105 protein-coding genes and 1 tRNA gene (2 of these 106 running past the window's edge) are annotated in these 115,343 nt (G+C 41.8%); 55 read left to right on the top strand and 51 right to left on the bottom strand.

Annotated elements, in window-relative coordinates; translation table 11 throughout:
- Nucleotides 1-100, top strand: partial view of a GH3 auxin-responsive promoter family protein gene (locus BUE31_RS16685; RefSeq protein WP_073404920.1) — the final stretch only. Its footprint begins 1,421 nt before the window's first position; the window shows 100 of its 1,521 coding nt (coding positions 1,422-1,521); its start codon lies off the left edge, out of view; it ends in the stop codon at nucleotides 98-100.
- A gap of 194 nt (nucleotides 101-294) precedes the next feature.
- Here BUE31_RS16685 and BUE31_RS16680 read toward each other — a convergent pair whose 3' ends face one another.
- Nucleotides 295-774, bottom strand: coding sequence for a hypothetical protein (locus BUE31_RS16680; RefSeq protein ID WP_143167148.1), 480 nt, complete (start codon nucleotides 772-774; stop codon nucleotides 295-297).
- Between the two features lie 154 nt (nucleotides 775-928).
- Between BUE31_RS16680 and BUE31_RS16675 the strand changes: the two genes are divergently transcribed.
- Both BUE31_RS16675 and BUE31_RS16670 read left to right on the top strand, forming a co-directional pair.
- Nucleotides 929-1,333, top strand: coding sequence for a hypothetical protein (locus BUE31_RS16675; RefSeq protein WP_073404918.1), 405 nt, complete (start codon nucleotides 929-931; stop codon nucleotides 1,331-1,333).
- Nucleotides 1,334-1,428: 95 nt separating this feature from the next.
- The gene (locus BUE31_RS16670) at nucleotides 1,429-2,370 is read left to right on the top strand and encodes a tetratricopeptide repeat protein (RefSeq protein WP_083620020.1); all 942 of its coding nucleotides are present in this window, start codon (nucleotides 1,429-1,431) and stop codon (nucleotides 2,368-2,370) included.
- A 6-nt stretch (nucleotides 2,371-2,376) separates the two neighbouring features.
- Here BUE31_RS16670 and BUE31_RS16665 read toward each other — a convergent pair whose 3' ends face one another.
- Together BUE31_RS16665 and folP are read right to left on the bottom strand one after the other, a co-directional pair.
- On the bottom strand, nucleotides 2,377-2,868 hold the full coding sequence (locus BUE31_RS16665) for a GNAT family N-acetyltransferase (RefSeq protein WP_073404916.1): 492 nt from the start codon (nucleotides 2,866-2,868) through the stop codon (nucleotides 2,377-2,379).
- A 9-nt stretch (nucleotides 2,869-2,877) separates the two neighbouring features.
- On the bottom strand, nucleotides 2,878-3,729 hold the full coding sequence (gene folP, locus BUE31_RS16660) for a dihydropteroate synthase (RefSeq protein WP_073404915.1): 852 nt from the start codon (nucleotides 3,727-3,729) through the stop codon (nucleotides 2,878-2,880).
- An 89-nt stretch (nucleotides 3,730-3,818) separates the two neighbouring features.
- Between folP and BUE31_RS16655 the strand changes: the two genes are divergently transcribed.
- From BUE31_RS16655 to BUE31_RS16640, 4 genes are all read left to right on the top strand, one after another.
- Nucleotides 3,819-4,982 carry a BT_3928 family protein gene (locus tag BUE31_RS16655; protein WP_073404914.1) on the top strand — a complete coding sequence of 388 codons (1,164 nt, stop codon included), beginning with the start codon at nucleotides 3,819-3,821 and terminating at the stop codon, nucleotides 4,980-4,982.
- A gap of 5 nt (nucleotides 4,983-4,987) precedes the next feature.
- The gene (locus BUE31_RS16650) at nucleotides 4,988-6,046 is read left to right on the top strand and encodes an ABC transporter permease (protein WP_073404913.1); all 1,059 of its coding nucleotides are present in this window, start codon (nucleotides 4,988-4,990) and stop codon (nucleotides 6,044-6,046) included.
- A gap of 52 nt (nucleotides 6,047-6,098) precedes the next feature.
- Nucleotides 6,099-6,659, top strand: coding sequence for a shikimate kinase (locus BUE31_RS16645; RefSeq protein WP_234997845.1), 561 nt, complete (start codon nucleotides 6,099-6,101; stop codon nucleotides 6,657-6,659).
- A 108-nt stretch (nucleotides 6,660-6,767) separates the two neighbouring features.
- Nucleotides 6,768-7,502, top strand: a complete 735-nt coding sequence (locus BUE31_RS16640; RefSeq protein WP_073404912.1) for a hypothetical protein — start codon at nucleotides 6,768-6,770, stop codon at nucleotides 7,500-7,502.
- 53 nt (nucleotides 7,503-7,555) lie between these two features.
- Here the strand turns inward: BUE31_RS16640 and BUE31_RS16635 are convergent, their stop codons facing one another.
- The 12 genes from BUE31_RS16635 to kbl all read right to left on the bottom strand — a co-directional run bounded on the left by BUE31_RS16635 (nucleotide 7,556) and on the right by kbl (nucleotide 18,014).
- Nucleotides 7,556-8,065, bottom strand: coding sequence for a phosphoribosyltransferase family protein (locus tag BUE31_RS16635; protein ID WP_073404911.1), 510 nt, complete (start codon nucleotides 8,063-8,065; stop codon nucleotides 7,556-7,558).
- 107 nt (nucleotides 8,066-8,172) lie between these two features.
- A complete protein-coding gene (locus BUE31_RS16630) occupies nucleotides 8,173-8,574 on the bottom strand; it encodes a hypothetical protein (RefSeq protein ID WP_073404994.1) in 402 nt (133 codons plus the stop codon).
- 124 nt (nucleotides 8,575-8,698) lie between these two features.
- Nucleotides 8,699-10,102, bottom strand: a complete 1,404-nt coding sequence (rlmD, locus tag BUE31_RS16625; protein ID WP_073404910.1) for a 23S rRNA (uracil(1939)-C(5))-methyltransferase RlmD — start codon at nucleotides 10,100-10,102, stop codon at nucleotides 8,699-8,701.
- Nucleotides 10,103-11,003: 901 nt separating this feature from the next.
- Entirely contained in the window at nucleotides 11,004-12,353 is a 1,350-nt protein-coding gene (creD, locus tag BUE31_RS16620) for a cell envelope integrity protein CreD (protein WP_073404909.1), read from the bottom strand.
- A 57-nt stretch (nucleotides 12,354-12,410) separates the two neighbouring features.
- Nucleotides 12,411-12,623 (bottom strand): hypothetical protein, encoded by a 213-nt coding sequence (locus tag BUE31_RS16615; protein ID WP_073404908.1) that lies wholly within the window; start codon nucleotides 12,621-12,623, stop codon nucleotides 12,411-12,413.
- A 25-nt stretch (nucleotides 12,624-12,648) separates the two neighbouring features.
- On the bottom strand, nucleotides 12,649-12,954 hold the full coding sequence (locus tag BUE31_RS16610; RefSeq protein ID WP_073404907.1) for a winged helix-turn-helix domain-containing protein: 306 nt from the start codon (nucleotides 12,952-12,954) through the stop codon (nucleotides 12,649-12,651).
- Nucleotides 12,951-13,571 (bottom strand): hypothetical protein, encoded by a 621-nt coding sequence (locus BUE31_RS16605; protein WP_073404906.1) that lies wholly within the window; start codon nucleotides 13,569-13,571, stop codon nucleotides 12,951-12,953. Before BUE31_RS16605 ends, BUE31_RS16610 begins: the two co-directional genes overlap by 4 nt.
- A gap of 214 nt (nucleotides 13,572-13,785) precedes the next feature.
- On the bottom strand, nucleotides 13,786-14,313 hold the full coding sequence (locus BUE31_RS16600) for a transposase (protein ID WP_073404905.1): 528 nt from the start codon (nucleotides 14,311-14,313) through the stop codon (nucleotides 13,786-13,788).
- Nucleotides 14,314-14,613: 300 nt separating this feature from the next.
- Nucleotides 14,614-15,195, bottom strand: coding sequence for a TetR/AcrR family transcriptional regulator (locus BUE31_RS16595; protein WP_073404904.1), 582 nt, complete (start codon nucleotides 15,193-15,195; stop codon nucleotides 14,614-14,616).
- 3 nt (nucleotides 15,196-15,198) lie between these two features.
- Nucleotides 15,199-15,612: a Rieske (2Fe-2S) protein gene (locus BUE31_RS16590; protein ID WP_073404903.1), complete on the bottom strand. Its 414-nt coding sequence runs from the start codon at nucleotides 15,610-15,612 to the stop codon at nucleotides 15,199-15,201.
- 1 nt (nucleotide 15,613) lies between these two features.
- Nucleotides 15,614-16,648, bottom strand: coding sequence for a phenylalanine--tRNA ligase subunit alpha (pheS, locus tag BUE31_RS16585; protein WP_200801935.1), 1,035 nt, complete (start codon nucleotides 16,646-16,648; stop codon nucleotides 15,614-15,616).
- 175 nt (nucleotides 16,649-16,823) lie between these two features.
- A complete protein-coding gene (kbl, locus tag BUE31_RS16580; protein ID WP_073404902.1) occupies nucleotides 16,824-18,014 on the bottom strand; it encodes a glycine C-acetyltransferase in 1,191 nt (396 codons plus the stop codon).
- 269 nt (nucleotides 18,015-18,283) lie between these two features.
- On the opposite strand from kbl, the gene BUE31_RS16575 reads away from it, so the two are divergent.
- The 10 genes from BUE31_RS16575 to BUE31_RS16525 all read left to right on the top strand — a co-directional run bounded on the left by BUE31_RS16575 (nucleotide 18,284) and on the right by BUE31_RS16525 (nucleotide 34,808).
- Nucleotides 18,284-19,243: an oxygen-dependent tRNA uridine(34) hydroxylase TrhO gene (locus tag BUE31_RS16575; protein ID WP_073404992.1), complete on the top strand. Its 960-nt coding sequence runs from the start codon at nucleotides 18,284-18,286 to the stop codon at nucleotides 19,241-19,243.
- A gap of 209 nt (nucleotides 19,244-19,452) precedes the next feature.
- Nucleotides 19,453-22,341 (top strand): triple tyrosine motif-containing protein, encoded by a 2,889-nt coding sequence (locus BUE31_RS16570; RefSeq protein WP_073404901.1) that lies wholly within the window; start codon nucleotides 19,453-19,455, stop codon nucleotides 22,339-22,341.
- Between the two features lie 25 nt (nucleotides 22,342-22,366).
- Nucleotides 22,367-22,546, top strand: coding sequence for a DUF2683 family protein (locus tag BUE31_RS16565; RefSeq protein WP_073404900.1), 180 nt, complete (start codon nucleotides 22,367-22,369; stop codon nucleotides 22,544-22,546).
- Nucleotides 22,547-23,001: 455 nt separating this feature from the next.
- On the top strand, nucleotides 23,002-26,046 hold the full coding sequence (locus BUE31_RS16555; RefSeq protein WP_073404898.1) for a SusC/RagA family TonB-linked outer membrane protein: 3,045 nt from the start codon (nucleotides 23,002-23,004) through the stop codon (nucleotides 26,044-26,046).
- Between the two features lie 11 nt (nucleotides 26,047-26,057).
- Nucleotides 26,058-27,539 (top strand): RagB/SusD family nutrient uptake outer membrane protein, encoded by a 1,482-nt coding sequence (locus tag BUE31_RS16550; protein ID WP_073404897.1) that lies wholly within the window; start codon nucleotides 26,058-26,060, stop codon nucleotides 27,537-27,539.
- A gap of 23 nt (nucleotides 27,540-27,562) precedes the next feature.
- Nucleotides 27,563-28,417, top strand: a complete 855-nt coding sequence (locus BUE31_RS16545; protein ID WP_073404896.1) for a LamG-like jellyroll fold domain-containing protein — start codon at nucleotides 27,563-27,565, stop codon at nucleotides 28,415-28,417.
- Between the two features lie 89 nt (nucleotides 28,418-28,506).
- Nucleotides 28,507-30,180 (top strand): glucoamylase family protein, encoded by a 1,674-nt coding sequence (locus BUE31_RS16540; RefSeq protein ID WP_073404895.1) that lies wholly within the window; start codon nucleotides 28,507-28,509, stop codon nucleotides 30,178-30,180.
- 142 nt (nucleotides 30,181-30,322) lie between these two features.
- Complete coding sequence (locus BUE31_RS16535; RefSeq protein WP_073404894.1) at nucleotides 30,323-31,663, top strand: glucoamylase family protein; 1,341 nt, start codon at nucleotides 30,323-30,325, stop codon at nucleotides 31,661-31,663.
- A gap of 294 nt (nucleotides 31,664-31,957) precedes the next feature.
- Nucleotides 31,958-33,706: a family 43 glycosylhydrolase gene (locus BUE31_RS16530; RefSeq protein ID WP_073404893.1), complete on the top strand. Its 1,749-nt coding sequence runs from the start codon at nucleotides 31,958-31,960 to the stop codon at nucleotides 33,704-33,706.
- A gap of 304 nt (nucleotides 33,707-34,010) precedes the next feature.
- Nucleotides 34,011-34,808 carry a carboxylesterase family protein gene (locus tag BUE31_RS16525; RefSeq protein WP_073404892.1) on the top strand — a complete coding sequence of 266 codons (798 nt, stop codon included), beginning with the start codon at nucleotides 34,011-34,013 and terminating at the stop codon, nucleotides 34,806-34,808.
- A 122-nt stretch (nucleotides 34,809-34,930) separates the two neighbouring features.
- On the opposite strand, the gene BUE31_RS16520 is transcribed toward BUE31_RS16525, so the two are convergent.
- The 4 genes from BUE31_RS16520 to BUE31_RS16505 all read right to left on the bottom strand — a co-directional run bounded on the left by BUE31_RS16520 (nucleotide 34,931) and on the right by BUE31_RS16505 (nucleotide 37,951).
- Nucleotides 34,931-35,587, bottom strand: coding sequence for a hypothetical protein (locus BUE31_RS16520; RefSeq protein ID WP_073404891.1), 657 nt, complete (start codon nucleotides 35,585-35,587; stop codon nucleotides 34,931-34,933).
- Nucleotides 35,588-35,716: 129 nt separating this feature from the next.
- Complete coding sequence (locus tag BUE31_RS16515; RefSeq protein WP_073404890.1) at nucleotides 35,717-35,932, bottom strand: DUF2442 domain-containing protein; 216 nt, start codon at nucleotides 35,930-35,932, stop codon at nucleotides 35,717-35,719.
- Nucleotides 35,933-36,128: 196 nt separating this feature from the next.
- The gene (locus BUE31_RS16510; protein WP_073404889.1) at nucleotides 36,129-36,854 is read right to left on the bottom strand and encodes a YebC/PmpR family DNA-binding transcriptional regulator; all 726 of its coding nucleotides are present in this window, start codon (nucleotides 36,852-36,854) and stop codon (nucleotides 36,129-36,131) included.
- Nucleotides 36,855-37,000: 146 nt separating this feature from the next.
- The gene (locus BUE31_RS16505; RefSeq protein WP_073404888.1) at nucleotides 37,001-37,951 is read right to left on the bottom strand and encodes an NAD-dependent epimerase/dehydratase family protein; all 951 of its coding nucleotides are present in this window, start codon (nucleotides 37,949-37,951) and stop codon (nucleotides 37,001-37,003) included.
- Between the two features lie 249 nt (nucleotides 37,952-38,200).
- Here BUE31_RS16505 and BUE31_RS16500 point away from each other — a divergent pair, with 249 nt between their 5' ends.
- Together BUE31_RS16500 and BUE31_RS16495 are read left to right on the top strand one after the other, a co-directional pair.
- Nucleotides 38,201-39,208 (top strand): aspartate-semialdehyde dehydrogenase, encoded by a 1,008-nt coding sequence (locus tag BUE31_RS16500; protein ID WP_073404887.1) that lies wholly within the window; start codon nucleotides 38,201-38,203, stop codon nucleotides 39,206-39,208.
- Between the two features lie 340 nt (nucleotides 39,209-39,548).
- The gene (locus tag BUE31_RS16495) at nucleotides 39,549-40,448 is read left to right on the top strand and encodes a LysR family transcriptional regulator (RefSeq protein ID WP_073404886.1); all 900 of its coding nucleotides are present in this window, start codon (nucleotides 39,549-39,551) and stop codon (nucleotides 40,446-40,448) included.
- Nucleotides 40,449-40,548: 100 nt separating this feature from the next.
- Here BUE31_RS16495 and BUE31_RS16490 read toward each other — a convergent pair whose 3' ends face one another.
- From BUE31_RS16490 to pyrR, 3 genes are all read right to left on the bottom strand, one after another.
- Nucleotides 40,549-41,967 (bottom strand): serine hydrolase domain-containing protein, encoded by a 1,419-nt coding sequence (locus BUE31_RS16490; protein ID WP_083620017.1) that lies wholly within the window; start codon nucleotides 41,965-41,967, stop codon nucleotides 40,549-40,551.
- Nucleotides 41,968-42,013: 46 nt separating this feature from the next.
- Nucleotides 42,014-42,940, bottom strand: a complete 927-nt coding sequence (locus BUE31_RS16485) for an aspartate carbamoyltransferase catalytic subunit (protein WP_073404884.1) — start codon at nucleotides 42,938-42,940, stop codon at nucleotides 42,014-42,016.
- A gap of 130 nt (nucleotides 42,941-43,070) precedes the next feature.
- Nucleotides 43,071-43,613, bottom strand: a complete 543-nt coding sequence (gene pyrR, locus BUE31_RS16480; RefSeq protein WP_073404883.1) for a bifunctional pyr operon transcriptional regulator/uracil phosphoribosyltransferase PyrR — start codon at nucleotides 43,611-43,613, stop codon at nucleotides 43,071-43,073.
- A gap of 213 nt (nucleotides 43,614-43,826) precedes the next feature.
- Here pyrR and BUE31_RS31325 point away from each other — a divergent pair, with 213 nt between their 5' ends.
- A complete protein-coding gene (locus BUE31_RS31325) occupies nucleotides 43,827-45,455 on the top strand; it encodes an aminopeptidase P family protein (protein ID WP_073404882.1) in 1,629 nt (542 codons plus the stop codon).
- A 109-nt stretch (nucleotides 45,456-45,564) separates the two neighbouring features.
- Here the strand turns inward: BUE31_RS31325 and BUE31_RS16470 are convergent, their stop codons facing one another.
- The 4 genes from BUE31_RS16470 to BUE31_RS16455 form a co-directional block, all read right to left on the bottom strand.
- Entirely contained in the window at nucleotides 45,565-45,966 is a 402-nt protein-coding gene (locus BUE31_RS16470) for an ACT domain-containing protein (RefSeq protein ID WP_073404881.1), read from the bottom strand.
- Nucleotides 45,967-46,295: 329 nt separating this feature from the next.
- A complete protein-coding gene (rpsA, locus tag BUE31_RS16465; RefSeq protein WP_073404880.1) occupies nucleotides 46,296-48,269 on the bottom strand; it encodes a 30S ribosomal protein S1 in 1,974 nt (657 codons plus the stop codon).
- A gap of 233 nt (nucleotides 48,270-48,502) precedes the next feature.
- Nucleotides 48,503-48,928, bottom strand: coding sequence for a lipocalin family protein (locus BUE31_RS16460; protein ID WP_073404879.1), 426 nt, complete (start codon nucleotides 48,926-48,928; stop codon nucleotides 48,503-48,505).
- 70 nt (nucleotides 48,929-48,998) lie between these two features.
- Nucleotides 48,999-49,670 (bottom strand): hypothetical protein, encoded by a 672-nt coding sequence (locus BUE31_RS16455; protein WP_073404878.1) that lies wholly within the window; start codon nucleotides 49,668-49,670, stop codon nucleotides 48,999-49,001.
- Between the two features lie 271 nt (nucleotides 49,671-49,941).
- On the opposite strand from BUE31_RS16455, the gene tyrS reads away from it, so the two are divergent.
- Nucleotides 49,942-51,225, top strand: coding sequence for a tyrosine--tRNA ligase (gene tyrS / locus BUE31_RS16445; protein ID WP_073404876.1), 1,284 nt, complete (start codon nucleotides 49,942-49,944; stop codon nucleotides 51,223-51,225).
- An 8-nt stretch (nucleotides 51,226-51,233) separates the two neighbouring features.
- Nucleotides 51,234-51,389, top strand: coding sequence for a hypothetical protein (locus BUE31_RS31105; RefSeq protein WP_159440705.1), 156 nt, complete (start codon nucleotides 51,234-51,236; stop codon nucleotides 51,387-51,389).
- Between the two features lie 348 nt (nucleotides 51,390-51,737).
- Here the strand turns inward: BUE31_RS31105 and BUE31_RS16440 are convergent, their stop codons facing one another.
- The gene (locus BUE31_RS16440; protein WP_073404875.1) at nucleotides 51,738-52,418 is read right to left on the bottom strand and encodes a PH domain-containing protein; all 681 of its coding nucleotides are present in this window, start codon (nucleotides 52,416-52,418) and stop codon (nucleotides 51,738-51,740) included.
- Between the two features lie 166 nt (nucleotides 52,419-52,584).
- On the bottom strand, nucleotides 52,585-53,562 hold the full coding sequence (locus BUE31_RS16435) for a LuxE/PaaK family acyltransferase (protein ID WP_073404874.1): 978 nt from the start codon (nucleotides 53,560-53,562) through the stop codon (nucleotides 52,585-52,587).
- Between the two features lie 125 nt (nucleotides 53,563-53,687).
- Here BUE31_RS16435 and BUE31_RS16430 point away from each other — a divergent pair, with 125 nt between their 5' ends.
- Both BUE31_RS16430 and BUE31_RS16425 read left to right on the top strand, forming a co-directional pair.
- The gene (locus BUE31_RS16430) at nucleotides 53,688-54,170 is read left to right on the top strand and encodes a DUF1203 domain-containing protein (RefSeq protein ID WP_073404873.1); all 483 of its coding nucleotides are present in this window, start codon (nucleotides 53,688-53,690) and stop codon (nucleotides 54,168-54,170) included.
- Nucleotides 54,171-54,265: 95 nt separating this feature from the next.
- Nucleotides 54,266-54,940, top strand: a complete 675-nt coding sequence (locus tag BUE31_RS16425; protein ID WP_073404872.1) for a lipid-binding SYLF domain-containing protein — start codon at nucleotides 54,266-54,268, stop codon at nucleotides 54,938-54,940.
- Nucleotides 54,941-55,039: 99 nt separating this feature from the next.
- On the opposite strand, the gene BUE31_RS16420 is transcribed toward BUE31_RS16425, so the two are convergent.
- From BUE31_RS16420 to BUE31_RS16405, 3 genes are all read right to left on the bottom strand, one after another.
- Nucleotides 55,040-55,381 (bottom strand): hypothetical protein, encoded by a 342-nt coding sequence (locus BUE31_RS16420; protein ID WP_073404871.1) that lies wholly within the window; start codon nucleotides 55,379-55,381, stop codon nucleotides 55,040-55,042.
- A gap of 44 nt (nucleotides 55,382-55,425) precedes the next feature.
- Nucleotides 55,426-57,864, bottom strand: a complete 2,439-nt coding sequence (locus tag BUE31_RS16415) for a penicillin acylase family protein (protein ID WP_073404870.1) — start codon at nucleotides 57,862-57,864, stop codon at nucleotides 55,426-55,428.
- Nucleotides 57,865-58,238: 374 nt separating this feature from the next.
- Nucleotides 58,239-58,874, bottom strand: coding sequence for a hypothetical protein (locus BUE31_RS16405; RefSeq protein WP_073404868.1), 636 nt, complete (start codon nucleotides 58,872-58,874; stop codon nucleotides 58,239-58,241).
- 91 nt (nucleotides 58,875-58,965) lie between these two features.
- Here BUE31_RS16405 and BUE31_RS16400 point away from each other — a divergent pair, with 91 nt between their 5' ends.
- A complete protein-coding gene (locus BUE31_RS16400; protein ID WP_073404867.1) occupies nucleotides 58,966-59,478 on the top strand; it encodes a DUF1003 domain-containing protein in 513 nt (170 codons plus the stop codon).
- Between the two features lie 195 nt (nucleotides 59,479-59,673).
- Here the strand turns inward: BUE31_RS16400 and BUE31_RS16395 are convergent, their stop codons facing one another.
- The 5 genes from BUE31_RS16395 to BUE31_RS16375 all read right to left on the bottom strand — a co-directional run bounded on the left by BUE31_RS16395 (nucleotide 59,674) and on the right by BUE31_RS16375 (nucleotide 63,490).
- Nucleotides 59,674-60,174 carry a cupin domain-containing protein gene (locus BUE31_RS16395; protein WP_073404866.1) on the bottom strand — a complete coding sequence of 167 codons (501 nt, stop codon included), beginning with the start codon at nucleotides 60,172-60,174 and terminating at the stop codon, nucleotides 59,674-59,676.
- A 244-nt stretch (nucleotides 60,175-60,418) separates the two neighbouring features.
- A complete protein-coding gene (locus tag BUE31_RS16390) occupies nucleotides 60,419-61,126 on the bottom strand; it encodes a hypothetical protein (protein ID WP_073404865.1) in 708 nt (235 codons plus the stop codon).
- Nucleotides 61,127-61,261: 135 nt separating this feature from the next.
- Complete coding sequence (locus BUE31_RS16385; protein ID WP_143167146.1) at nucleotides 61,262-61,663, bottom strand: hypothetical protein; 402 nt, start codon at nucleotides 61,661-61,663, stop codon at nucleotides 61,262-61,264.
- A gap of 400 nt (nucleotides 61,664-62,063) precedes the next feature.
- Entirely contained in the window at nucleotides 62,064-62,633 is a 570-nt protein-coding gene (locus BUE31_RS16380) for an REP-associated tyrosine transposase (protein WP_073404863.1), read from the bottom strand.
- A gap of 272 nt (nucleotides 62,634-62,905) precedes the next feature.
- Nucleotides 62,906-63,490 carry a hypothetical protein gene (locus BUE31_RS16375; protein ID WP_073404862.1) on the bottom strand — a complete coding sequence of 195 codons (585 nt, stop codon included), beginning with the start codon at nucleotides 63,488-63,490 and terminating at the stop codon, nucleotides 62,906-62,908.
- Nucleotides 63,491-63,779: 289 nt separating this feature from the next.
- Between BUE31_RS16375 and BUE31_RS16370 the strand changes: the two genes are divergently transcribed.
- The 4 genes from BUE31_RS16370 to BUE31_RS16355 all read left to right on the top strand — a co-directional run bounded on the left by BUE31_RS16370 (nucleotide 63,780) and on the right by BUE31_RS16355 (nucleotide 67,107).
- Complete coding sequence (locus tag BUE31_RS16370) at nucleotides 63,780-64,097, top strand: hypothetical protein (protein WP_073404861.1); 318 nt, start codon at nucleotides 63,780-63,782, stop codon at nucleotides 64,095-64,097.
- Between the two features lie 30 nt (nucleotides 64,098-64,127).
- Entirely contained in the window at nucleotides 64,128-66,335 is a 2,208-nt protein-coding gene (locus BUE31_RS16365; RefSeq protein ID WP_073404860.1) for a hypothetical protein, read from the top strand.
- 59 nt (nucleotides 66,336-66,394) lie between these two features.
- Entirely contained in the window at nucleotides 66,395-66,634 is a 240-nt protein-coding gene (locus BUE31_RS16360) for a hypothetical protein (RefSeq protein WP_073404859.1), read from the top strand.
- Nucleotides 66,635-66,738: 104 nt separating this feature from the next.
- Nucleotides 66,739-67,107, top strand: coding sequence for a hypothetical protein (locus BUE31_RS16355; RefSeq protein WP_073404858.1), 369 nt, complete (start codon nucleotides 66,739-66,741; stop codon nucleotides 67,105-67,107).
- 86 nt (nucleotides 67,108-67,193) lie between these two features.
- On the opposite strand, the gene BUE31_RS16350 is transcribed toward BUE31_RS16355, so the two are convergent.
- Nucleotides 67,194-68,369 (bottom strand): hypothetical protein, encoded by a 1,176-nt coding sequence (locus BUE31_RS16350; protein WP_073404857.1) that lies wholly within the window; start codon nucleotides 68,367-68,369, stop codon nucleotides 67,194-67,196.
- A 704-nt stretch (nucleotides 68,370-69,073) separates the two neighbouring features.
- On the opposite strand from BUE31_RS16350, the gene BUE31_RS16340 reads away from it, so the two are divergent.
- Nucleotides 69,074-72,742: an ABC transporter permease gene (locus BUE31_RS16340; RefSeq protein WP_083620014.1), complete on the top strand. Its 3,669-nt coding sequence runs from the start codon at nucleotides 69,074-69,076 to the stop codon at nucleotides 72,740-72,742.
- Nucleotides 72,743-73,002: 260 nt separating this feature from the next.
- Here BUE31_RS16340 and BUE31_RS16335 read toward each other — a convergent pair whose 3' ends face one another.
- From BUE31_RS16335 to BUE31_RS16315, 5 genes are all read right to left on the bottom strand, one after another.
- On the bottom strand, nucleotides 73,003-73,428 hold the full coding sequence (locus BUE31_RS16335; protein ID WP_073404856.1) for a hypothetical protein: 426 nt from the start codon (nucleotides 73,426-73,428) through the stop codon (nucleotides 73,003-73,005).
- Between the two features lie 44 nt (nucleotides 73,429-73,472).
- Entirely contained in the window at nucleotides 73,473-75,863 is a 2,391-nt protein-coding gene (locus tag BUE31_RS16330) for an ABC transporter permease (RefSeq protein WP_073404855.1), read from the bottom strand.
- 343 nt (nucleotides 75,864-76,206) lie between these two features.
- Nucleotides 76,207-77,361, bottom strand: coding sequence for a M56 family metallopeptidase (locus tag BUE31_RS16325; protein WP_073404854.1), 1,155 nt, complete (start codon nucleotides 77,359-77,361; stop codon nucleotides 76,207-76,209).
- 9 nt (nucleotides 77,362-77,370) lie between these two features.
- The gene (locus BUE31_RS16320; RefSeq protein ID WP_073404853.1) at nucleotides 77,371-77,775 is read right to left on the bottom strand and encodes a BlaI/MecI/CopY family transcriptional regulator; all 405 of its coding nucleotides are present in this window, start codon (nucleotides 77,773-77,775) and stop codon (nucleotides 77,371-77,373) included.
- A gap of 379 nt (nucleotides 77,776-78,154) precedes the next feature.
- A complete protein-coding gene (locus tag BUE31_RS16315) occupies nucleotides 78,155-78,976 on the bottom strand; it encodes an alpha/beta fold hydrolase (protein WP_073404852.1) in 822 nt (273 codons plus the stop codon).
- A 413-nt stretch (nucleotides 78,977-79,389) separates the two neighbouring features.
- Here BUE31_RS16315 and BUE31_RS16310 point away from each other — a divergent pair, with 413 nt between their 5' ends.
- Entirely contained in the window at nucleotides 79,390-79,635 is a 246-nt protein-coding gene (locus BUE31_RS16310) for a hypothetical protein (RefSeq protein ID WP_073404851.1), read from the top strand.
- A gap of 5 nt (nucleotides 79,636-79,640) precedes the next feature.
- Here the strand turns inward: BUE31_RS16310 and BUE31_RS16305 are convergent, their stop codons facing one another.
- Complete coding sequence (locus BUE31_RS16305; protein ID WP_159440704.1) at nucleotides 79,641-80,258, bottom strand: outer membrane beta-barrel protein; 618 nt, start codon at nucleotides 80,256-80,258, stop codon at nucleotides 79,641-79,643.
- A 30-nt stretch (nucleotides 80,259-80,288) separates the two neighbouring features.
- A complete protein-coding gene (locus BUE31_RS16300) occupies nucleotides 80,289-80,894 on the bottom strand; it encodes a sterol desaturase family protein (protein ID WP_159440703.1) in 606 nt (201 codons plus the stop codon).
- 16 nt (nucleotides 80,895-80,910) lie between these two features.
- Between BUE31_RS16300 and BUE31_RS31100 the strand changes: the two genes are divergently transcribed.
- Nucleotides 80,911-81,048: a hypothetical protein gene (locus BUE31_RS31100; protein WP_159440702.1), complete on the top strand. Its 138-nt coding sequence runs from the start codon at nucleotides 80,911-80,913 to the stop codon at nucleotides 81,046-81,048.
- Nucleotides 81,049-81,555: 507 nt separating this feature from the next.
- Here the strand turns inward: BUE31_RS31100 and BUE31_RS16295 are convergent.
- Nucleotides 81,556-82,806, bottom strand: coding sequence for a DUF2130 domain-containing protein (locus BUE31_RS16295; RefSeq protein ID WP_073404848.1), 1,251 nt, complete (start codon nucleotides 82,804-82,806; stop codon nucleotides 81,556-81,558).
- A gap of 242 nt (nucleotides 82,807-83,048) precedes the next feature.
- On the opposite strand from BUE31_RS16295, the gene BUE31_RS16290 reads away from it, so the two are divergent.
- The 14 genes from BUE31_RS16290 (at nucleotide 83,049) to BUE31_RS16225 (ending at nucleotide 100,520) form a co-directional block, all read left to right on the top strand.
- Nucleotides 83,049-83,639, top strand: coding sequence for a DUF6624 domain-containing protein (locus BUE31_RS16290; RefSeq protein ID WP_143167144.1), 591 nt, complete (start codon nucleotides 83,049-83,051; stop codon nucleotides 83,637-83,639).
- A gap of 37 nt (nucleotides 83,640-83,676) precedes the next feature.
- Nucleotides 83,677-84,174, top strand: coding sequence for a DUF6932 family protein (locus BUE31_RS16285; protein ID WP_143167143.1), 498 nt, complete (start codon nucleotides 83,677-83,679; stop codon nucleotides 84,172-84,174).
- An 11-nt stretch (nucleotides 84,175-84,185) separates the two neighbouring features.
- A complete protein-coding gene (locus BUE31_RS16280; RefSeq protein ID WP_073404845.1) occupies nucleotides 84,186-84,470 on the top strand; it encodes a hypothetical protein in 285 nt (94 codons plus the stop codon).
- Between the two features lie 210 nt (nucleotides 84,471-84,680).
- A complete protein-coding gene (locus tag BUE31_RS16275) occupies nucleotides 84,681-86,537 on the top strand; it encodes a glycoside hydrolase family 13 protein (protein ID WP_073404990.1) in 1,857 nt (618 codons plus the stop codon).
- A gap of 123 nt (nucleotides 86,538-86,660) precedes the next feature.
- A complete protein-coding gene (gene pgmB / locus BUE31_RS16270; RefSeq protein ID WP_073404844.1) occupies nucleotides 86,661-87,311 on the top strand; it encodes a beta-phosphoglucomutase in 651 nt (216 codons plus the stop codon).
- A 227-nt stretch (nucleotides 87,312-87,538) separates the two neighbouring features.
- The gene (locus tag BUE31_RS16265) at nucleotides 87,539-89,848 is read left to right on the top strand and encodes a glycoside hydrolase family 65 protein (RefSeq protein WP_073404843.1); all 2,310 of its coding nucleotides are present in this window, start codon (nucleotides 87,539-87,541) and stop codon (nucleotides 89,846-89,848) included.
- Between the two features lie 114 nt (nucleotides 89,849-89,962).
- Nucleotides 89,963-91,684, top strand: coding sequence for an alpha-amylase family glycosyl hydrolase (locus tag BUE31_RS16260; RefSeq protein ID WP_073404989.1), 1,722 nt, complete (start codon nucleotides 89,963-89,965; stop codon nucleotides 91,682-91,684).
- Between the two features lie 127 nt (nucleotides 91,685-91,811).
- Nucleotides 91,812-93,182, top strand: a complete 1,371-nt coding sequence (locus BUE31_RS16255) for an MFS transporter (RefSeq protein WP_073404842.1) — start codon at nucleotides 91,812-91,814, stop codon at nucleotides 93,180-93,182.
- Nucleotides 93,183-93,761: 579 nt separating this feature from the next.
- The gene (locus BUE31_RS16250) at nucleotides 93,762-96,218 is read left to right on the top strand and encodes a glycoside hydrolase family 31 protein (RefSeq protein WP_073404841.1); all 2,457 of its coding nucleotides are present in this window, start codon (nucleotides 93,762-93,764) and stop codon (nucleotides 96,216-96,218) included.
- A 451-nt stretch (nucleotides 96,219-96,669) separates the two neighbouring features.
- Entirely contained in the window at nucleotides 96,670-98,820 is a 2,151-nt protein-coding gene (glgB, locus tag BUE31_RS16245; protein WP_083620008.1) for a 1,4-alpha-glucan branching protein GlgB, read from the top strand.
- A 100-nt stretch (nucleotides 98,821-98,920) separates the two neighbouring features.
- Complete coding sequence (locus BUE31_RS16240; RefSeq protein WP_073404840.1) at nucleotides 98,921-99,136, top strand: hypothetical protein; 216 nt, start codon at nucleotides 98,921-98,923, stop codon at nucleotides 99,134-99,136.
- A gap of 161 nt (nucleotides 99,137-99,297) precedes the next feature.
- Nucleotides 99,298-99,489, top strand: a complete 192-nt coding sequence (locus BUE31_RS16235; RefSeq protein WP_073404839.1) for a hypothetical protein — start codon at nucleotides 99,298-99,300, stop codon at nucleotides 99,487-99,489.
- Nucleotides 99,490-99,751: 262 nt separating this feature from the next.
- Nucleotides 99,752-100,210: a hypothetical protein gene (locus BUE31_RS16230; RefSeq protein ID WP_073404838.1), complete on the top strand. Its 459-nt coding sequence runs from the start codon at nucleotides 99,752-99,754 to the stop codon at nucleotides 100,208-100,210.
- A 64-nt stretch (nucleotides 100,211-100,274) separates the two neighbouring features.
- Nucleotides 100,275-100,520, top strand: coding sequence for a hypothetical protein (locus BUE31_RS16225; protein WP_073404837.1), 246 nt, complete (start codon nucleotides 100,275-100,277; stop codon nucleotides 100,518-100,520).
- 41 nt (nucleotides 100,521-100,561) lie between these two features.
- On the opposite strand, the gene BUE31_RS16220 is transcribed toward BUE31_RS16225, so the two are convergent.
- The 3 genes from BUE31_RS16220 to BUE31_RS16210 all read right to left on the bottom strand — a co-directional run bounded on the left by BUE31_RS16220 (nucleotide 100,562) and on the right by BUE31_RS16210 (nucleotide 102,239).
- A complete protein-coding gene (locus tag BUE31_RS16220; protein ID WP_143167142.1) occupies nucleotides 100,562-100,831 on the bottom strand; it encodes a hypothetical protein in 270 nt (89 codons plus the stop codon).
- A 139-nt stretch (nucleotides 100,832-100,970) separates the two neighbouring features.
- Nucleotides 100,971-101,954: a hypothetical protein gene (locus tag BUE31_RS16215; RefSeq protein WP_073404835.1), complete on the bottom strand. Its 984-nt coding sequence runs from the start codon at nucleotides 101,952-101,954 to the stop codon at nucleotides 100,971-100,973.
- 211 nt (nucleotides 101,955-102,165) lie between these two features.
- A tRNA-Arg gene (locus tag BUE31_RS16210) sits at nucleotides 102,166-102,239 on the bottom strand.
- A gap of 508 nt (nucleotides 102,240-102,747) precedes the next feature.
- Here BUE31_RS16210 and BUE31_RS16205 point away from each other — a divergent pair.
- Nucleotides 102,748-103,605, top strand: a complete 858-nt coding sequence (locus BUE31_RS16205) for an N-acetylglucosamine kinase (RefSeq protein ID WP_073404834.1) — start codon at nucleotides 102,748-102,750, stop codon at nucleotides 103,603-103,605.
- 190 nt (nucleotides 103,606-103,795) lie between these two features.
- On the opposite strand, the gene BUE31_RS16200 is transcribed toward BUE31_RS16205, so the two are convergent.
- Nucleotides 103,796-104,491: an NUDIX hydrolase gene (locus BUE31_RS16200; RefSeq protein WP_073404833.1), complete on the bottom strand. Its 696-nt coding sequence runs from the start codon at nucleotides 104,489-104,491 to the stop codon at nucleotides 103,796-103,798.
- 124 nt (nucleotides 104,492-104,615) lie between these two features.
- On the opposite strand from BUE31_RS16200, the gene pfkA reads away from it, so the two are divergent.
- The 4 genes from pfkA to BUE31_RS16180 all read left to right on the top strand — a co-directional run bounded on the left by pfkA (nucleotide 104,616) and on the right by BUE31_RS16180 (nucleotide 109,300).
- A complete protein-coding gene (gene pfkA, locus BUE31_RS16195; protein WP_073404832.1) occupies nucleotides 104,616-105,602 on the top strand; it encodes a 6-phosphofructokinase in 987 nt (328 codons plus the stop codon).
- A 5-nt stretch (nucleotides 105,603-105,607) separates the two neighbouring features.
- Nucleotides 105,608-106,456: a hypothetical protein gene (locus tag BUE31_RS16190; RefSeq protein WP_073404831.1), complete on the top strand. Its 849-nt coding sequence runs from the start codon at nucleotides 105,608-105,610 to the stop codon at nucleotides 106,454-106,456.
- 7 nt (nucleotides 106,457-106,463) lie between these two features.
- Nucleotides 106,464-107,459, top strand: coding sequence for a type I glyceraldehyde-3-phosphate dehydrogenase (gene gap, locus BUE31_RS16185; RefSeq protein ID WP_073404830.1), 996 nt, complete (start codon nucleotides 106,464-106,466; stop codon nucleotides 107,457-107,459).
- 296 nt (nucleotides 107,460-107,755) lie between these two features.
- Nucleotides 107,756-109,300, top strand: a complete 1,545-nt coding sequence (locus BUE31_RS16180; protein WP_073404829.1) for an eCIS core domain-containing protein — start codon at nucleotides 107,756-107,758, stop codon at nucleotides 109,298-109,300.
- A 523-nt stretch (nucleotides 109,301-109,823) separates the two neighbouring features.
- On the opposite strand, the gene BUE31_RS31095 is transcribed toward BUE31_RS16180, so the two are convergent.
- Entirely contained in the window at nucleotides 109,824-109,964 is a 141-nt protein-coding gene (locus BUE31_RS31095) for a hypothetical protein (protein ID WP_159440701.1), read from the bottom strand.
- Between the two features lie 218 nt (nucleotides 109,965-110,182).
- Here BUE31_RS31095 and BUE31_RS16170 point away from each other — a divergent pair, with 218 nt between their 5' ends.
- From BUE31_RS16170 to BUE31_RS16155, 4 genes are all read left to right on the top strand, one after another.
- A complete protein-coding gene (locus tag BUE31_RS16170) occupies nucleotides 110,183-110,683 on the top strand; it encodes a gamma-glutamylcyclotransferase family protein (protein ID WP_073404827.1) in 501 nt (166 codons plus the stop codon).
- Nucleotides 110,684-111,021: 338 nt separating this feature from the next.
- Complete coding sequence (locus BUE31_RS16165; protein ID WP_073404826.1) at nucleotides 111,022-111,702, top strand: helix-turn-helix transcriptional regulator; 681 nt, start codon at nucleotides 111,022-111,024, stop codon at nucleotides 111,700-111,702.
- 99 nt (nucleotides 111,703-111,801) lie between these two features.
- On the top strand, nucleotides 111,802-113,130 hold the full coding sequence (locus tag BUE31_RS16160) for an NIPSNAP family protein (protein WP_143167141.1): 1,329 nt from the start codon (nucleotides 111,802-111,804) through the stop codon (nucleotides 113,128-113,130).
- A 352-nt stretch (nucleotides 113,131-113,482) separates the two neighbouring features.
- On the top strand, nucleotides 113,483-114,556 hold the full coding sequence (locus BUE31_RS16155) for a hypothetical protein (protein WP_073404824.1): 1,074 nt from the start codon (nucleotides 113,483-113,485) through the stop codon (nucleotides 114,554-114,556).
- A gap of 414 nt (nucleotides 114,557-114,970) precedes the next feature.
- Here BUE31_RS16155 and BUE31_RS16150 read toward each other — a convergent pair whose 3' ends face one another.
- Nucleotides 114,971-115,343, bottom strand: the 3' portion of a protein-coding gene (locus tag BUE31_RS16150) for a cysteine hydrolase family protein (protein WP_073404823.1). The gene runs 182 nt beyond the window's last position; the window shows 373 of its 555 coding nt (coding positions 183-555); its start codon lies off the right edge, out of view; the stop codon is at nucleotides 114,971-114,973.

Raw genomic sequence — 115,343 nt, 5'->3', positions numbered from 1 at the left:
GGAAAAAGGCAAATTAGGCGGTCAGCATAAAGTACCGCGCCTGGCCAACAACCGGGAATATATCGATGAGATCTTGAAGGTGATGGAGTTGGTGGGATAGGGATTGGTTGAAGAGGTTGCAATTGTTGACGTTGTTGTAAAGGTTTTATCGGTGCGTACGCATTAAAAATACATTGTTTATTTGCGATGGTTTATATTCACTCCGTTAGGAGTATCCTGTTTATAGAAAACCTAAGCTCTATCCGCGGGCTCCACAGGAGCCCCCTTATATTTATATAATTGTCGAATCTATTTCTACTCTCCCTTTATCCTCGCAATAGCCATTTTCCACTTATCCCTGTTGTTAACAACAAATTTTTCTGTGCTACCGGTTGTGGTTTGTATCTCCATGCCATTAGGGATAATACCCAATACATTATAAAGCTTTACTTCCTTAATCATGTTTAAATCAATTTTAAATTCATGATTTTGAGCATTAAATCTGTGAGACTTAAAATGAATTTTATCATTAAGCAAATACAGTTTACCGCCAACGCCTTCGTTATTTAAAAAATGATTTGCCGGGCCTGCAAGTATTATTGAATCATCCCCATCAATTTGCGTTTGTTCTTTTACAACTTTGGAGTTTACAAAAAAGTAGATGCCGGCCCAAAAAAGTAATCCTGCAGCAATCATAGCCGTTAACCCAATTAATAAACCATATTTAATTATAAAAAGCATCGCTACAAAAGCCCCAAAAAAGCAAGCGGAAATGATTGGATTTTTCTTTTTCATAATGTTTGTGTATAATATCTGTTGCTTCCCGTAAATAAAATCATTTTTTATCCCGTATCCAAATCATTTAAAATGTGATGGTTTTGATTGTAATATTTATAACTTCCTGTAGCGTTGTTTGTTATCTCCCCGTATTGGCTGTAAATAAACCGTTATGAAAGTATTTTTATTTATCATTTGTGTTTCGGCAGCTATTGCCGGCTGTAAAAAAGGTGACCTTGGGCCATCGGGCGAATCGGGTTTGGTTGGCACCTGGGAGCTAAGGCATTATTCGGGAACTATTGCAGGGGTTTCAAAGGACTTTCCCGCCGGTAACGGTAAGCTGATCCAGCTAAATGCGGACAGCACCTTTAAAAGATTTACCGATTTTAAACAAGATAACCAGGGCAGCTTTAAAGTAGTTAAAAAGGGCGTTGATTGGGGCGGAGTAAAATATGATGCCATGTATTTTAACGGAAATGGGGACCCGAATTTCATAGTACTTAAAGCAGACTCGCTGACCATTGGAAATACTTATCCGGATGGGGTAACTTCACTTTATGTAAGGCAAAAAAAATAGCCGGTTACCGGCACCCCGAAAATGCCCCTTTTAGGGTGATAAATAAAAGCATTGTGCCGGCTATATTTGATTGAACCCAATCCCCTGCCGGCACAATGAAAAAACCACATAGATTTTCTGCCCTCATCTTCCTTTGCTTCTTGCTGCTTTTTATTTGTTCAAACAGCAATGCACAAAACAAAGCGGCTGGTATGCTGCAAACGGCAGATTCATTATTCGCCTTAAAAAACTGGAAGGCTGCAAAGCCACTGTATGAAAGTTATCTGAAAGATACTTCAGCGAACTGCATTGGCTGGAACCGCCTGGGCTATTGTAACCAAAACCTTGGTTTGTATAACGAGGCATTAAAAAACTACCAAACAGTACTTGCCAATAAGCCTTCACCACCTGTAAGGGGTTCTGCTTCGATCCGAATGGCCCGCATTTATTCGCTCCAAAATAAAACTGCCGATGCCGCCGACCGGCTTGTTCAAGCTGCAGCTACCGGGTATAATTTACTGCCTGATATTGATACTGTTGCCGATTTTAAGAACGTAAGGCTCGCAGCAAACTATAACGATATTAAAAAACGGGTTTATGAAGCGGTGTACCCCTGCACTGCCGAACCACGTACACACGACTTTGATTTTTGGATTGGAGAGTGGACTGTTTACAAAACCGGCACCAACTACCAGGTTGGCTATAGCAGCGTACAAAGCATAGCCGGCAGTTGTGCCATATTAGAAAACTGGACCTCCACAGGCTCAAACTCCGGTAAAAGCTTTAATTATTATGACCCAACCGCAGGCAAATGGGAACAGGATTGGCTGGGATCAGGAGGTCCTGCAGACAGGCAACGCTTTTATAACGGCGAATATAAAAACGGCGCCATGAGTTTTACCTCTGAATCTACAAACCCCAAGGGGGATAAAGTAAAAGGTAATTTCAGGTTTTATAATATTGATAAAGATACCGTGCGGCAATACTTCGAAACATCAACCGATGACGGCAAAACCTTTACGCCATCTTATGATTTTACTTATATAAGGAAAAAGTAATGGAATTCACACTGAAATTTTATTGCGCAGGGCATTAACGTCATCCCAACAGATCCAGTGCTGATTCAAATACTGGCCGCCATGTTTTAGATAAAACTGCTGGTAGGGGTTATCAGCCGCAATGCCGACGCAAACGCTTTTGGCATTTTGAGTAATAAGCCAGTTTGAAAAACTTTCGAGCAATTTGCTTCCGGTTCCTTTACGCTGTTGCTGTTTAAGTACATAAAACGACTCGATCTCGGCATCTTTTTCATACCTGCTGGTAAGATGACCGGCTATGTAGCCAATTATATCATCATCAATTACAGCTTTAAACACTATTCTTTCAGGTTTTGCACTTGCAGGAGATTGCCTGTTAAAATAAGTGTTCCACCGGTAAAGGCGGGTATCGTAATCAATAGCAACTGTTTCATTATTATCAAATGATTCCAGCTTGCTTTCAATCTCTACTTTGGTAAGTTCTTCAATATCGATTATAGTAGCTATGAGGATCTCCATCTTTATAGTTTATTGGCACATCTCCAAAATCTTCACCGCCTCAACTGCTTCCTTAACATCATGAACCCGTAATATATTTGCGCCTTTTGTTAAAGAAATGGTGTTTAATGCAGTTGTGCCATTTAAAGCATCGGATGCATCAATCCCCAGTTCACTATAGATCATTTTTTTGCGGGAGATGCCAACCAATACGGGTAAACCAAGCATGTTAAAATCCTGTAACCGTTTCATCAACGCATAGCCGTGCTCCGGCTTTTTTGCAAAGCCAAACCCCGGGTCAATAATTACATCGTGCACCCCAAGTTGTTTTAACTGATAGTATTTCTCAGCAAAATAATCATACACCTCGGCAAATACATCGTCATAAACAGCCAGTTGGTTCATGGTTTTAGGGTTGCCTTTCATGTGCATCAAAATATAGGGTACCTGTAAACGAGCCACCGTTGCAAACATATCCGCATCCAGTTGCCCACCGCTGATATCGTTTATAATGTGCGCTCCGGCTTCAACGGCAGCCTCGGCAACCTGTGCGCGAAAGGTATCTATCGATAAAACAGCATCCGGATACCGGTTTACAATGGCTTCAACAACGGGCAGCAGGCGGTCGGTTTCTTCCTGTACAGAAATATCATCAGCTCCCGGGCGTGAGGAATAAGCGCCAAGATCCAAAAAGTCGGCGCCCTCGGTCAGCATTTTTTCAGCTTGCAGCAGGGCCGCGTCAGTCCCCGGTCTCCGGCTCCCGGCGTAAAAAGAATCGGGAGTAAGGTTAATAATCCCCATTACTTTTGGCTTGCTTAAATCAATAAGTTTACCCCCTGCATTTACCGTTACCTTTTTATGAAAAAATGTATCTTTAGCCATTCCAAAAGTTGAAAACGTTGTAAAAGTTATGAAGGGTTAAAATTGGTTAACCTTTTCAACAACTACAACTTTTACAACATTTATAACAAATGAAAGACAACAAATCTACATCACCATTAGTATGGGTAGCCCGCATCCTGGTTGGCCTGCTTTTTATATTTTCGGGACTAATAAAAATTAATGACCCGCTTGGCTTTTCTTACAAGCTGGAAGAATATTTCGAGGTTTTCCATATCACTTTTTTAAACAGCCTGACGCTTAGCTTGTCAATAATCCTGTGCTCGCTCGAAATTATTTTAGGTTTTGCGTTGCTGATTGGCGTACGCGCCAAATCCGTTGCCTGGGGCTTGCTGCTGCTGATCATTTTCTTTGCCTTTTTAACCTTTTATTCGGCTTACTTCGAGGTAGTGCAAACTTGCGGCTGCTTTGGCGATGCTATCCCCTTAACCCCGTGGCAATCATTTAGTAAAGATTTGGTTTTATTGTTATTGATAATCGTACTGTTTAGTAATCGGAAAAATATCCAGCCTTTATTTACCCCTAAAACAGGCGATAACTTATTAATAGCAATTACAGTAATATCAATAGGCTTTGGTTTGTATACTTATAACTTTTCGCCGGTAATTGATTTTCTGCCCTATAAAATTGGCGCAAACATTCCTGCTGAAATGGTAACCCCACCGGGTGCAAAACCCGATGAGTATGAGCTTACCTATAACCTGAAAAATAAAAAGACGGGCGAAAAAAAGGTAATGACCAATACTGATTATTTGAAAACCAATATTTGGAAAGACAATAACTGGGAGGTTGTTGGTCAGCCGGAAAGTAAATTGGTGAAAAAGGGTTTTACGCCCAAGATCCGTGATCTTGCCATCCAGGATGCGCAGGGAAATGATTACACCAAAGAGCTGTTATCAAACCCCTATAACAACCTGGTTATTGTAGCTTACGACTTGAATAAAACTGATGATGAAGCCATTGGCCGCTTAAATGCGATGGCGGTAAATCTTGCGCAAAACTTTAACACCCGCACGGTAATGCTTACCTCAAACTCGCACCAGTTTACCGAGGCCTATAGCAAGCAACACCATTTAATGTTCGAGATCTTTTATGCCGATGGGGTGCCGTTAAAAACCATGGTACGTGCTAACCCAGGGATCCTGTTACTGAAGAACGGAACGGTTGTAAACAAATGGCATTACCATTCAATGCCAAAATATGACGACCTGGTGAAAAAATATTTTCAGGAATAAAACAGATGATCAGCTACCTCATCCGAAAACTATTTTACGGACTTGCTGTAATGCTCGGCATTGTGGTGGTAGTGTTTTTCCTGTTCAATATTTTACCTGTAGACCCCGCCCGGATGACCCAAGGCCAGCGCGCCGACGTACAATCATTACAAGCCATCCGCAAGGAGTTTGGGCTGGATAAGCCTGTGCCTATGCAGTTTGCTTATTACTTGAATGATCTTTCGCCAATAGGCATTCATTTGAATAATAAAGAAGAGCAGCGGCGGTATCATTATGCAAAACTGTTTAGTGTATCGGGTGATAAGGTAGTCGCCCTAAAATGGCCATATCTGCGCCGTTCCTATCAAACGCATAAAGAAGTTGCCGTATTGCTGCTGGAGGTGATTCCTAACACACTGGTGCTGGCTACAACCGCTATGATCTTCGCTATCATCATCGGTGTTTTTTTAGGGGTGATAAGCGCTGTAAATCAAAATACCTGGATTGATAAGCTGGCCATTGGCTTTTCAACATTAGGCGTTTCCGCTCCTTCGTTCTTTGCGGGGATCATCATCGCCTGGGTATTTGGCTTTGAGCTGAGCAAGTATACCGGCTTGAATATGTCGGGCAGTTTATACAGCTATGATCCGTTTAAGGGTGAAGTAATTACCTGGAAAAATTTGATATTGCCTATGGTTACCCTGGGCCTGCGCCCGCTGGCTATTATTGTGCAGCTTACCCGCAATGCTATGCTTGATGTTTTGGGGCAGGACTACATCCGTACCGCAAAAGCAAAGGGATTAAGCAATAATGCCATAATATATCGCCATGCCTTAAAAAACGCCCTAAACCCGGTTATTACAGCAATAGCCAACTGGTTTGCGTCGTTGCTGGCAGGCTCTTTCTTTGTAGAATATGTGTTTGGCTATAATGGCCTCGGCAAAACCACAGTTGATGCCCTTGAAATGTCGGATTTCCCTGTGGTGATGGGCTCTATATTATTTATTGCCTTTATTTTTGTGGTGATAAATATTGTGGTTGATATGGTTTATGTTTGGGTTGATCCGAGGGTGAAGCTTTCGTAGTTCATGGTTCATAGTTGATGGTTCATGGCAGGAAGTCGATAGATGATGGTCTATGGCAGAAAAGATAATATTAATGAATAGTTTAGAAGATAATAGTTCAGCTACAAAAGGTTTAGGCCTGATATTCCTCATTGGCTTTATGGGCTGCGGCAAAACTACTCTGGGGCGTAAGCTGGCAGCCAGGCTGGGCTATGAGTTTATGGATCTTGACCACGTCCTTGAAACACAGGCCGGCATCACCATAGCCGAATATTTCGGCACCCATGGAGAAAATGCCTTTCGCAAGCTGGAATCTGAAGTTTTAAAGCAAACTAATTATCCTGAACATGCGGTTATCTCCACAGGTGGAGGCTTGCCCTGTTTTTTTGATAATATGCAATGGATAAATGCGCACGGCAGATCAGTCTATATCCAACTATCCCCTAAAACCCTTGCCGACAGGCTTGAACATGAAAAAGTTACCCGCCCCCTGCTGCATGATAAACACGGCGATGCGCTTATTGATTTTATCGATGAAAAATTAACGGAGAGGGAACCTTTTTATAAGCAGGCTACTATAGTTGTCAATGGGTTGAGTTTGACCGCTGAGAAAGTGGAAACATTGCTGAAATAATAGACAGACAAATTGTTTATTAATGTAACATTATCTTAAAGACAACCGTATATCTTTGCATACCCCGCAAATCACATCATTATATTTTATTACAACCTTACTATTATCATGAAGAGATCTTACTTTATTGCTTTTTGTTTATTGCTTTTGTGCAGCTTTTCTGTTTTAAAAGCCCAGGATGTTTACCAGCCCGGTTACGTTATACAGAATGATGGCACACGGGTAAGCGGTACAATTATTTTGTATGCAAATTCACCATGGCTCAATCAGCAGCATATCTTTTTAAAAGATTCTGTAGCAGTTGCAGCTAATCCCAATGGAGATGTTAAGCCCAAAAAGTATAAAACGGGCGACATTAAATATTACCAGGTTGGCGACCGTAAATTTGATAAAGTACATTTTGTTGAAAGCTCTGACCTTCACTTTAGAATTTTAGGGTCAAATGACCATATGCTGGAACGGCTGACTGCCGGAAGAATTGCATCATATCGCTATTATTCTTATCCGCCCGATATGGACACTTTCACTGGTTCATACGAAGATTATGAGAAACGGAAAACCCATGAGTTGCTGGCTGGCTATAAAGTTTTAGCAAGGAAAGATAACGACGGAAAATATCATGATATACTAAACGACGGCATTAAAGATTATTTAAAAGATGCTCCGGATATAATGAAGAAATACGAAGATGGCGCTTACGGAAATGAACCAACATCATCGGGCAAAGGACTTATGGCCAAGATGATAGCAAGAGCCAAAAAAACCACGTTCAAGCAGCAGGAAGCGGATGCTATTGTGGCTGCTTTTAATGAGTTTAATCAGGAGTATCCGGTTAAAAAATAGCACTCAGGTCAGATTTACGAAGTTTCAAAACTTCGTAAGTCTGGTAAGGTTTCTTACCTCAAATAAACCCCATCCTCTTCACCTTCCTCATCCAAAACAACATCAACAAACTCTTTTAAAACAGTTGATAAGGCAATCCCGGCAAAGTCGGTGGTCATTGGGAATTTTTTGTGGTTGCGGTCTATCAGTACAGCGGTGCGGAGTTTTTTTAGCGGTACATCGCGGAAAACACCGAAGCCATAAGCCAGCGTTTTGCCGCTGTTCAATACATCATCAACCAAAATAACCACCTTGTTGCTGCAATCCTGCACATCAAAATCAATGGTAGCTTTAAGGCTGGTGCTTTGCTTATCAAGCTCAATGCCTATCATTTTGCTTTTAAAAGGAGCAATATCATCCAAAATACTTTTTATTCTTTTGGCAATTTTATCGCCGCTGGGCAAAATGCCTGCAATCAGGATCTCTTCTTCATCAAAATTATCTTCCAGGATCTGGTAAGCAATCCTGTCGATCTTTTGCTGGATCTGCTGCTGGTTTAATATAAGGAGGTGTTTGTTTGACATGGTTTACTTTTGAACTTGTATTTGGTGCGATGGCAGGATCTTTTTATTACAAAAACCCATATTGCTTCTTCCGGGTAGAAGATGTCGCACGTAACAAATCTATAAATTTATCCTTTCAAATACGGCACATATACAAAATTTGCTCCCTCTGGCACCACCACAAATACACACATATAATCGTGCGGGTTTTTATAGCTGCTGATAAAGCGCTCTTTCAGGATCTCCTTTATCACACCTTTCTCCACAAACTCTTCAAGTGTTGAGGCGTGAATGCTCCATTCGGTGTTCAGGTCAAAGCGATCGAGGATCAGCTCGCCTAGAGCCAACTCGTGCTGGTGCGCTATAAATATCGGGTAGCTGGATAACCCCTCCACCATAATTTCTACAGCAACCTCGCGGATAGATTCATTAAAAAATTTCAAATCCTTCTCCAAACTCAGCAGCGGACTTTCTTTCTTTGGCTCCCCGCCGTTATCTCTATTTTCGTTTAAAAGTTCTTCCGGTTCCATATTATTTGTCTGAACCATGATTTACATGATTCGTGGATTTCTTGATTAAATAATTTACCTGTTAAATTTTTCCTTCCATGGTCCATTGTCTATGGACTAACGGCTATGAACCATCAACCATGAACTACCTCAACAAAAGCAACACTACATTCTCCACATGCTGTGTATGCGGGAACATATCAACCGGCTGAATCTTTACGGTATCATATTTCTCCTTCAATACCAGCAGATCGCGGGCTTGGGTTGCGGCGTTGCAGCTTACGTAAACAATTTTTGGTGCTTCAATTTCCATGAGGCGGGCAACCACATCAGGGTGCATACCTGCGCGTGGCGGATCTGTGATGATCACATCCGGCTTGCCATGCTCAGCCACAAAATCTGCCACCAGCACATCTTTCATATCGCCTGCAAAAAATTTAGTATTGGTGATATTATTGATAGCCGAATTAATCTTTGCATCCTCAATGGCCGATGGCACATATTCAACCCCTACAACTTCTCGTACACTGCCTGCAATAAAGTTGGCAATGGTGCCGGCGCCGGTATAAAGGTCGTACACTAACTCATTACCGGTAAACCCTGCAAAATCACGTGTTATTTCATAAAGCTTTAATGCCTGGATCGAGTTGGTTTGATAAAATGATTTTGGCCCGATGCGGAATTTTATGCCGTTCATCTCCTCGTGGATATATTCCGGGCCTTTAAATGCAACTACTTCCTGGTCAAAAATGGTATCGTTCTTTTTTTGATTGATGATGTACAGCAGCGAAGTAATCTCCGGAAAATTGCTGTCGATATAACTCATTAGCTTATTTACCTGCTCTTCATCCACATAAGCAAAAACCACGATCACCATAACCTCGCCGGTTGATGAGGTACGCACGATCAAATTGCGTAATGCGCCTTCATGACCTTTCAGATTATAAAAAGTATAACCTTCGCGGATCACAAACTCGCGGATGCTGTTGCGTAGTGTGTTGGATGGTTCGGCTTGCAACCAGCAATGGTTTACATCCAGGATCTTATCAAACCTGCCGGGGATGTGAAAGCCCAGCGCATTCATGTTCAGTTCTTCGTTGTCGCGGCTCTCGCCGTCATACAGCCAGCGTTTGTTGCTGAAAGTGTATTCCAGCTTGTTGCGGTAATATTTATCAGCAGGGGAGGGCACAATGGCGTCCATTCCGGTAACGTCTATTTTAGCTAACCGGGTAAGTGCATCCGCAACCGATTTTTGTTTAAATTTTAGCTGCGCCTCGTAGGTCATGTGCTGCCATTTGCAGCCACCGCAGGTACCAAAATGCTCACAGAATGGTTGTGTGCGGTACTCCGATGCCTTTTTTAACTCGGTTATTTTGCCTTCGCCAAAGCTCTTTTTACTTTTATAAACCTGTACGTCAACAATATCACCTGGTACGGCTTTGTCAACAAAAAGCACAAAGTCATCAGCTTTGCCTACACCTTTACCTTCTTCGGCAATGTCAATAATGGTAACGTCTTCAAAAAACTTCTTTTTAGCAACTTGATTCATCAGGCTGCAAAGGTAGGGGTTTTGTTGGAGGTTGTAAAGGGTTGTAAAAGTTGTAAGTGTTGTAAGGGTTGGAGTTGTTGTAAATGTTGAAGCTACTTCTTTACTGTATCTGTATCGCAGGGCTTCGCCCTGCGCTGGTGGATGTCACCCTTTCAGGGCTTAATAAGAATTTTCTGCCCCTGAAAGGGGCTAACATATCAGCGCACGGCAACGCACTGCGATAGAAACATCCCCCCCCGAAGTCTGTGTTCCCACAGACTTCTTTAGGACAAGTCTGCGTAAATATCCGGGTTAATCTTCCCAGACCAAAGGAAAGGGTCTAATCCATCAGCGCAGGGCAACGCCCTGCGATAAAATCCCCCCCTGAAGTCTGTGTCCTCACAGACTTCTTTAGGACAGATCTGCATAAACATCCAGCGTAATTAAAGCACAATAAATTATGGTTGACCGTAAATCTACTATCAACAGGGAAGAGAAAAAGAGCGCAATCAAATAAACATATTCACTATCATTTGCCAAAAATCATCAGGCTCAACGGGTGTAATGTCAAATTGCGCATCAATCATGTCTGAAAATTCAAGAAGCTCCCGACTCATATTAATTGCTTTAGTATTGTAAATTACGATAATTATATACCAAAAACCAAATTGGTATTATGTTTTTTAATAAAATTTTTTTACGATACCTTGCCCACGAGTAAAATGGTTAATGATTAAGTAAAATGCCCGGCGAAACTACTACGCTGGCTATCCATACTTTTAGGTTGTATATCAATTTGTTTGTCATCAATATTAGAGGCCCTTAATTTTCCGTGTTCTCTGTGCCTCCTTTGCGGCCTCTGCGTTAAAAATTAACCACAGTGAACACTAAGAAGGCACGGAGATCGCGGAGTTGAGATGAATTACTGCCTGTCCCAATTGATCTTACGCGAGAAATACATCAGCATCCCCACAATTATAAATAAGGCCACGCTGCCAATAATCAGTGCAAAATCTTCCAACTGGATGATCACAAAAATGAAAACATAAAACACTGATAAAATAAAACCAAAAAGCAGAGCCGCATTCCTGTTTTTAAGCAGGGAGCCAATAAACGTGGTGATAAGTCCCACCGTTGCAACCGATGCCACCAGGTAAGCCGGGTTAAAACCAATCTGCTCTGAAAATGAGAGCAAAAGCGAATAATAGATGATCATTGCGGCGCCTATCAGCAGGTAATTAAATACATGGACCTTTTGTTTGCGGATAACCTCGGTAAGAAAAAGCGAGATGAACGTCAGCATTATTATCAGTAAAGCATACTTGCTGGTGCGCGTAGTTTTCTGATACTGATCAACCGGTAAACGCAGCTTTACGCCAAATGATGCATCAGCCTCCTTTTTATCATCACTTAATAAAGTATCGTTACCAACCCATTGCTGCGGGTAGGGCCTGTTATAGTAGAGCATTCGCCATTTTGCCGAGAACCCGCTGCTATCAACCACGCGGGTATCAGGCAAATAACGGCCGTCAAAACTTGGACTGCTCCAGTTTCCTTTTGCTTCAACATCGGTTGTTTTTCCAAGATGTAAAAAGCTCAATTCCTGGCTGCCTTTTAAATCGAGCGTAAAATCAAAAGGGATCTCACCTGTTTTAGCTGTTAAGTTAACATTGGCCTGCAAGCCACTGCTAAAAGGGGAGTGGCTGTCAAAAATAGGCTCTGCCTGTGATGCCTGGCCTGCTACGTTTATCACAGGATTTGTTTTTAAACCTTTCAAATCAGAAATGCTAAACGCGATGCGCGCCTTTTCAGGGAGCAACTGGGTAGGTAACAAATTAAGCGCGTTCAGATCAGCCGGCGCAAAATTTCCTGAAACCTTTACAATGGTGTTGTAAACCACTACGTCAAATATTCCGCGATGGAGGATCTCTGTCTTTAGCTCCGCTTTAATATGCAGGTTATCAGGTAATACGTATAAATTCTCCATCACATCTTTCTCTGCTTCTTTTTGCGAATCGTCCATGTATTTAACATGCTTTTTATAAGGGATGGTTAATACTGGTCCGCGGATCAACTGACTGGCAGACCATTTATCTGATACATCCTTCATCATTTCATCTTGTCGCGTTGCCCGTTCCCTGATCAGGTTCTCTACCAGTGATGACGGGATCAGGAGCACCAGGATAAGAAACCCAATAAAGGCCAGCTTCACGGTTACTGATTCCTTTAACCAATGCATAAAGCCTCGTTTTTCTTCAATTTGTTCTGTCATGATTGTTTATTTTAAAGTACTTTGTATTTCAAAGTAAATGGATAAAAAAATAGTTTTTTATTGTTCAATAATTTGTTTTTGCTTTGATCCGGTCACAATAAGATATGAGTTTAAAATCAAAAGGCACATCATCCCAATGTATGAGATCTTTTCCGGCAGGGTACCCCTAAACCCTTCATTGATCCCATTATAGGTAACCCATAAAATAAACAGGATGTTACCGCTGATGGCGGCAAAACGTATCAAAAAGGCTGAATTTTTGTTCTGCATGATCATTCGTTTTAGTGATAAAAAATTATTTAGTTTTCTGTTGTTTTATTAATTGCTCCAAAGCATCCAAATGCATCCGGAAAGCTTTTTTTCCTTTTTCTGTCGATTCATAGGTTGTGTTTGGCTTGCGGCCTAAAAATGCCTTATGCACCACAATATATTCTTCCTTCTCCAGCGCTTTCAGGTGCGATGCAAGGTTACCATCGGTGGTGTCCAGCAGTTCTTTAAGCGAGTTAAAGTCATACCGGTCATTCACCATCAGCACGCTCATGATCTGTAACCTCAGGCGGTTCTCAAATGCTTTATCAAGTTTTTCAAAAGGGACTTTCACCTGTCGTATTTAAAGTACATCATGCTGCCGTAAACAATATGCAGCACACCAAAACCAATGGCCCAAAATAACAAACCATACCCGGGTAAGCAAGCGGCAATAAGCCCTAAAATTATTTCGCAAATACCCAGGTATTTAACCAGCGTGAAAGTGAAGTTGCTTGCACTTACTAATGAGAGGCCGTAAAAGATGAGTGATGATGGGCCAACTATTCCATAATAACCACGGAAAAGAAAAATAAGTATAACCACTCCGCCTGTTACCAAAGGTGTTGCCATGTGAAATAATAAAGCCTGGCTTGTTTTTCCCCAAACCGACTGGCCCTTTCGTTTTGCCTTTTTGGTTGTTAATATCACCCCGGTAACTACTGATAGTAATAAAGTAAATGCACCTATAGCTATTAAATTGTAAAGCGGGACCGGATCTGTATGAAGATTTAAGGTTGTGTAAATTCTTGAGCTTCCGCTGTAAACTATACTGTAGGCTAAACCTGCAGCTATCAACGCATACACACCTGCCAAGATCCCCGAAAGGCCACTGAGGGATATGAATTTTGAGGATCGCTCCATCAGGCTGCGGATGGAGGCCAGCTCATCTTGAATTTCTTTTTCTTTCACTTAAAAGTACTTTGTTGTTCAAAGTAAATGATAATTATTTGATTGTGCAAATTTTATTTCGGATTTCGGATGTTCGATTTCGGATTTGATTATTCTATAACTTCTCCGCCGTTGTTGGTGTTGTCACCAACAACAGATGATGCCCTGGGTATGTACTAAGCCGTGGAATGCTTTAAAGAAGATATTGTGATTATACATAGGATGATGATAAGATTTAGCCATTATAGTGTGTTAACAAGCCAAATTCATCAACACCAGTTTCATAAAACCTGGCTGATGAGTATCTATAATCTTCAGGGTACAAAACCAATTTCCATTTGTCCTGTAAAGGATTGTAGTGGATATATTCCAGTTTTTGCATAAACACCCTTGGACTCCAAAGCTCAACGCTCAAAGCATTTCGTTCCCAAAATTGGTATTGCCTGTCACTAGTATTTACCTGAAAATCTGATAAGCGGGAGTCATTTGTATCTATGAGCCTGAATTTCATTTGTTGTGCAGTGAATTTAAGAAAGCGCATTTGTATGTTTTCTCGTTTAAATCCATCCTGTATTTGCCATATCAGGTGGATATGGTTTGGCATTATTACAAAACCATATACTATAATACTTTTTTCTTTCTTTAAAAACAGCAAGCTATTGATGATAATATCCTTAAACTCATCTTCTTTCAATAAATGTTTCCATTCTAGTATAGTCGCAGTGAAAAAATGGGGATGATGGTCAAAGTTAATATCTGCCATTGTTTAAGTGACGTGGTTTGGTAATTTAAAATGATAAGCTATAATCAAATATAGATATCTATCTTTTAACTGCAAACCGTCTTCGATAGCTGGCTGTAGTGCAAGCTGAATATGATCTGGCAAATGTATAATCCAAATCACAAGCACTTTCCGCCTGTTGGTGACAACGCCAACTAGGGCTAAATCAGAATTTGGAAAGTCAACTTTATAGTCTAACCACAAGCACTTTTCGCTTGTTGGTGACAACACCAACAAGGGCTTCAGGACTTCCGAAATCGAAAATCCGAATTCAGAAATTCCTTAAATAGTAATCGCCGCCTTAACCAAATAAGGCAGAATCTCTTTTTGAAATGAAACAAAGTTTTTACGTACGTCGCTATCGCTTACTGAGGTAAAGGCAAAGCTGAATACAATGCTTTTGCTGCATTTGATTAAAAAACGAAGGCGTTGCAGGTAATTTTCCTGCCTGCGCAGCTCGGTTAGCTGCGAAAAAACGCTTACCAACATTTCTTCCAGCTCGTTCGACAAGTTCTTCAGAAAATCCTGCGAATTGGTTGATTCGCGGATAAAATCCCAGCCTATAAACTCATTACACACGGTGTAGCTAAGCCGGCAGGTTTTCATGATCAGGATATTTAAATGGGCTTCCTCATCCATGCCCGGGGTATCATGGTGGATCAGGTCATCAACGCTCAGCTTAATATAATCCATCAGCAGGGAGTGTAAAACATCTTCCTTGCTGTTAAAATACTTGTAAATAGTAGCTTTGGCTATCTTAGCCCGCTTGGCAATTTCGTTTACACTGGTTTTATGATAACCGAATTTCCGGAACAACTCCTGCGCTGCCCGCTTAATGCTTTCTTTTATTTTATCGGCTTCCATGTATCAATTAGATACAAATATCTCAAAATTACTGACATTTACGATATATGACCGTAAGGATTTGGTAGCAGGTGCTTTTACGGGGGTACCATCGGTTAATGAAAACTTCGATCCGCTGCATGGGTCAGTAGCTGTAAAGCCCGATGCATCAACAGTTACAGCACATTTTTTTTCAGGCTGATAGCTGCTGCAGCGATCGTAAGCAACGTAACTTCTGTCGGGTGTTCTGTATAAAATAAGCCCTGCAACTCCGTACCCGGTTATTACAACATACCCTCCGCTTGCGTTTAATGGGGCTAAGCGCGGATCTGTTAATGATGCCTGGAAATTTACCGGGACACTTGGTATAACATCACCCTGTTTGCCGCATGATAAAAATGCTAACGGGACAACCAATAACAGTAATAATTTCTTCATATTATATAATGTCTGCCTGGAATTGCTTTAAAAAACGAACATCGTTTTCAGAGAATAAACGCAGATCACGTATAACATATTTTAAGTTGGCAATTCTTTCTATCCCCATGCCGAATGCGAAGCCGGTAAATTTGGCACTGTCGATACCGCAATTTTCCAAAACGTTAGGGTCAACCATGCCGCATCCTAAAATTTCTACCCAACCGGTATACTTGCACATATTACAGCCCGATCCTCCGCAAATGGTGCAGGAGATATCCATCTCGGCCGATGGCTCGGTGAATGGGAAATATGACGGACGGAAACGTACTTTTGTGCCTTCGCCATAAAGCTCCTGCACAAAGTGGTAAAGGGTTTGTTTAAGATCGGAGAACGAAACATTTTTATCAATATATAAACCCTCAACCTGGTGAAAAAAACAGTGTGCACGCGCTGAAATGGCCTCATTACGGTAAACCCTGCCCGGCATAATAGCGCGGAACGGTGGTTTGCCGTTTTCCATCATCCTAACCTGCACCGATGAGGTATGGGTACGCAAAGCAATATCATCCTTACCATGATTTTTCTTGATAAAGAAGGTGTCCTGCATATCCCTTGCCGGATGTTCCTCAGGGAAGTTCAATGCGGAGAAGTTATGCCAGTCGTCTTCAATCTCCGGCCCTTCAGCCACAACAAAGCCTAAACGTTTAAATATATCGATGATCTCGGTACGAATGAGCGATAGGGGATGGCGTGAACCCACAGCAAAACCATCGCCAGGTAAAGTTAGGTCGATTTCGGATTTCGCATTTACGATTTCGGATTTAAGACTCTCCTGTAACTCATTGTATTTTGCTTCAGCAAGCTGCTTAAACTGGTTAAGCACTTTACCAAATGTGCGTTTCTCTTCAGGACCAACAGTTTTGAATTGTTCAAACAGGTCCTTAATAATTCCCTTAGTGCCTAAAAATTTTATCCGGAATGTTTCCAGTTCATCTGCATTAGCAGGTGAAAAAGCGTTTATCTCGGCGGTATATTGATCTATTTGGGCTTGCATTATAAAAAATTGAACTACAAATTTAAGGTAAAATTTCAAATTGTCATTGCGAGGTACGAAGCAATCGCGAACTGTACACAACCAACATACAAATTCTTTACCGTTCTATTTGCTCTGTAAAGTTCGCGGTTGCCGCGCTATCGCTCGCAATGACATGTCGTTGTATAGAGCGAAGTTATTTTATCACACCCAATTCTTTTCCAACCTTGGTAAATGCTGCAATAGCTTTATCCAAATGCTCCGGATTATGTCCTGCCGAGATTTGCACCCTGATGCGTGCTTTCCCCTGTGGAACTACAGGGTAGTAAAAACCGATTACATAAATACCCTCCTCAAGCATTTTTGCAGCAAATTCCTGTGCAAGCTTTGCTTCATACAGCATAACCGGCACAATAGGGTGTACACCCGGTTTAATATCAAAACCTGCTTCGGTCATTTTTTGGCGGAAGTATTGGGTGTTGCTTTCCAGCTTATCGCGCAGGTCAGTAGTTTCGCTCAGCATATCCAACACAGCTATTGATGCGCCTGTAATTGATGGTGCAAGTGTATTTGAAAATAAATAAGGCCTTGAACGCTGGCGCAGCATATCAATAATTTCTTTACGTCCGCTTGTAAAACCTCCCGAAGCGCCACCCAAAGCCTTACCCAGTGTACCTGTAATAATATCTATCTTACCCATCACACCGTGATGCTCGTGTGTACCACGTCCTGTTTTACCCATAAAGCCCGAGCAATGGCTCTCGTCAATCATTACCAAAGCGTTATATTGTTCGGCTAATGCGCAAATTTTATCAAGCTGTGCAATAGTTCCATCCATGCTGAAAGCACCATCGGTAACTATAATTCTATGACGGCAACCGGCACTGGCTTTAAGCTTTTCTTCCAGGTCGGCCATATCATCGTGTTTGTAACGCTGGCGCTGGGCCTTGCATAAACGTACGCCATCAATAATGGAGGCATGGTTTAATTCATCAGAAATAATAGCATCCTGTTCATTAAACAGGGGCTCAAAAACACCGCCGTTGGCATCAAAAGCAGCAGCGTATAAAATGGTGTCCTCAGTTCCCAAAAACTCAGCTATCTTTTTTTCAAGTGTTTTATGGATATCCTGGGTGCCGCAAATAAAACGAACAGACGATAGTCCGTAGCCATGAGTATCCATAGCCGTTTTTGCCGCCGCAATAACTTTCGGGTTGTTTGATAAGCCCAGGTAATTGTTGGCGCAAAAATTTATGACCTCTTTACCACCCTGTACAGTAATATCGGCGCCCTGGGGCGATGTTATTATCCGTTCCCTTTTATATAAACCGGCATTTTCAATATCGGTTAGTTCCTGTTGTAATACCGGTTGTAATGTGTTATACATAATGAGTCAGTTTTTGAGAGTGCAAAATTATCCTATTATTTCGGATTTCGGAATTTCCATTTCGGATTTGTTTATTTTCTGAACCGGGATTAAGGAGATTTAGGGATTAAATAGGATGTGTTTAGAATCCTATAATTATTAAATCGAGATTCATCTTTCGGACTTTCCGACTTCCCAAAAACCTTTCACCTTTATCCTTTTACCTTTCACCTTCTTTTCGTACTTTTGCACCTCATTTAACACCGTTTGCAGCGGTATCAATGAATGTTATGGCAAAATACAACACACTACTATACTATTGTTATTCAACAATAGCCGATGCGGAGCAGTTTGCTGCCGATCATTTAAAATTCTGTAAAAGCCTGGATTTGGCCGGTCGCATAATTGTGGCGGAAGAGGGATTGAACGGCACCGTTTCCGGTTCGCCTGAATCCTGTAAGATTTATATGGATACTTTGCATGCAGAGCCGCGTTTTGTGGGGATCGATTTTAAAATTGATGAGGTTGATACGCCATCATTTGTGAAAATGCACGTGCGCTATAAATCCGAAATTGTGCATTCAGGTCTGCGCGACCCGAATATTATCAATCCACAACAAAAAACCGGGAAACATTTAGAGCCGAAGGAGTTTTTGGCGATGAAGGATGCCGAAGATGTGGTAATACTTGATGTGCGCTCAAACTATGAGCATAACCTGGGCAAGTTTAAAAACGCCCTCACGCTGGACATTGAGAATTTCAGGGATTTTCCGGAAATGATCAATCAGCTGGCTCAATACAAAGATAAAAAGGTGGTTACCTACTGCACCGGCGGTATCAAATGCGAAAAAGCATCAGCCTTGTTATTGCACGAAGGCTTTACCGATGTATACCAGCTGCATGGCGGCATTATAAAATATGGCAAGGAAGCAGGCGGCGAAGATTTTGAAGGTAAATGTTATGTGTTTGATAACCGCCTTTCTGTTGATGTAAACACCGTGAATCCGGTTGTGATCTCCACCTGCTTTAACTGTGGTAAAACAACGCCAAAAATGATCAATTGCGCCAATCCTGAGTGTAATGAGCATTTTACCCAATGTGATGAGTGCGGCACAGCTCTGGAAGGCTGTTGCAGCGTTGCCTGTAAAGAACATCCCCGCAAAAGGGTTTATGACGGTACAGGTTACTATGTAAAGATCCCGCAGCCGGTAAATACCAGTAAGAAAGCAAAGGTCCAGTTGGCTGAATAAATTGTGTTAATTTTCTATCTTCACATCGTCATTGCGAGGAACGAAGCAACCCCTGCTTAGGACAATCAGCTACCAATATATTTTGGTGACCATAAAACCGGTGGATTGGTAGCCACTTGGCTTATTACTCCCTGATTTGCATGTGCAGAGTTTGCTTCGTTCCTCGCAATGACGCCTTGCTAATTTACCGTGTTGTTTCATGTAACCCTATGCGTAAAGCCCTGCTAATATTTATTTCAATATTTATAAATGTCGTAAGCGCTAATGCTGCCGATATTAAAAGCATTGGCGTTCCTTACGTACAAAACTATACCAAGGCATTATACCAGTCGGGCAATCAAAACTGGTCAATAACCAGGGATGAGCATGGCATAATGTATTTTGGTAATTCTGAAGGTCTGCTCACTTTCGATGGCAAGTACTGGCAATCGTACCCCATGCCTAACGGACTTATTGTGCGTTCGGTAGCCGCAGATGGCAAAGGCAAAGTATACTCAGGCGGCTTTGGCGAATTTGGGTATTGGGAAACCAATAAAAACGGATCGCTTAAATATCATTCCCTTACACAGTTAGTTCCGAAAAAATATCAGCCTGTTAACGAGGAGATCTGGAAGATCTATATAGATAAGGGGCAAATTATCTTCCAGTCGTTCGGCTCTATTTATATTTATAGCAAGGGGAAGATCAATGTAATAAAGGGCGCAAATCCTTTTTTGTTTTTATATAAAACCGGGGGCAGGTGTTTTGTTGAAGAAGTAAATAAGGGGCTGTTTGAGCTAAAGAACAATCAACTTAGCTATATTGAAGGGAGCGATAAAATGGGTAACAGCGGGGTTTTATCCTTGCTATCCCTGCCCGGCAATAAGTTCCTTATCGGTACCGCGCGCAATGGTTTGTTTATTTATGATGGTAAGCAAATTACAGCGTGGCGCAACCAGGCTAATGATTTTTTAAAAACCTATCAGCTTAATAACGGTGTTTTATTTTCAGGTAAATACATCGCGTATGGTACTATATTAGATGGAGTTATTATAATTGATACCGCAGGCAATGTGGTGCAGCACATCAACAAATCAAGCGGATTACAAAACAATACGGTTTTAAGCTTATTTATTGATGGCGAACAAAACTTATGGACAGGGCTTGATAATGGTATCGACCGTATAGAGGTAAGTTCACCACTATACTTTTATTTCGATAAAAGCGGCCGTTTCGGCACAGTTTATTCCAGCATTATTTTTAATAACAAGATCTACCTGGGTACCAACCAGGGTTTGTTTTATAGCGATTGGGTTGAAAATGGCAATAAAAGGCTTTTTCAGTCATTTGATTTTCAGCTGATCCCGGGTTCGCAGGGACAGGTTTGGGAGTTATCATTGCAGGATGGCAAATTGCTTTGTGGTCATAACACAGGTACATTCCAGGTTAACGGCAACACCATATCAAAAATAACAGGCATTAGCGGCGGGTGGACAATAAAAAAACTAAATGAAAACCAACTGATACAAGGGACCTATACCGGCCTTGTATTCTATAAAAAAGATAATGCAGACAACTGGGCTTTTGATCATAAGCTGGAAGGTTTTGGCGAGCCCTCGCGTTATGTAGAGCAGGATAATAAAGGGCAAATCTGGGTAAGCCATGCCTATAAGGGGATTTACAAGGTAGCCTTAACCAATGATCTGAAAAAAGCAGCCTCCGTTAAATATTATGATAAGCGTTCAGGTTTGCCGGGGAGCTATAATATAAACGTGTTTAATCTTGATAACCGGATCGTATTCTCATCCGACTCGGGTTTTTATGTTTATGACGATATAAGCGACCACTTTTCAAAGTATCAGCAGCTAAATAAAATGTTGGGTTCTTTCTCGTCATCAAACAAAATAATACCTGCGCTTGGAAAAAAATATTGGTTTATAAACCATGGCAGAGTGGCATTGGCCGATCTTTCAAGCCCCGGCAAACTAAGCATAGACTCCAACCGGTTTAGTATCCTTGACGGGAGGATGGTTAAAGATTATGAGAATATCAGCCGTATAAACAGCTCCATTTATTTAATAAGCGTTGATGATGGCTTTGTAATATTGAATGACGAGGATGCGCTGCAGCAAACCAGGACAAAACTGCCAATGGTGCTGGTAAGGCGGATTGAAAATATAACCGATCGAATAACCCCGATAACGGACAACGGCGACCAGAACGATATTGAGATTCCTTATACACAAAACAATATCCGGATCTCCTACTCCCTGCCTTTTTACCGGCAGGAAAAGGTTAAATTTCAGTATTACCTGGAGGGTTATTCAAAACAATGGAGCGACTGGAGCACCCAAACCCAAAAGGAATTTACGAATCTAAACCAGGGTGCCTATAATTTTAAGATCAGAGCCAAAATAAATGAGGAGAATATTTCGCCGGTGACCACACTTTCATTTATAATCCTTTCGCCATGGTACGCAGGCAAAATAGCTGTATTTTGCTATGTGCTGCTTGTTGTTTTAGCCTATTTTGCTGCAACAAAGTATTACCGGCTAAAACTGAAAAGGCATCAGCATCGTATTCATGAAAAATTGCAAAAGGAAAAAGAAGAATTTTTAAAGCAGGAAGCAATAATAAACGAGCAGGAGATTGTAAAGATCAAGAACGAGCAATTACAGGCTGACCTTGCGAGTAAAAGCAGGGAGCTGGCCAACTCAGCCATGAACATTGTGTACAAGAACGAGTTGCTGCAGAAAATAAGCGAAGAAATGGGCCACCTTAAAGATAGCACAGGTAAACAGCTTGCTGATGAGCAGCTGCGCCGCATCCAGAAGGTTATTGACGAGGGGATGAATGATGAACGCGACTGGAACATATTTGAAAGCAGCTTTAATGAAGCCCACGAAAACTTCTTCAAAAAACTAAAATCAGACCACCCGGACCTGGTACCAAATGACCTTAAGCTTTGCGCTTACTTAAGGATGAATATGAGTAGTAAGGAAATGGCATCACTATTAAATATTTCTCTTCGCGGGGTCGAGATCCGCCGCTACAGGCTGCGCAAAAAGCTGAATCTGGAACATGATAAAAACCTTGTTGAGTTTTTGATAGAGCTATGATGGAATTTATTTAAGAACACCGATTATGCATTTTAAAAGTAAAACGAAATTAACTGCAGCAGTGAAAGTTAATTCAGAAAAAGAAGGAAGCCCTTACAACCCTGATTTTGTTGCTAAAATTATGGAAAGTAAAAAACAGGTTGGTGAGGGGAAATATATAACACTTGATCCCAATAAATCTATATGGGAAAATTTTAATAATTGATTTGAAAGGAAAAGCTATGCTCAAGTTTCAAAGCATAACGGGTAGGTTAAAACCACACTATAAAATATAGCTTTATAACTCTCTTGTAAAATTCCCTTCGCAGTGTCGGGTTCCGCCGCTACAGATTGAGCAAAAAGCTTAATCCGGAGCATGATAAAAACCTTGTTGAGTTTCTCATCGAGTTGTAACACTACATCATTACCTCTCATACCTTATTTTGAATGTAGTAGTAGTCAATGCCCGGGTGTAGTATGTAAATAATACACTACATTAGCATAAATTATTGATTATAAGTTATTTATAAAGAATTAATAATTTTAATGAGCAGGTATTTTTTAGTGTGATGTAATAATGTAGAGTTATATTTTTTGTTAAAACTGTATTATCTCACCAACTTCGACCTACAAAAAAACCAATTTTTTTAATCCTACTTTCTTAAAATTTAATTAACCACTATGAAGAGAATTTTTACAATCTCAGGGTTAGTACTGTTATTTTTCTTTTTTATTAATACAGCGTTTGCACAAAACTCTACTATAAAAGGTAAAGTTACCGATGCAACCACAGGCGAAACACTTATAGGTGTTAGCGTATCAGTTAAAGGAACATCAACAGGTACTCAAACCGACGTAAACGGAGCCTACACCCTGGCAGCGCCTTCCGGATCAACATTAACATTTACATACATTGGGTATGCAACCCAACAAATTGCGGTAAATGGACAAACCGAATTAAACGTTAAATTACTGGCTCAAGCCAGCGAACTGCAGCAGGTTGTAGTAATTGGCTATGGTACCCAGCGTAAGCTTGATAATACCGGTTCAGTATCTTCAGTAAAAGGTGTCGAAGTTTCGAAACAGGCATCAACCAATGCATTAAGCGCATTGCAGGGTAAGGTTTCTGGAGTAAATATTACCAATAACGGTACACCGGGTTCATCACCACTGATCAGTATCCGCGGTTTGGGTACAATATATGGTAATGTAAGCCCTCTGTTTGTTGTTGACGGAACCTGGTACAGCGATATCAGCTTTTTAAATAATAATGATATTGAAAACGTTACTATATTAAAAGATGCATCAAGTACTGCTATTTATGGCGTACGTGCTGCAAATGGCGTGGTGCTTATTACCACAAAACATGGCGTAAAAGGAAGACCCGTTGTAAACTATAACGGTTACGCCGGTTGGCAGGCAGCTACCAACGGGGTGAAAATGGCCGATGCTACTGAATATGCAACTGCTGTTAATGAACTGGTTGGCTACAGTAACCATGGTGTTGCGCCAGGCGATGTTAAGCCGCCTTTATTTGATAACCCTGCCAGCTTTGGAAAAGGAACCGACTGGTATGGCCAGATCTTAAGAAATGCATTTGTTACTAACCACCAGGTTTCATTAAGTGGTGGCACTGATAAAGTAACTTATGATTACTCGTTTGGTTACTTAGACCAGGACGGACTTGTTCGCAATAATAATTATAAGCGTTATACACTTCACTTTGCCAATGACTTTACACCGGTAAAGGCGCTTAAAATTGGCTATAGCGCAAACGGGTTGTTCAGCAAATCGAATGACATCCCGGGCGGTATTTTTCACCAGTTGTATGCAGCAGCCCCAACATTGCCTGTATTTTATAAGGACGGCACTTATGGCGATCCTGCTGATTATGGCACAGGTAATGGAAATAACTTTAATCCCGAAGCCACTTTAGATTTCACCAACTCAAAAACAACAAACCATCGTTTAACAGGCGATGTACATGCTGAGCTGGCCATCTTGAAAAACTTAAAATTCAGAACAAGTTTTGGCGGTGATATTGGCCAGACGGAAGCAAGGGTTTACCTACCGGTCTATAAAGCAACTATTGCCCAAAACAGAACCGTCTCAAATTTAGGCATTACTCATAACGATACCCGTAACTGGATCTGGGAAAATACACTTACTTACGATTATAAGATTAAAGATCATAAGTTAACTGCATTGGTTGGCTACAGCGCTCAAAATACGCGCAATTTCCAGAATAAAGCAGCAGCTGATAACGTGCCTTACACTTCAAGCGGTAATTTGCATACGGCATTTCCTGATGGAGCAGCAGTAGCTTTTATACCTACACCTGGTGATCAGATCCATACACGTACATTATCGCAATTCGGACGAATAAATTATTCTTTCCAGGATAAGTATTTATTGAATGCTTCCATCCGCCGTGACGGAGCTTCGCAGTTTTTCCCTAATCCTTATGGTTGGTTCCCTTCAATAGGCGGCGGCTGGGTAATAACCAACGAGCAGTTTATGAAAGATCAGCATATTTTTGATAACTTAAAGCTGCGCGGAAGCTGGGGTAAAGTTGGTAACTCAGTAGTGCCGATAAATCCATCAATTCAAACCGTATCTGCCGATCCATACCTTACAGCAATTTTTGGTAATCCGCAGGTACCTACCCAGGGCGCAAGTATAAATACTGTTGTACCACCCTTTATTGTTTGGGAAAAAGGAGTATCAAGCGATTTTGGTATCGAGGGCGCATTTTTACACAACAGGTTATCATTTGAAGCCGATTACTACAACAGGAAAACAGAGGATGCTATATTTGCAATTCCCATCCTGGCATCAGTAGGTACAAACAGCGGTTCAATTATCGGTAACCAGGCCACCATCCAAAATAAAGGCTTTGAGTTTGTATTGAGCTGGAAAGATCAGCCGACTAGAGATTTTTCATACTCATTTAGTGGTAATTTAGGTGTAAACACTAATAAAGTACTTAGCGTGCTAAGTGGTAAAAACCCAATATACAGTGGCGGTACCGGCATTGTTAACGGTAATTTAGCTACCCGGACTGTTGTTGGTGAGCCAATAGGTGAGTTTTATGGCTATAAGGTTACCGGAGTTTTTCAAACAGCAGCTGAAGTTGCCGCTTCAAACCAAAAAAATGCGCAACCGGGAGATTTTATTTACCAGGATCTGAATGGAGATCATTCAATTGATACCCGCGACAGAACTGTAATAGGTAACCCTAACCCAAAGATCAGTTACGGATTTAATACCGCGTTTACCTACAAGCAGTTTGATTTGGCAATAGATCTGCAGGGTGTTGCCGATGTTGATGTATATAATGCCAATATTGGTTACCGCTTTGCAAATGAAAACTTCACACAAGATTTTTACGATCATCGCTGGCATGGTGCCGGTACCTCCAATACTTATCCTTCAACAAACATTGGTTCAAACGATAATTCAAAACCAAATACATTTTTTGTTGAAAGCGGAGCTTATTTCCGGGTGAGAAATGCCCAGTTAGGCTATACTTTACCGGGCAATTCGTTAAAAAAATATGGAGTGCAAAAAATAAGGTTTTACGCAAATGCCCAAAACGCAATAAACATATTTGGGTATAAAGGTTTTACGCCTGAAATTGGCGGCGCGGTAGGTAATAAGGGTATAGATGCAGATGTATATCCATTGTTTGCTACTTATAATTTTGGTGTTAACGTTACTTTTTAATTTGAATAACGATGAAGAATAGTAAGAAAATATTGCAGAAAGCACTTGGGATAAGCTTTCTTGTATCGATAATAATATTCCAGGGCTGTAAAAAGAGCTTTTTGGACGTAAACCCCGCAGGTAATACGGCAGCTTCACAATTTTGGAAAACCCAGGATGACGCTACCAAAGCAGTTAGTGCTATGTATGCCAACCTGCATGAATGGACCAATATTGCTTTTGCGCCCATAGCAGTTGAAAGCATGGGATCAGACGATGTGTTAAAAGGCAGTACCGCTGTTGATGCGTCATTTATGAACGATTTTCACAATTTTACAGCAAATTCAGGCGAGGGCCAGATCTCTGATTTTTGGGGTGGCGAGTATAAAACTATCAATTTTGCCAACCAGGTTTTAGACAATGTACCAGGCATCAGCATGGACGCTACGTTAAAAGCAAGATACCTTGCAGAGGCAAAATTTGTGAGAGCATGGGCCTATTTCAGGTTAGTAAGGGCTTTTGGGGATGTACCATTGCGTTTACATGTTCCAAAAGGCGCATCCGAATATAATATTCCGCGTACACCTAAAGCACAGGTATGGGCTGCAATTGAAACGGATCTGACTGATGCTGCCGCAGTATTGCCACAATCGTACGCTGCTGCCGATATCGGTAGAGTTACCAAAGGAGCTGCATTAGCGCTGCATGCCAAAGCGGCTATGTACCAGAAAAAATGGAGCGATGTACTAAACTACACCAACTTGGTAATGGGTTTAGGTTATTCATTGTTTCCAAACTATGAACAGCTGTTCAGAACCAACAACAAAAATAATTCGGAGTCGGTATTTGAAATTCAGTGTGCGCTGGTTCCAAACAACCCCAACGCATCAAACTCGCAATACTCACAGGTACAGGGTGTTGATGGGTCAACCGGGGGCGGCTGGGGCTTTAACGTTCCCAGTGCAAGCCTTGTTGCTGCTTATGAAACGGGCGACCCACGAAAAGACGCAACTATAATTTTCAGGGGCGAAACCACTCCTGAAGGTGATGTTATACCATCAAACGGGAATAGTAGTATGTACAATCAAAAATCATATGTGCCTTTTAGCTTATATGTTTCTGGTTATAACGAAGGTTGTCAGCAAAACAAAATTGCCCTGCGTTATGCCGATGTATTATTAATGAATGCAGAAGCTAATAATGAGCTGGGTAATGCGGCCGCTGCACTTATACCCTTAGAGCAGGTTAGGGCGCGTGCAAGGGCTGGTAACAATGCAATATTGCCAAAGGTAACTACTACTGATCCGGCAGCATTGCGTACTGCAATTTATAACGAAAGAAGAGTGGAGCTGGCTTTAGAGTTTGATCGTTACTTTGATGTGATCCGCCAGGGAAGAGGCGTAGAAGTTTTTGGCCCAAGAGGATTTACGGCAGGCAAGAACGAGGTTTGGCCTTTGCCGCAAAATGAAATTGATTTAAGCGCAGGTACCTTAGTTCAAAATCCTAACTATTAATTATTATTAAAAAATATAAAGAGATGAGAACAATAAAAAATATATTTATAGCAGGTGCTACGGCAGCTGCTGTAGTTTTCACCATATCCTCATGCCAAAAAGGTTTTGATGCAAAATCATACGCGCCGGTAAAACCTCTGCCAAGCTATAATGGGTACAGTAAATCAAAGGATATTAACCCTACAAACCTGGTAGCTTACTGGGCTTTCAATAATTCGCTTATTGACAGCGTTTCAGGTACGGTAGGCGTTGCAACCAGTACGTCATTTGGCGATGGTATTGCAAAAGGAAAAGGTTTAAAAGGCGCACTGAACGGTTATGTATTAAGTGATGCATCGCCTGCTTTGGCAAACCTGCATAGCTTTACCATTAGCACATGGGTTAATACACCTCCGCCATCGGTTGGAATTATTGGTTTTTTTAGCCTTGCTAATACAATGAATTTCTGGGGAAATATCGATATGTTTTTTGAAAACGGAAGCGATAACACCAATGGTAAAGTGCGGGTTCACATGTCTCAAAATGGTGGTGACTTTACTTTCGCTGTTGATAATGTACCCAATTTATTTAACAAATGGGTTAATATAGCTGTTTCATATAACGAAACTGATGGAAAGTGTTCATTGTATGTGAATGGAAATTTAAATACGGCGGCTACTGTAAATAAATTGACCGGACCGCTGACATTTCAAAATGTAGGTAAAGTGGTATTTGGTTGTGTACAGTTTATGACAACTCCGAGCCAGACAAAAGGCAGCGATGCACAGGGTTGGGCAAGTTTCAATACAGGAGGGACAGACCAGGTTAGGGTTTATAACAGTGCGTTGTCGGCTGGCAACGTCTCTGCGCTGTACAGCCTTGAAAATGCCGGAAGATAAACAGTTGATTGATTGTGAGGTTGTCCGGGTAATCCGGGCAGCCTCTATTTTAAACTTTAACAAAAAGCCATCAGGTATTTGATCCAGGCATGCGGTATATTAAAATTTATTGGGGAATTGTGATGTTGATGATATTTATATCGTGTGGTAAACAAAATCAGCCTGCACCATCGCTGTCAAGTACAAATCCTCCGGCATCATTTAGCTATAACTCACTAAAAGTTAACGGCCTTTATAATGGGTTTAATTACACCAATGTAAATATCAAGCCGGTTATAAAAATTTCATTCACTGCACCTGTAAACCACACTTCAGTAGCAAATGGTGTTAGCTTAAAAACTAAAACAGGTGTGATAACTACCTATAGCGCTACCTATGAGAATAACGACAGTACAATTGTTATCAGCCCGATTTCATTGCAGCCGATAACACAATATGCACTGGCGATTTCAACAGATCTGCAATCATCAAAAAACGGATCATTGCAATCGGCAATAACTGTGCAGCTAACCACCGCTATTGATTCAACCAATAAATTTCCGGTAGTTTCTGACGATCAGTTACTCGATCTTGTAGAGAAACAAACGCTAAAATATTTCTGGGATTTTGGACATCCCACAAGCGGCCTGGCGCGCGAGCGCAATACCTCCGGTGATGTAGTAACCACTGGGGGCACAGGCTTTGGCGTTATGGCTATTGTTGCCGGAATCAATCGTAATTTTATAACCAGGGCCGATGGTTTGGCGCGGATGCAAAAGATGGTATCCTTCCTGAAAAATACGGCACAAAGCTTTCATGGGGCGTTCCCCCATTGGATGAACGGTGCTACCGGGGCAGTTGTTCCCTTTAGCGCACAGGACGATGGCGCCGATTTGGTTGAAACAGCTTACCTGACGCAGGGGCTTTTAACCGCACGCCAATATTTTAATGGAGCAAGCGCTGCCGAGACTGGTTTAAGAACTGATATTAATACCCTTTGGAGCAATGTAGAGTGGGATTGGTTCAGGCAAAATAACCAGAATACGCTGTTCTGGCATTGGAGCCCTAATTACGCATGGTCAACCAATATGCAGGTTAACGGATGGGACGAAGCGTTGATAACGTATGTTTTGGCTGCATCATCAACCACGCATGCTATCCCAAAAAATGTTTACGATAATGGCTGGGCGCTTAACGGCGGCATAAAAAACGGAAATACGTACTATGGCGTTAAACTGCCGCTAGGCCCGGCACTGGGTGGTCCGCTGTTTTTTGCGCAGTATTCATTTTTGGGGATAGATCCTAACAGTTTGGCAGATGCCTACGCAAGCTATGATGTGCAGAACAAGGCGCACACCATGATAAACTATAACTATTGCGTAGCCAATCCTAAAACCTATAATGGTTACAGCGCTGATTGCTGGGGACTTACTGCCAGCGATATCCAGGACGGCTATACTGCAAGCTCGCCAACTAATGATGTGGGCGTAATTGCACCAACCGCCGCAATTGCATCGTTGCCGTATACTCCCGTACAATCAATGCAGGCTTTAAAATTCTTTTATTACAAGCTGGGCGATAAAACCTGGGGACAATATGGATTTTATGACGCCTTTAATTTAACCAATGTTTGGTTTGCCGATTCATACCTTGCTATTGATGAAGGGCCAATTATTGTAATGACAGAGAACTACAGGAGCGGCTTATTATGGAACTTATTTATGAGCTGCCCCGAAATAAAAACAGGAATGAAGGGTTTGGGATTTACCAGCCCGAAATTATAACAATGTGCGGATGTGCGAATATGCTGATGTGCGGATGAGAAGATGAAGTCAAAACGGGCGAAGTTAAAGCCCCCTCCCTTGGAGAGGATTTAGGTGAGGCGAATAAATGCCCATGGTTAACACAAACTGAACAATTAAACTAATGAAGAAACTACTATTTCCCTTTTTAATATTATTGTCCGCTTATGCTGCGGCGCAACCTGTTGCCACAAAAGAAGATAGCATTAAACCTGTAGGAATAATTAAAAACCTTACGGATAGTGCTTTGCTTGATGTGGTACAGCGGCAAACTTTTCGTTATTTCTGGGATTTTGGCCATCCGATCAGCGGCCTTGCCCGCGAACGAAGTAATATAGCATTTGATTACGGACCCGAGGTAGTTACCACAGGTGGCTCGGGCTTTGGCATTATGGCCATGATAGTTGCCGATCACCGCAAGTGGATCAGCCATGAGCAGGCGGTTAACCGGATGCTGAAGATGTTGCTATTTTTAAACAAGGCCGATTCTTTTCATGGTGCGTTTCCACATTGGCTTAATGGCGCAACCGGCAAGGTGATCCCTTTTGGCCGTAAGGATGATGGAGCCGATATTGTAGAAACATCCTACCTGTTTGAAGGGCTGTTATGCGCCCGGCAATATTTTAATGCTGATAACCAAAAGGAGAAGCACATCCGCGATATAATAAACGGTTTATGGAGTGAGATGGAATGGAACTGGTTTACCCATGAAGGTAGGCCAAACTTGTACTGGCATTGGTCGCCAAATAATGGCTGGGCTATGAATTTTGCTATTCGTGGTTTTAACGAATGTCTGATCACTTACGTTTTGGCGGCATCTGCAGACAGGTACCCCGTTAGCGCGAGTGTTTATCACGACGGATGGGCGCAAGGCGATTTTTTTAAGAATGGTAAAACTTATTACGGTCATAAATTGCCATTAGGATTCCCTTATGGCGGCCCGCTTTTCTTTTCGCAATATACTTTCCAGGCGCTTAATCCTAAAGGTTTGAAGGATCAATATGCCGATTACTGGGAGCAGAATTTAAACCATACCCTCATTAATCATGATTATTGCGTTGATAACCCTAAAAAGTTTAAAGGCTATGGTGAAAACTGCTGGGGACTTACCGCAAGCGATAACTTTGAAGGCTATAATGCCCATGCACCAAATAACGACCTGGGCGTAATAACACCAACTGCTGCATTATCGGCATTCCCTTATACACCTGAATATTCTATGAAGGCGCTTCGTCATTTTTATTATGACATGGGCGATAAGATCTGGGGCGATTATGGCTTTACAGATGCTTTCAGCGAATCGCATAATTGGTATGCAAAGTCGTATCTTGCGATAGATGAGGGACCCATTGTGGTAATGATTGAAAATTACCGCAGCGGCCTGATCTGGAACCTGTTTATGAGCTGCCCCGAAGTGAAGAACGGTTTGAAGAAACTGAACTTCCAGAGCCCGGCGCTGAATTAAAAAATCATGTCATTGCGATCCGCTGGATAGCGGAGGGCAACCGCGAACTATGCAGGGCGAAATGATAAGGTTTATACCTGCAAAGCGCGAATGCATGGCGGCGTGCTGTGAGGACACAGCCCGCGGGGGATAGTTAATTATGAATAAATTTGGCATGACGGAAATGGGATGAGCCTGTGTTAGCGATAGCAGTGGATACCGGCCCGTGGCTAAGGCCTGTGCAGTATGAACGGATAGCGCGCCCGCTTCTATCAGCGGGAACACCCAAAAGAATACAACAATCTATATAAAACAATGAAAAGGTGTATCATTATTTGCTTGTTTGTAAGCTTATTTTTATCTGAAGCTTCCATCGCCCAGCAAAAACAAAAAACTTATTGCAACCCCATAAATATTGATTACGGTTACACGCCTATCCCCAATTTTGCAACCGAAGGCAGGCACCGCGCTACAGCCGACCCGGTAATAACCATGTACAAGGGTGATTATTACCTGTTTTCAACCAATCAATGGGGTTATTGGTGGAGCCATGACATGTACCACTGGAATTTTATCCCGCGTCATTTTTTAAGGCCGGAGCATAAAGTTTATGACGATTTGTGCGCTCCGGCCGCGTGGGTACGGGGTGATACGCTGATGGTGTTTGGCTCAACCTATTCGGCAAATTTCCCGATCTGGATGAGCACCAATCCAAAGGCAAATGAATGGAAAGAAGCCATCCATGAATTTGAACCCGGCGGCTGGGACCCCGATTTTTTTAGTGATGATGATGGTAAGCTGTACATGTATAATGGCAGCAGCAATACCTACCCGTTGTATGGCGCCGAGATAGACCCTAAAACGTTTCATTTAAAAGCCTATCGTAAAGAAATGTATTTCCTGCAGCCGTTCCGCTACGGCTGGCAGCGTTTTGGTGAATATTTGGATGATACTTCCCTTGATCCGTTTATTGAAGGTGCCTGGATGACAAAAAACAATGGTAAATACTACCTGCAATATGGCGCACCCGGTACTGAATTTAGCGGATATGCAGATGGGGTAGTGGTTGGCGATAGTCCGCTGGGGCCGTTTACGCCGCAGAGCATGCCGTTTAGCTATAAACCCGGCGGTTTTGCCCGCGGTGCCGGCCATGGCAGCACTTATACCGACACCTGGGGTAATTACTGGCACATAGCAACTATAGTCATCGGGGTTAAAAATAGCTTTGAACGCAGGTTGGGAATTTGGCCTACCGGTTTTGATAAAGATGGTGTGATGTACAGTAATACAGCTTTTGGCGATTATCCAACTTATTTGCCTGATGGAAAAGAAGATCACCTGAAAAGCCGCTTTACCGGCTGGATGTTGCTAAACTATAATAAACCGGTTTGGGTATCGTCAACCCTGGGTGGCTACCTGCCCAACAATGCGGTTGACGAAAGTATAAAAACCTACTGGAGCGCCAAAACCGGTGATGCCGGTGAATGGATAGCAACCGACCTGGGTAATGAAAGTACTGTAAACGCTATCCAAATAAACTATGCCGACCAGGATGCAACCATATTAGGCAAAGCAACAGATACCTATACTCAATACAAGCTGTATTACTCGTCCGACAATAAGAAATGGAAAGTACTGACCGACAAAAGCAAAAATAAAACCGATGTGCCGCATGATTATATCGAGCTGCCATTTCCCGTAAAAGCGCGTTATATTAAACTGGAAAATGTACACATGCCAACCGGGAAATTTGCTATCAGCGGTCTGCGTGTTTTTGGCAACGGCGGCGGGAGCAAGCCTGATACAGTTAAAAGCTTTATTGTATTACGTACCGAAAAAGATAAACGCAGCGCCTGGATAAAATGGCAGACAGTTGATAATGCTTTCGCCTATAACATTTACACCGGCACAGCACCCGATAAGCTTTACAACTGCATAATGGTACATACCGCCAATGAATATTATTTTAAGGCGATGGATAAAGAGAAACCTTATTACTTCCAGATAGTAGCCATTAATGAGAATGGTGTATCTGAGCGGACAAAGGTTGTGAAGGTGGAATGAATATTAGAGATTAGAGATCTGTGATTAGAGATTAGGAATAAATTTCGCTTCGTATAATGCTCTTGTTGATGCCCTTGTTGGAGTTGTCTCCAACAAGCAGGATGATGCCAAATGCATACAAAAAGCAGCAGGACATAATACGTAAAATGGCACAGACCATGGGCATTGCGTTTTGTTGGAGACAACTCTAACAAAGGCCTAATTATCGGACATCATTAGACTTAAAAAACAAGTTTTATCAAACCTATTATTAAATTTGGCATATTGACCTGCAATTAATTAATGGTTTTAAAGTTTGATACCTATGAAAAAAGCAATATTTCTACCTGTACTGCTGTTTATCTGCCTGTTATCCCCGGTTTTCTTAAAAGCGCAGAATAGCTCATCTTTTGATCGTGGCTCATATATTGCGAAAGGAGATACCCTACCTTACCGTATCCTGTTTCCTCAGGATTTTGACCCTGTAAAAAAATATCCTTTAATCGTAGTGCTGCACGGCGCCGGTGAAAGGGGTAACAACAACGAATCACAGTTGTTATATGGCACCAAGCTATTTTTAAAGGACACCATTCGCCAAAAATATGCTGCTATTGTTATTTACCCGCAATGCCCTGCAAACGGGTGGTGGGCCAATAATAAATTTGAGGAGGATTCAGTGACCCATAAAACGAAATTTGTTTTCCTGGTTGGCGCACCGCCTACCAAAGCCATGAAAAGCTTATTGGGTTTGATAGATCAATTTTTAGATAAGCCGTACGTAAGTAAACACCAGGTATACATTGGCGGACTTTCAATGGGCGGAATGGGCACATATGAAATAATTGGCCGGCGACCCAAAGTTTTTGCCGCAGCATTTGCCATTTGCGGTGGCGATAATACCAATAACGTAAAAAAATATGCCAAAAAAGTTCCGCTATGGATCTTTCATGGTCAAAAGGACAGTGTTGTTCCCTATGAACATTCCGAGGCTATTGTAGCGGCTATAAAAGATGCGGGAGGCGAGCCTTTATATACCCTTTATCCCAACGATGACCATAACAGCTGGGACGATGCTTTCAGGGAGCCATTACTGATCCCATGGTTGTTTTCGCATAAGAAGTAAGCCACTTTGTCATTGCGAGGAAAAAAGCAATCGTGAACTGTACAGAGCGGGCATTAGCGGTTATGTACGGCGTGCGGTTGCCACGCTGCGCTAGCAATGACAATTTTTAGAAAAGATAGTAACTATTCCTTAGGTTTGGGCGGAACAAACCGTGGTTTGTAAGCCGGTTTTGCTTCTGTGTTTTCAGGAGCTTGCGGCGGTGTATCATTTGCCGGAGGTATACTTTCTTCTGCCTCAGCCTTTGGCTTCATTTTAAATCTCGGCACAAAACCGGCAGGTTTAGCTGCAATATTTTCGGTAGGTGGGGTAACAGGTTCACTTGCTGCAGGTAATTCGTCCTTTTTATCTTCCGTAACGGGTTTTGGAGGAGCAGATGCCCTGAATTTGGGCGTAAAGCCAATTTTTGGCGGTGGTGAAGTTGGTTCAGCTGTTGGCAATTCTTCCTTTTTATCCTCGGGAGGAGGGGGGGTAGACGCAGCTCTGAACCTTGGCACAAATCCCGTTTTAGGAGCAGAAGAAACAGGAGAGGCTTCGCTTAAGCTTTCAGTTATCGTTTGCTCGGCTAACGGATTTGCTATATGCGGTTTTTCGGTTTTAACTTCAACAGCCAGCGGGAATTGCCGCCTTGTTTTATTGAACCAGTATTTTTTTGTGTGATCAAAGCTTTTCTCACCCATTTGTTCATAATGGGTCTTAAATTCAGAAAATAGCGCCGGCTCTGCCTTTTCTAAGGCAACCAGGTCAACTCTTTTCTTTTTGAAAAACTCATCGAATGTCATGTTGTTGATTTGAGAGTTAAAAAATATGTCATTGCGAGGTACGAAGCAATCGCTAACTATGCAAGTTCTGCACCTTTACAGCCGCTCTGTATAGCATGCGATTGCTTCGTACCTCGCAATGACAATTGGCTAAAATGATACATCTGTATCCAACTTATTAAAATGGATGCCCTTATTAGTTTGCGTCCAGTCTTCACGCTCTTCATCGGTAGCATTCAGCAGCTTTGGGAAAAAATCCAGCGGAAAAACCTGCTGTTTGCCATTGTCCTTTTCAACTAAAAGCAAACCATTGCTAAAGGTTACTTTAACTTTTTTTTCTTGCTTACGTGAGGTGAATAGTGGCATGTTTTTTTATTTTATTTCAACCGTCATTGCGAGGAACGAAGCAACCTCCGCGAAGGACAATCAACGGACCGTAATGTTGGATGAACCTTAAGGTCGCTTTTTGGTCGCTACAGTATAATTACTTCATGATTTGCAAATTCAGAGTTTGCTTCGTTCCTCGCAATGACGCACGGACACGCAACTTCCGAAATCAACCCTACTCCGCCATATTATGATACACTGCCTGCACGTCATCATCCTCTTCCAAGCGGTCAATCAGTTTCATAATATCAACAACCTGTTCTTCAGTAACTTCGTGGAATGATTGCGGCACACGCTCCAGCTTGGCCGATTTTACTTCGATGCCAATTTCTTCCAGCATTTTCTGCATCTTGCCAAAATCTTCAAAAGCAGTATGGATCACGGCAATATCACTGCCATTTTCGTCTGCTTCAACAAACAGGTCTTCCAGGCCGGCATCAATCAGTTCAAACTCAAGTTCTTCCAAATCGCGATCGCCTGGCTCAAAGGTAAAAACAGATTTACGGCTGAAAATAAAATCAAGCGAGCCGGTTTTACCTAAAGCTCCGCCGTACTTTGTGAAATAGCTGCGCACGTTGGCAACTGTACGATTGGTGTTATCTGTAGCAGTTTCAACTAAAACGGCGACACCGTAAGGTGCATAGCCTTCATATACTAACTCTTCATAATCCTTTTCATCTCGGCTGATAGCACGTTTTATAGCGGCCTCAACACGATCTTTAGGCATGTTTACTGCCTTCGAGTTTTGTACCGCAGTACGTAAACGCGAGTTGGTATTGATATCGCCACCACCGGCTTTTACAGCCATTACAATTTCTTTCCCCAAACGGGTAAACTGCACCGCCATTTTGGCCCAGCGCTTAAATTTTCTCTCTTTACGGAATTCGAATGCTCTTCCCATTTTTTTAGTTCATAGTTGATGGTTCATAGTTCATGGCCATCTGCCTATATTGGTTATCGTTAGCGAATATAATATTTGTTTTTTAAACCTTTAGCCTCGTTCGGTTTTTTGCTTTCTGCTTTAACCTTTCAGCTTTTAGCTTCATCTCAAATAATTGTCTTCAAATTCACCAGCATATCCTCCGTCATCTTAGCCAAATCATATTCCAGTTGCCAGCTCCAGTCTTTTTGCGCATAGCTGTCGTCTATAGATTTTGGCCAGCTATTGGCAATTGCTTGTCGCGGGTCGCTGTCAACATAGCTTATTTCAAAATCAGGAATATGTTTTTTAATTTCTTCTGCCAGCTGAACAGGGGTGAAGCTGATCCCTGCCAGGTTGTATGATGAGCGGATGCTTAGTGTATCAGCAGGCGCATCCATCAGGTTAATGGTCGCCCTTATGGCATCATCCATATACATCATAGGCAATGCTGTGCCTGCTGATAGAAAGCTTTGGTATTTGCCAGTTTTTAAGGCTTCGTGAAATATATGTACGGCATAATCCGTAGTGCCGCCGCCTGGGTTAGCACGCCAGCCGATCAGTCCCGGATAACGGATGCTCCGCACATCCAGCCCGTATTTTTCAAAATAATATTCGCACCAGCGTTCGCCTGCCAGTTTGCTGAAACCATAAACGGTGTTAGGGTCCATTACGCAATACTGTGGTGTATCATGCTGTGGAGAATGCGGTCCGAAAACCGCTATAGAGCTTGGCCAGAAAACTTTGGCTACTTTAAACTCAACTGCAAAATCAAGCACAGATAGCAGGCCAGTCATGTTAAGATCCCAGGCTATTTTGGGTTTTTGTTCGCCTACGGCAGATAGTATGGCTGCCAGCAGATAAACCTGGGTAGGGCGGTGCTTATCGAAGATATGATGAAGGTTGTCCCTGTCGAGTACATTGGCAATTTCATGCGGACCGCTGTTGCGGATGGCATAAGCCGGACTTTTAATGTCCGAAGCTATTACGGCTTCGGCCCCGTGGATATTTCTTAACGCCTTTACCAACTCGGTGCCAATTTGCCCGTTTGCCCCAATGATCAGGATCTTTTCACTCATACATTTGTCAGTTAGACGGCAAAGGTAAAAATTTGTGTGAATTTAGAAGTTGATTAGGTTGGATTAAGTTGATTAAGTGAGTAGTTGAACGTGTAAAATGATTATTGCAAAAAACTTAATCCAACTTAGTCAACTTAATCTAACTCAATCAACCATCCCCACTAAAAAGGTAGACCAACAGGATTATCAAGTCAAAAAAAAATCGCATCTTTGGCTAATTTTTTAATTAATAACAATTTAAACAAACAAATGAAAGTCGCAGTAGTAGGTGCCACCGGGCTGGTAGGCACTAAAATGTTGCAGGTTCTTGAAGAACGCAACTTCCCCGTTTCAGAATTAATTCCGGTAGCTTCCGAGAAAAGTGTTGGTAAAGAAATCACTTTTAAGGGTAAGCAGTATAAGGTGGTTTCTGTTGAGGATGCGATAAAACAGAAGCCCGATGTTGCTATATTTTCAGCAGGGGGCAGCACATCATTAAGCCAGGCGCCGCTTTTTGCAGCAGCCGGAACAACCGTTATTGATAATTCATCAGCATGGCGCATGGACCCTACCAAAAAACTGGTAGTGCCCGAAGTTAATGCCGATGTTTTAACTGCCGAAGACAAGATCATAGCAAACCCGAATTGTTCAACCATACAAATGGTAGTGGCCTTAAAACCGCTACACGATAAATATAAAATTAAAAGGGTAGTGGTATCAACCTACCAATCTGTAACAGGTACCGGTGTAAAGGCCGTAGAGCAATTATTTAACGAGCGCAAGGGAATAGATGGCCCTAAGGTTTATCCTTACCCTATCGACCTTAACGTGATCCCCCAAATTGATGTGTTTACCGAAAATGGTTACACTAAAGAGGAGATGAAAATGATCCTGGAGACCAAAAAGATCATGGGCGATGACAGCATCCAGGTAACTGCTACTACGGTACGCATCCCGGTTATGGGTGGTCACTCAGAATCAGTAAACATTGAGTTTTTGCATGATTTTGATCTGGGCGAGGTACGTGAGCTATTGGCAAAATCACCAGGCATTGTTGTGGTTGATGATATTGCAAATTTGAAATACCCGATGCCGCTTGATGCGCACGACAAAGACGAAGTTTTTGTAGGCCGCATCCGCCGCGACGAAAGCCAGGAAAAAACGCTGAACTGCTGGATAGTTTCAGACAACCTGCGCAAAGGCGCTGCTACCAATGCCGTGCAGATAGCGGAGTATTTGGCTGCCAAGCATTTGATTGGGGCTGCTGTAGAAGCTTAGTTGATTAGGTTGATTGAGTTGGATTAAGTTTTGACTCAGTTTATTGAAATATAAATTATAGGGATGATCGGGAGATTATCCCTATTTTTATTTATGGATATTTTAAATGAAACCATTTGAATCTGTTCAGATAAACAAGCCTGGAGTATTTTTAAAAATTAAAATCGCAACTACCGTAGAGACGCAATACTTTGCGTCTAACTGTGCTAACACGACAACGGTCCAGTCAACGTGATTTGCATGCGAGAGACACAAAGTATTGTGTCTCTACAACGATCAATACATATAATCAAATCATCATTATAACTTTCTTTTATACTGTTTCACTATCTTTGAAACCATGATCTCCTTTGCTCACCGTGTTTTTATGGAAGTTGCTGCCAATTTGAGTTTTTCGAAGGCGGCTCAGGTATTGTTTGTAACACAGCCTGCCATCAGCAAGCATATTAAGGCGCTGGAAGATCAGTATAAAGTACCTTTGTTTGAGCGGAAGGGAAATAGTATTTCGCTCACCGAGGCCGGCCAAAAACTCAATGAATACCTGCAGCAAGCCACCGAGATTGAACGGAAAGTGGAATATGACCTGTCAGTATTGAGCAGCTTATCACAGGCTGCCGGGCATTTGCGACTGGGCGCCAGTACTACCATTGCATTGTATATTTTGCCGTCCATATTATCCGGTTTTCAGCGGGAGTATGCCAATGTTGATGTGCAGCTGGTTAACCGGAATTCGGAGTATATTTTAAATGCGCTGCTAAACCACGAGGTGGACATTGGCATTATTGAGGTTGATAACAAGCTGACCACGGTATCATACAAACCATTTATGAGTGATGAGGTGATCCCGGTTTGCTCGGCTAAGAGTCCGCTGGCGGGGAAGTCATTAACATTAAAGCAGTTTGTAAAAACGCCGCTTGCCCTGCGCGAGCGTGGTTCGGGAACGTTAAATGCTTTACTAAAATCATTATCCGGCCTGCATATAAAACCGGCAGACCTGTCCGTAAAGATTCGTTTGGGTGGAACAGAAGCATTGAAAAACTTCCTGCTGGCTGATCAATGCCTCGGCTTTATGCCCCGCCCATCCATCATCCGCGAGCTAAGGGAAGGCGACCTGGTTGAAGTACCTATTGAAGGTTTGAAGATAACCCGCGATTTCTTTTTCATTCGCCGCAAAGGGACGGAGGATTACGGGCTGACTGGTAATTTTATTAATTATGCGTTGCGGCATATTGGTTTTTGAACCATGATTCGCCTGATTTGAGGATTACCATGATGCCTGCATGCTGATAAGAAATCAGGAAAATCCTTAAATCCTATAAATCCCGGTTCAGACAACTACGCTATTGCAATTTTCGCAAGATTCCTGCTGCAACTGCGTCAGTAGGTTCATAAGCATTTGAAAGCACAACAATAGCAATATTCTTTTCAGCATTAAAAGCTAAAAAACTGTTGCTGCCATAGGTGCCGCCGTTGTGGAAGTAATAGCTTATCCCGTTAACCGGGATCACGTGCCAGCCCAGGCCAATTTTTACATCTTTAGTAAAGGTAATATGATGAGTTAACTCAATGGCCTTTGAAAGCGAATCAGCGCCGGGGTGCATGTTGGCTTTGGCATAACGCAGTAAGTCGTTTACAGTTGATCTTAAGGCGCCGCAGGGAGCCAGAACGTCAAAATCCCAGGCAATGGTTGGGTTTCCGTCGGAATTGTAAACGGATACAAAACGCGGCGAGATCAGCGGATTTAAATACTGTGCCGTGCTGAGCATGCCAAGGGGCCTGGTTATTATTTCGGAAACCATTTGTTCGAATGGTTTCCCGCTTACATATTGCAGAATTACGCCCAGCAAACCCACCCCCAAATTTGAGTAAGCATATTTTTCGCCAGGCTTGCTGTTAAGTCTGCAGGTTCTTAAATAGCTGTACATTAACTGCTTTGTATAATCCTTGTAAGGATTAAACGGATCTGTCATACTATCATTCAAATTATCCGGAACACTTACCAGTCCTGAGGTATGATTAATCAAATTCTGTAATGTAATATCTTTAAGCGACTGGTTAACAGCAACAGAATCCGGGAGGTACATGGTTATCGGATCGGTTAATTTAACCTTTCCTTCGTTTACATACCAGGCCAGCAGGGTTGCTGTAAAGGTTTTGGTGATAGAGCCGATCTCGAAAAAGCTATCCGCATTGGGCAGTTTACCGTTGCCTCTTTTTGTTTCGCCATATTGGTAGATATGGGTTTTACCATCTTTAATTATACCTATGCATAAGCCAACGGTATTTGCTTTTTGAATATAGGTGCGCGCAACCGTATCCACCTGCTTATCCATATCGGATAGCATTGGGTTAGATGTGGGTACCAGCGCAGTTTTATTATTAGCGGGCTCGGTATATGGCTTAAAAATAAAGGTCTCTAACTTGTTTTTTTGATCGAGGCTGATAAATATCTGCAGTGTTACGCTATTGAATGCAGTTTTATAGGTAGCCATGCTGTTATTTACAAAGCTGATCAGCGCCGTTTCTTTCATTTCGCCCAGCGGGAAAAGCTGTTTAGCTGCTACATCGGCCCATCCAATGATGCTGATCTCTTTTTGAAACGCATCGCCTGTAAGGTTATAAACAGCGTCTGCATTCTTTTCATTAAAGTATTTTTTAACCAGCGCAAAGACAGAATCCACTCTTCGCTGTTGCAGGGTTTGGGCTGATGCGGTAATTGACATAGCAAAAAATAAAAGAATGATGATTGCTGATCTCATATTTAGAATTCCGCACTATAACGTAAGAAGTAACCGATAATGTATTTTACGGTGTTTGTCCGGCCAATAAAAACAGTACAGCCATCCGGATAGCCACGCCATTTTCTACCTGGTCAAGTATAATAGACTGTTTGCTGTCGGCTACATCGCTGGTGATTTCCACGCCGCGGTTAATAGGACCTGGGTGCATCACGATAATCTCTTTATCCAGTGAGTCAAGAATCTGTTTATTTAAGCCGTAAAGCATGGTGTATTCCCTTAGGGATGGGAAGTATTTAATATCCTGGCGTTCCAGCTGGATGCGCAGCATGTTGGCGACATCGCACCAGTTAAGAGCCTTTAGTAAATTGTGTTCAACCTTTACACCTAACGAACCAATGTATTTGGGAATCAGCGTTGTTGGACCGCAAACCATAACCTCGGCGCCAAGGTGTTTAAGGCATAATATGTTTGACAAAGCCACGCGCGAGTGCAGGATATCACCCACAATAACTACTTTTTTACCGGCTACATCGCCCAGTTTTTCACGGATAGAGAAGGCATCAAGCAAGGCTTGGGTAGGGTGCTCATGTGCGCCATCACCAGCGTTTACTATCTGGGCCTTTACGTGTTTTGAAAGGAAGATACCCGCTCCGGCATAAGGGTGGCGCATTACCACCATATCAACCTTCATAGCCAGGATGTTGTTTACTGTGTCTATAAGCGTTTCGCCTTTGCTTACTGATGATGAAGATGCCGCAAAGTTTACCACATCCGCAGAAAGTCGTTTTTCAGCCAGCTCGAACGACAGGCGTGTACGGGTTGAGTTCTCAAAAAATATATTAGCAATAGTTACATCGCGCAGGGAAGGAACCTTTTTTATCGGCCTGTTTAAAACAGTCTTAAAATTATCCGCAGTTTCAAAAATTAATTGAATGTCTGCCGGGTTTAAGTCCTTAATTCCTAAAAGATGTCGTGTGCTGAGTCCTGCCATTTTTTGTATTTCGGATATTCCGTTCTTATTTATGTTTTAACTTTATTGTTTATCCTAACACCCTGCGGCTGTGTCCTCACAGCCGGATGCATACAATGGTTTGTGAGGACACAAACCACGGGTGGGATTTTTATTTTGCTTCCGATAAAAGCACTATTCTATCTTCTCCGTCTGTTTCAATCCAGCTTACCACAACCTTTTGCGATGCGATGGAATCCACTTCAATGCCTACATAATCGGCTTCAACAGGGATGTGTCTTGAATAACGGCGATCAACCAGTGCCAGCAGCTCAATTTTTTCCGGGCGGCCAAATGCCTGCAGGGCATCCATTGCTGCGCGGATTGTGCGGCCTGTCCAAAGTACATCATCCATCATGATCACTTTTTTGCCTTCTATAATGAAATCTATTTTTGTTTGATTGGGTACCAGCTGGTCGCGGCGGCGAAAATCGTCCCGGTAAAAGGTAATATCAAGGTCGCCTTGCAAAATTGTTTTGCCGGGCAAAATTTTGCGGAGTTCTTCGGCTATGCGTTTAGCAAGATAAATGCCCCGGGGCTGAATCCCGATAAGCACAGATTCAGAAAAATCATTATGATTTTCTATTAACTGACGACATAAACGCTGTAATGTTATTTGAAATTTTTGACCGTCGAGCAGTGTAAGATTTTGCATCGTAAGGGTGGATTTGGGCAAAGGTAGTGATTTTAGCAATTAGTTGGAAATGGTGATTAGTGATTAGTTGTTTTAGTCCGGAAGGTGGAAGGATATGAAGTGAAGATCTCACCCTTAAAGGGTGATAAGCTTTTTGAAAGTTAAATTTATACTTGTATAAAATATAATCGTAATTTGAACACGTTTTAACCGATAACATAACTGACCTAATTTATGAACCTTTTCAACAAAAGCTTTTTGGCAGCGGCTTTGGTTTGCTGCGCATCCGTACAGGCCTTTTCGCAGGCCGATAACGCCCCCCAAAACTTACCAACCGATTATTTGACCCCATCATTTCATGCGGGCCGCAGGCAAGCACTTAGGGATATGATGCCCGCAAACTCAGTAGCTGTTATTTTTGCCTACCCGGAACGAGTTTTCTCTAAAGATGTTAACTATGTTTATCACCAAAACCCCGATCTGTATTATTTTTCAGGGTATAAAGAGCCGGATGCCGTTTTACTGGTATTTAAAGAGGTTCAGGCAGATGGCGACAGCAGCTACAATGAACTATTTTTTGTCCGTCACCGCGATCCGCAGCGCGAATCATGGACAGGCAGGCGGCTTGGGGTTTCCGGTGTGAAAACAAAGCTTGGCTTTAAAAGGGTTTACAACAGCGATGAGTTTGCAAAATTCCCTATCGACCTAAAAAAAATCAAAACTATAATATATGATGACCTGCCGGATGATGTAGGCGGCGGTGGGGCAGGGAGCCTTAAAGAATTGCTGAGCACTTTTAAAACAAAAGGCGAGATCCAGGATGTTGATAAAGGGTTAGTGAATGATTTGAACCTGATCAGCAGGTATGGCACCCCAAAAAATATTGACCGGATAATAGCTTATATAAAACCACGCATAAGCCAGGATGCTTATAAAAATAATGCATTGATACAGGAGCTGGTTAATAAACCCGACTCGGCTACGCTGATGGATGTGAAAGCCAAAATTGATGCCAGTCCGTCGGGCTTATCGCTTTTTGAAAAATTTACAACTGAACTGCGTGGTGTTAAGACCCCGGAAGAATTGGTGTTGTTGAAAAAATCTGTAGAGATCTCGAGCATTGCACACGCCGAAGCTATGCGCGCGGTAAAACCCCAAATGGGTGAACAGGAGTTGGAAGGTATTATGCTGTATGTGCATAAGCATTATGGTGCCGAGGACGAAGGGTACCCGCCAATTGTAGGTGCCGGAGCTAATGGCTGCATTTTGCACTACGAAGAAAACAGCGCTACAAAGGTTGACAACCAACTGGTGCTGATGGACGTTGGCGCCGAATACCATGGTTACAGCGCCGATGTTACCCGTACTTTTCCATCTAATGGTAAATTTACCGAAGAGCAAAAAGCCATATACCAGATAGTTTATGATGCCCAGGAAGAGGTGTTTAAACTATGTAAGGATGGTATAAAATACGGCGACCTGGAAACCAAAACCCGCGAAATCCTTTCCTCCCGCCTGATCCAGTTGGGTATTATTAAAGATGCCAAAGATGTAGGTAAATATTATCCGCATGGCGTATCGCACCATTTAGGTTTGGATGTGCATGATAAAGGCGAGTATGGGGGTAATTTAAAAGCGGGAATGGTAATTACCGTTGAGCCGGGCATTTATATCCCTGCTGGAAGTCCGTGTGATAAAAAATGGTGGAACATAGGTGTACGGATTGAAGATGATGTGCTGATAGGTAAAACCGAGGGTACTGTATTATCAATTGATGCGCCACGCAAATGGCAGGATGTTGAAAAAACAGTTGCCGAGAAAAGTATTTTTGATGGCGGGAGGCTTTTCCCGGCGTTTAAGTAGGGGGATTTGCATTCCGGATTGTAGAGACGCGATGCTTCGCGTCTCAAACTTCGCATCTCAATCAACCAATTCAATAATTAGCATGTGGGAGACGCAAAGCATTGCGTCTCTACATTACTCCCTTTGATAGATTGGTTAACGCCTCTATCGCTTTCTCCGCATCTTTTTTGGCAACAAAAATGTGATCGTGATAAAACGCTGCTACAACGTTACAGCTTATTCCTTTGTTTCCAAGAGCGGTTGCGAAAGCTGCTGTAAGCCCCACGGCTTCTAACGATGAATGGATTGTTAGTGTGATCCAGGCTGCAATATAGGAGTAGCTGAGGCTTAATTTATCAGCAAGGTCTTTATTAACTATCACCGTCCAGCCTTCATCTTCTTTAAATAAACCAATTATTTCATTCGGATCGATACCATCTAATGTGGTTGTAGTGCAAAATACATATTCGCCTTCGTTTAGCTTAGGGCTCATGGTTTTTAACAGTGCTTTGAGGTCTTTTTCTCCGGGCATAATGTTGATGTTTTTTACCTTTTCAATATCTTCTCGCGCAGGCCTTCGACCTGCGCTGACGTGTTTCGCCCTTTCAGGGCTTGGTATGTTTTCTTTTCGATTTCCCTGGCCCTGAAAGGGGCCAACTCATTATCGCAGGCCTTCGACCTGCGCTGACGTGTTTCGCCCTTTCAGGGCTTGGTATGTTTTCTTTTCGACTTTTCCTGGCCCTGAAAGGGGCCAACTCATCAGCGCAGGGCAACGCCCTGCGATAATAGCCATTTATATTAACAAAAAAAGCCCCCGGTATTGCTACCAGGGGCTTAAAGGAATTAAAATTTATTTAAAACTTATTCAGCAGCTTCTTCTTCAGAAGCTTTCTTTGTTGTAGTAGTAGCTTTGCGTGCTTTGTTTTCAGCACCTTCCATCTGCTCTTTCAACTGTGCTAATACGCTCAAATCACCTAAAGTTGATTTCTCAACTGATTCTTTCACTTTTTTCACAGCGTTGCTTGCAGATTTTGCTTCCTTTTTACGGGTTTCAAATTCCTGAACACGTTGCTCGGCACGGGCTTCTTCCCAAATGCGTGAGTGAGAGATAACGATGCGTTTGTTTTCCTTGTTAAATTCAATGATCTTGAACTCAGCAGCTTCTTCAGCTTTTAAGCTCTTGCCATCTTCTTTAACCAGGTGTTTGGTAGGCGCAAAGCCTTCAACACCGTAAGGTAAAGCAACAATTGCACCTTTTTCAGTTACTTTTAATACGGTACCTTCATGTATTGAATCAATAGTGAAGATGGTTTCAAAAGTATCCCAAGGGTTTTCTTCAAGTTGTTTGTGGCCTAAACTTAATTTACGGTTCTCAACATCAAGCTCAAGAACTATCACGTCTAATTTTTCACCAACTTTAGTGAATTCATTAGGGTGATTTACTTTTTTAGACCATGAAAGGTCGCTGATGTGGATCAATCCGTCAATTCCGTCTTCCAGTTCAACAAACACACCAAAGTTGGTCATGTTTTTAACTGTAGCGATGTGCTGGGTGCCAACTGCGTAGCGCTCAGCAGCATTTTGCCATGGATCAGGTGTTAATTGCTTAATACCTAAGCTCATTTTGCGCTCGTCGCGGTCAAGTGTTAACACTTGTGCTTCAACTTCGTCACCAACTTTCAGGAATTCCTGAGGGTTACGTAAGTTTTGTGACCATGACATTTCTGATACGTGGATCAAGCCTTCAACACCAGGGATGATCTCAAGGAATGCGCCGTAATCAGCAACAGTAACAATTTTACCTTTAACCTTTGAGCCGATCTGTAGATTTTCATCTAATGACTGCCAAGGGTGTGGAGTAAGTTGTTTTAAGCCTAAAGCGATACGTTTTTTCTCATCATCAAAATCAAGAACAACAACGTTGATCTTCTGATCTAATGCTAAGATTTCGCGTGGATGCTCTATGCGGCCCCATGAAATATCTGTAATGTGTAATAAACCGTCAACACCACCAAGGTCAATGAATACACCAAAGTCGGTAATGTTTTTAACAGTTCCTTCAAGTACCTGTCCTTTTTCAAGACGGGCAACAATTTCAGTTTTTTGGTTTTCTAAATCGTCTTCGATCAGCACTTTGTGCGATACCACTACGTTTTTAAACTCGTGGTTGATCTTAACAACTTTGAACTCCATTGTTTTACCCACATAAACGTCATAATCCCTGATAGGTTTAATGTCGATTTGTGAACCTGGTAAAAAGGCTTCAACGCCCATAATATCTACAATCAAACCGCCCTTAGTTCTGCTCTTAACAAAACCAGTGATGATCTCATCATTGTCTAGTGCAGAATTAATACGTTCCCATGATTTTTGAGTTTTTGCACGTTTGCGTGATAATACTAACTGTCCGTTAGCATCTTCCTGCGACTCAACAAAAACTTCAACTGTGTCACCGATCTTCAGATCAGGTGTATCACGGAATTCAGATACTGATACCAAACCGTCAGATTTAAATCCGATGTTTAATACCACATCTTTGTTGTTAACATTTACAACTGTACCTGTGATGATTTCGCCTTTGGTGATTGAACTGAATGTTCCATCATACATTTTCTCGAATTTCTCACGATCAGTGTCGCTGTAATTGCCAAACTTTTTCTCATCAGCGTCCCAATCGAAATCTTCGTTTGCAACAGTGATTTTTGATTTGATCTCTTCGATCGAAATTGAATCAGCTTCTGACTCAATAGTTTCTTTTTCACCAGACGACGTAATCGTGTCCAGTTCAGCTTCTTTAGCTTTTAATTCTTTTTCTGCTTCCTGTTTTTTTGCCATTAAATAAATTTTCTCCTTTTCCCAATTTCTTAATTGGGATTGCAAAGGTAGGTATATTAATTTTATTTAGAAAAGAATATTTTAATGTTAAATGCTGATTTTTAAGCGTTTTGTATAGAAGAAACAAGAATTTTAGATTTTTGTGATCCTAATATCATTTGTAAGCCTCCATTTTAGTAAAGAATTATGGGCAACTGTATATTTTGCAATAAGAATGATAGTGCATGAATCCCTTATCGTTTCATGGTATATTCAGTTTCGCCACGGTACGGAGCCTCACCGCTTGTACTGTGTATTATCAAACTCGAAGAAGTGAGCTTTTTGATTGTGTAATGCCATTCTTCAGTATCAATATCTCTTTTAATATATAGTACATTATCTGTTATATGGTACTTTCCGTAATTGAACTGAGTATTGCGGTCTTGCGGATTTTCAATAAATGTGCCATCTGCATCAAATTCAAAATAACTAAGCGGATCAAGGATGGTAGTATAATCTTCGTGCGAAGTTAGCTTATCATTAGTGTAACTATCATAGGTTTGCTCAACCCAATGCCATTTGCCTGCAATAGATATAGTAGGTTTCGATGCTGTATCTTTCTTACAAGAACTAAATATGGAGGTTAAAAAGAGTACCAGGAGTAGTAGATTTTTTTTCATTTGATATTAATAAGTCTTGAACTATCAAATATAAAATCAATAATGATTGCTTACATTATAATATTAAAAGTTACTCCTCTTTTAATTTACCTTCTATCTCCTCAAAAACAGACATATAATTACTCATCAAAGTTTCACGATAGCTTACCAGCACTTTATTGATCGCCGCTTCATGCTGCGGGGTAAACGGATCTTTCCAAATCCGCATGCAAATTCTTTTTAAGGCGTAGGCTATTTGTTGCGTTTCGGCATAAGTATATAAATAGCGGTGTTTTTTAAATTCCTCATAAAATTTAAAGAACCGGGTATTGTCTTTTAATCCTGCAAAGGTTAAGAACTCATCTATTACCATGATCTCGCATCCATCAAGGTGATCATAAAAATCATCAACTGTAATTTTTTGCGTGGTAAGCAACAGATTATCCAGAATCAGTTCAAGCGCAATATGTCCTAAAAAGAAGGGTTTTACCGGTGATCCCTCAATTGCAGGGAGTAATAATTTTTTCAATTCATGCGAGTGATGAAGAAAAAAATCGGCCGAATGAAAATAACGGTCAACCTCAAGGTGTTTATTCCATCCTTTTATTAATGAGTTTACAGCGTCATCGGTGTGATGCAGTTTTTCGGGATGAAGTACAATTGTTTTATCTGCATTTTTTAAAAGATCAGGCAGTATTGTTCCCAGTATATGGTAACAATTATCAGATTCCCTGTCAAAATAAAAATGAGATAAAAAATTCATAGTAGCTCCTCTGCATTGATCCTTCAAACCCAAAATACAATTTTTTTATGATTTCACTGATTTTAAAACTGGATTCCGCCGATTTTAAGATTTGATTACACTGATTTAATAAAAATGTGATTTTGATGATGCTAAAAAGATTTATGAGATATAACGGGGTTTTTCTAATCACTTGTATAAGTAATCAGTGTAATCTTGAATCAATCGGTGAAATCATTTAACCATCGTTGAAATCAATTATTATATTTGCCCCTTTTGAATTGAACACATAATGAACTTTGTTGAAGAATTACGCTGGCGGGGTATGCTGCATGATATCATGCCCGGAACTGAGGACCTGTTAAATAAAGGCATGGTATCAGGTTATATAGGTTTTGACCCAACTGCCGATTCGCTGCATGTAGGCAGCCTGGCGCAGATCATGACCATGATCCACTTTCAGCGTGCAGGGCATAAGCCTTTTGCATTGATTGGCGGCGCTACAGGTATGGTTGGCGATCCATCTGGTAAATCGCAGGAACGTAATTTACTGTCGGAAGATGTGTTGCAATTGAACTTAGCGGGTATAAAAGGTCAGCTTGAAAAGTTTTTAGATTTTGATTGCGGGGCCAACAGTGCTCAAATGGTAAATAATTACGACTGGTTTAAGGAGTTTACATTTTTAGATTTCATTCGCGAAGTTGGCAAGCACATCACCGTAAATTATATGATGGCCAAAGATTCTGTAAAGAAAAGGCTTGACGGTGAAACGGGTATGTCATTTACAGAGTTTACCTACCAACTGGTGCAGGGTTATGATTTTTACTATTTATGGAAAAATCATAATTGTGCCTTACAGATGGGCGGATCAGATCAATGGGGTAATATAGTTACCGGTACTGAATTGGTGCGCCGTAAAGGTGCAGGGGAAGCCTTTGCGCTTACCACCCAGTTAATAAAAAAATCAGACGGAACTAAATTTGGTAAAACCGAAGGCGGCAACATCTGGCTTGACGCCGAAAAAACTTCGCCTTATAAATTTTACCAGTTTTGGTTAAATACCAGTGATGCTGATGCCAAAACCTATATCAGGATCTTTACCTTGTTTGATAAAGAAACAATAGAAGCTTTGGAAGTTGAACAGAATGCTGCCCCGCATTTAAGGGTACTGCAAAAAGCTTTGGCAAAAGATATTACTGTTAGGGTACATGGTGAAGCTGCTTATGAAAAGGCCATTAAATCATCCGAGTTTTTATTTGGCAATATTGGTATTGAGTTTTTAAGCGAGCTGAATGATGAAGAGGTATTGGCTTTGTTTGAAGGTGTGCCTAATTTTAACATCAGCCTGAATGAATTGCAACAGGGGATAAATGTGGTAGATCTTTTAGCGGCTCATACTTCAGTTTTTCCTTCAAAAGGCGAGGCAAAGAAAATGATCCAGGGTGGTGGCGCTGCTATCAATAAGTTGAAGGTCAATTCTGTTGATGATATTTACAAACCTGATACTTTAATAAGTGGCAAATATTTAGTAGCTCAAAAAGGGAAGAAAAATTATTTTTTAATTGTTGCTGAATGATTTGATCAATGAAGGCTGTGAAAATTAATGAACCTATTTCTGCCGCTGATGATGAAGATTACCCCGAACATGTTATTGAAGGTGTAAGAGAATCGTTACAGCAAGCCGAAGATGGGAAATTGACGCCATATATAGGAATCAGGGATATGCTAAATCAGGAATAACTTTAATCTCTTTTATTCAAAGAATCCCTGAAATTCTGAATGAGGCTGTATCAAAAGACATAAATCTGAAAAGTGCTCAAAATAATATTTGGTCTCTGTGATCACCGTGCCTTCTTGGTGATCTCTGTGGTTAATTTTTCAATCACAAAGGGCACGAAGAAGGCACAGAGTACACTGAGTTTTTTATGCTCCAAATTAAATTTTGCACAAGCTTTTATAATTTTACTTTTGAGACAGCCTCAAAAGAACCCCGCGATTGTTTTTCTACAAAGGGGTAGACCCTATGGGTCATTGATTGCGGTGGATTAATAAATAGACTATTACTTAACCTCTAATGAATTATAGGGTCTATAAATCGCTCAGCAAATCCAGCTTTTTATGGTTATACTCCTCCTGCGAGATCAATCCATTGTCAAACAGCATTCTTAACTTTTTAAGTTTTTCTGTAAGCTCATCAGGTTTTGGAGCTTCGTGTACAATAGGCGCGACAACTGGTGCCGGCTGCGGAGCCTGAACGGGTTCCGAGTCAGGCGTTGCTAAAACCGGGGTAACCGGGTGTTGCGATGCTAAACGCGATGCGTTTTCAAACTGGATAGCTCCCGATTCGGCGCGTTTATCTTCTAAATCACGTAAGCGGCGGGCTTCGCGTTCTGATTCTTTGCGCTCCTGTGCGTATTGGTATAATTTACGGGCCTGTACTTTAGGCAGGTAATCAACACCCATTTCGGCGCCGTTGGTAGTTTTTACACTGAAAATAGCGCCAATTATCTCTTCTTTGGTATAAACGTCAATAATATCTTTCCAAACAAAATCAACAAACTTTATAGTAAGGCCAAGGTTGGCGGGTGTGAAAAACAAAATTCGCTTATTGGTTAAGGCAACGCAATCGGGAAACAAGTTTACTATTGGCTTTTTTTGAACCGCAATGTATAATATTTCTTCGCCGGTTGTAAGCAGGTCGGCAAGGCGCAGGTATATTTTTTCAACTGCTTTTGGATCCTGTTCTTCGTTCAAAAATTTCTCGATCATTTCAATACTTTAATTAGTACGGTGCAAAAATAATAATATTATGTTAGTAGCAAGTTAAGTTTTATTACGCGCCTCACCTAAATCCTCTCCAAAAGAGAGGACTTGAACTTCGCGCTTTTTTGGAACCCTCTCCTTTGGAGAGGACAGGGTGAGGCGTGACAACGTTTTAAGCAATCAGCAAATTACAGCCCCTGATGTCGGAATTATCAAACCGGCCTAAAACCTCGAATGACCCATCAGTATAAACTTTACCCAAATCCTGCGTAGCAATAAAAGAACAGGAATTGATATTTGCGAGGTCGATAATGTTTATCCCGCCAGCTTTGTTGTTTTGTAAAAGCTCCAACGGGTCATTGGGGTCTCGGGTAATGATCTTCATCCATGGCGGGCAATTGAAAATGCCTTCGCCTTTTGAATAGGCTTGTGATAATAGTTCCGTCATTCCATATTCAGAGTGAATTGTTTTAACCCCAAACCCATCGCATAATTGCTGGTGCAGTTCCTCGCGGATCATTTCCTTGCGGCGGCCTTTCATTCCCCCGGTTTCCATCACTATTAGTTGCGGAAAGTTTATGGTATACTGTTCCACAAAGTCAAGCAGTGCAAAGGTGACGCCTATTAAAAGGGTTGGCTTTTGAGCTTCCTGTTGTTTTTTAAGCTGATGATATAGCTCGTCATGGTTATATAAATAAAAGCCGCTGTCTGCGTTTTTCGATTGCTTGATCAGGTCATCGGCCATATAGATCAACGATGAGCCCTCTCGTTCCAGGTAGGCCGGGAGCAAAGCAAGGATGGTATAATCTTCAATATCGCCATAAAATAATTTAAAGGCGGCACGGAAGCTTTCTGTATACCAGCTAACATCAGTTACAAAATGCCTGCTGGTAATCATCCCGGTAGTGCCAGAACTGGTAAAAGTTACTTCGGCATCAGCATTTGAACTTATCACTGCATGCGATTTAAAGAACTCAACAGGTAGAAAAGGAATCTGTTGTATGTTGTGAACTGTAGCCGGATCAATATTTAAGCCCGAAATAAAATCATGATAAACCCTGCAGTTTTCGGCCTGGTGCTTGAAGATCTGTAACGCAGCATCATTAAAGGCTTGCTCATTGTTTATTGAAAATACCTGCTGCTTATTCATTGGGGCAAAGATAATGATTTGATGATTTGTGAATTTGATGATTTGAAAATGAATTAAGGTTAGCAAGTTTCGGGTTTGTTGGGAATGATGCTATGCGGAGTTTTGTTTTATAAAATTCTTACAATATGAACAAGTTTAAAATTGTACCGCTTTCAAAAGCTTACGCACAAAAGATCAGGTTAAAAATGCAGGATGATTTTGGCCACAAGCTTACCGAAAAGGTTGCCACAGGAGCTGGGCCATGCAGGATTTCGCTTAAACCGTTTAATAAAGGTGTTGATACGCGGATCTTATTAACACACAGCCCATTTGAAGTTGATAATGCCTATAACCAGCCCGGACCCGTTTTTATAAACGGAGCAGATGTTGAGGAGTATGCCGATGTTTACCGCTTTCCACCGGAAATAAAAGCCGACAAAAAAAGTTTTCCATTATCCCTTATCGGATACAATGATGAGCAGCAAATGGCGTTTACCCAATTAGTGGGCGATGCGGATGTTGATGAGTTGATAGGAGAGATATTTGAGCAGCATGCAGATGTAAAATACCTTCACGCACGTAATGCACAAGCCTGCTGTTTTATATGTAGGATTGAAAGACCCGGATAAAAAGATTGCAGAAATTATACAAACAAGGCATAGCTTTTAGGGTTATAAAATTAACATTTGCATTATTTTATAATTATCTACGATAAAAACGACTTATGAAAACTCTAAAATTAGTGTTGCTTCCATTTATGCTGAGCATCTTTTTTATAATTGGTTCAGCATTTACCGATGGAAGTAAGGAAACAGAACGTGTGCACGGCGCTTCTAATGTAATAAAGGACTTTGGAAAGATGAATGAAAGCATTCCTCATGATCTGATATCAGAGTGCCAGGGTATTGTTATTATCCCCAAATTAATAAACGCTGGATTTATTGTTGGCGGTAAACGCGGCAGGGGGGTGGCTATGGTAAAGATGGACGATGGAAAATGGAGCGATCCTGTTTTTGTTACGTTAACAGGTGGCAGCATAGGCGCACAAATTGGGGTGCAATCTGTCGATTTGGTTTTGGTGTTCCGCCATAAAGGGGTGCTTGCCAAAGTTAAGAATGGCGACTTTACCGTTGGCGGTGATGCTTCGGCAGCTGCAGGACCGGTTGGCAGGAGCACTTCGGCTAATACCGATTACAAGCTGGATGCAGAGATCTATTCCTATTCACGCAGTCGCGGTTTATTTGCGGGGATCAGCATAAACGGATCAAACCTAGCAATTGATAAAACCGCCAATGCCAATTTTTATGGTAATGATTTAACCTCAAAGGAGATTTTCGATATGGACAAAAATGGTTCAGAAGCTGTAAAAACGCTGAAGGCATCGTTGGTAGCTTTGTAAAGAGGTTAAAGGCGAAAGGATAAAGGTTAAGGGTTTTTAAGTAGCCCACTTCACATCTTATAGCAAAGCCCCAAAACCACCGGGGCTTTGTTTTTATATTTATTCTGTTTTTGCAAATGCTCTTTTTAGCAGCACACCTGATAATGCTGACATCCCACCAACAATACCGCCAATTAAGGCGGTCACTAATAACAAAAAGATCCAGTTTGGGAGTTGGAAAAGTGTTGCCACATGCTTTGCCAGCATATTATCATTGGGTACTGTTTTGAAAAGCGCCAATATCGTCCACACAATAAACACACCTCCAAATCCCGACCAAAACGATTTTGCCGGTGTTTTACCTATAAATAATGCAGGCAAAAAGGCAGCTATTGCCACTACCCACCAGGGTAAAAAGTACCCACTGCCAAATGTTAATATCAGTATGATGAAAAATAGCATAATGTTGTTGTTTAATTTTTTAACTAATCTCTGATCCCTAACCTCTATTTCTTCTCTAACTTCAGTGTTGACTTTATTCTCCCTGAAGTTTCATCTGCCGAATTTAAAAACAGCAATTCGTTCAGCTTGCCATCTTTCCAGGTGTTAAACATATTCTGGTAAAAGAAGCTGCCTGGATTACCTGATTCACCGCCGGGGAAAACGCCATAACCTTTTACTGTAGGCCCCATTTGCACCACCATGCGCCATGACGGGCCATTATTATTGCGCAAGGCATTAATTACACCGCCTTTGCCACCTGCAATAAACTTGCCGGTGCCAAATCCGGGCAGATTAGCCATGTGGTTTATAAAGGTTTCCTTTACCTGTCCCCATTGCCATTTTTCGCCGGGTTTGCCATGTTTTTGTACCAGTTCATCTACAGCTGTGTAGAACGAATGGCTTAGCATATCTCCACATGTTTCTTTTAAAGGGGTTTTTGTATTGTCAAACCATTTTGACCCTGGGTCTGTTAATAACAACTTTTCAGTTTCATCATACGACGGGTATTTCAGGTAAGTGCCTTTAACCTTAAATTTATCACCCCAAACCAAATTGTAAAAATTATACCACCAGCTATCAAAAATACTGGCGCCAATTGAGTTTGCCACATAATGCTTATCCCATTTTTTTATGATCGTCAACGCCTTTACCTGGTCTTCGCTTAATTTAGTTGGGTCAATGTATTTTAGCATGGTGGATAAAACATCCTGGGCTAATATGCTATAGTTATCACTTTGCATTATGCGCATACTATCAACGGTTGCTTTTTGCATTGCTGAGAGCCTGTCGTTTATGCGTTTACCGCGATAGTACTGCTCAAACCGCCAGTTGATATAATACGGATAAGTAGGATCGGTTGATGATTGATTGGCTGAGCTTACAAAGCCCCTCGATGGGTTTTTAACCGTAGGATTTTGCTCCGCCGGGATCCAGCCGTGCCAGTCGTTTGCCGGGTCGCTGCCATCCATTATGTATTTGCCCTGCTCCTTGAATTTCAACGGGAACTTTCCGTTGGGGGTAATGGCGATATCGTTATCATTACTTGCGAAAATGAAGTTTTGGGCAGGCGCGGTAAAATGGGTAAGCGCTTCGCGATAATCGGTATAGTTCTTTCCACGGTTTAAGTTGTAAAAGCACAAAAACTCGTTCGACTCATCATGCGCTATCCAACGTAAAGCATCGCCAACCGGGATGTTTTCAAAATCATCCTTTGGCTTTTTAACTGCGGTTTCATAAACAACCGGGCCGTGATGGGTATACAGCACGGTATCAGTTTCCGGTTGTGCACCAAGGATCTTGATTACCTCAATTCGTTTTTTAACCGTGTTCCATTTGTTGTTATACCAGTACTCATTTTTTGATTTATCCTTGAATTTTACCTGGTACCAGTCCAGCACATCGGCATCAACATTGGTAACGCCCCAGCTGATCTTTTGATTATAACCTATGATGACACAAGGTGCACCCGGCAGCGATACCCCGTTAACGTTTACCGTTGGTGACGACAACTGAATTTGGTACCAGATAGCCGGGAAAGTTAAATTCAAATGCGGATCATTTGCCAAAATAGGGTAGCCGGTAGCCGACTTACTCCCTGTAATTGCCCAGTTATTGCTGCCTATTCCATCCACTTTTTCGCGGGGTTTTATGTTCTCAGTCATCCGTGCTACATAATCTGCAGATGGTTTGGGGATGGGCAATGGCTTAAAGTCCCATTTGGTCCCTACCGGGATGATCGGCGATTCATTGAACGGATAATCAGGAAATAGCTCATTCACTGCCGCCGGGCCAAAAAGCCGGAGGTTATTGGTCATGGCAAACTGGTCTGATCCACCAGCCAGCGTTTCCGACATCAGCTTTAGCAAAAATATACAGTTAATGGGTTTCCACTCTTCTGGCGCATAGTCCAGCAGCTTGAACTCAAGCGGGTAATCTTTTGGCGCAAGGCCGTGGATATAGCTGTTTACCCCTTCGGTGTAGGCGGTTACCATTATTTTAGTTTTCGGGTCTTTCATAATCCCCTTTAGCCCATTTTCGGCGCCATAAACCATGCCCATGCGGCGGTGGTAACGGTCAATCTCCAATGCCTTGGCACCAACAACTTCCGCCAGTCTGCCGGCGGCGCTGCGGGTTTGAATATCCATTTGCCACAAGCGGTCGCGTGCTGTTACGTAGCCTTGGGCATAATAAAGGTCATGGTCGTTTTTGGCGAAGATATGCGGAATGCGGTTCTCGTCGTACCGGATGGTCACCTCATCCTGCAGGTCCGTAAGCTTTAAGTTTTCGGTTGGCAGGATGTTTTTGCTTTCGGCATTTTGCCAGAAACCGGTCGAAGGGTTCAGGAATACACCGATGGCAGGGATATCGCCAAACTTTGTTTCTAAGGCCCAGATCAAAAATGCGGTAACTAATATGGATAGGATAGCTTTAACAAACTTCATACGGGATAAGTTTATTGAGGCAAGGTAAGTAAAAGAGAGGGATATTAGAAAGGGAAATTATAATGATTTTCTTATCAAAAACAGCTTGTTCCACGGAACGATGTGCACAAGTGAAACAAACGGAACAAAAAAAGCGGTTTGGAACAGCATGGAACAAGTGGAACAGATGGAACAAGGAAGAAAGTTGGCAGTTTTGAGTTGGCAGGTGGCAGTGGGAAATCAGGGGCAGCGGGGGGGAGCGGCAGCCAGTAAAGCAGCTCCTCAAAACCACGTCGTATCGGATTTATTTCGGCATCCTATTGTGATTCGGAATGGAAATTCTACGCATTGCAGCCGGTAAGTTTGCATCTCCGGAAAGCAACTTACAACACTCCTTATTTATCACTTACAATTGCCGCTTTCTTGCGTTGTTTGTTTACACTATGGTTCTTCAAAAAATTATAGGTAAGGTTAAACCCCATGTACTGCGTGCTACGACTATTATTTGTTCCATCAAAAAAATAATAGCCCTGTACTACGGCTATTGCCACTTTTTCGGAGACGTTAAAGTTAATGCTGTTACAGATCTCGGTCATAAGCCCCTGTTTGGCCTTAAATACATAACCGCCGCCCAGGCACAATGCCTCAGAAAACCGGCCCTTCGAAAAGATATTAATGGTTGGCCTGAATTCAATAAACCTGGTGGTGTCGCTGCCGGAGCTAAGCGAGTTTATTCTTCCAGTTGCTAGGCCAATATCAAATATTCCATAGGTACGACCCAATTCTATTGAAGGCGAGAACCTTTTAGCGGCGCCACCCTTTGTGTTTACAAAAATATTGGCGCCTGCAGTAGCATAAAAATAGCGGGGCTCTTTATTTTCCTTTGAGGTGTCAGACTCGATAACGGTATCCTTAGAGGCTTTTTTTGACTGCCCGTGGGCAATAGCTCCTTTAGATACGGCGGGGATTTTACTTTGCCCAAATAAGCAGGCAGCAACTGAAAGGAATAAAAAGGTAAAAAGTATTTTCATGAGGCAGGGTAAAGTGATAATAATAAACAGGAAAGAATTACTGATAACATTTATTGTATTTAATTGTTCATGAGTTTGATACAATTAGCTTATGGCACAGAAAGATACCCCGAAAACCCGGCTGAAAAAGCAGGTGGCAGACGCAGGACTAAAATCATCGCTTGATTTTACAAAATCAAATGCAGACAAGTTTGCCGTTTTCCTGATCAATATATTGGGGAGTATTACATTTCTTTTAATATGCATGCTGATTTTTGCTTTATGGATCTGCTGGAACTTAAACTTCTTTCATCCCCTAAAACCTTTTGATCCGTTTCCGTTTCCAATATTGGAAATGGCCGTGTCATTGTTTGCTATTATCCTTTCAGTTTCCGTATTAATTAACCAAAATCGACAGGGCCGGATGGATAAAATACAGCAGCAGGTGGAGTTTGAAGTAAATGTGAGGGCTGAAGACGAAGTAACCAAGATCTTGAACATGGTGCACGAAATACACCAAAAACTTGGCATTAATACTAAAGCAGATAAAGAGCTGGAAGAAATGAAGGAACCAACTGATATCGAGCAAATTCACCAGTGTTTGGATGATGAGAAGAAAGAATAAGACAGAAATAAAAAATATTTACCCTCCCGTCTCCGCAGTTTCCTGAAAGAGACCCTGCGCCGCGTGCTAAGTATTCGTGCGGAAAACAGGTTGCATGGTGGCCGGATGGCGGGTTGTTACACACCATCGGCGCTATACATCGCAGGAGCCTCTATGAGAGACCCTGCGGGGACGGAAGGGATCTTGATTGATCCATTACCCCAAAAAGTCAGGCGGGTAAAGTTTTTGCCCATATTTTTCGGCAAGGGCCTGGATCTTTTTCAGGCCTTCCGGGTCCATTGGCGGCGGGGGCAGGAAAGTGCCTGTTTCAACAGGCTTGCCTATTTCTAAAAACATTTCTTCCAGGCCCGACGGAACAACCATGCAAAGCAAATGCGCCAGGGTATCCGTTTTGTTTTTAAAGCAATGCACAATGCCGCCTTTGGGGATGCTTACAAAAGCGCCCTTTTTGGCAATATAAGTCCCGGCTTCACTTTTAACCTCAACCTCGCCGTCAAGTACGTAAAAGGATTCCTGGAAATCAGGGTGCGCGTGCGGCCCCGGACCACTGCCGGGCGGGATCAGCATATCAATAGTGGCGAATGCGCCGCCGGTTTCTTTACCGGACACCAATATGCGGTAATTACCACCGGCAACCGACAGGCTTTGCCCCTCATTTGCTCCTATTGCAACAGGAGCAGGTTTTGAATTTTCCATAGTGTTTTTGATAAGTGTTTGTTAATACAAACTTCGGGGGAATAATTGGATTAAAATAATGGGAATTGGGGGATATCCCGTCCTCCGTCCTCGCAGGGTCTCCTGAAAGGGACCCTGCGCCGCGTGCTAAGTATTCGTGCGAAAATTAGATTGCATTGTGACTGGACGGCGGGCTCTTACGCACCATTAGCGCGATACATTGCAGGGTCCGCGATGCGAGACCCTGCGGGGACGGAATAATCTGCTACTTGGTTTCGCTAAAAGTTGCCTTTATACTGGTATAGTATAATGTAGTTTCAGCCTCATAACCAGAGTCAGTTCCTATAATAATCCATACTTCACCCTTCGGGTCTGTTTTGCCGTTAAACTCACCGGTCCTTTGAATTAATTTGTAATCAGCTTTTTCAGTGCCGTTTGCTATATTTCCAATCACGCGCATCTGTTCGCCATTTTGGCCCTGATTTATTTTTTTAATATTCATTCTGTAGTATTTATCCTGGGTATTTATTACTTTTTGAGGTTCTGCTAAACTAAAACCTGCTCCCAAATAAACACTTTCTCCCGGCGCGCCGCCAACCCCGACTTGATTAGCCGGCGCATTTGATGCAAAGTTGATTTGAAACTTTACATTATAAACCTGGTTGGGTTTTAACCCGGTTATTTTCTTTTTCATAAACATAAACAGGTCATCGCTATGATTAATGCCCGAAATACGAATGCCTTTTTTAGTTTGATCCAGCGGTGCAGGGAGCTGCGCCGAGCTAAAACTTAATTTATAAAATTCTGGGGCGCTATCTGAGGGATAATCCGCAAAATCACCTGTCCAACCTTGAGTTGAAGTGTCAAATTTGTCGTTTAATATTACGGGTAAAGATGTATTATCACTGTTCTTTTTGCATGCTGCCAATGCAGTAGCCAGCACCAGGATTGATGCAATAAATTTATTTTTCATGTTTCTAATTTGTATTTAAATGGTTGTTAAAAAAGGATCCCGGGATACGTTTTCCGGGGATCTTTAATGGCCCTAATAGTCGACTTTAGGTAACAACTGAAAAACCACGCGTTGTTCTGCAGGACGTTATTTGTATTACGCGTTTTGTAACAGGAATGCTACAATTAATTCTAAATAAATAAGCTTTTTGCAGAATGAGAAGATATATGCTGAAGGATAATACTGACCGCCAGGCATATAGTGAAAAAAGATTTTTCCGTCTCCGCAGGGTCTCGCATCGCGGACCCTGCGCTGTATGAAGCCCACACGAAGTACAATCCATATGGCAATTTCACCTCCAAACTCCCTGTAATCGGTAATAGTAAAAACCGGATGGCTGGTCAGCGGGTTATTACAAACCATTGGCGCTATACATCGCAGGGTCCGCGATGCGAGACCCTGCGGAGACGGGAACCTAAACTTTTTTTCCGTCCCCGCAGGGTCTCCTGAAAGGGACCCTGCGCTGTATGAAGCAAATTCGGAGGATAAGCCCGGCATTTATGTCACTTTCGTTCCCGCAGGGTCTCCTGAAAGGGACCCTGCGCTGTATGAAGCCCATGCGAAGTACAATCCCTGTGGCAACATCACCCCCAAACTCCCTGTAATCGGTAATAGTACAACCGGATGGCTGGCTTATTACATACCATTGGCGCGATACATCGCAGGGTCCGCGATGCGAGACCCTGCGGGAACGGGAGCCTAAACTTTTTTTTCCGTCCCCGCAGGGTCTTCTGAAAGGGACCCTGCGCTGTATGAAGCTAATTCGAAGGATAAACCCGGCAGCAATGTCACCCCCAAAACTCCCTGTAATCAGTAATAGTTTTCGTCCCCGCAGGGTCTCCTGAAAGGGACCCTGCGCTGTATGAAGCCCACGCGAAGCACAATCCCTGTGGCAATATCACCCCCAAACCTCCCTGTAATCGATAATAGTTACAAACGGATGCGGTTTATCATCGTGGTAAAAAGCAGCGCTGCTATGGGGATAATCGGTAAACTCTGTGCAAAGATTCCATTTGCCGCTAACGGGATTGTGATGAATATAGTCCAGTTTTTGATGAAGGAAAGGGAGCGTATAAACCGGCTTCGCATCAAACGAAGGCTCAAATACTTTATGCTTCTGTCCTTTGGCTATTTCTTTATCCGTACAAGCTGCAGAGAGCTGGTTTAATATTTCATGCTGCCCCATGTTTGTTAATTGCTCAACCAGGTCATATGCCATAAAACGTTTGCCATTAGCCATTATCGTATTCAGGCTTTTAACCGACTCCGGTAATTGTAATATGGCATGTACATGGTTTGGCATTATAACAAATGCCAAAGTTTTGATCTGGTATTTTTGGTCGATAACATTTAGCCAGTTATAAACCAGGTGATACGAGTTGGTTATTTCGAACAGGGAGATCCATTCAAAACAAGTAAAGGTTATAAACCAGGTCTTTTCGGTTAGGTTGTGCCGGGTTCTGATCATTCGTAAATATATGGGAATTGTTGCATTATATTGCCACTTGGTGACTGGTCAGCGGGCTATTACACACCATTGGCGCGATACATCGCAGGGTCCGCGATGCGAGACCCTGCGGGAACGGGAGAGTTATTGAAGTGGAAAAACAACATAGTAGGTGAAGTTATTTTTATGACAACATTTTGGCGCCGAGCACATGGCTGTAGCTTGCCACTTCTTTAGGCTGATGCTGTACCTTTCGATAGCTGAGAAAAAAGAAATTGGCGGCAGCGGAATAATTACCTAACTATTTGCTTGGAATTATATATCTCAATATTTCTTCTCATTTGTTTTGTGTTAAATATTGAAAAAATCAAGACAATACATACTATAGAGATAATATCAACAATTACCAAAACTATTACATTGGGTGAGTTTTCATTATTTATAATTCCTATAACGAGGCCCAAAAATGAGGTGATAAGAAACAAGCCCATAATGCCAAACTTTAAGAAAATTTTCGTGATGTTAATTTTTTTATCCATTGATTGATGATGAATATATGTTTCCCAACTTAAAGATGAATCTTTAAACTCATATTTATTTCTTATAAAAGCAGCAATGCGAAAGCGTTTGTATTTGTAATTCTGATAAATAATGGATAATAGCAAGACAAATGGTGGAACCACTAAAAAAAGAATAGCATCTTTACCGAATCCAAATCCAAAAAATACACCTACGATTGTTAATTGAATAGTAAGTGTTTTGTGTTGAAATTCCATAAGTTTCAATGATTCTTCTCTTATTGAGTCATACTCTTTTTCCGGACTAATCAACAATATTGATTCACTACTCTCTTCAACGACTGTAATTGACTTACTCATAAGGTGATACTGGATAGGATACAGTTTAAAGATAGGTAATATTTGAATATGTGTCAAATGTTCGAACGGACATTGAGATATAATCAATAGGTTACTTAGAAAATAATATGATTGATGGCTTTCGCTGTGAAGGAAATAATTGATTGAAGAATTCCAACAGTGTTCTAACTGATTTTCTAGTGTGTTTCCCAACAACATGCTTGCGGTAGTGGCGGTGAATTAATAAAACATTTAATCAATTATTAAAGCATACCTTTAGAAATGAATTATAAACCTAAATTTTAAAGCAATGGCAAATCATTATGAAATTTTCATTTCCGCAATTCATGGAATGAAACAAGTCAAAATTACATTCGACTCTAAGGAAAAAGGAATTATTGAAAGAATTTGTATCCCATTTGATTTTGGACAAAGTAGAAGATATAAAGATGGTTTAGATCGATTCCATTTTTACGATTTAGATAGCCCTGATGGTAAACATAATTTGTCAATTTTACCAGAGCAACTTCATGGTCTTGAAATAATAGAAATACCATTTGAACCTAAGGACTATGTAAACTGGACCCCTAATTGGATAGTAGTAAGAGATTGGGGATTATATAGTTAAGTATAATACACACTTTTTTGTTTTTGACTTATGGAAAAGTTGACTGTCAACTTCGAAAATTGCTATGGTATAAAAAAATTAGAACATTGCTTTGATTTTAGTAAAGAATGTGCACATGTGGTTTATGCTCCAAATGGTGCTATGAAATCATCGTTTGCAAAAATATTTGATGACATAAGTAAAAAACAGGAACCGAAGGACAGAGTTTTTTCAGAAAGAAGTACGACAACAGTTATTACTTGTGATGATACAAATCAATTAAATCCTGATCACATATTTGTTATTGATAGGTATAAAGAAAATTTCCGGTCTGAGAAAATTACTACTTTATTGGTCAATCAAACGCTGAAACAAGCCTATGTCGACATTTTAACTTCAATTAATGAGAAGGAAAGTGAGTTGGTTAAGTCTCTCCAATCACAAAGTGGCATTAAAAATAATTTGATTGCAGAATTTACAAAGGTTTTCAATATGTCTCTGGAGGACTTTTTGCCATGCTTAGAGCTTTTAGAGCATAAAGTAATTAATGAATCTGAACCCATACTTGAAAATGTAAGATATGATGCTATTTTCAATGATAAGGTAATAGCCTTTCTTAATAGTAAGGATGTAAAAACAAAGCTGGCTGAATACATGAAAGTGTATGATCAGTTGGTTTCAAATTCAACTTATTTTAAGAAAGGAGTTTTTAATCATAATAACGCAGATACAGTAAGTAAGACGTTAAAAACTAACGGTTTTTTTGATGCCAAACATTCTGTTTCTCTAAATAACGGGACAAATAGAAAAGAATTAATAAGTCAAGAGGAATTAGATCTGGAAATTAATAATGAAAAAAGTAAAATACTGAATGATGAAGGTTTAGCTAAGAAATTTAAAGCCATAGATGATGCGATTATTAAAAACAGCGATCTTCGGGAATTTCGAAGCTACTTAGAAAATAATTTAATAATACTTACAGAAATCAATGATCTGAGCAGCCTCAGTAAGAAATTATGGTGTACATATCTCAAATCCACTTTAGATACATATAATGAATTATTAGAATTATACCGAAAAGGTAAGGATGAAATTAAGATTATAATTAATCAAGCTAAAAAAGAGGAAACTGTATGGAAAAAGGTTGTTGAAATCTTTAATAGAAGATTTTCGGTGCCTTATAGAGTATTAGTGAAAAATCAGGATGATGTTATTCTAAAGGGGGTTTCTCCAAATATTGTATTTGAATATATTGATGGTGATGAATTTAAAGAAATTGGAGGGAGTGATTTAATAAAAATTCTTAGCACAGGGGAGCAAAGGGCGTTATACCTATTGAATATAATTTTTGAAATCGAAGTAAGAAAAAATAATGAGGAAAAAACACTGCTAATTATAGATGATATAGCTGATTCTTTCGATTATAAAAATAAGTATGCAATAGTTGAATATTTAAAAGACATATTGGAGTCTGATAAATTTAAAGTAATTATCCTTACCCATAATTTCGACTTTTTCAGAACTATACTTAGCAGATTAGAGATTGACAAATGGCATAACAGCCACATATCGGTTAAAAATGGCACAGAAATTAAACTGATTTGTGGTAAAGATAAAATTGATGTTTTTAGTAATTTGAAGAAACGATATCATGAAGATGATCTTTTGCTTATTGCATGTATACCTTTTGTTCGAAATCTTATAGAATATACCGTTGGTACAAGTTCGCAACATTATAATATATTAACTGCTTTACTTCATGTAAAATCAGAAAAAAAGAAAGATGATATCATTACAAAAAGCAGCCTTAATATTTTAGTTAAGGACTTAGAAGATATATTTAATGAGGTTTTTAAAACAACCAAAGCTTTAAAAGATAATTCCAGATCAGTTTTTAAAGTAATCATGAGTTTATCCGAAGAAATATTTAATCAATCGGAGGAACAGATGAATCTGGAAAATAAGTTGGTCTTATCAATTGGCATAAGACTCCAGGCAGAGGGGTTTATGAAGTCAAAAATAGATGACGATAGATTAACAGATTCGATTGAAAAGAATCAAACAGCAAAATTGTTAAGACATTTTAAGGAAAGGTTCCCGAATGAAATCATAATTATTAAGTTATTAGAACAGGTAAATATTATGACTTCGGAGAACATTCATTTAAACTCCTTTATGTATGAGCCTTTACTTGATATATCTGACCATCATTTGAAAACACTATATCAAAAGATTAGAGGATTAGCAGTTCCGGAATAAACCCCTTTTATCCACGCAGCGTCTTTCATAGAAGACTTTGGGTTAAAAATAGATAAATTATGGAAAAACAAACCCAATGCCCAGAATGTAAAAGTTATAAAATTGAAAGCTTTAAATCAGGGGCTATTAAGTTTGGTTTTGGATGTATAATTAGCGCTCTTTTCTTCTATTATTTTTTTTCTGCCCATTTAATAATAACAATTTCTTTCTTCATTTTGGGTGCCTTATGTATTTTTAATGGATTCAAAAACAATAAAGATCATACCTGTAAGGCTTGCAACTACAAATTTAAAATTTAAGTGTTTACCCTTAAATTAATTAGCCAAATGAAGATGAACGCAAGTGCTCACAACCATAACTAGATAAATTTCCAATACCATTTTAATAATAATCTAAATATCTTATGAGTCTCGAAACAATCTTATCCAACAATCTTAAATATCTTCATTTATTAGAAAAATTGATCCTTAAAAAGCTTGAGGGCGATGAAATTATTATTGGTATTGGCAGCAAAGATACTGAGGACTGTGCCATAATATCCTTTGATGAATATGACCGGGAGAATAACAACTTACATCTTTATTGTTCAATTAACATGGAATTTACATTGGGCATCTGCACTATTGATGATGACGATTTACAACAGGAAGAATATTTGATAATATCTCCTGAGAATACCCTGTTCATACCTGAAGGATTGAGAAACCTCATGCAACAGGTAGCAACCAAAAAACAGGATGCTGTTTTTAAACCTAATCAAATCAATGATTAATTGGTTTCCTTTCCGTCCGCGGAGGGTACTCAGCAATGTATTAGGCCCACGAGCCCCATGTTAACTACAAACGCCTTCCCACCCCATTACCCCTGTTTCTCCGGTATCTTAAAACCAAGGTAAGTTCCCGCCGTTATCCCCTGCATGGTCAGTAACGTTGCCGAAAAATCAGGCATAGTTAGCGTTGCCCAGGCGGTATAGATAAAAACAAACCCCAATACCATTGTAAAAACAGCCATTTGCAGCCGGTGAAAGCTCACACCGTTTTCGTCGGTAAGTATGTCATTGATAAAATTATCTTTACCGGTCTTCAGGCCATCTATCAGGTTGTTGATGTTTGATGTCAGCTGGCAATCCAGGAAATTATTGTACCCTATCTTTGCCTCTATTCCGGCAGCCGGTAGCGCGGCTTTCAGCAAATCTGTTGCTTGCCTTAGGTCTGCCTGCTGTGCCTGTAAATCCTGCACCTGCTTTATCGTCTTATCGGCCTTGTTATTGTTAATGCTGACAGCACCCAGCCCGGTACCGGCGCCTATGCCAATCAGCACCAGGATTCCGGTGGTTATCAGCTCGTAATTGTCAGTTATCAGCCAGATAAAAATATAGGAAGCCAAAATGATAGAAAACCAAAAAGCCATCTGCACCTTCCCAAGGCTGTAGGGAGAATTGCCGGCCGCTAAGCCCGGAATGCCCAGTGGTGTAAGGTCCGCAGGCGTATCGCGAAGCATGGGTGTCGTCTTAGCATATCTGAACAGCACCCCAAAATAAACGAGCAGTACTACTATGCAGATCCAAAACCAAACATGTTCGATGCGTAAAAACTGGAAAGAACTGATTTTGGTTGCCTGGGAACTTTGCCCGGTGAGGCCTATACTGATACTTAGCGGCAGATTGAAAAACTGGCTGCCAAACTCTGGATAGCCGAGCAGCATATTCCATGTTTTATTATTAGCAGCGGTGCGCTGAAGCAAAAATTTAAGCTCGGCGCCATCTCCCTGCAAATACCAGCCAACCGGAACAGATCCTTCAATCTCAATGCCATTGAGAAAAAGCCTGACTTGTTTTATACCGTTTTGTGCGGTCAGGAGTCCGTTTATGTGCGCAACATCAACAACAATTATATCGCTTATTGCGGCAGATTTTTCTTTTCTGTTACCCTCAAGGTAAGCATCAATCACGGTATCAGGTTTTAACGCAGACGTTTCGGCCATTAGATTTAAACCAAACAACGCCAGGATGGGGATAAGGATCAGTTTTTTCACGACAAGGTTTATTTGAAATAAATTTAGCTAAATTGTTTTTAAAAACAAGCGTTTAAGGATTTTCCGTTCCCGCAGAGCAATGTCATTAAGTTAAACTTCTTAGCCCTCTTTACCGCTTGCGGAAGAGAGGGCAGGTCGAGCGAAGCAATGACCGGATGAGTCAACTCTATGCGCGATATTCACGCCAGTGCTTTAACGCCATGCAAGGCGTACAGTTTACTCACCCGACAACGCTTCGCTGGTCGACCTCTCTTCACCTGCGGTGGAAAGAGGTGAAGAAAATAAAAAAATAAAAAGATTCTTCCGCCCTCTTTACCGCTTGCGGAAGAGAGGTCGACCAGCGAAGCGTTGTCGGGTGAGTCAACTCTATGCGCGATATTCACGCCAGTGCTTTAACGCCATGCAAGGCGTACAGTTGACTCACCCGACAACGCTTCGCTGGTCGACCTCTCTTCACCTGCGGCGGAAAGAGGTGAGGAAAATAAAAAAATAAAAAGATTCTTTAGCCCTCTTTACTGCTTGCGGAAGGAGGGCAGGTCGAAACAGTATCTTAACAGGTTCAGAGCGTCAACAATGTTATATACAATTCAAAACCGAACAGCCTAATGTTCAGTATCGTTACAATAATCAGTGTAAATAAAAGTGCAATTTGCTATATTTCAGCAAAATAACAATTTGGAACAGCGATTGACGTAATAAACTACTTGAATTCATATACATTCCATATCACCCTTTATGACCTGGCCTTCCTGGGAACGATATTTATCGGGCTTGGTTTTGCGCTGCTTTTAGGATTCACTAAAAGGATTAACCGGGCCGCAAACCGCTTTCTTGGCCTGGCGCTGGCAACCATCGTTTTGTGGATGGCCTGGGTATTGTGCATTGACATCCGGCTGGGGACCTACTTTCCCCGCTGGAGCTGGCTGCCACTGCAATTTTCGCTGACACTTGGCCCCCTTATCTATTTTTATGTGCTTAAAATCACCCGGCCTGAATATAAACTCCGTTGGAAGGATCTGCTGCATTTCAGCCCCTTGTTGCTGCAGCAGGGCATTCTGGTATTGGAGATTAAGGAGAGCATCAGGACGGGCGCGGCTACTTATGATACGCTGACTTTTCAGCAGCTAAGCCCGGTATTGCACTTGGCGGCGTTTATTTCGGTCATCACCTACTTGTATTGGTCTTTCAAGCTAATAGAACGTTTTTACCAACAGTTGAAATTTAATAATGTGAGCGATCGGTACCGCTACGAATTGCGATGGCTGCATAACCTACTTATAGGTTTCGGCTTGTTATGGCTATTGTGGGTACCCTTCGTAGCTGTATCTTATTTTTATTACCACAACCAGTTAGGCATCCATGCTTATTATCCTTTGTACCTGCTTTTAGCGATAATGATGATTTGGATAGCGGCCTCGGCCTTTTTAAAACAGGAAGTTAGCATGTCGCCTATTCTGCCTTCGTTTTTAAAGCTATCACCGCCGGCTGAGTTGAAGCAAAAAGGTATTTGGCTGAAGAAAATTGTCAAAACCAACCTGTATTACCAGAATCCGGAGCTCTGCTTAAGCGCACTGGCTGAAAAGCTTGAGCTTGGTCCCCATGAATTATCCCGGATCATCAATACGGTGCTTAAAAAAAGTTTTAATGATTTTATCAATGAGTTTCGCGTTGCGGATATAGTCCGCAAAATGCAGGACCCGGCTTATGATCATATCACCCTTTTGGGCATTGCATTTGAATCGGGATTCAATTCCAAAACCACGTATAACCGCACATTTAAACAAATCACCGGGAAAAGCCCTGCGGAGTATAAAAACGACCTGAAAAAAGAGCGACCATCTTATAACATGGGGCGCTATCCCCGGTTTGCAGCGGTAATTTCGAATCACGAAGCCACTTCTAAATGGTCTTCCGGAAATTTAACCCGCAACTATATGTTTAGAAATTATTTCAAGATCGCTGTACGACAACTCCGCAGACAAAAAATGTACGCGGCCATTAAGATAGGGGGCTTTGCTTTCAGCATCGCGGCCTGTTTGTTAATTGCCTTATATATTCATAATGAGTTGAGTTACGATAGGTCGTACCCCAACGCAAACCGCATTTTCCGCGTGGTGATGGTATATACCGATAACGGCACCGTTGGCAAAGGCCCGGAATGGCCGGCGCCGCTGGCTAAAACGCTGAAAAAAGATTTCCCGCAAGTTGAATTTGCCGGCCGCCTGATGCCCAATACCCTGATGGGCGCCGGTACAGCCGAATTGCGCCGCGCCGACCAGGTACAGAACACCTACGAGGAAGGCATCACCTTTGCCGATCAAAGTATGCTGGACATACTAAAATTACCGATGGTTTATGGCGATCGTGCCCAGGCGCTGGCTAGTCCACACACGGTGGTGATGTCGAGAAGGAAGGCCGACAAATACTTCCCCGGGCAAAACCCGGTGGGTAAGTTGATGTACTTTAATAACGATAATAGCCAAGCTTACACTGTTGGCGGAGTGATGGAAAACTTTCCAGCCACCTCGCACCTGCAATATGATTTTATGGTAACCCTAACAGGAAAGGAGTTTTGGCAGGGCGAGCAAAATAACTGGGGTAATTTTAATTATCCCACCTATGTGCTGCTTAAACAGGGCATAGATGCAAAAGCTTTTGAGCAGAAAATTACGGCCGAAATTGTTAAAAAGTATTTCCTGCCGAACATCATAAAAGGCGGCGCAAAAAATCCCGCACAGGAAGCCGCTAAGATTCATATAACGCTGCAACCGGTTACTGATATCAATCTGTACTCATACGATATAAGGGATGGCCTTCAGCATGGCGACATCCGCTTTACCTGGCTGTTTGGCGGCGTTGCGGCGTTTATCCTCATCATTGCCTGCATCAATTTTGTTAACCTCGCCACTGCAAAATCAGCTAACCGGGCCAAAGAGGTTGGTTTGCGTAAAGTAGTTGGATCCAATCGCAACGGACTGATCAAACAGTTTTTAACCGAGTCGTTGCTGTATAGTTTCCTTTCTTTCATCATCGGTTTATTGCTGGCCTGGCTGTTGCTGCCTTATTTTAACTCGCTTGCTTCCAAATCGCTAACCATGCCATGGGGCGAGTGGTGGTTATTGCCGGTTGTGCTGGTTTCGGCTGCTGTTGTCGGCATCGTCGCTGGTTTATATCCAGCCTTTTACCTGTCTGGCTTTAAACCCGTGCAGGTTTTAAAGGGTACGCTCAGCACCGGCAGTAAAGGTTCGTTATTGCGCAACAGCCTGGTGGTGTTCCAGTTTACCGCATCCATTATGCTTATCATCGGCACTATGGTTATTTATAACCAGATGCATTACATCCTTAACCAAAAGGTTGGGTTTGATAAGGACCAGGTGGTAATTGTACAGGGCGCTAATACGCTGGGCTATAAAAACGTACGTAGCTTTAAAACCGAACTGCAAAAACTGGCTTCGGTAAAAAGCGCCTCAATCAGCGACTACCTGCCAATTGAAGCCGGCAGCAAACGCAACGGCGATGGTTTTACTATCGCGGGAAGAGAAAAACTCGACGCACACGTGCAGGGCCAATTGTGGCAGATAGACGATACCTACCTTAAAACATTGGGGATGAAACTGGTTGAGGGTCGTAATTTCTCGTACGATATGTCTGACGATACCGCGCGCAAAAACGTCATTATCAACCAAACGATGGCAAAAAGGCTCAACCTTAAACATCCCATTGGCGCACGCATTTCTGACGGCAATGCAGGTACTGTAATAGGCGTGGTGGCGGATTTTAATTTTGATTCCATGCATCGCGAAATTGACCCTTTGGTATTGTATTTCGGCCTAAGCCCATCACTGGTTAGCATAAAAGTTAAGGGCGGAGACATGAAAAATGCCCTGCAATCCATTGCCGCCACCTGGAAACAGTTTGCGCCTAATCAGCCTATCCGCTACACTTTTATGGACGAAAGCTTCGCCAATATGTATGCCGATGTGCAGCGCATGGGCCATATTTTCACAACGTTTGCCATACTGGCTATTATCATCGCCTGTTTGGGCCTGTTTGCCCTTTCGGCCTTTATGGCCGAGCAGCGCAGCAAGGAGATCGGGATCCGCAAAGTGCTGGGCGCAAGTGTAAGGGGCATTACCAGGTTGCTTTCTATTGATTTTTTAAAACTGGTAGCCCTGGCCATCCTCATCGCCTCGCCGATAGCCTGGTGGGCCATGAACAAATGGCTGCAGGGATTTGTTTACCACACGCCGGTACAGTGGTGGATTTTTGCTGCGGCAGGCCTTGCTGCAATATTGATCGCACTGATCACAGTAAGTTTTCAATCCATAAAAGCAGCGTTGATGAACCCGGTGAAGAGTCTCAAAGCTGAGTGATCTGAGACTAGTTTCTGTCCCCGCATGGTGTAATTGGGTGTCACCCTGAGCCTGTCGAAGGGCGACGTGCGCAGTGGCCTATCCGTGTGCTAAGCATGGTGCTTAGGCCTTTGCCCACGTCGTGGTTCGACAAGCTCACCATGACATCCCACCCTTGTCATTCCCCCTTTTGATTCCTCAGGAATTTAAATAGGATAATACCCATTTTCCCGTCCCTGCAAAGCCCTATTGGAGGAGGTTAGCAGGGACAGGAAAAGGCATTACCTCATCTTCTTACTCTTCTCCTCCCTCAAATACCCTTCAAATTGCGCAGGCGATAAAATACCCTTTAATACCTGGTTAAATTCTGCATGGTTAGCAGCCAGTGCCTCTTTCATTTCTTTTTCAGATTTTGTAGAAACCCTTATTTCATCAACAGATTTGACGTTGCCCAAATAAGCGTTGAATACCTTTTTTGTTGTGGCATCGTCAAGGCTGAGTTTTTTCTGCAGGTTTTCTGTAAAGTTTTTTGAACGCGTCAGCACGTCTTTTGGCATTTGCCATTCATTGCCTGTTTTAACGGGTAGGGCAGCCTTAGCTTCGGCTTCTTTTGCTTCAGCTTCTTTAGCTTGAGCTTCTGTTTGCGCCATGGCGCGCATGCCGGTTAATCCCAGGATCAACAGGCCTAATACGATTCCTTTTTTCATGATTTTTACGATTTGTTTTTAAATTGATTTATTGAACTTGTTAATTATTCGTTGTGAAGAGAGTTTACAGGATTAGCCAGCGCCGCTTTTATGGCCTGGTAGCTAACCGTTAGCACGGCCACCAGCAAGGCAATAAGCCCTGCTATAAAAAAACGCCACCACGACAGATCAACCCGGTAAGCAAAACCCTGCAGCCAGTGGTGCATCACCAGCCAGCCCAGGGGGATGGCGATCAAAAAAGCGATCATTACCAGGCGGGCAAAATCTTTGATCAGCATAGCAACCAGTTCAGCTACCGATGCACCTAAAACCTTACGCACACCGATCTCTTTTTCTCTTTTTTTGGCAGACAGCATAGCCAGTCCGAACAAACCTATCCCCGAAATAAAAATGGTGATAACCGCCCCTAAGGTGATGATCTGCTTCCACCTGTTTTCCGCCTCATAGCTGTTGCGGTTGGCTTCATCCTTAAATTCATACTGAAAAGGATGATCGGGGTTAAGGCGGTGATAAGCTTTTTCGAGGGCCAGCAGCGTAGCAGCAGTATGCCCGTTGCTGATGCGAATGATCATCTCCCCAAGCGGTAACGATGGTTCTCCTGTGAAAACCATTGGCTGGATCTTTTCTTTAAGCGATTCGTTATGATAGTCCTTAACCACGCCAACAATGGTTATCCTGCGACTACCCCATCCCGGCAGGTTCATATAGTCAATGGTTTTCCCTACCGGATCAGTCAGGCCGGTAACATTAACCAGCGTTTGGTTAACCAGCACCGAGGCAACAGAATCACCAGGGAAAGCACCCGAAAAATTGCGCCCGGCTATTATTTTTACGCCAAGAGCAGGCAGGTAATTTTCATCAATATGCTCATAGGTAGCCGTAAACTCTTTTTTGCCAACTTGGGTCTTGCCGCCAAAATGACCAATGTTTTTATAGGCAACGCTTACCACACCGGGCACTTTTGAAAGCTCGGACCGGTAAACATCCATCACCGTTTTGCTCCTTATTCCCTGGCTAACTGTAAAGCCCAGAAGGTTTTTATCAGGATAGCCCACATCGGTTTGGGTAAGCAAATTAAACTGGGCATAAATAAAAAGCGTTGAGATGATAAGAAAAGTAGCCAGCGCAAACTGCACCACCACCAGGCTTTTCGCCAAAAAATTCCTCCCGCCAATCCCCGCCTTGCCCGAAAGTGCCGCTATCGGATTAAACCCCGAGAGCACCAATGCCGGGTAAAAACCGGCGGCAAAGCCTGTGAGCAAAAACAGCAGAAAAAAACCTGTCACCAGCTTCCAGTCCAGCAAATAAAATAAGCTTATTTTTTTATTGGCCAGCTCATTAAAAACCGGCAATGCCAACCCCGCAAGCAAAAGCGACAGCATAAAAGCCACAAAACATATCACAATCGACTCGCTTAAAAATTGGAGGGTGAGCTGACTGCGTTTGCTGCCAATTACTTTTCTTATGCCAATCTCCTTGCTTCTTTTAAGCGATTGCGCCACGGTGAGGTTCACAAAGTTTATACAGGCTATCAGCAATATAAAAACAGCCACCCCGCTTAAAATATACGAATAGATGGGGTCGCTGGCGCCGGGTGTACCTTCATATTCCGTATTTAAATGCATCCCGGATATGGGATGCAGGCCCCATTCAAACTTGTTTCCGTAGCCAGCCAGGTTGTTCAGGTCAATCTCTTCTTTGGCGCGGGTGTGGTATACCTGGTCCATTTTGTGGGCGATGTCTTTAAGGTTTGCCTTTGGCGAAAGCAGAAAATAAGTTGGGAAAGACACCCACATCCAGCCATTATCAGGATTGGCCAGCTCATAGTAAGCAAAGGGCAGCAGCACATTAAACCTGATGCTTGAGTTTTGCGGTGCATTTTTGGCCACGCCGCTCACGGTAAAAGGCTCAAACTTTCCATTGATCTCCAGTCGCAGGGTTTTTCCGACCGCTTGTGTAGTGCCGAAATATTTAAGCGCGCCATCCTCGCTCAGCACCATCGAGTGCTGATCATTCAATACCGTTTTAGCATCGCCATAAATTAATGGAAAGGTAAAAACGCTTAAAAAATTCCGGTCAACCCAGGTTACCTGCTCGCTGAAAATGTTGTTATCCAGTTTTATTACCACATCCTTTGGATTAACACGGGTAAACTCCTCAATCTCCGGAACCTGCTGTTTGAAAGCCGGGCCCTGCACCAGCGCGGCAATGGCAAATTTTTTACTGCTGCCATCCTGTTCGGTACGCAGGCAGGTGAGTTGGTAGATGTGGTCCTTTTGGGCATGGAAACCATCAAAGCTGATCTCGTCCCTTATGTACAGCAAAATGATGATGCAGCAGGCCAGGCCGATGCTTAACCCTGCAATGTTGATGACGGAGAAGGCAATGTTTTTCCGGATGTTCCGGATGGCTATTTTTAAATAATTGCTGAACATGGTTTTACTATTTGATTTTGAAAAATTTACCCAAAGGCAACCCAGGGACACCATTTTGGTATGCAAAAATTTGGTTAATAAATTGTTGGTATTTGGAGGGGCAGTACTGGTTAAGAACTAATATTAAGTAAAAAGTCTTTCTTACCCTCCTTCCGCGTCAGCGAAGGGAGGGTGGTCGAGCGAAGCAATGACCGGGTGGGTAAATCTACGCGCGATATTCACGCAAGTGCATTTGCGTCAATGCACGACGTATAGACTCACCCCGCCGACGCTGCGCTGGGCGACCCTCTCTTCGCTACGCGTAATGAGGGTAAGCGCTCTCCTTAACCTAACCCTTATTCCCTTACGGACTATTATCCTGCTGCCCTCTCCGTTTCGAAGCATCAACTTCCGCCTTCTTTTTCAATTCCCTTTCACGGGCAGCTTGTTCCGACCTGTTGAAATCCGGTTTTACCGCACCCTGTGGACTTTTAATTACCGACCTGATACTATTTGCCGGACTCAGCACCACGAAAAGCGAAGTAATCACCAATAACAAAGCAAGCCCCATTACTTCCAGTTTGTTAAGGGTGCTGTTGCGGTTGTTCACCATCCGTTCCAGCCGCTGCACCATGCCGCCGTTTTGCCCGGTAAATGCCAGGGCGGGTTGCAGCGTGGTTACCCGGTGTTCTTCAAACCTAACCAAAGCCTTAATATAGCCAACCTTGTTTTGGGTGTGATAGAGCACCATATCATCACAGCAATTTTCCCGTTCGGCACGAATTAAATGAGAGAGCCAAAGCACCGCCGGGTTAAAAAACAGCAATGTTTCCAGCAGGCTTTGCAGCAAATTTACCAGGTGATCATTTCTGCGGATATGCGCCAGTTCATGCAGCAAAATCGCCTCTACCTCACGCTGCTCCAGCGAATTGATCAGGCCTATCGGCAGCAGGATCACCGGTTTTAAATAGCCGATCACCACCGGTACCTTTGCAATGCCCGATTCAAGAAGGATTAATGCCCGTTTTATGTCCATTGTTTTAGCGAGCCGGGTTAGCTGTGCCTCCCAAAACGCGGTAACCTGGTGAACTTTAACTTTTTTTAGCCGGTTAAGAGTATAAAAGCCAAAGAGCAGTCGCAATGCTTTCAAAACAACAATCGCCAGCCAAAAAACGGAAACGGCTGCGGCATGTTCATTTATATATTTTAAACCGGAGCCGAGATCGGATAGCAAAACCGCCCACAAATTACCATGCTCCAAAGCTTCCGGGATTTGGTTGCCGGTAAGCGGCGGAGCTTGCAGCTCAAAAAATAGGGTGCAAAATAAACATAGAGTAAAAAGCAATAACAAGCCCGTAAGCAGGCGATAGCGCAATGCAGCACCCGATCTTTTAGTTAGCACCATAACAAAACCGGCAAGCAAAGCAAGCAATGTACCCTGCCACAGCGAGTGCACCAGCGTTTGGCAAAGGGCCTGCGAAATATTGCCCGGCAAAAAGTGTTGAAGGCGCTGTTCCATTATCTTAAATTATTGTTGCTCATTTTCAAGCTTGTTAAGCAGGGCTTTCATTTTTTCCAGATCCTCTTTGGTGGTTTTTTTGTTCCCCGCCAGTTGCATCATCAGGCTCCCAGCCGAACCCTGGTAAAGCGTATCCAAAAATTTATCCAGCAGATGCTCCTTTGTTTTCTGCTCATCTTCCACCACATGGTAAATATGTTGCATCCGGCTCTCGTCGCGTTTTAAAATCCCTTTATCAACCATTAGCTGCATCAGCTTCAGGGTGGCCGTATAGTTTAGTTCGCGGATCTTATTCAACTCGCCCATCACAAACCGAACAGGTGAGGGGCCATGCTGCCACAACACCTGCAATATTTCCAGCTCCGATTTGGTGGGCTCTATTTTCTTGTTGTCTTCGGGATTTATCGCTTCCATAATACAAACCTACAAATAATTTTGTAGGTGCAAAATTATTTGTAGGTTAATTGTGGTTTTTAACATAATTTAACAGAGGGAAAGGGAGGGAAGTCGGAAGGGGGAAGTCGAAAGTTCGACGTTAAGGAGGAAAACCGGGCTTTAACATGAGTTCTCTTCCGTCCTCGCAGGATCTCCTGAAAGGGATCCTGCGTCGCCTGCCAGGTATTCATCAGAAATGGATTATTTGAATGGATAGACAAAGGGTTATTACACACCATTGGCACTATGCAACGCAGGGTCCGCGATGCGAGACCCTGCGGGGACCGAAATAAAAAAAGCTGCCAACCCTAAGAGTTGACAGCTTTTTCTTTCCTAAGCAGGATGAAATAACTTTTATTTACGATTTAATAAAAGCCAGCAGATCCTTGTTAATAGTTGCAGCTTCTGTAGCTGGCATTCCGTGGGGGAAACCCGGGTAAGAGATCAATTTTCCGTTTTTCAAAAGCTTTATGGCCTTTGCTCCGCTAATCGGGAACGGAACGATCTGGTCGTCTTCACCATGTAATACCAATACCGGGATCTCCACACTTTTAAGGTCATCTGAAAAATCGGTTTCCGAAAAAGCCTTGATCCCCTCAACATGCGCTTTCACTCCGCCCATCATTCCCTGGCGCCACCAGTTGTCCCTTATCCCCTGCGATATTTTGGCTCCCTCACGGTTATACCCATAAAACGGTATGGTAAAATCCTGGAAATATTGTGCCCGGTTAAATGCTGTACCTTCGCGGATCTCATCAAATATAGCCATAGGAACACCATCCGGGTTGTTTTCTGTTTGTACCATAAGCGGAGTAACCGCGCTAATCAGCACAACTTTGGCTACACGCTCTTTTCCGTATTTAGCAGCATAATGGATCGCTTCACCACCGCCTGTGGAGTGGCCAATATGTACTGCATCTTTCAGGTCAAGAGCCTTGGTTAACTCAGCCACGTCAGCTGCATAGGTATCCATATCATGCCCGCCCGAAGTTTGGCTTGACCTTCCGTGTCCGCGGCGGTCATGGGCAATAACCCTGTATCCCTCTTTAAGGAAAAACATCATCTGCGCGTCCCAGTCATCACCGGATAATGGCCAGCCATGGTGAAACACAAGCGGCTGCCCGGTTCCCCAGTCCTTGTAATAAATTTCTGTTCCGTCTTTTACTGTGATTTTGCTCATTTGTTTTTATTTTGGTAGTTAATAAAATTTGGAGAAGTGCTTCTGCTCGAATAGCGTAATTGTAGATCGCCTCATACGCCATTACAATGGTTTGTGACATAGATGCTTGCCGATAACGCACAGATCAAGGCCAGAACCCAAGCCGGTTTTAAAACCTAAAAATAGGAAATTAAAGCTAATTTATAAAGATGCGCGTTCAAAAATGACTCAAAAATTATCAACGGGTGTCAAACGCTTCAAATCTTCGTGAGACCATCTTTCGTGATGGAATATTTAGCTGCAGGAACGAAAATTAACCTGCCGGAAAGGGGATGTTATGTTAACTTACTGTCTTATTTTACCAATAGTATAACTATTACCATTAAATTTTGTTAACTTAACAACAAATAGTTTTTATTTTAAATTAAATATTAATGGCAGTCAAAAATCCAACTCCGGCATCGGCACTTAAAAAAGAAAATTTCGTGACCAGGTTTGGGGAGATCATAAAAGATAATGAAAAACTGAAGGATAATTATAAGATCCAATTCTTTGACACACTTGTAAAAAGCAATTATGTGATCAATGGGCTTAATGGGAAATCTATAAACGTTTTGGAGTCATTATCATTCGAGGAACGAGAAGAATATAAAGTTTTAAAAAGTAACTGGCAGGATTGATCTTTTCAAAAAAGTGTAGTAGTAAAACCAACGCTCATCGTTAAATTCCCATTTGATGATGAACCATGATGACTGGTAAGATTTGGATAAAACGCGGGCTCAGCTACCAATGCAAAATGCTTTGCGAGGTAATATTCAAACCCACCGGCCAATTTGAATGCTAATTGTGTTTTACTTACCTGGGTAATTACGTAACCCGAAGCATTGCCAGATACCCGATCATAATTGCGTTGCTCCAGTCCTGTTTGTGCCAAAAAATACCAGCCTATCTCTTTAATTCTTTTTCTGTACCCCGGGCCCGCTATAAAATAATTAACGTGCAGGGTGCCGTTTTGTACATTGGTTTGCTGGTAAAGCCCTGCATCGCTTTTATAGTTGCTGCTTACTGCATCATAATTAAAGCGGAAAAACCAGGGGTTATTATCGGGCCGGTATTCTATTCCCGTATTTAACACGAAACCCCGCTTATAATGCTGGTGCTGATCATAAAGGTGCAGGTTAACACCAACCATACCCGGGAAGTAAAACCTTGAGGTAACACCTTCTGTTTGAGCGCTGTCTGTTTGAGAAAAGGCCCTGCTTGTTAATAAAACCAGTAAAATAAATAAGCTGTATTTACGCACACTATTCTGTATAAATTCCCTTAGGATCAACTATTTCCGTTCCAGCTTTTGAAAAGGTATTTTTAAAATATTTACAAAACGCGCATTAACGGCAGGGTCAGGGTGGGTATCAATCCCAAAATGAGTTTCATTTTCGGATAGCTCCTGGTAGGTGCCAAATAAACGATCCCAAATGGATAATACATCGCCATAATTACAATCGGTATAAGGCAACTCGTGATGATGATGCACATGGTGAAGGTTTGGCGTAATGAATACTGCCCCAACTACCATGTGTAATTTATGCGGCAACCGGAATTCGGTATGGGCCAGAATGTTAAAAAAGGTTTGAAACACCTGTCTAATCATCAACACCACAATGCCCGGACCTAACAGAAAAACCCATAACATTAAAAAACAGGTACGGATACAGGTTTCGCCTGGGTGCTCCCTTACAGTTGTTGAAACATCAACCTTCAGATCACTATGGTGTACTAAATGAAATTTCCATAAAACATCTATTTTATGCATAATAACATGATAAACGTACTCGCCCAGGTCAAGCAGCACAAACAAACTGATATAATATACCCACTTATTACTATGGTAAGGTATATAATATATTAGGCCCCAATGGTTAGCATTTGCCCAATTCATAATAAGAATTATAAAAATGGTTAATAACAGTTGGAGTGGTAATGCAGTAAAAATAAATGAAGCATTTAAAAATGTATGGGCCAGCTTTGCTTTAGGTTTTATTGCCCCTATTAAACATTCAGCTAACCATAATGAAGTAATTATTAACGCATAGAAAATTACCTGTGACAGATCTTCATGTTGTAAAATAAAAGCGCGAAAAAACATAGTCAAATTATTTTAGGAGTATTAAATTAGGATTAAAGTTAAAAATTAATTCTGTACTAATCTTGAGCAAGCTACAATAATACATATTTGGTAATTGTTTTTTATTATTGTGGTTATACTAAACATATAAATTAGCCATATATTGTAGGGTGGCGAAGGTAATTAAGCAAAAAACTGAATATAAACGCGATCAGGTCTTTAATTTCGGAATAGGTTATTTCTTACTTATCCTATGTTTTATTACCTCGTTTTTTAAAAGCTCATTTACCTGTTTTAATCCTACATCTGTAGGAATTTCCTCTTTTTATACCTTCTTTCAGCAGGATAATTGACTATTCAATAGCTTTGCTTCTATCAAGCAATATCTGGGTGTTTGCCATTTAAGATCTTCTCCATCCTTTAATCACTATCCCCCTAATCCCTAAAATCACTTAATTCCGGTCAATCCCGGTCCCTAGTCCAGCAACAATGCATCCTCGTCATCTGTTAAACTCAGCTGGATCACATCATTACCGGCAATGCCTTCAATCGATCCCTGGATATGGGCAGCATTGAGCAGTACTTTTTCCAGCTGTTTTTCACGGGCTTTCCATAATTTTTCCATGGCATCGCGCTCTTTCTGAATGCTCATACGCATACTTAAAAATCCCTCGCGGATAGCTTTCCACTGTTCGCTGAATTCGCTGCTGATCAGGTAGTCATACAATAGGTGCATCTTGTCGCCCTTATTATCCTGTGATTTGGCAAGATTGCTGAGCTTAAGAATACCATCGCGTAAAATATAAGCGACTGCCCTTACCTCATCAAAGGAACAGATCCAAACACCATCTTTTTCGCCAAAGCAGTCCATGCCTTTGGGGTAGCACTGGCTTACTATCACGGCAACATCCACCCCGATGCCGCGCATATCTTTTTTAAGTTTCTCAATCCAGTCTGCACCGAAATCTTTGGTACGCTTGCTCTCATAAATAATGCGACCGCATTCCTGGCCAAACTGGTTGCGCACGGTTTGCACGCAGTCGGCGCCGCGCACACCCTTGCCAACCTCACTGATCAGGTCAAATGGGAAATTGACACGTAACAAATCCTCCAGGATCAGTTCCTGCGCTTCGCCCTGGAGCTGCATGGAGCCTTGTTCGGCTTTACGCTTCATTTCTTCGGCCAGTTTTTTCTGGTCGTCAAGTTGTTTTTCAAGCTCTTTTACCTTTAATTGGTAGTCGGTATCCTTAAGGTTAAATTTTTCGGTTTCCTGTTTGCGGATCTGTTCGGTAAGCTCGTTACGCTGTTCTTGCAGTTTGCGCTGTAGTGCAAGTTCAAGCTCAGCTTCTTTGTCCAGCAGGGCTTTTTCCTTTTGTAAAAATTCAAGCTCTTTTTGGCGGCCCAGCTTTAACTTTTCGTCTTTTTCGGTAACACTGTTTTGCAGCATCAGCATTTGATTCTCAAAATCGGTAGCTATTGATTTACGCAGACTTTGCTCAACGGTTAGCTGCAATTGCTTTTTTTCTTCTATAAGGCGCTGCTCATACAACTGAGCCTGCTGTTTTTCACGGGTTATAAAATCACTTTCCTTTTTGCGGTATTCCTCTTCCTTTTGCTGCGTGTACTCCTGCATCTTAACCCGAAGATCCTTTTTATACTCTTCGGCCATCACTTCTTCAATCGGGAACGGGACCCCGCAGTTGGGGCATTTAACTTCTGTAGCCATATTTTAAAATAGAGTTTAAAGATAGGGCGTTTAGCGGCGGATTGGAAATGATTTTTTAGGGAAGTTCATTGTTGATGGTTCATAGTTCATAGCCGGAGGTGTAGTATCCGGTTGATAGTTAAGTAGCTGCGATTTATTCTTTTTACTATCAACTATAAACCATGAACTTCTACGCAAATTATTTTTTTATTTATTTGGGCAAGCTAATTAATAACTATATATTTAGTTTTAAAAAGCATCCTATGAAAGCTATAACCTTAATTTTATTTTACTGCGTGATTTTTATCGCCAAACTATCAGCCCAAACTGCAAAGCACGATACATTGCTGATCCAAAAAATAGATTCCATGTTTAAGGACGACCAGTTTTGGCGCAAGGAATATACTAAGGTGATGAAAAAACAACCATCCCAATACGATCAGGAAACTATAGAGAAAAAATGGGCTGAGGGCGACAGCATAAACGAGGTAAAGGCAAAAGCCATTATCAATAAATATGGTTACCCGGGCTATAGTTTGGCAGGGGAGAAGTCCGACACCTTTTTTTGGATCATTCAGCATTGTGATGATGACATTCCTTTCCAGGAAAAGGTATTAAGGCTCTTAAAAATTGAGATAACAAAAAATAACGCCAGCAAAAGGAATTTCGCTTATTTAACTGATCGTGTTTTGATGAATAAAAAGCAAAAGCAGATCTATGGCACACAAATCTACACAGATCCTAAAACGCATAAGTCAAGTCCATGGAAATTAAAGTACCCAAAGCAGGTTAACGCCTTGCGAAAAAAAATGGGTATAGAGACGGAAGAGGCGTATTTGAAGACTTTTCAATAAATCAGATCATTCTGAAGCTTTTTATTAGATATTTTGAATGAGTATCTTTACCCCAATGTTTGAATTTAATACCGCTGGCGTACTCGTACCTTCAAAAATCATTAACGCTACTCTTCAGGAATTTGAAGGATATTTTTCTGTTGATAGTCCGGAAGATATTCGAAGGACACTTTTTAATCAGTACTTAAGTTATAAGGATGAATTAAAGGAACTTTGTGGAAAAACTGAACTAAAGCAATGGATTGATGGCTCATTTGTTACAAAAAAACCAAAACCTTCTGATATTGATCTGGTAACTTTTGTTGATTTTGAGACAGCAAAGCTTAAAGAAAGGGAGTTAAAGGAATTTATCTATCCTGCAAGTTTAGCGAATTATGGACTCGATGGTTATATAATTGTAATTTATCCCGAAGATCATAAATTACATTTTATCTACCAGGCGGACTATGCTTACTGGGTAAATCAATTTGATAAAACCAAACCGGATAAAAGGTACAAAAGCATTCCGAAAGGATTTCTTGAAATTATTGTTTAAATTTGTTAATCATGAAGCGAAACCATCATTTAAAAGAGCTTATCGAAAACATCAAGAAAACTGATGAAATGATATCGTTACATAGAACTAATAATACGTTATCTATAATGGTTGATCAGTATGAGGCATTGAAAGCTAAACAGATCTCTGAACTGATTGATGGTCTTTCTATACCCCCTTACCAGTCAATAGAAAGTATTTCTGTAATAAAGCATATCCTAAATAAATTCTATCCTAATATACCCGAGGGCTTAGTTAAACAAAAAGAGTTAAAAGAATTAAAAGATACGATTTAATGGTAGTGATACGGGCATAAGGCATAGTTCTGTACAAACGCATTGTTATACCCCAAGATCCCATTTAATTAATAGTAAAATCCTCCCCCAATTCCTCCCCCAAACAAAATTTCACTTTTTCATATAACCAATCATTTTTATTTTAAATTTGAAACGCGGTTGATTGAAAAAACTATCAAATCGCCCAATGATAATCCGGTTAAACCTGATATGAAAAAATTACTGTTTTTTACAACCTGCTGCCTGGCTCTGGCATTGGGCTCATCGGCGCAAATTCCTGCGCTTGAACGCGTAGAACCCATGTTTTGGTGGGTTGGTATGCATAATCCTAACCTGCAATTGATAGTGCATGGCAACAATATTGCAGCCCGAAAAGTAGAGCTGAACTACCCCGGTGTAAAGCTGGTTGCGGTGCATAAGGTCGAAAATCCTAATTACTTATTCCTCGATCTGCGCATTTTTTCAGGCACCACACCGGGAACGTTCCCGATAAAATTTATTAAAGCCGGTGAAAAGCCCTTAATTTATAGTTATGCGCTCAAAGCCCGCGACCATTCTCCTGACCGTGTGCAGGGGGTAACCAGTAAAGATTTGATCTACCTGATCATGCCAGACCGTTTCTCAAATGGCGATAAAACAAATGACTCATTTTCAAACATGCGTGAGCAGGGAATTCAGCGCGATTCTATGTTCGGCCGTCACGGTGGTGATTTGCAGGGTATTATGAACCACCTGGATTATCTGAAAGACCTGGGCATTACCGCCATCTGGTTAACCCCGGCAGTTGAAAATGATGAGCCCAAGGCATCCTATCATGGTTACGCCGTAACTGATCATTATAAAATTGATGCGCGTTATGGTACCAATGAGCTGTATAAAAAGTTTGTTGAAAAATGCCATAGTATGGGCATGAAGATGGTGATGGACCTTGTTCACAACCATGCCGGCACCGAAGGCTATACCATACAGGATATGCCGATGAAAAGCTGGGTACACCAATGGCCAAAATATACCCGGTCGAACTTTAAATACGAAGCAGTAATGGATCCGCATGCTTCGGTAGCAGACCGCAAGCAGATGCTTGATGGCTGGTTTGACCATAGAATGGCCGATATGAACCAAAATAACCCTTACCTGCAGAATTTTCTAACCCAAAATCATATCTGGTGGATTGAATATGCAGGTGTTGACGGGTTAAGGCTGGATACTTATCCTTATAACGACCCTGCTTATATGGCCAAATGGGCCGTGGATGTTAAAGCCGAGTTTCCACGTATGACTATTTTTGGCGAAGTGCTTACACCACTGCCTTTTACACAGGCTTACTTTACCCAGGGCAATACAGTGAACCGGGGATTTGATACCCATTTACCCGCTGTAACAGATGCTGCTGTAAAAGAAGCGATTTATGAGGCGCTGAACGGTAATGATGGCTGGGATAGCGGGGTTACCCACCTGTATGATATACTGGCGCAGGACTTTTTATACCAGGATGTTACCCGCAACACCATATTTTTAGATAACCATGATATGAGCCGCGTTCTGTCAGTTGTTGGGGAGGATCTTAATAAATATAAATCGGCCATGGCTATGCTGATGACCCTGCGCGGTGTGCCGCAAATGTATTATGGAGATGAGATCCTGATGAAAAACCTGAGTAATCCCGATGGTTTGGTGCGTGAAGATTTCCCGGGTGGTTGGGATGGCGATAAAAAGAATAAATTTACTGCCGGTGGCCGTGATGATAAAGAAAACGATGCATTTAACTATGTGCGCAAGCTGGCTAATTATCGCAAAAACACAGCTACCTTGCAAACCGGTAAAATGATGCAGTACCTTCCGCAGAATGGTATCTATGTGTACTTTAGGTACGATGATAAAAAAACGGTGATGGTGGTATACAATAGTGCTGATACAGCGCAAACTACTACAACCGACCGTTATTATGAAAGGATAAAAGGCATTAAAAATGCAAAGAATATAATTACAGGTGAAAACCAGGACCTTTCGAAATTAACTATCGGCGCAAAATCTACATTGGTTTTGGAGTTTACTGATAGTAAGTAATTTAGGATTTGATAATTGAAGGATGATTTTTGAATAATTAATTAGGGAATTCATAAAAATGATTGCTGTACGGTAATCCGTAATTAACTAAGCCCTAATTAATTAAATTTGCTAACAAATAAAATGAGTAGTATTAAAGCCTGTATTTTTGATTTAGATGGCGTTATTGTTGACACAGCTGTTTATCACTTTAAAGCCTGGAAACGTTTAGCCGACGAACTGGGGATTAATTTTACAGAACATGACAATGAAAGGCTGAAAGGTGTAAGCCGTGTACGCTCCCTTGAGATAATATTAGAACTGGGCGGTGTTACAAAAACCGAAGCGGAGCAGCAGGAATTAGCTACCCGTAAAAATACCTGGTATGTTGAAATGATAAACCGGATGACGCCGGCCGAAATATTGCCCGGTGCAAAGGAGTTTTTAGAAACCTGCAGAGCTGCCGGCATAAAAACGGCATTAGGCTCGGCAAGTAAAAATTCAGGCACCATATTAGATAAAATAAATATGGCCCACCTGTTTGGTGCCATTGTTGATGGCAACCATGTAAGTAAAGCTAAACCTGATCCTGAAGTATTTTTAAAAGGCGCCGAAGCTCTTGGTGTTATCCCTGCTGAATGCGTGGTTTTTGAGGATGCCATTGCAGGAGTTGAAGCAGCCATAAACGGCGGCATGAAGGTAGTGGGCATAGGTTCACCGGATGTACTTAATAAAGCTGACCTGGTAGTGAGCGGGTTGGATAAAATGAGTTTGGAGAAGTTGAATGCGCTTTAACCGCTATGTCATTGCGAGGAACGAAGCAACCGCATACTATACTGAGCGAATATAAAAGTGTAGAACTTGCATTGGCGGTTATGCATGGCGTGCGGGTGTCGCGATAGCAATCACAAAATAGCTCACAAAGCGCGAAGCTAAAGTCTCTCCGCTAACCAGCGGAGGAGATTTAGAGGGGCTTGAAGGATAATTTTAAAAGGAACTGAAATACACAATTACAATAAAGAATGAAGGACTACATTGAAGTTGATGAGTGGAAGATTATAGAACAAGGCTTTAACCCGCATCATAATAAAGTATCCGAAAGTATTTTTAGCCTGGGAAATGGCCGGATGGGTCAGCGGGCTAACTTTGAGGAAGCATACAGCGGCGAAACACTGCAGGGTAATTACGTGGCTGGTGTTTACTATCCGGATAAAACCCGCGTGGGCTGGTGGAAAAACGGCTATCCTGAATATTTCGCCAAAGTACTTAACGCCGCCAACTGGGTGGGTATTGATATTAACATTGACGGCGAGCAGCTTGACCTTGCCAAATGCGAAGTGTTGCAGTTTAAGCGGGAGCTTAACATGCAGGAAGGGTACCTGAAAAGAAATTTCACCGCAAAAACCGCTACCGGAAAAATTATTAAGGTTGAAGCTCTGCGCTTTTGCAGCATGGCTGATGATGAAGCGGGAGCTATTAAATATACCATTACACCGGTAAACTTTACCGGCTGGCTAACCATCACCCCCTTTATTGATGGCGATGTAGTTAATAAAGACTCCAACTACGATGAGAAATTTTGGGATGAAATAAAAAAGGAGAGCTGGAACGATGGCGGTTTCCTGCAAATGCGTACCAAAAAAACGGGCTTTGAAGTAGCAACCGGCATGCTGGTGAGCGCACTACAAAACAATGAACCCGTAAAGCTTCACACACAAGCCGTAACCAAAGAAAAATACATAGCTGCAAAATTTAAATTGCAGGCAGCCGAAGGGCAAAGCACCACTATTATAAAATATGCCGCTAACCTGTCATCGCAGAACTATGCAGCTGCAGACCTGGCGGCTAATTTGAAAGAGACCCTAACGCGCATCAGCAAAAAGGGTTTTGATGTTATATTGCAGGAACAGGCAGATGCATGGGCCGAAAAGTGGAAAATGAATGATATTATTATTGAAGGCGATGCCTCGGCACAGCAGGCTATTCGCTTTAATATTTTCCAGCTTAATCAAACTTATACAGGTGAAGACGATCGCTTAAACATTGGTCCCAAAGGTTTTACCGGCGAAAAATACGGCGGCTCAACTTATTGGGATACCGAAGCTTATTGTGTGCCTTTTTATCTATCGACTGCCGATCAAAAAGTTACCCGGAATCTGCTGCTATACAGGTACAAGCAACTGGGCAAAGCTATTGACAATGCAAAGCTGCTTGGCTTTAACAATGGCGCTGCCCTATATCCAATGGTAACTATGGATGGTACCGAATGCCATAACGAGTGGGAGATCACTTTTGAAGAGATCCACCGGAATGGCGCTATTGCTTATGCCATATTTAATTATGTGCGTTACACTGCCGATGAAGCTTACCTGGCCGATTATGGTTTGGAAGTACTGATAGCTATTGCGCGTTTTTGGTCGCAAAGGGTTAACTGGTCTGATGATAAGCAGCAGTATGTAATGCTGGGTGTAACCGGGCCAAATGAGTACGAGAACAATGTAAACAACAACTGGTACACCAGCACGCTGGCTACCTGGTGCATGAAATATACCATAGAGGTTGTTGAAAAAGTAAAGGCATCCGAACCTGCAAAATATACCGCACTGGTAAATAAGATCAGCTTTAAAGAGGAGGAAGAAACTGCCCGTTTTACTGACATCATTTCAAAAATGTACTATCCGTATGATGAAAAGCAGCAGGTGTTTTTACAGCAGGACGGTTATTTGGATAAAGAACAAATATTGGTTAAAGACCTGCCTGCAGTTGATCGCCCCATCAATCAAAAATGGAGCTGGGACAGGATCCTGCGCTCATGCTATATAAAACAGGCGGATGTTTTACAGGGGATCTACTTTTTTGAAGATCAGTACGATATAGAAACCATCCGCCGCAATTTTGATTTTTACGAGCCGCGTACAGTACACGAGTCGTCATTGTCTCCATGTGTGCATGCAATTTTAGCTGCAAAATTGGGTGATGAGGCCCGTGCGTATGAGTTTTACCTACGCACTGCCCGTTTGGACCTTGACGATTATAACAATGATACCGAAGATGGCTGTCATATTACTTCGATGGCAGGTACATGGATGTCGGTAATTGAAGGTTTTGGCGGGATGCGTGTAATTAATGGCAAGCTGTCGTTCCAGCCGTTTCTTCCGGGTAAATGGCGGTCCTTTTCCTTCCATATCGGTTTCCGCGGTGCTGTGCTTAATATAAAAGTAAGTAAGGAAGGCGTGCAGATAAAAAACCTGTCGGGCACTGAAACCACTGTTTTGGTTTATGATAAAGAACAGGTGGTAAAGGCAAATGACGAGTTATTGGTTGAGGCATAAATAATAAAGCGCATGCTGAATGATAAGATTGGAAAATTTGTATGTTTAACGTTGGTAGCATTAATACCATTTAACACATTTTCGCAATCAAAGCATCCGGCACGAACAAAAAGAATGGAACAACCATCAACCGATAATAAGCTTATAATTTATCAAGTGCTTCCCCGTTTGTTTGGTAATACCAAAACGGTTAATAAGCCCAATGGTTCAATTGATGAAAATGGCTCGGGCAAGTTTAATGACATCAGCGATAAGGCTTTACAGGAAATAAAGAACATGGGTTTTACCCATGTTTGGTTTACTGGGGTAATTGAGCATGCCACCATGACGGATTATTCTTCCGTTGGTATAAAGGCTGATGATCCGGACATTGTAAAAGGCCGCGCCGGCTCACCCTATGCCATAAAAGATTATTATGATGTCGACCCCGACCTGGCAGTTGATGTAAAACATCGCATGACCGAGTATGAGGCTTTGATAAAACGCACCCATACTAATGGACTGAAAGTTATAATGGACTGTGTGCCCAACCATGTGGCCCGCACCTATGGCTCGGATGTAAAACCGGCAGGTGTAAGGGATTTTGGTCAGGACGATGATACCACGCAGGCATTCAGCCCTAAAAATGATTTCTATTACATCCCGGCACAGCATTTTACTGTTCCTGCCGGATATAACCCCGGTGGCGATGAACTTAAGAGCCCGCTAAAGGATGGTAAATTTGATGAGCATCCCGCAAAAGCAACCGGCAACGATGTATTCAGCGCATCGCCATCAATCAACGACTGGTTCGAAACCATGAAGCTGAATTATGGGGTTGATTATCAAAATAACCGCACCCCGCATTTTGACCCGATCCCACCGCTGTGGAATAAAATGTACGATATCCTGCATTTTTGGGCGGCAAAAGGAATTGATGGATTCCGTTGCGATATGGTGGAGATGGTGCCTTTTGAATTTTGGGGCTGGGTGATCCCAAAACTGAAAGCAGAATATCCTGATCTTGTTTTTATCGGCGAAGCCTATAACAGCACACTTTATACTAAATATATTACCACCGGTAAATTCGATTACCTGTACGATAAGGTTGGCCTTTACGATGCCATAAAACGCTTAACCCGCAACGAACCAAACGCCACCACCTGGGACATAAACCATGTTTGGCATAACGACAGTAACGGTATTGACAGCCACATGCTCCGTTTTATGGAAAACCATGACGAGCAGCGCATTGCCTCCCGCGATTTCGCAGGCAACCCCTGGCTTGCAGTACCCGGAATGATAGTTACCGCTACCTTATCAACCGGCCCGGTGATGGTTTATTTCGGACAGGAAACAGGCGAACCCGCTGCCGGTACCGAAGGTTTTAGTGGCGATGATGGCCGCAGCAGCATCTTTGATTATTGGGGCGTGCCTGAGCATCAAAAATGGATCAACAACGGCAAATTTGACGGTGGGCAGTTATCTGCTGATCAAAAAAAACTCCGCAGCTTTTACAGCAGCCTGTTAAGCACGGTACACAAAAGCGAAGCGTTAAGAACCGGGGAGTTTTATGAGCTGATGGTAGCCAATGAGCACCAGCCCGGCTTTAATACCCGCATGTATATATATGCCAGGTATACTGCCAAACAGCGTATATTAGTAATAACCAATTTTAACCGAACAGAGCAAACAATAACAGTTAAATTGCCTGATGACCTGCTTCAAAAATTAAATTTAAGCGGAAGCAGGGAATTTAAAGATTTGTTAACCGGAACCAATTATAATACAAACAATATAAACAACGGAATCACCCTAACATTACCCGCCACAAGCGGCTTGTTGCTGGAATTCTGACCGGGATTTAGGGATTTGAGCGATTTAAAAGGATTGGGAAATTATAACTGAATCCAGTAAATCCGGATAATCCCTTAATCGTGTCACTAATGACCAATGACTTAATGACCAATGACAACTAAATAACATGGCAACACGCGGCATTTTGCAAAAACCAAAAATGAGTTTTTGGCAGATCTGGAACATGAGTTTCGGATTTTTAGGGATTCAGTTTGGCTTTGCCCTGCAAACAGGCTTCGCCAGCAGGATCCTTCAAACCTTTGGCGCCGATACCGGTAATTTATCATGGTTCTGGCTTGCCGCCCCGCTTACCGGGATGATTATTCAACCCATTATAGGTCATTATAGTGATGGTACCTGGAATCGTTTTGGACGTCGTAAACCTTATTTTCTTACAGGTGCTATTTTATCGGGTTTTGCTTTATTGATCTTACCAAATTCATCCCTGCTGGTAGCTATTATCCCTCCAATTGTTGTGGGCGCAGGAATCTTTATGATGATGGATGCTTCTTTTAATGTCGCGATGGAACCATTCAGGGCATTAGTAGCAGATAATTTACCTGAAAGCCAATATAGCACCGGGTTTTCTATGCAAACGTTTCTGATCGGTATCGGCGCTGTAGCTGGGTCATTATTGCCTTATGTTTTTGCCGAGTATTTCCATATTTCAAAAACTGCCGAAGCCGGTCATGTGCCGGCTAACCTGCTGTATTCCTTTTATATAGGCGCGGCAGTGCTTATTGGGTCAATAGTGTGGACTGTTATCCGTACAAAGGAATACTCGCCCGAAGAGCATGCGCAATTTCATGAAGAGGAGCCTGTTGCGGTAAGTCCAAAGAAAACAGGTTTCGGCCAGATCTTTACTGATATGGCCAATATGCCTAAAACCATGAAGCAACTTGGCCTTGTGCAATTTTTTTCATGGTTTGCATTATTCACCATGTGGGTTTTCACAACTCCTGCACTTGCTGAGCATATCTATCACGTAAAAGCAGGTGATACCACATCTGTAGCTTATAACGACGCCGGTAACTGGGTAGGCGTTTTATTTGGGATCTACAATGGCATCTCAGCTATTTATGCTTTGTTGCTGCCAAAAATAGCTAAAGCTACAAGCAGAAAAATTGCGCATGCATTTTCTTTAACAATGGGGGGACTTGGCCTTATCTCCATTTGGTTTATTACTGATCCAAACTGGCTTATATTGTCAATGGTTGGCATTGGTTTGGCATGGGGAAGTATCCTTTCAATGCCTTATGCCATACTATCCAGCTCAATACCCGCAAAAAAGATGGGTGTTTATATGGGGATCTTCAATTTCTTTATCACTTTTCCCCAAATTGTAAGCAGCCTTACGGGAAGTGTAATTGTGAAGCATTTGTTTAATGAACATTCGGTGTATGCTATAATTATGGCCGGTGTATTTATGTTGCTGGCAGCCATATCTGTTTTATACGTAAAGGATGGTAAAAAAAATGAAATCATAGTAAAAATATGATGTTTTGGTTGTGAGTCATTTTGTGGTAAACGTTCCTTTTTATCGCATAACAGGTGGCTCCTTTAGGAGCGCGATATTGGTAGAAAAACAAAAGAAAGGATTTTTTGCCCTATAGGGGCAACACCTGTACGACCTGCATGTACGCCAGATGGTGAGGCGATGTTCCCCAGTCTGTAATAGTAAATCGCATAGGTTTCGTGCCGATGACACGAAGAAATTTACTTTTGGTTTTTTCTACCAGCATTGAACCCTGCTTGGGTTAGTCATTTCTGCGGGATTACCCCTATGGATAACTAAGAAAATTGCGTTAGTGATAGTAGTGGATACCGGCCTCGTGGCTAACGCCTGAGCAGTATGAACGGATAGCACGACCGCTTCTATCAGCGGGAACGCCCATAATATTTTACTAATGAAATTTGGCCTTAGTATTTAAACTTAAAAATTACGAGGGCAACAAAAAAAACAATACAAAAAAACTGTAATTGGCACGGTTAATGGTTTTGTAAAAAAGTGTATTATTGTATATTGCGTACAACATACACAATGCGCATATTTGGGGATAGAGACTAATAATTTTTAATGGAAGATAATATACTTAACCAGGAGCTGTTAGCTAATAGATTGATTGAAGACGAGGAAGAAGAGTTTCATCACCTTAATAATCCTGCTGATGGAATAAAACCCATCATCAAAAAATACCTTGGCGTGCCAAATCATGTAGATCAGCTGGAAAATAAATTTTATTTTACAGACGGTGATGCAAAAGTTGAGGTTACAGTGGTTACCGATGAAATTATCCGGGTAAGGTTAGCGCCTCATGGCGTTTTTTTGGAGGAGTTTTCATACGCCGTACCTAAATTAGAGCAAAAAGCAACTGTTTTTGCCCTGCACGAGGATGAAAACGAGTTTCGCGTTTCAACCAGCATTGTAAATTGCCATATCCGCAAGGATGATTTCTTTATATCATTTTCTGATAGCCAGAACCACATCACCAGTACTGATGCTGTGCCGATGCACTGGGAAGAAAACGTAAAATTTGGCGGTTATTATGTTTATTGTACGAAAACCTGCCATGCCGAAGAAAGCTTTTTCGGCCTTGGAGATAAGCCTACGGAGCTTAACCTGCGCGGTAAACGATTAAAGAACTGGAATACCGATGCCTACTCATTTGCCTGGAACCAGGATCCGCTTTACCGCAGCATCCCCTTTTATATCAGTTTAAATGAAGGGATAGCACACGGTATTTTCTTTGACAATACTTTTAAAGCGCATTTTGATTTTGGGGCCGAAGATGCAACCAAAACAAGTTTTTGGGCTGATGGTGGCGAGTTGCAATATTACTATATCCATGGTCCGCATATGATGGACGTGGTAAAAAGCTACCATTTATTAACCGGTACACACCCTATGCCGCCGCTTTGGGCGCTGGGCTATCACCAATGCAGGTGGAGCTATTATCCCGAAGCAAAGGTTAAGAAAATAGCAAACGGCTTCCGCGAAAATAAAATTCCGTGCGATGGGATCTACCTCGACATAGATTATATGGACGGCTACCGCTGCTTTACCTGGAACCGCAAATATTTCCCTGATCCTAAAAAAATGATCAAGGAATTAGCTGCCGACGGTTTTAAAACGGTAGTGATCATTGATCCGGGCATCCGCGTGGATGATAATTATTCGGTATTTAAAGAGGGTAAAGAGAATAGGTATTTCTGCCGCCGTTGCGATGATTACTTTATGGAGGGCCATGTATGGCCAGGCCGCTGCCAGTTTCCTGATTATACCAATCCCGAAGTAAGGGAGTGGTGGGGTGGTTTGTTTGACGAGCTGGTGCAGCTGGGTGTAGCAGGTGTTTGGAACGATATGAACGAGCCGGCCGTATTTGGTGCAGGTACTTTTCCTGATGATGTTCGCCACCAATATGATGGTTTCCGCGGATCGCACCGTAAGGCACATAATATTTACGGGATGCAAATGGTACGCGCTACCTATGAGGGCTTGCGCAAATTAATGAAGAATAAACGCCCTTTTACCATTACCAGGGCGGGTTACTCAGGCGTACAACGTTACTCTTCCGTATGGACGGGTGATAACGTGGCATCATGGGAACACTTAAAGCTGGGTAATATCCAATGCCAGCGTTTATCAGTATCCGGCATCTCTTTTTGCGGAACGGATATTGGCGGCTTTAGCGGCGAGCCTGATGGCGAGCTGTTTACCCGCTGGATCCAGATGGGCACCTTCTCGCCATTTATGCGGGCACACTCTGCGGGTGATACCAAAGAGCGCGAGCCGTGGAGCTTCGGTGCGCCATTTACGGATATCAACCGCAAATTTATTGAACTGCGTTACCGCATGCTGCCTTATTTGTACTCCACCTTTTGGGAGCATCACCGTTATGGTTTCCCTATCCTGAGGCCGATAGTAATGCAGGAACAGGACGAGATCAGCAACCATTTCCGCCAGGATGAGTTTACCTATGGTGATAAAATTTTGATCTGCCCGGTACTTGAGCCTGGTCAGCAAAGCCGCAAGGTTTATCTGCCTAAAGGCAAATGGTATAACTTCTGGACGTATGAAATGGTTGATGGCGGAAAAGAAGTATTAGTGCCAACACCATTGGAAACTATTCCGGTGTTTGTAAAGGCCGGTTCTGTTATTCCCGAATACCCGGTAATGCAATATGTAGGCGAAAAAGAAATTGAAGAAGTAAAGCTGAATATTTACTACAGTAATTATGAAGTTAACTCCTTTTTGTTTGAAGATTACGGCGAAACGTTTGCCTACGAACAAGATATTTACCTGGAGAAAAAGTTTGTGGTGACTGGTAAAAGCACCATTTTTACCGTTCAGCAGTCAATGGAGGGGCTTTATACGCCACGCTATGAAAGCTATCACTTCAATGTTATTGGTTTGCCATTTGCACCAACCAAAATATTAGCCGACGGTAAAGATGTACCTTACAGCATTGACGAAAACAAATGCGTTGAATTTAAATTCACAAAGAACTTTAAGCAGATAGAGATTGTGAAATAGGGGGGGGAAGTCCGAAAGACGGAAAGTCCGGAAGTCCGAAAGAAGGAGTTTGATGGTGAGAAAACTTACGAAGTTTTCAAAACTTCGTAAGTTTGTTCTATCCTCGCAGGGTCTCTCAGAGAGGACCCTGCATTGGGTTTGCTGAAATTTATGACATAAGAAAATGCTGGATACTTAGCACACGGCGCAGGGTCCCTTACAGAGACCCTGCGAAGACAGAAAGTAGGTTTTAGAGGCTGGAGATTAGAGATTAGTTGAACGCGGAAATTATAAGAAAACTTACGAAGTTTTCGAAACTTCGTAAGTTTATTATCCGTTTTATTTGGCCTTAATATATTATCTTCCGGACTTCCGGACTTTCCGTCTTTCGGACTAAAAATCACTATATTTGATCAACCAATTAGCTACCAACACTTAAATTATCTAACAGCCTTCATGGCCTCTCTATACTATGGCAAAAAAAATCGATACAACGGAACCTGCAAAACCCGCAGCTAAATCTGCTCCTGCAAAAAAAACGGTTAAGCCAAAGGCTGAGGCCCCGGTGAAAGAGGCTGCGCCAAAGGCGAAAGCTAAGCCAGCTGTAAAAGCAGCAATAACCGCTGCCTCAAAAACAAAAGTGGCTGCTAAAAAGAGTGTTTCGGCAACGGAAATTCCTGTTTTAAAGGCTGTTGAAGTATATAGTCGTTTTACTGATTTTGATATTGGGCTGTTTAAATCAGGTAAGCATTATAAGCTGTATGAAAAATTTGGCTCGCATGTGGTTGAGTTTAATGGTGTTGTTGGAACTTATTTTGCCGTTTGGGCGCCAAATGCGCAATATGTTTCATTAATTGCAAATTTTAATGGCTGGGATCGTGGCTCACACCCTTTATATGTACGCTGGGATGGGTCAGGGATCTGGGAGGGCTTTATTCCGAATATAGGTGTTGGCGAAACTTACAAATATTACATCAAATCATCAACCAGCGAGGACCTGGAGAAAAGCGACCCTTTTGCATTGCGCTGGGAAGTGGCCCCAAAAACAGCTTCAATAGTTGCCGATACTTTTTATGAGTGGAAAGATGCTGACTGGATGGCCACCCGTGAGGGACATAACGGACTAAACAGGCCATACTCGGTTTACGAGATGCACACAGGCTCATGGGCCAGGAATCATGAAAGCCCCGATGAGTTTTTAACCTATGATCAGCTTGCTGATAAGCTGGTACCTTACATAAAGGAAATGGGCTTTACGCATGTAGAGTTTATGCCGATAATGGAGCACCCGTATTACCCAAGCTGGGGATACCAGATCACGGGCTTTTTTGCCGCTTCATCAAGGTATGGTACACCTCAGCAACTGATGTACCTGGTTGAGCAATTACACCTGGCGGGGGTGGGGGTTATACTGGATTGGGTACCTTCGCACTTCCCCGGCGATATCCATGCGCTTTATAAATTTGACGGTACGCACCTGTACGAACATGCAGATGTACGCAAGGGCTTTCACCCCGACTGGAAATCATACATATTTAACTACGGACGTAACGAGGTTCGCGCATTTTTAATAAGCAATGCCATTTTTTGGCTCGACAGGTATCATGCCGATGGCTTGCGTGTTGATGCTGTTGCATCAATGCTGTACCTTGACTACTCACGCAACCATGGCGAGTGGGAAACCAATATGTATGGCGGCAATGAAAACCTGGAGGCTATATCGTTTTTAAAAGAATTTAACGAAGCTGTTTACAGCAATTTCCCTGATACACAAACTATTGCCGAAGAATCTACCGCATTTACGGGGGTTAGTCGCCCGGTTTATACAGGTGGCCTTGGTTTTGGTATGAAATGGATGATGGGCTGGATGCACGATTCGATCAAGTATTTTTCAACTGATCCGCTGTATCGCAAATATCACCACAACCAGATCACATTTAGCCTGATCTATGCCTTTACCGAAAACTTTATGTTGCCTTTTTCGCATGATGAGGTGGTATATGGCAAAGGATCAATGCTGCGCAAAATGCCTGGCGATGAGTGGCAGCAATTTGCAAACCTGCGCCTGCTCTACAGCTATATGTTTACCCATCCCGGCACAAAGCTGTTGTTTATGGGTGGCGAATTTGGGCAGGGAACTGAATGGAACTTCCAAAACTCGTTAGACTGGTATTTACTGGAGTATCCTAATCACCAGGGTATAAAAGAAACAATTAAAGCATTGAATCACCTATACAGGGATGAGCCTGCATTGTACGAGAAGGGCTTTGAATGGAGCAGCTTTGAATGGATTGATGGCGGTAACTCAAACGATTCAATCCTGGTTTATAACCGCAAAGGGCACGATGTGGTAAATGACCTTGTTATTGTGCTAAACATGACCCCAATAACCCACCAGGGCTACAGGATTGGCATGCCGTCAAAAGGTAAGTGGACCGAGATCTTTAATTCGGATGCTAAGGCTTATTGGGGCAGTGGGGTCGAAAATAACGAACCGATTGCTACCGAGGTAGTTAACTGGCATGGCAGAGATAATTCAATTAGTATTGCTGTACCACCGTTAGGGGCAGTTGTATTTAAAAAAGCGGCTATTGTGCCCCCTAAATACGAATTGAAGAAGTAACAGGTAAAATGTTAAAAACTTAATTATATCGAATAAAACCTTTTTTAACGGGTTAACGTAACAGTAGTATTGAATCTTAAAAACAGTCAATTTACACATTATGAATCCAAAATATCGTTCTTTGTACCTGATGATAGCTTTTGCAGGATTATTGTTTCTTGCGTACGATGCTTTTCTTGCTTACCCGGATATTAACCCGCTCAGAGTGTTGTTAATTTCTTTTTCAGATATGATCTTCTTTTTCCTGGCCTACAAAACGTACCCAGCTGAAGAAGGTGTTTCAATGAAAACCAGCAAAGTGAAATCGTATCAATAATTTTAAAATACTATTAAGTAAAGTATATATTTGAGAGCCTGATCAGCTTTTAATTGACCATAATCGGGCTCAGTTAAAAGCTGATTGCTTTTTAGGCTCTTTTTTATATTAAAAACATATTGGCAAACGGCCGGTTTCTAAAGAAATTTAAACTCAACAGTATGAATCCTAAATATCTTGTCCTTTACATAGTTGCCGCAACGCTTGCCCTGGGCCTGGCAATTTACCAGGCTGTTACCACATACCCTATGGTTAATTATAGCCGGGTGGGGCTTAATGTAATTATCTCTCTATTCTTTTATTACCTCGCCTACAAAACCTATCACATAAAAAAGGACGGGGAGTTGATGTAATTAGTCTATGGGCTATACTGGTATGTCATTGCGATCCGCTGGCTAGCGGAGGGCAACCGTACACCGTGCACAACCGCTGGTATAAGAGAATGAAGCATTCTTAGCACGCGGCGCAGGATCCCTTTCAGAAGATCCTGCAGAGACGGAAAGCGTTCTAATACTGCTTAAGATTTGTAACTTTGGAATATAAGTTTTTAGAATGCCTCCCTTATATACTGTATATAATACTTTAGATAACCCGCCCAGCACATCGTCTTTGACTATGGGCTATATTTTTCTGGTATTGTTTGTCTGTTTTTGTATCGCCATGTATTTTGGAATAGGAAGAAACTTGAAAATGACACTCAGAGGTGGACTTAAGGTAAATCCTTTTCTGGCTGCAATACCTCCAGTTGTAATCTTCTCCTTTTTCTACTTAAATACTGAGAAACTTAAGATCGATGTCTATCAGCATGATAAAACTTTACTAAATAGCAACAGCAGGGAACTTAAGACGGTGGCGGGAACTATTAAAGATTATTATCCCGAGTCGAAGGAGGGACATGGTGAGGAATTTACAGTGCAAGGCATTTTATTTCATTACTCTCATTTCGAAGAAGGGCGATCAGGCTATCATCAGACATTTTTGTACGGTGGAGTTATACGGCAAAACCTATATGTTAAAATAACTTATTATAATGATGGAGACCGTAATGCTATCCTAAAGCTTGAGACAGAATAAGGGGGTTTGCTTGTCACGTCAATCCTTTACTGACTTTTTTTTAAATTGCGACAATTAACAGAATATGGATGTAAACATAAATTGGAATGGTTGTGCGACTATCGCTGACGGTGAACGATATGAAATAGAGGGCGTGAATATCTGGGATTTCAAATGGAGAGCCACAGGCGATAAATTTACTGCAAATGAACCAGTTCGGGGTCTCAACTACAATATAACCATATATGAAATAACAGAACGAGGCAAGTCCATTAGGTTTGGCGCCGCTGAAGTTTCAAACAATGTTTGGATTGTTTACACCGTATTATAATGTAATTAAAAGGGTTACAAATTTAAAGTAATTAAATTATCCTACCTGTCGTACTTTTGATTTGTATCGCTATTTGTTTCTGCAGCAGCATTTTCTTCTTTGAAGGCCCTTTTTGCTTTACGAACATTTATAAAAAAGTAAACTGATACAAAAAGAGCAATGCAAGCATCAGCTAACGTCCCGATGCCTTCACCTTTATTGCTTGAATTTATACTCTCAATTCCCTTGTACATTTCATAAAAGAAATACAAAAGCATAAAAACACTTCCAAAGAGCAGCATCTTTCGATACTTAATAAAAAATACTTCCATGAAAAACTGTTTAATTATATAAACGCAATATACCAAAAAAGCAAGCCATATCGACTTGCTTCTTTCCATGATCCCAATTGGATTTTGTTAGAACTGGTTGGTAAAAAAAGCAATAAAAATTACAGGTTTCCGCCAAAATTCATTCATTGTCCATTACACTTATATTGGTAAATGGCGAAGTTTCCCTGAAAGCCACCGTATCAGCTGCCGTATTTGCAACAAAAACAGCTAATCTGCCATTTGTAAAACTATCATTATGAATTGTTGACGGCTTAATAGCCAGGGCCGACCCGTCTGAAGGGACCCTGAAAGTAGTAAATATAATTTTAGGAATATTATCGGCGGGATTGATAACCTTGTGCCCTAATGTAACTTTAGCCTCACAAAATACCTGGCCGTCTTCGGTTGGCCTGGGTAAAAAAATGTGTGGGAATGGATGATGCTCAACAAACAAGCCGCCCCCACCCGAAGGCGACATTGCGTAATCAGTTATATAATCCGGAAAAGTGGTTTTGTACTCCACACCAAACAGTATTTTGTTGAAACCCATACAAAATTCTTCCTCCGGCATTAGGAGTTTGGCCCCGTAAAAGGCAAGCGTTTGATGATAGTCGGGATGATCTACATCCAGCACGGGTAAAACCACAGCCTTTTCATTTACATATAAAGAACCGGTGCTGCCAAATACGTTAGCCGCGCTGTCCAGGTTCGGTAGAGTTCCACCATCTTTGCTGCTCACCCAGTTGGCGTGAACGGTTATGGCGTTGCTTTTTTTGGGTTCCGGAGCCTGGCTTTCCAAATCCACCAGTTGTTTAATCAATGATCCGTCTACACAATTTTCTTTAACCAGCCGGACACCGGTGCCATCGCCTGGCGTTAAAGCTACTTTGGTGCTTGGGCGAATAGGTCCGTAAATAGCCGTAGTAGTCATTAAAGGGACGCCTGCGGAGCTTTGCCGTAAAACAACTGCATCGTTTAAAAACGCTATATTTTCAAGCAGGTCTTCATGGGTAATTTTAATATCAACCGTTTGCCATTTTGGCTGATCAAGAATTTTTTTTAATTCCTCCTCCGAGGTGTTTTTTGAGGATTCCTGGTACGACGCTCTGAATACGTGACTCATTTTATTTATAGATTATGTGATTTTAGGATTATAGGCCGGATTGTCCGTGATAAGGTTTAATGGTTAAATATAATTTATTTTTCCTAAAAGTGATAGAAAGAAATAGTCTTTATTATTTAGCAATTTCAATCTTGCTATAGCATGAAATCCTATTTTTTCAATTCAACATGCCATAAAAAAAGCAAGCCGTAACTGACTTGCTTCTTTAACGTGATCCCATCTGGATTCGAACCAGAGACCTACAGATTAGAAATCTGTTGCTCTATCCAGCTGAGCTATAGGACCATCTGCAATTTCATAAGTTTCATAACGGAGTTTCGAACCTCCTGCATGCGGTTATTACGATTTCGCGGTGCAAATATGCAAAAAACTGCCTGAAAAATCAAATGGAACATTTTCTTAATTATATACAGTTTTGCACAGTGTGTGTTTCAAAACTTTTTAAACTCCAATTTAATCCATCTTATATATAGCATAACAATATTAATTTGTCATTTACATTAATAATCAAACCATTGCTTACTAATATTTGTTAAATTATATATATAATTGCAAACAATTATAAACCAATTGCCTCATAAAGCAATACATTTATATTTTAAAACAAGTAGCTGATTTAATAAACGTACTTATTATTTGTACTGATTTACGGGGGCAATAACATGTCCGGAAATTGTAAAAAGAACACAACGTTAATTTAAAATGAACATTTTTACTTTTTAAAAAGGTAAAGTGTTTTATTTACAATAAGTAAATCATACTTTTAACCGATTTTTCTAAAATAAACTTATTTATGATCATAATTGCGGACGGTGGCTCTACTAAAACAAACTGGTGTCTGGTTACCGAAGAAGGAAAAAAAGTATACTTTAACACAGAAGGTTACAACCCTTATTTTTCAAGTAAGGAGTACATTATCCAATCATTAAACGAAAGCCTGCCAACAGATCTTGAAAAAGACCTGATAACCGAAGTTAACTATTATGGCGCAGGTTGCTCAACCGATGAGATGCGCAACATTGTTAAAGAAGCCATGCAGGCGGTTTTTACCAAATCAAAGGTTAATATAGGCCATGACCTGCTTGCAGCAGCCCGTGCCCTGTTAGGTAACAATGAAGGCTTTGCCGCCATATTGGGTACCGGAACAAACACCTGCATTTATGATGGTAAAGATGTTATAATGAACATCGACTCCGGCGCTTACATTTTAGGCGACGAAGGCAGCGGATGCTACATCGGCAAAAAGCTATTAACCGATTATTTACGCGGCTACATGCCCGAGCCTGTGCGCAACCTGTTTTGGGAAACCTACAAGCTTACACCCGATGACGTGAACGAGCAGGTTTATACCCAGCCCCGCGCCAATCGTTTCTGCGCAAGCTTCAGCAAGTTTGTTTACGATAACAACGTACATATTGAATACTCAAGAAATTTGGTGCGCACCTCGTTCGAAGATTTCTTCCGCAACCTGGTAACCCATTATCCCGATTATCAAAAATATTCATTTAACTGCATCGGTTCTGTTGGTTACAACTTCCGTAATGTACTGGAAGAACTGGTAATTGAAAACGGAATGGTTGTAGGTAACATTATCCGCTCGCCTATAGATAACCTGGTGAAGTTCCATTTGGAGATGGCGCATCAGTTGTAGCTGGGGAAAGAATCAAGATTCAAGAAGTCAAGAATCAAGACATAAAAAGAAAGCCGAAGAAGAATTAACTTTTTCGGCTTTTTACTTTTATGAATTTTGAGATTTATTGGTTATTCCTTTTAAAAGTCTTCCAATCTTAGCTCTTAACTTCTTGATTCCTGACTCTTGACCTCTTGCCTCTCTCTTCCCCTCACTTATCCAGGTTCAACTCATTATTAAAGATCTTCGCGTATTTACGGCGGTCGAACTTGTAGAGTTTTGCGGCGCGGTATGATACGCCTTTTTGTTTTTCGTCAAGCTCTTTTAAAAATCCATAGCTCAGCATTTTCTTTCTGAAATTCCTTTTATCCAGCTTTTTGTTTAAAACCGCTTCGTAAAGGGATTGCAGCTGCGTAAGCGTAAATTTTTCAGGCAGCAGCTCAAAAGCAATAGGCTGATAGTTTAAGCGGCGGCGAATCTTATTAAAACCCGTTTCAAAGATCTCGGAGTGATCAAATGCCAGCTTAGGCAGCTCACTAACCGGGTGCCAAAAGGCCTTACGGGCGTATTGCGTAATCGGCCTTAAGTCCTTTTGCCCGTTAATGCGGATCAAAGCATAGTAAGCAACCGTTATTACACGTCCTTGAGGGTGTCGGTTAACCTCGCCGAACGTGTGAAACTGCTGCATATGCAGATCGCGCAAGCCGGTAAGCTCGTACAAAATACGTTCGGCAGCATCGTCAATACTTTCATCCTGCTCAACAATGTAGCCGGGTAATGCAAGCCAATCTTTAAAAGGCTCCTGGTTTCTCTCAATTAGTAATATCTTTAGCTCGCCGGCTTCAAAACCGAATATTACGCAATCGATTGAAAATACTGAATTAAATGTAGGCAGTGTAATTTCCAAACCTGATAAATTTTAGGGAATAATTTTTAAAGTTAATTGGTTAAGCGCTAATGTAAAAAAAAAAATTAAATTTAAAGGTGTAAATTTTACACAGTATCTTCGTACCTCCAAATTAATTCTAAAAATGCATAAAATATCAAAACTCGCGGTTTTAACATCGGGTGGTGATGCTCCGGGAATGAACCCTTGTATCCGATCAGTAGTACGAACAGCTATCTATAATAAGTTACAAGTTGTTGGCATACGCCGTGGTTATCAAGGACTTATTGAGGATGATATGTATGACATGGAGGCCCGCTCGGTAAGTAATATATTAAATTTAGGCGGCACCATTTTAAAAACTGCCCGTTGTTTGCCTTTCCGGTCAGACGAGGGGATGGAAACTGCTTATCAGAACCTAAAAAAGCGCGGAATTGACGCTTTGGTGGTTATTGGCGGCGACGGAACGTTTACCGGCGCCCTCCGTTTTTCGAAAAAGTACCCTGATATTGCCGTTATGGGCGTACCCGGAACTATCGATAACGACCTTTACGGATCAACCTATACCCTTGGTTTTGATACGGCCACCAATACGGTAATTGAAGCAATAGACAAAATCCGCGATACGGCAGATGCGCACGACCGTTTATTTTTTGTTGAGGTTATGGGTCGCGATTCAGGCGCTATTGCCCTGCGCGCAGGCATCTCATGCGGTGCAGAAGCTATAATGCTCCCCGAAAAAGCTACAGCAATTGACGACCTGATAGAGAACCTTAAAAACGGCTCGTTAAATAAAAAATCATCAAGCATAGTTATTGTTGCCGAGGGTGATAAAAACGGTGGCGCTTATGACATTGCCAAAAAAGTACAGAAAGAAATAAAGACATACGATGTAAAGGTTACCATACTAGGCCACCTGCAGCGTGGTGGCAGCCCGTCGGCATTTGACAGGATATTGGGAAGCAGGTTGGGATTTGCGGCAGTAAATGCGTTACTTAGCGGCGAATCGCAAATGATGGTTGGCCTTGAAGCTAACCACATAAAAATAACAAGCCTTGAAGAGGCACTTAATCAACATACATTTAAACTGGAAGAAGATCTGATGCTGATGGCTGAAATACTTTCTATATAAAATAAATGACTGCAGTTGTATATAGCGGATCAAATTATGCCGAATGGCGATTGTTCGATAAGGACAGGACCATTGCTTCTTTTAAAACCGGTGGCATAAACCCCTATTTTAACGATGAAAAACAGATCATCCAGCTGTTAAATAAAAACATTAACCTTATTCATCATGCCGAAGAAATAAAACGGATCTATTTCTTTGGCGCGGGCTCTTTCTCTACCGAGCTTAAAAACACGGTGCATAACGCATTTTCGGTATTTTTTAAATTTGGGAAAGTAACCGTTGAGCACGATATTACTGCAGCGGCTATAGCCTGTTGTAAAAACTCGCCCGGGATAATAAGCATAATTGGCAGCGGCTCGAATGCGGCCTGGTACGACGGCAAAAAGGTAAAGCCGAACAATTACGGCCTTGGTTATATTTTGGCCGATGAAGGATCAGGCAATTGGCTGGGCAGGGAATTGGTTAAAGGATATATGAATGAAACGCTTCCTGAAAACATCCGGAAAAAGTTTGTTCAGCGGTATGATCCGGAGCGTAAAACCCTGCTCGAAAAAATTTACAGGCAAAAGCAGCCTGCTGTATACTTAAGCTCATTTACCGAGTTTTATATTGATAACCAGGAAGACAGCTATATTAAAAGCATTATAAAAAATGGCTTTGATAAGTTGATGCATACCTATTTATTACCACTGCATGATGAACATCCCGAAGCTTTTTTGTATTTTGCGGGCTCTGTTGCAGCGGGGTTTCAAAATCTTTTACATGAGGCTGCTGCCGATGCAAATCTTAAAATTGCAACCATAATTAAAGAACCCATAAACAATTTATTAACGTACTATTCAAGTAAAAATTAAAAAAATCATGAAAATAGGAATTAACGGTTTCGGCCGTATTGGCCGCCTGGCATTCAGAGCTGCAATTGAAAGACCCGACATTGAAGTTGTTGGTATTAATGACCTTGTTGAGCCTGATTACATGGCTTACATGTTAAAATACGATTCAACTCACGGTCCGTTCAAAGGCACTATTGCTGTTGAAGGCGGTCATTTGGTGGTAAACGGTAAAACTATCCGTGTAACTGCCGAAAGAGACCCTGCAAACTTAAAATGGAATGAAGTTGGCGCAGAAATTATTATTGAATCAACAGGCTTGTTCCTAACCCTTGAAACAGCCCAAAAACATATTGATGCCGGCGCTAAAAAAGTTGTAATGAGCGCCCCTGCAAAGGATGATACCCCTACTTTTGTAATGGGTGTTAACAATAAATTATTAACAGCTGCGCATACCATCGTATCAAACGCATCATGTACTACCAATTGCCTTGCGCCTATCGCTAAGGTATTGAATGATAGCTTTGGTATTGAAGAAGGCTTAATGAGCACTGTACACGCTGTTACAGCTACTCAAAAAACAGTTGACAGCCCATCGGCTAAAGACTGGAGAGGTGGCCGCGGCGCTTACCAGAACATCATCCCTTCATCAACAGGTGCTGCTAAAGCGGTTACTTTGGTTATCCCTGAGTTGAAAGGCAAGTTAACAGGTATGTCATTCCGGGTTCCGGTTGCCGACGTTTCTGTTGTTGATTTAACCGTTCGTCTGAAAAAAGGCGCTAGCTACGAAGAGATCAAAGCTGCCATGAAAACAGCATCAGAAGGTGAGTTAAAAGGCATTTTAGGCTACACTGAGGATGATGTGGTTTCTGAGGATTTTAAAGGCGATGCACGCACATCAATTTTTGATGCAAAAGCAGGTATTGCTTTGAATGATCACTTTGTTAAAGTAGTATCATGGTATGATAACGAATGGGGTTATTCAAACAAATTGATTGACCTTGTTCAGGAATTAGCTAAAGTTTAATACAAGCTTTAATTTCTTATAATATAAGAGGCCGTATCGGATTGAATTTCGATACGGCTTTTTTTTATGTTTAATTTTTGCAGGCGACATTTCTTTTTTATCGCCTGAAATACTTTTTTTCAAAGCATAAAACTCAGCGCATAATATTAAGCTTTAAATGCTTGCATCTTTAAATAATTGTTCATAACTTGATTCCACCTTAACTTTTCTGGAACAGAATTTTGAATCGGGAATAAAAACAAGCTTTTTATTCAGTGCTTTTTGCAAAATATCACCTATCACCTTATTGATTTATTATGCGCACGTTCATACAGCAACAAAAACAGGCAAATAACGCCGACACCACCTTTGATAAGTCAGCCGCTTTAGGCATTACACAGCGTAACGGCAATTTAGCACCCGGTTTTGGCAATATTGCGGTTCATCCCCCAAAACTACCGACTATACAACCCAAATTGACGGTAAATAGTCCCGGGGATAAATATGAACAGGAAGCTGAAGTGGTATCGGAAAAAATAGTGCAAATGAACCACTATAGCCCTTTACAAAAAAATCATTCCCATACTCCTGTTGTTCAACGTAAATGTGCATCCTGTGAAGAAGAGGAGCAAGGTGGTTTGCAAAGAAAAGAATCCGGCAGTTCGGTTCCGTTTGTATCAGCAAATGTATCTGAAACATTGAAATCTCCTGGCCATTCTATTGATACAGATACGCAGTCGTTTATGGAAAGCAGGTTTGGCTATGATTTTAGTAAGGTGAAAATACATACTGATTCACAAGCTAATCAGTCGGCAATGGATCTTGGGGCCTTTGCTTATACCTACCAAAATGATATAGTGTTTGGACAAGGGCAATACAGGCCCGATACCGGGGGTGGGAAGAAATTACTGGCCCATGAATTAACGCATACGCTGCAGCAAAATAATTTAAATGCTCCGGCTATTCAGCGGCAATCCGTACAACATGGTGGTGCAACCGGCGCTCCCGCAGATTGGAGCACACAAGTTACCAATGCGAACACTCCGGCGCTTAAAGCGGCACTAATCCAATCTGCAGTGGGCTCTTCAGTAACTATTGTTGACAGAACAGCTCAAAGCAGTGCCGACAGTACGCCCGATCCCGCTCATCTGGAGCCTTATACCGCTTCCAATCCAAAGGTAAATTTCGATGAAAACCTGGCATCCAGGGCTGCAAGAAGAGGAGGGCGATTACTTAGTAACGATGCCGGTTATACCTTTTTTCATAATAACACCAGTTATGTTGTACTTGGTTCCTTGGCTATCAATAGCGGAAATTACTACAGCACTATTTATACATTAAATCATGAGTTTGATCATGTAAGGCAGAATATTTCCGGCAGTACATTACAGGGAAATGCTTCAGAAGTAGACGCATGGACGAGTTCATTTATAAGAGAGTTTCACAAAAGCTATAGTATACAGGAAAATACAACAACTGGAAACTGCCTGATTTCTAACTATCAGCAATATGTACCATTATTAGGATATTATGTGGCAGCAGACGTATCAGCCAGTGATAAAACAAGAGCCGTTCAACGGATCTCTGCCTATTTTACTTCGGTAATACAGCCACATCCCGGGCACCTGGCTGTATTCAAATTTTGGCTAAGGCATTCCATTGATCAAACCAACCATGCCCTGGCTAACGACCTGATTGCGGCCTTAAGTTTGCCTATCAGTGCATCTATCGCATCACGGGACTTCTCACGTTTTAGTTGTGCCGGAATACCAGCCGCAACTTACCAATCGCCGTCTACATCCCCACCTGTATTCCCGTCAGCTGCGGCAACCGGCGGCAACCCGGGCACACCGCATCCATAATTAAAACATTTTTTTAACGGACCTAACTTCTCCGGGAGGGGGCAAATTTACTCCCGGCTATCGTTCAGGCTATTAATAACTTATAAAAGCTATTATACTATTAAACTAAAATGCAGACAACAAAATCGCCCCGCAAAAACAGAGCGATTTTATTTTCATTTTTTTTGATGTAGCCGTTTGTAATGGCCGTAATCCTTTAATCAGATACTTTTAAATGTATTTAATTTGGAACACAACAATTAACTGGCTGTTACGCTACTGCAGGAACACAAACATCCCCATAGAACGGTGGGTTTGCTTCATAAACGCACCCACATCCCGGTTTCTTTGAACAGTCACTGGGATTATTAATGTCTCCACATGTAAATTGTTTACATGGGTTAGGATAGTCTCCCCCTAGAACCATTTTCATTTCTGCTCTGTTTAATTTCTTGAACTTTTCCATAATGTTAATTGATTTTTAACTTTACCCTGTAACGTTTAGGTATTTACTACGGCATATATTACTAAAGTGCATGCTTCTTTACCCGCGAGGTATTTTGCTTCGTTTCCTGTCTGTAGACAGGCAGGCCCGAAATGATGGACAGTTTGTATTTTTTACATCTGTAATGTTAATGTCTGCATCGAAATCAGTATAAGCCTGGATGCCTTTTGAGGTACTCATAGATAGATAAGGTGTTAAGTTTTAGTAATTAACAGGCGATTTCGGCAAACCACTCGTGGTTAATTGCAAGCTAATTTAAAAAGTTAAAACGGGATTTAAAAGTAACAAGCTATAATTATGGGCATAATTGGCTATAAAACCTCGTTCCTTATGCTATTTATAATATAGGTATAAACACAAACGTTAAAACAAAACACAACTTTCCTCATTTATACAATATGATATTATTTTCATTTGCAGGTAATATGGATGTTGAAAAATTTGCCGGGATAGTTCCGTCTGCAAAAAAGATAGGGATAGCCAGGCTGCCCGGTTATAATTTCATATTCAACAGAACCGGTGACGACCTGTCGTCAAAAGCAAATATTCTGCTTTCTAATGATCCTAATGATTCTGTTTGGGGTGTGCTTACTAAGCTTGAAGATGTGGAATGGCCAAATTTTTATAACGTTGGATCTTACAGCATTGATTTTAAACTTGAGACGGTAAACTGCATTGATGCAAGTGACAAAATTTATACCGCCAGGGTTTTTGTTGCGGAACCACACGCTGTAAATACACATTTGTTACCTTATGACTGGCATCATAAAAAGGTAATTCACCTGGCTAAAAATGCAGGCCTTCCGGAAGATTATATTCATAAAATATCCATGATGCCTTTTAAGATTGATCCTGATGATGACAGGCGACAGGAAGAGTTGAACAAGATAAAGGTTTGAAACTTGCTGGGTTTGAAACCTCATGTCTTCGCAACCTCATGTCTCCGCAGGGTCTCTCGGAGAGGACCCTGCGCTGGGTTTTCATGAATTTATGACATAGGAGAATGCCGCATACTTAGCATACGGCGCAGGGGCCCTTTCAGGAGAGCCTGCGAAGACTGAGGGAAACATGAGCGCAGAGGCCTATCCGCGTGCTAAGCATGGTGTAGAGGCCTTTGCCCGCATGCTTCGAGTGCTTCAGCATGACACCCATTTTTTATCATTCCATATTTCAGATGACGTATCTTTCGAACATAAAAAGCTGCCGAAATAAGTTTTTTTGCTAATTTTCGCTCTTTATGAACCGCATCGACAGATTATTTGGCATCCTCACTACCCTGCAATCAAAAAAGCATGTTACGGCTGCATACCTGGCAGACAGGTATGAGATGAGCGTACGCACGGTATACAGGGATATTAAAGCTTTGGAGGAACTGGGCATCCCTGTCAGCTTTGAGCAGCCGAAGGGGTATTTTATTGTGCAGGGGTATTTTTTGCCGCCGCTGTCCTTTACTACCGATGAGGCAAACTCTCTTATATTAATGGCATCACTTGCGGAAAAGTTTGCCGACAGGTCTATTGCCAAATACAGCAACAGCGCGCTTGCAAAAATTAAAGCCGTTTTAAAATCATCAGATAAAGACAAAACCAATCGTTTTAGCGATCACATCAACATCTACAATCCGGAACCTTCAAAAACAGAGAATGACTACCTGATAGATATCCAGGCATCTATTACACAGCAAATTATTATTGCCATTGATTATACGGATAATGCAAACGTTAAAACTACCCGGGAAATTGAGCCGACCGGGCTGGTGTTTTACAATATGGAATGGCATTTGATTGCCTGGTGCTGGAAAAGAAACGACTATCGGGATTTCATCGTAAAAAGGATCAGCAATATAACCTGTACCAAGCAGCCTTTCCGGAAAAAGGACCATATTAAGGCGGTGGATTTTCTGACCTGGTATAAATAAAATTAATTTTCTTAAAACAGGCTGCCATAGGGTTGTCAGTGTGCATGGTTTTCTTTGTAAAAAGAAACTGATATGAACCCCCGACTAATCCTACGAACTATGATCTTTGATTTTGCATTCCAATTAGCTGCAGTAATGTTACCCGCCAATGCCCAGGTAAAACCTAAGGCGCCAAATAATGAAGTGGTAAACGCTTCTATTACTGAAAGCGGCGTGTTAAAGGTGATCCCCTCAAAAACATCATCCGCAAATGATTTTGACTTTTTAGCTGGTAACTGGAACATCGCCAATAAAAAACTAATAGGTAGGCTGCAAAACAGCAATGATTGGGAAAACTTTAATGCCAGGCAGGATGTAAAACTAATTCTGAACGGTATTGGCAACACCGACAGGTATTATGCCAACCTAAACGGGAAGGACTTTGAAGGAATGACCCTGCGGCTTTTTGATCCAAAAACAAAGCTTTGGAGTATTTATTGGGCCGATAGCAATTTGGGCAAACTGGATGTACCGGTGGTAGGCTCATTTGAAAATAATATAGGGAGATTTTATACAAAAGATACCTACAAAGGTAAAAAGGTAATTGCTATGTTTAAGTGGGATAAAACCAATCCGGATAAGCCAGTATGGAGCCAGGCACTATCTGCCGATAACGGAAAAACCTGGGAATGGAACTGGTATATGAACTTTGAAAAAGCAAGCAGCGAAGCTAAAGATCCTGAGCTTAGCGAAAACCAAAACATAAAAGTATTGGAGCTGCGTAATTACATTCTGAAGTTCGGCAAAAGAGATGATTTTATAAACTATTTTGAAAAGCATTTTATCACTTCGCAGAATATTTTAGGCGGGTATGTTTTAGGGCAATTCAGGATAAAGGATGTGGATGACAGGTTCCTGTGGTTCAGGGGCTTTAATGATATGAGTTCACGAAGTGTTTACCTGCCCGAGTTTTACCGCAAAAGCCTGGTATGGCAAAAGTTTAAAGCGGGCGCCAATGCACTTATTGACGATAACGATGATGTGCATTTACTAAAGCCTTTAAATGATACCGGCATTAACACCAACAGCTTTGCAAAGCATAAAGGAATAGCTGTGATAGATTATTATACAGCCAATGCAGGGCAGCTTGATCATTTGATCAGCTCATATCAAAGTAAATATGCTCCTTACCTGCAATCTATCGGTGTTAATAATTCAACCTTGTGGATCAGTGAACTAACTCCGAATGATTATCCTTCGCTGCCTGTTATCCAGGATAAAAACCTGCTGGTGGTTATTACATTTTATAAAGATGAGGTTGAATATCAATCAAAATTAAAGCTTATGGAAAGTAATATTGAACTGCAGAACAGGATCAAAAAGCTTATAAAGGGTAAAAACACGCTGATAAACTATCCCACAGGAAAATCATTTGGTGAGGTATTATAGGTGTTTGAGGAAACAAAAAGGGTGTCAGCCTGAGGCACTCGAAGCATGACACCCGTTTTTGTCATTCCTTCCTGTCTCAGCAGATTCCGAAAGGAACCCTGCACTGCGTGCTAAGAATGCGGCATTCTCTCATGCTATAAATTTTTGTAAACCCGATGCACGGTCCTCTCTGAGAGACTGCGGGAACAAAAAACTTTTACCTTGTTTCAATCGCGCCAGATAGGAAGACAAAAATTAAACCGCCCAAACAACCTCATTGTAGCCCGAATGCCGAATTACAAAATGGTAAATCCTAATTCCAAGATTGTAATCACAAAATGACTATTTTTGTGACTAGGTATCGGCCTGTCATATGAAAAAAATTTTACCTTTTATTTTTAGCCTGATTATTGCAACGGCAGCTTGTACCAAGAGCGACAATAAACCGGGTCCAGCTACCTCTACTGGAATTTCCAGCAATCCTGGTATTTATATTGCAGGGTTCGATGGCAGTCCCGGGTCGCACGATACAGCAATTTATTGGAAGAATAACGTTACTACACATTTAAGTGATGGTACAGCACTTGCATCAGCCAGATGCGTTGTTGTTTCTGGTACTGATGTGTATGTGTCGGGAGGTTTGTATAATGCTGGCATTGGAACAAAAGAACTTGCAGCGTATTGGAAGAACGGAGTTATAAACTATCTGACCGATGGTACGATGGATGCTTATTGTTTCTCCATTTTTGTGATAGGAAATGATGTATATGCAGCTGGTTCAATAAGCAGTAATGTACCTGCCACGTTCGGGGAAAATGGCTTTGCTACCTATTGGAAGAATGGTGTTGCCTATAAAATGACCGACGGAACAACTTTTTCTACTGTGTTTTCAATCTACGTGTCCGGAAGTGATGTATATGTAGCCGGTATAATCGGCACACAGGCTGTATATTGGAAAAATGGCATAGTGAACTATTTACCTGACTATTCCGAAGGTTCAACGGCAAATTCAATCGTTGTTTCTGGCAGTGATGTTTATATTGCGGGTACTGTATCTTCAACTCAGCTTGGATCGCAGGCAGTTTATTGGAAAAATGGGGTATTAACGAGACTGCAAATTCAAAATACGTTAACAACTTCTCAAAGCAACTGCATATTTGTATCCGGCTCCGATGTCTATGTGGCAGGCGATAGCGGTAACCAAAACAGTACTGAATATTTTGCAACGATCTGGAAAAACGGTGTGCCTACCACTTTAACGCCTACAGTTAACTATACCATAGCCAAGGCTGTTTTTGTCCTCGGAAACGATGTTTATGTAGCAGGTAACAAAGACACTGGGGATGCTAACGGTGATCGGATAGCTATGTATTGGAAGAATGGAGTGCCTACCTATTTAACAAATGGAAAGTCTTTCGCAGACGTATGGTCGCTCTACGTGAAGTAACTTATCAGCCAACTTTTAGCTTTATCCTTTCAGCTTTTCTCATCAGGCGTGAGTCTCCCGCGTTTCCGTCTTCGCAGATTCTCCTGAAAGGAACCCTGCACTGCGTGCTAAGAATGCGGCATTCTCTTATACCATAAATTTCTGTAAACTCAGCGCAAGGTACTCTCTGAGAGACCCCCAATGCTATTAAGTTAAGAAAATGTTGGCTATACTAACCACATAACTTCTTCCAAATGCCCCACCTAAATCCTCCCTGGTAGGGAGGACTTTAAAAAAAAGAAGCGTGGGCGAAGCAAAAGTCTCCCCTACCGGGGGAGATTTAGAGGGGGCTACCAGGCTTTTGGGGAGAATCTTGTTTGTGTTTCCCTTAACTTAATAGCATTGGAGAGATTCAGAGGGAACAAAAAAAGTGACTTACATTTCATTCCACTCCCCCAATGTAATCACATCTGCCTGGCGCATGAAAACTTTTGTAGTGAGCACGCGGTGTATTTCCTCGTCCCTATCTTCACAACAATCTGCTAATACGGTAATGCGATAATCTTTATCGGCCGCCTCCCGCAGTGTTGATAATACCACGCCACTGGTAGCAAAGCCGGTTAATACAATATGCTTAATCTCCTGTGCCCTTAAAATAACTTCAAGATCACTCCCGGTAAAGGCGCTGATGCGGCGTTTAACAACAGTAACCTCATTAGCTGCAGGCGCCAGGTCGGGATGCACTTTAATCATTTCATCAGGGGTTACAGCCGAATATCTTTCTTTACCGCCGCCAAAAATTTTATTG

It is taken from the genome of Mucilaginibacter sp. OK098 (assembly GCF_900142915.1).
Classification (GTDB): Bacteria; Bacteroidota; Bacteroidia; order Sphingobacteriales; family Sphingobacteriaceae; genus Mucilaginibacter.
Note: the sequence above shows the minus strand (reverse complement) of the source record. Positions and strands in the feature narration are given on the sequence as shown.

Bases quoted from the DNA above. Each gene is read 5' to 3' on its own strand.
- BUE31_RS16680 (WP_143167148.1), bottom strand. From the start codon at position 774: ATGAAAAAGAAAAATCCAATCATTTCCGCTTGCTTTTTTGGGGCTTTT.
- BUE31_RS16675 (WP_073404918.1), top strand. From the start codon at position 929: ATGAAAGTATTTTTATTTATCATTTGTGTTTCGGCAGCTATTGCCGGC.
- BUE31_RS16670 (WP_083620020.1), top strand. From the start codon at position 1,429: ATGAAAAAACCACATAGATTTTCTGCCCTCATCTTCCTTTGCTTCTTG.
- BUE31_RS16665 (WP_073404916.1), bottom strand. From the start codon at position 2,868: ATGGAGATCCTCATAGCTACTATAATCGATATTGAAGAACTTACCAAA.
- folP (WP_073404915.1), bottom strand. From the start codon at position 3,729: ATGGCTAAAGATACATTTTTTCATAAAAAGGTAACGGTAAATGCAGGG.
- BUE31_RS16655 (WP_073404914.1), top strand. From the start codon at position 3,819: ATGAAAGACAACAAATCTACATCACCATTAGTATGGGTAGCCCGCATC.
- BUE31_RS16650 (WP_073404913.1), top strand. From the start codon at position 4,988: ATGATCAGCTACCTCATCCGAAAACTATTTTACGGACTTGCTGTAATG.
- BUE31_RS16645 (WP_234997845.1), top strand. From the start codon at position 6,099: ATGGCAGAAAAGATAATATTAATGAATAGTTTAGAAGATAATAGTTCA.
- BUE31_RS16640 (WP_073404912.1), top strand. From the start codon at position 6,768: ATGAAGAGATCTTACTTTATTGCTTTTTGTTTATTGCTTTTGTGCAGC.
- BUE31_RS16635 (WP_073404911.1), bottom strand. From the start codon at position 8,065: ATGTCAAACAAACACCTCCTTATATTAAACCAGCAGCAGATCCAGCAA.
- BUE31_RS16630 (WP_073404994.1), bottom strand. From the start codon at position 8,574: ATGGAACCGGAAGAACTTTTAAACGAAAATAGAGATAACGGCGGGGAG.
- rlmD (WP_073404910.1), bottom strand. From the start codon at position 10,102: ATGAATCAAGTTGCTAAAAAGAAGTTTTTTGAAGACGTTACCATTATT.
- creD (WP_073404909.1), bottom strand. From the start codon at position 12,353: ATGACAGAACAAATTGAAGAAAAACGAGGCTTTATGCATTGGTTAAAG.
- BUE31_RS16615 (WP_073404908.1), bottom strand. From the start codon at position 12,623: ATGCAGAACAAAAATTCAGCCTTTTTGATACGTTTTGCCGCCATCAGC.
- BUE31_RS16600 (WP_073404905.1), bottom strand. From the start codon at position 14,313: ATGGCAGATATTAACTTTGACCATCATCCCCATTTTTTCACTGCGACT.
- BUE31_RS16595 (WP_073404904.1), bottom strand. From the start codon at position 15,195: ATGGAAGCCGATAAAATAAAAGAAAGCATTAAGCGGGCAGCGCAGGAG.
- BUE31_RS16590 (WP_073404903.1), bottom strand. From the start codon at position 15,612: ATGAAGAAATTATTACTGTTATTGGTTGTCCCGTTAGCATTTTTATCA.
- pheS (WP_200801935.1), bottom strand. From the start codon at position 16,648: ATGCAAGCCCAAATAGATCAATATACCGCCGAGATAAACGCTTTTTCA.
- kbl (WP_073404902.1), bottom strand. From the start codon at position 18,014: ATGTATAACACATTACAACCGGTATTACAACAGGAACTAACCGATATT.
- BUE31_RS16575 (WP_073404992.1), top strand. From the start codon at position 18,284: ATGGCAAAATACAACACACTACTATACTATTGTTATTCAACAATAGCC.
- BUE31_RS16570 (WP_073404901.1), top strand. From the start codon at position 19,453: ATGCGTAAAGCCCTGCTAATATTTATTTCAATATTTATAAATGTCGTA.
- BUE31_RS16565 (WP_073404900.1), top strand. From the start codon at position 22,367: ATGCATTTTAAAAGTAAAACGAAATTAACTGCAGCAGTGAAAGTTAAT.
- BUE31_RS16555 (WP_073404898.1), top strand. From the start codon at position 23,002: ATGAAGAGAATTTTTACAATCTCAGGGTTAGTACTGTTATTTTTCTTT.
- BUE31_RS16550 (WP_073404897.1), top strand. From the start codon at position 26,058: ATGAAGAATAGTAAGAAAATATTGCAGAAAGCACTTGGGATAAGCTTT.
- BUE31_RS16545 (WP_073404896.1), top strand. From the start codon at position 27,563: ATGAGAACAATAAAAAATATATTTATAGCAGGTGCTACGGCAGCTGCT.
- BUE31_RS16540 (WP_073404895.1), top strand. From the start codon at position 28,507: ATGCGGTATATTAAAATTTATTGGGGAATTGTGATGTTGATGATATTT.
- BUE31_RS16535 (WP_073404894.1), top strand. From the start codon at position 30,323: ATGAAGAAACTACTATTTCCCTTTTTAATATTATTGTCCGCTTATGCT.
- BUE31_RS16530 (WP_073404893.1), top strand. From the start codon at position 31,958: ATGAAAAGGTGTATCATTATTTGCTTGTTTGTAAGCTTATTTTTATCT.
- BUE31_RS16525 (WP_073404892.1), top strand. From the start codon at position 34,011: ATGAAAAAAGCAATATTTCTACCTGTACTGCTGTTTATCTGCCTGTTA.
- BUE31_RS16520 (WP_073404891.1), bottom strand. From the start codon at position 35,587: ATGACATTCGATGAGTTTTTCAAAAAGAAAAGAGTTGACCTGGTTGCC.
- BUE31_RS16515 (WP_073404890.1), bottom strand. From the start codon at position 35,932: ATGCCACTATTCACCTCACGTAAGCAAGAAAAAAAAGTTAAAGTAACC.
- BUE31_RS16510 (WP_073404889.1), bottom strand. From the start codon at position 36,854: ATGGGAAGAGCATTCGAATTCCGTAAAGAGAGAAAATTTAAGCGCTGG.
- BUE31_RS16505 (WP_073404888.1), bottom strand. From the start codon at position 37,951: ATGAGTGAAAAGATCCTGATCATTGGGGCAAACGGGCAAATTGGCACC.
- BUE31_RS16500 (WP_073404887.1), top strand. From the start codon at position 38,201: ATGAAAGTCGCAGTAGTAGGTGCCACCGGGCTGGTAGGCACTAAAATG.
- BUE31_RS16495 (WP_073404886.1), top strand. From the start codon at position 39,549: ATGATCTCCTTTGCTCACCGTGTTTTTATGGAAGTTGCTGCCAATTTG.
- BUE31_RS16490 (WP_083620017.1), bottom strand. From the start codon at position 41,967: ATGAGATCAGCAATCATCATTCTTTTATTTTTTGCTATGTCAATTACC.
- BUE31_RS16485 (WP_073404884.1), bottom strand. From the start codon at position 42,940: ATGGCAGGACTCAGCACACGACATCTTTTAGGAATTAAGGACTTAAAC.
- pyrR (WP_073404883.1), bottom strand. From the start codon at position 43,613: ATGCAAAATCTTACACTGCTCGACGGTCAAAAATTTCAAATAACATTA.
- BUE31_RS31325 (WP_073404882.1), top strand. From the start codon at position 43,827: ATGAACCTTTTCAACAAAAGCTTTTTGGCAGCGGCTTTGGTTTGCTGC.
- BUE31_RS16470 (WP_073404881.1), bottom strand. From the start codon at position 45,966: ATGCCCGGAGAAAAAGACCTCAAAGCACTGTTAAAAACCATGAGCCCT.
- rpsA (WP_073404880.1), bottom strand. From the start codon at position 48,269: ATGGCAAAAAAACAGGAAGCAGAAAAAGAATTAAAAGCTAAAGAAGCT.
- BUE31_RS16460 (WP_073404879.1), bottom strand. From the start codon at position 48,928: ATGAAAAAAAATCTACTACTCCTGGTACTCTTTTTAACCTCCATATTT.
- BUE31_RS16455 (WP_073404878.1), bottom strand. From the start codon at position 49,670: ATGAATTTTTTATCTCATTTTTATTTTGACAGGGAATCTGATAATTGT.
- tyrS (WP_073404876.1), top strand. From the start codon at position 49,942: ATGAACTTTGTTGAAGAATTACGCTGGCGGGGTATGCTGCATGATATC.
- BUE31_RS31105 (WP_159440705.1), top strand. From the start codon at position 51,234: ATGAAGGCTGTGAAAATTAATGAACCTATTTCTGCCGCTGATGATGAA.
- BUE31_RS16440 (WP_073404875.1), bottom strand. From the start codon at position 52,418: ATGATCGAGAAATTTTTGAACGAAGAACAGGATCCAAAAGCAGTTGAA.
- BUE31_RS16435 (WP_073404874.1), bottom strand. From the start codon at position 53,562: ATGAATAAGCAGCAGGTATTTTCAATAAACAATGAGCAAGCCTTTAAT.
- BUE31_RS16430 (WP_073404873.1), top strand. From the start codon at position 53,688: ATGAACAAGTTTAAAATTGTACCGCTTTCAAAAGCTTACGCACAAAAG.
- BUE31_RS16425 (WP_073404872.1), top strand. From the start codon at position 54,266: ATGAAAACTCTAAAATTAGTGTTGCTTCCATTTATGCTGAGCATCTTT.
- BUE31_RS16420 (WP_073404871.1), bottom strand. From the start codon at position 55,381: ATGCTATTTTTCATCATACTGATATTAACATTTGGCAGTGGGTACTTT.
- BUE31_RS16415 (WP_073404870.1), bottom strand. From the start codon at position 57,864: ATGAAGTTTGTTAAAGCTATCCTATCCATATTAGTTACCGCATTTTTG.
- BUE31_RS16405 (WP_073404868.1), bottom strand. From the start codon at position 58,874: ATGAAAATACTTTTTACCTTTTTATTCCTTTCAGTTGCTGCCTGCTTA.
- BUE31_RS16400 (WP_073404867.1), top strand. From the start codon at position 58,966: ATGGCACAGAAAGATACCCCGAAAACCCGGCTGAAAAAGCAGGTGGCA.
- BUE31_RS16395 (WP_073404866.1), bottom strand. From the start codon at position 60,174: ATGGAAAATTCAAAACCTGCTCCTGTTGCAATAGGAGCAAATGAGGGG.
- BUE31_RS16390 (WP_073404865.1), bottom strand. From the start codon at position 61,126: ATGAAAAATAAATTTATTGCATCAATCCTGGTGCTGGCTACTGCATTG.
- BUE31_RS16385 (WP_143167146.1), bottom strand. From the start codon at position 61,663: ATGCCGGGCTTATCCTCCGAATTTGCTTCATACAGCGCAGGGTCCCTT.
- BUE31_RS16380 (WP_073404863.1), bottom strand. From the start codon at position 62,633: ATGATCAGAACCCGGCACAACCTAACCGAAAAGACCTGGTTTATAACC.
- BUE31_RS16375 (WP_073404862.1), bottom strand. From the start codon at position 63,490: ATGAGTAAGTCAATTACAGTCGTTGAAGAGAGTAGTGAATCAATATTG.
- BUE31_RS16370 (WP_073404861.1), top strand. From the start codon at position 63,780: ATGGCAAATCATTATGAAATTTTCATTTCCGCAATTCATGGAATGAAA.
- BUE31_RS16365 (WP_073404860.1), top strand. From the start codon at position 64,128: ATGGAAAAGTTGACTGTCAACTTCGAAAATTGCTATGGTATAAAAAAA.
- BUE31_RS16360 (WP_073404859.1), top strand. From the start codon at position 66,395: ATGGAAAAACAAACCCAATGCCCAGAATGTAAAAGTTATAAAATTGAA.
- BUE31_RS16355 (WP_073404858.1), top strand. From the start codon at position 66,739: ATGAGTCTCGAAACAATCTTATCCAACAATCTTAAATATCTTCATTTA.
- BUE31_RS16335 (WP_073404856.1), bottom strand. From the start codon at position 73,428: ATGAAAAAAGGAATCGTATTAGGCCTGTTGATCCTGGGATTAACCGGC.
- BUE31_RS16330 (WP_073404855.1), bottom strand. From the start codon at position 75,863: ATGTTCAGCAATTATTTAAAAATAGCCATCCGGAACATCCGGAAAAAC.
- BUE31_RS16325 (WP_073404854.1), bottom strand. From the start codon at position 77,361: ATGGAACAGCGCCTTCAACACTTTTTGCCGGGCAATATTTCGCAGGCC.
- BUE31_RS16320 (WP_073404853.1), bottom strand. From the start codon at position 77,775: ATGGAAGCGATAAATCCCGAAGACAACAAGAAAATAGAGCCCACCAAA.
- BUE31_RS16315 (WP_073404852.1), bottom strand. From the start codon at position 78,976: ATGAGCAAAATCACAGTAAAAGACGGAACAGAAATTTATTACAAGGAC.
- BUE31_RS16310 (WP_073404851.1), top strand. From the start codon at position 79,390: ATGGCAGTCAAAAATCCAACTCCGGCATCGGCACTTAAAAAAGAAAAT.
- BUE31_RS16300 (WP_159440703.1), bottom strand. From the start codon at position 80,894: ATGAATTGGGCAAATGCTAACCATTGGGGCCTAATATATTATATACCT.
- BUE31_RS31100 (WP_159440702.1), top strand. From the start codon at position 80,911: ATGGTTAATAACAGTTGGAGTGGTAATGCAGTAAAAATAAATGAAGCA.
- BUE31_RS16295 (WP_073404848.1), bottom strand. From the start codon at position 82,806: ATGGCTACAGAAGTTAAATGCCCCAACTGCGGGGTCCCGTTCCCGATT.
- BUE31_RS16290 (WP_143167144.1), top strand. From the start codon at position 83,049: ATGAAAGCTATAACCTTAATTTTATTTTACTGCGTGATTTTTATCGCC.
- BUE31_RS16285 (WP_143167143.1), top strand. From the start codon at position 83,677: ATGAGTATCTTTACCCCAATGTTTGAATTTAATACCGCTGGCGTACTC.
- BUE31_RS16280 (WP_073404845.1), top strand. From the start codon at position 84,186: ATGAAGCGAAACCATCATTTAAAAGAGCTTATCGAAAACATCAAGAAA.
- BUE31_RS16275 (WP_073404990.1), top strand. From the start codon at position 84,681: ATGAAAAAATTACTGTTTTTTACAACCTGCTGCCTGGCTCTGGCATTG.
- pgmB (WP_073404844.1), top strand. From the start codon at position 86,661: ATGAGTAGTATTAAAGCCTGTATTTTTGATTTAGATGGCGTTATTGTT.
- BUE31_RS16265 (WP_073404843.1), top strand. From the start codon at position 87,539: ATGAAGGACTACATTGAAGTTGATGAGTGGAAGATTATAGAACAAGGC.
- BUE31_RS16260 (WP_073404989.1), top strand. From the start codon at position 89,963: ATGGAACAACCATCAACCGATAATAAGCTTATAATTTATCAAGTGCTT.
- BUE31_RS16255 (WP_073404842.1), top strand. From the start codon at position 91,812: ATGGCAACACGCGGCATTTTGCAAAAACCAAAAATGAGTTTTTGGCAG.
- BUE31_RS16250 (WP_073404841.1), top strand. From the start codon at position 93,762: ATGGAAGATAATATACTTAACCAGGAGCTGTTAGCTAATAGATTGATT.
- glgB (WP_083620008.1), top strand. From the start codon at position 96,670: ATGGCAAAAAAAATCGATACAACGGAACCTGCAAAACCCGCAGCTAAA.
- BUE31_RS16240 (WP_073404840.1), top strand. From the start codon at position 98,921: ATGAATCCAAAATATCGTTCTTTGTACCTGATGATAGCTTTTGCAGGA.
- BUE31_RS16235 (WP_073404839.1), top strand. From the start codon at position 99,298: ATGAATCCTAAATATCTTGTCCTTTACATAGTTGCCGCAACGCTTGCC.
- BUE31_RS16230 (WP_073404838.1), top strand. From the start codon at position 99,752: ATGGGCTATATTTTTCTGGTATTGTTTGTCTGTTTTTGTATCGCCATG.
- BUE31_RS16225 (WP_073404837.1), top strand. From the start codon at position 100,275: ATGGATGTAAACATAAATTGGAATGGTTGTGCGACTATCGCTGACGGT.
- BUE31_RS16220 (WP_143167142.1), bottom strand. From the start codon at position 100,831: ATGGAAGTATTTTTTATTAAGTATCGAAAGATGCTGCTCTTTGGAAGT.
- BUE31_RS16215 (WP_073404835.1), bottom strand. From the start codon at position 101,954: ATGAGTCACGTATTCAGAGCGTCGTACCAGGAATCCTCAAAAAACACC.
- BUE31_RS16205 (WP_073404834.1), top strand. From the start codon at position 102,748: ATGATCATAATTGCGGACGGTGGCTCTACTAAAACAAACTGGTGTCTG.
- pfkA (WP_073404832.1), top strand. From the start codon at position 104,616: ATGCATAAAATATCAAAACTCGCGGTTTTAACATCGGGTGGTGATGCT.
- BUE31_RS16190 (WP_073404831.1), top strand. From the start codon at position 105,608: ATGACTGCAGTTGTATATAGCGGATCAAATTATGCCGAATGGCGATTG.
- gap (WP_073404830.1), top strand. From the start codon at position 106,464: ATGAAAATAGGAATTAACGGTTTCGGCCGTATTGGCCGCCTGGCATTC.
- BUE31_RS16180 (WP_073404829.1), top strand. From the start codon at position 107,756: ATGCGCACGTTCATACAGCAACAAAAACAGGCAAATAACGCCGACACC.
- BUE31_RS31095 (WP_159440701.1), bottom strand. From the start codon at position 109,964: ATGAGTACCTCAAAAGGCATCCAGGCTTATACTGATTTCGATGCAGAC.
- BUE31_RS16170 (WP_073404827.1), top strand. From the start codon at position 110,183: ATGATATTATTTTCATTTGCAGGTAATATGGATGTTGAAAAATTTGCC.
- BUE31_RS16165 (WP_073404826.1), top strand. From the start codon at position 111,022: ATGAACCGCATCGACAGATTATTTGGCATCCTCACTACCCTGCAATCA.
- BUE31_RS16160 (WP_143167141.1), top strand. From the start codon at position 111,802: ATGATCTTTGATTTTGCATTCCAATTAGCTGCAGTAATGTTACCCGCC.
- BUE31_RS16155 (WP_073404824.1), top strand. From the start codon at position 113,483: ATGAAAAAAATTTTACCTTTTATTTTTAGCCTGATTATTGCAACGGCA.